This window comes from Microbacterium sp. NPDC087665 (assembly GCF_044743285.1).
GTDB lineage: Bacteria > Actinomycetota > Actinomycetes > Actinomycetales > Microbacteriaceae > Microbacterium.
In genome coordinates this window covers 1-104,413 of sequence record NZ_JBIUWD010000010.1, presented here as the reverse complement: position 1 = coordinate 104,413, position 104,413 = coordinate 1, and the positions used below count along the sequence as shown (strand labels likewise).

Here is a 104,413-nt window from a genome sequence, read left to right as displayed (position 1 = left end):
GAACTCCTTGGGAAATGCTTTCGGCACGTTGACCATCCTCCCGCGAGAACCAAAATCCTCACAGCGCTGGAGTCAACCAAACCGACAGCATTCCCGGATGCTGTTACGGAGCCTCGCAGCGGCGGTCGAATAAGGACCACCCAAACTTCAGTAGTCGATACGAAGCTAGGAACGGTTCCGCAACACGCTCCGGACTTCCTGGAGCTCTCCCTTCGCCAACGCCTGTGCGTCGGTCGGCCGGCCCGAAGACTATCCGCTGGAAAAGCGACCAACCGAGAACATGAGCGTCAGCGCTCATCTCGCGCCATAATCGTCGGGCCGCGTCGTGAGACGTCGTGTCCGCGAAAGCGATGTCAGCGGCAGCGCCAATGACATCAGTGAGGTTGAGGGCCGCCCTGGTGCTCCTGACCGAGGCAGCATCACTACGGCGTTCGCGTATCCATAGCTGCTGATCGTCGAGGCTCGCACGGTCGGCGGCGTTGAGTTGGGCGCTCTGGAGAAAGCCGTAGTATTTCTGTCCGGACCAGCGCTCGAGTTCGTGACTCAGAGCAGTGGGCGGAGGATCTCGTCAACGTCGGCCATACCGTAGCGGTCGCGGAGGTCGTCGAGGATCGCTGCGGGTGCCACGTCATGCCGTGACGCGATCGCCTGGAGCGCCTTCACGCCTGCCTTGGGATGGGCGGCAACTGTGTTTGCCGCGAACTCGACAGGGCTGACGGTTTCAATGTCCGCATCGAGCAGCACGGGAGATGTCCGGAATCCGGCGCGTCCGTCGTTCGTGACGATCGCGTCAGCCTTCCCGATGATCGCGGCGTGGGCGACGTGACCGTCATCTGGGTCGTTCAGGTCGTACGCGTACTCGCGGTCCTTCGGTGCGTTGACAGTTGAGCCGGGAAACGCCTTGCCCATCTGATCGGAAAGACGATCGCGGTAACGATCGCTGTCCTCTTGTTCAATGCCACGCTTCTTGTCGATCCGTTCGAGAACGTAATCGAGCTCGAACAGGATGCCGGACCCCCAGATCGGTGCGTAAGCGCGCTCAGCAGCAAGCTGCAGGAGAAAATCGCGCTGGAGGCTCGGGGATGAGGGCGCAGGTATCGAGGACGGCCTTGTACACCCGATGAGTGTGGCACACGCATCGGGTGTACTCAGATCACCGGGCCTTACGAGCCTCGGCGAGGAGCGCGTCGACGTTTTCGAGATCCACGTCGCCGTACCGCGCAGAGCTCTCGGCGATGAAGGTGTTTCGGCGACCCTGGATTTCGTCCCGGTAGGCCAGCACATCGGAGAGGAACAGCTTGCGGCGCACGGCGCCAGGTACGTGAGCGGGAATCTCTCCCGATTCGATCAGCTGCACGACGGTAGGTCGGCTGATTCCGAGGATCTCGCCGGCCTGTTGGGTGGTGATCTCGCGATCTCTGGCGGACAAGCTCACGGACTGACCTCGGTTGAGGGCTTCGACAGCTTGCTTCAGCACGTCATAGAGCTGCTCATTGAGTTCGACGCGGTCGTGCTCGCCGGCGCCGCTGAGGAAGAATCCGGCGGCGGGCGCTGCGCCGCGCTTCGCTTCATGAGCTTCCATGAAGCTCAGGACTGTAGCGAAGCTCTCTGCCTGCTCAGGCACTGGAGAGACTGTCACGTCTTGTGCTCGTGCGGCGCTCATGGCTTCATCCGTTTCTCGGTTTGCATATCGCGGTTGCGATGAACTGATCTTCACAGCTTAGATCAGAAACGAAAGAAGCGAAAGAAGTGAAAGAAGAGAAGTGAACGTAAATCCTGACGTAGATCGGCTCGCGTTTTTCTAGGTGCTTGAGCTGGTGGTCAGTGGTCTTCTCCGGCCGCGCGTTCTGCGATACGAAGAAGGAGATCGGCGAGGTGAATGATGTCGGCAGCTTCGCTGGGGTCGTCGAAGTGGACGACTCGATGTCCGGAAGCGTTCTTGAACGCCCCGATCGTTCCGGCGAACAGTGACGCGATCGCCTGTTTCTCGGCAGGGACTTCGCCGGTGGCGAGGGGGCCGTTGCTTGGGCTGAAGGCGGTGTGCATGAGCTGCACGCCATATGTCTCGGGGCCGAGGTGGGAAAGGTCGCGTACACGGATCTCGACCTGGCGGGTGGCCTCAAACACGGCGGTCTGGTAACTGCCTCTTTCGAAGTTCAATCGGGCTTCCGATAGTGCCGGGTGAAGGTCGGCGTGCAGACGCATAGCGGCTTCCACGTGTGCAGCGCTTCCACGGCGAGCTGCCGCTCGTCCTTCGGTCGTGAGTCGATACTCTCCCGTGCTTCCGCTGTTCTCGGCGGCCGGCCCGATGAGTCCGCGTGAGATGAGCCACGCACACGCGTCGGCGAGGAGCTGAGGGAGATCTAACGCCTGGTAGGCGTTTGACGTTCCCTGGCGACCCTTCTGGCGACTCTGCTCGTAAGTACTAGCATCGGCGTGAGCGCGGAGGTTAGGGATCGAGAACTCGCGCTGCGCGAGATTGCTCAGCCCTCCTAGTAGGAACATTCCAACCTCTGACGGTTCCATCCGCTGGAGGGCCGAGATTGAGATCTCTTGCCCTGCGAACACGATCGTCTCGCCGTCTTCTCGTGAGCTGTCTGAGTCGACCACGCTGCTCCATCCGTCGATTCCGTTTGAACTACGAGCGTAGTGACCGGCAGTGCGACTCCCGGGGGCATGACTGGCTGCTCGCTGGAGTGCTACTGAGCAGCGTCTCGAGCTTGTAAAAGGACATCTACGACAACGGGCGCCTCGACGGTGACGATGCATCGACCCAGCGCGCCGAGCACCGGCTCCCCGAGCGTGGCTCAAGAACTGAAGGAAGCGTCTATCGGCGATCGCGCAAGTAGGTGAAAAGTCGATTCGGCCTGACGGTGAAAGTGGCTAGCATCACGCCAGCAAGCACTCCTCCGAGCGCTATGGCGGCATTTCCGGTTGAAGCGGGAGCTATGCTCGCCGGCCCCGCGGGTATGACGTCTGCGGCAATGGTGCTTCCGGCCCAGGGGCCGGCCGCCGCGGGCAACGCCCATATCAACGTCTCGATTACTACGATCACCGTTAGGGGATCGGCATACGAGACACATGGTGCCCTCATGCTTTTCCCGACCCGATGGGATGGGTGGCGTCTCAGATGCGGTGTTCGAGATCGGTCTCACTTCGGTAGGTGTTTGTGAGACCCAATGGGGGAAAGGCGTCGCCCTCGCCGAGGCATAGAGTTGATCGGCCCCACTCGGGGCGATCACCCCCTTTGGAGCATCTGTGACCTCCGTCGACGACCGCGCGCGCTACCGAACGAATCCGTCCGTGCTCGCCGCTCTGAAGAGTCCCCGTCTGCTCACGCGCGAGGTGCTGGCCGGGCTCGTCGTGGGTCTCGCGCTGATCCCCGAGGCGATCTCGTTCTCGGTGATCGCCGGAGTCGACCCGGCCGTCGGCCTGTTCTCGTCGTTCATCATGGCGATCGCGATCTCGTTCCTGGGCGGACGCCCGGCCATGATCACCGCCGCGACCGGCGCCGTCGCGCTCGTGATCGCTCCCGTCGCCCCGACCTACGGCATGGACTACTTCATCGCCACCGTCATCCTCGCCGGGGTCTTCCAGGTACTGATGGCGGTGCTCGGCGTCGCCAAGCTCATGCGCTTCATCCCCCGGAGCGTCATGACCGGGTTCGTGAACGCGCTCGCGATCTTCGTGTTCAGCGCGCAGGTGCCGCAGCTGATCGGGGTGCCCTGGCTCGTCTATCCGCTCGTGGCCCTCGGCATCCTCGTCATGATCTTCATGCCGCAGATCACCAAGCTCATTCCGGCGCCGCTCGTCTCGGTCATCATCGTGACGGCCGTCGTGTTGGTGTTCGCGATCAACGTTCCGACGGTGGGCGACCAGGGCGCCCTGCCGCGCAGTCTGCCCGAGCTGTTCATCCCGAACGTGCCGTTCACGTGGGAGACCTTCACGATCATCGCTCCGTATGCGCTGGGTGTCGCGCTCGTCGGACTCATGGAATCGCTCATGACCGCGAAGCTCGTCGACGAGATCACCGACACCCGCTCGCGCAAGACCCGCGAAGCCTGGGCGCAGGGCGTCGCCAACATGCTGTCGGGCATCTTCGGCGGAATGGGCGGATGCGCCGTCATCGGCCAGACCATGATCAACGTGCGCTCCGGCGCCCGCACCCGCATCTCGACCTTCTTCGCCGGGGTGTTCCTGTTCCTGCTCGTGGTCGTCTTCGGTGACTTCGTCTCGACCATCCCGATGGCCGCGCTCGTCGCCGTCATGATCATGATCTCGATCAGCGCGTTCGACTGGCACAGTATCCGTCCGTCGACCCTGAAGCGCATGCCGAAGAGTGAGACGTTCGTGATGGTCGTGACCGTCGTCGCCGTGGTGCTCACCCACAACCTCGCGATCGGGGTCGTGGCGGGTGTGATCACGGCATCCGTGCTGTTCGTGCGCCGCGTCGCGCACGTCGTATCGGTGACGCGCACCGTCTCGGCCTCTGCCGACGGCGATGGCGAGGTCGCCACCTACGTCGTCGATGGGGCGCTGTTCTTCGCGTCGAGCAACGACCTCACCACGATGTTCGAGTACACCGAAGACCCCGCACGCGTCGTCATCGACCTGTCGAAATCGCACGTGTGGGATGCCTCGACCGTCGCCGCGCTCGACGCGATCGAGACGAAGTACGCCAAGCACGGCACGACCGTCGAGCTCGTCGGATTGAACGAGGCGAGCGGCACGTTCCACGGGCGCTTGACCGGGCAGCTGGGCGGCGAGGGGTAGCGCGTTCCGGTTCGCGCTCACCACGTGCAGGGAGTAAGCACGCCCGCAGGGAGCATCCGCCCGTTTCGCCCTGCGGGTGGCGTGTCTCCCTGCATTACGTCGACCGGCCCTCGACCTCCGAGGGTGATTTAGCGTGAGGGTATGACTGCTGAACCCCGCGTGTACGTGATCCACGAGAACGCCGAATGGTTCCCGCCGTTCGCCGCGGCCTTTGAGGCTGAGGGCGTGCCGGCGCAGGAGTGGCTGCTCACCGACGGGTCGATCGACCTGAACGCCGAACCGCCCGCCGGCGTGTTCTGGTCGCGGCTCAGCGCCTCGGCCCACACCCGCGACCACGGCGACTCGAAGGAGTACGGCCGTGCCGTGCTGCGGTGGCTCGAAGCATCCGGTCGCACGGTCGTGAACGGCAGCCCGGTGCTCGAACTCGAGGTCAGCAAAGCCGCCCAGCACGCGGCGCTGCAGCGCGCGGGCATCGAGGTTCCGCGCACGGTCGCCGTGTTCGGCACCGCCGCGCTGAAGGAGCGCGCCCGCGAATTCACCGCCCCCTTCATCAGCAAGCACAACCAGGGCGGCAAGGGGCTGGGCGTGCGCCGCCACGACAGCCACGACGAGTTCGACGCCTGGGTCGACGGCCCCGAGTTCGAGCCCTCGCCCGACGGCATCACGCTGCTGCAAGAGAACCTCTTCGCCGCATCGCCGTTCGTCACGCGCGTCGAGTTCGCCGGAGGAGAGTTCGTCTACGCGGTGCGCGTCGACACCAGCGCGGGCAGCTTCGAGCTGTGCCCCGCCGAGGCGTGCGCGCTGCCGGGCGCCGACGGCGTCGAGCCCGAGCCGCTGTTCCGCATCCGCGAGGAGATCACGGCGCAGCATCCGCTCGTGCAGCAGTACCTGGGGTTCCTGCGCGACGCGGGCATCACGGTCGCGGGCATCGAGTTCATCGAGACCGTCGACGGCCGCCTCGTCACCTACGACGTCAACACGAACACGAACTACAACCCCGACGTCGAGGCCGGCGCCGCCGTCTCGGGGCCGGGCACGATCGCGCAGTACCTCGGCGGGCTGCTCGCCCGCGACGCCGCACCGGTCGGGGTCTGACCCGGCCGCATAACTCCTCAGATTCGGGCCGTCGTGCCCCCGAAAGCCCTCGGAACGCTTGTTCCGGGGGCTTTCTTGAGGAGTTGTGAACCGAGCCTGCCGGCCGTCGCCCGATCCGCCCGGGTTCGTAACTCCTCAGATTCGGACCGCAGGCGGCCGCCTGGGCTCTGAATCCGCGGTTCAGACCCCGATCCTGAGGAGTTATGCATGGCCGAGCGCGCCGAGAGGGTGGCACCAACTCAGGAAAATCGGGCTCCGGATCCACCGAATCCCCGAAATCAGCCCGGTTGCCGAGCATCCGTCCTGAGTTGGGCCCGGCAAATCGGCCACCGGATGCCGCGCACGTCCGTCTGTGACCGAACATGACGGCCGGGCGCGCGCCGCGCGCAGACCTTGTCTAGCGTCGGGGTGATGAGTGACAGCCCTGCCTCCGTTCCGCACGACGTGCTCGATCCCGTCTACGACTGGACCGGGTTCGGTTTCGACACCCGCCAGGTGCACGCGGGCGAATTCGACGAGCCCGCCTACGGCTCGCGCGTCGCGCCGATCTACCTGAGCGCCGCGTTCCGCTTCGACTCGTTCGACGAGAGCACGCGCCGGTTCGGCGGTGAAGACGGACAGATCTACTCGCGCAACCTCAACCCGACCAACGGCGTCGCCGAGCGGCGCATCGCCGCTCTCGAGGGCGGCGTCGGCGCGATCGTCGTGTCGTCGGGACAGGCGGCGATCAGTGCCGCGATCCTCGCGATCACCGGCCAGGGCGAGCGCTTCGTCTCGACCGCGAGCATCTACAGCGGCACGCGCATCCTGTTCGGTCGTTCCTTCTCCCGCTTCGGCGTGGGCGTCGACTACGTGCAGGACCCGACCGATGAGGCCGAGTGGGAGGCCGCGATCGGCCCCGACACCAAGGCGATCTTCACCGAGACCATCCCGAACCCCAAGAACGACGTGGTCGACATCGCCGCCGTCGCCCGCATCGCCGAGCGCCACGGCATCCCCCTCATCGTCGACAACACGATCGGCACCCCGTATCTGGTGCGCCCGCTCGAGCAGGGCGCGCACATCGTGGTGCACTCGGGCACCAAGTTCCTCACCGGGCACGGCGCCGCGATCTCGGGAATCATCGTCGACGGCGGCACCTTCGACTGGGCCGGCAGCGCCCGCTCGTACACGGGCATCACCGAGGCGCCCGCACCGGGAGCGCCCTCCGCGCTCGAAGCCCACGGACCCCGTGCCTACGAGCAGTTCGTGCGCGGCGGCATCGTGAACGACCTCGGTCCCGCGCTCTCGCCCTTCCACTCGTTCCTGCTGCAGCAGGGCATCGAGACCCTGTCGCTGCGCATGGAACGGCACGTCTCGAACTCGCGGGCGATCGCCGAGTTCCTGTCGCAGCATCCGGCCGTCGAGTACGTCGACTACGCGGGGCTCCCGGGGCATCCGCAGCACGAGATCGCGCAGCGCACCCTCGGCGGGCGCAGCGGCTCGGTGTTCGCCGTCACGGTGCGCGGCGGACGCGCCGGCGCCGAAATCTTCATCGACAGCCTGCGCGTCTTCAGCCGCATGACCAACATCGGCGACGTGCGCTCGATGGTGCTGCACCCCGCCACCACCACTCACCTCTCGTTCACCCCCGAACTGCGGGCGCAGCTCGGTATCGACGAGGGGCTCGTGCGGCTGTCGGTCGGCATCGAGACGGTCGACGACCTGATCGCCGATCTCGACAGCGCGCTCGCCGCGGTGACGGCGCACGTCGAGCGTGCGGATGCTTCGACCGCTGCCGACTGAGTCCCGTCAGCGACGAAGAATCTGCTCACTCCCGTCGCACTTTCTGTCGGTTTCAGCCCGTTGAAGCGACAGTTTTTGCGACGGGAACGGGGTTCGAAGGCCCCGCGCTCGACTAGCGCACCGCGAGCTCGTGCAGGCGCGTCCAGTAGTCGTGCAGGCCGTGCTCGGTGAGGGTGCTCGATGCGCCCAGGGTCTCGAAGAGCGCGCGCACGGCGTCGCGGGCGAGCGGGGCGAGGCCGACGGCGAGCAGTTCGGCATCGGCGACGGATGCTTCGCCCTCCGCCGCACGACGAACGAGCGAGTCCGCGGCGGCCGACGCCACGGCCGAGCGGGCCGCCGCATCGGCGAGCACCCGCAGGAACTGGGGGTCGTCGGCCGCGCGCTCGGTGTTGCCGTGCTGCTGGCGGCGGGTGCGGGCGGCGGTCTGCGCGGCACCCGTCTCGGTGACCTCGGCGATGAGTTCGGCGTGGTCGAGCACCAGCCCGAGCGCCCGTGCCCCTGCGCCCTCGTTCCACGGTGACCCGAACTCGGCAGCGCGCGAGCGGGACGACGGTGTGGGAACAGCGGAGGCGGGCATGATTCTCCTGGGCGAGAGAGGCGGGCGAAGCGGGCGGAAGATCCGACTGTATCGAACGGCATCCGTCCCGAACGTCATGCGGCGTTATCGTGAGCGCTTCGACCGGCCCCGCTGGATACGCTGAAGCCATGACCTCCCGTCCGTTCGGCTCCCTGGATTGGGCGCGGAGAACCCCCGGTGTTCCGGCGCTCCTCGACGAGATCCGCCAGGCGAGCACCGCTGATTCCTCCGAGCTCCCGAAGAGCTTCTTCACCCGTCTCGCCGCCGCCGGCTTCGGCCGCATCCGCGTGCCGGTCGCCGAAGGCGGCCTCGGCGGCGACGTGCTCGACCTGCTCGACGCGCTGCTCGCGATCGCGGCGGCCGACTCGAACCTCGCGCAGAGCTGGCGCACGCACGTGCTCGCCACCGAGCGCCACGTGAAGTCGCCGGCGGGTGCACTGCGCGACCGCTGGATCGCGCGCGTCGCGGCCGGCTCGATCATCGGCGGCGGCTGGACCGAGGCCGACGGCTCCGGCCCGAGCGTGTTCACGACGCGCCTCTCGACCGAGAACGAGACCGGCACCCCGCGCCTCACGGGCCGCAAGTTCTATTCGACGGGCAGTCGCTATGCGGACTGGCTCGAGTACAGCGCGGTCGACGACGCGGGCGACCTCGTGATCGCCGCCCTGCCGGTGGATGCTCCGGGCGTCACCCTGCTCGACGATTGGACCGGCTTCGGCCAGCGCGCCACGGCCAGCGGCACGACGGTGCTCGACGGCGCCCCGGTCGACCCCGACGACGTCGCCCCGTGGCAGACGCAGCACCTCGGCACCCCGGGCTGGCAGCAGATGATCCTGCTGGCGGTGCTCGTCGGCATCGGCGAGGCGACGCGCGCCGCGGCATCCGATCTCATCGACCAGGTCGACCGCGCGCACGGCGGATCGCCGATCCTGCTGCTCGAGGGGTATGGCCGCATCAGCGCGCTGGTCGCCTCGGCGCGTGCGTCGCTCGGCGAGATCGGTCGCCTCAGCGAGATCGCGCACCAGGCGATCGTCGCCGGAGAGACGGATGCCGAGACCCTCGCCGATGACGCCGTGAACGCGGTCTTCCAGGCGCAGGCCACGATCGTCGAGCAGGTCATCGAGGCCGCCGATCGGTTGATGGCGCTCCCGGCCCTACTCGATGACGTCGCCGAGATGCAGGCGCTTCGCCAGTCGCTGCGGCTCGACCGCTACTGGCGCAATGCCCAGACCCTGTCGACGCACAACCCCGTGCTGCACCGCCTGCGCGCGATCGCCGACCGCGAGATCTACGCGATCGACCGCATCGCCGACCCCGCCGAGCGCGAGATCGCCGTGGCGCAGTCGATCGTCGACGGCATCCGTCCTCTGGCCGTCGTGCGGATCGATGCCGCGCTCGCCGCCCGCCTCACCGCCGACCCGCGCTCGCTCGACGCGGTGGCCGCGGCGTTCGGCGGCCGCGAGCCCGCGCTCTTCCAGTTCGATGAGCGGCCCGGAGCGCACTTCGACGCGGCGGTCGCGATCGCCACCCTGCTGCACCGGCTGCCGTCGGCCTGGTTCGCGATCGGCACGGCCGATCTCGCCGACACCGGGCATCCGTACAACCTCGCCCGTCGCATCGCGTCGCTCGAGCAGCTCTCGGGCGGTCGTACCGCCTGGGTGCTGAGCGATGGCGAGACCGAGACCGACGAGCAGCGCGACCGCATCCGCGTGGTGCAGCAGCTGCTGCGCACCTGGCCGCAGGAGAGCATCGCCGCGGATGCCTCGGCTCCGCACTTCGCGCAGACCGAGGGCATCCGTCGCATCAACGCCGACGGCGCTTACCCGACGGCCGGGCCCCTCAACGTTCCGAGCAGCCCGCAACATCTTCCGGTGTTCGTGTCGTCGCGACGGTTCGACGACGTGCACCGTTACGTCGATCTGCTCGTGCGCGACGACTCCTGGGTGCTGCCCTACACGGACGCCTCGGGCCACCCGCTCGCGACCACCCACGTCACGAGCGACGTCGACGGACTGCTCGCGATCGCGGTATCCCTTCCCCCGCTTTCGGATGCTGCCACGGATGCTGCGACCGACGCCGCGCCACTGACCCTGCGCACCCGGCTGCGGCTGCCCGCGCCTGCGTTGTACGAGCTGCCCGGAGCATCCGCCCGCTTCGAGCGCGGTAGCGAGACGGAGGCATCATGACCGACGACACCCGACTGCTCACGGTCAACATCAACGTGCTCGGTGTCGGCCAGCGGCCCGCCGCGTGGCGCGCGCCCGACATCCGCCCCGATGCGATCGTCGACCTCGCGCACTGGCAGGAGGTGGCGCGCATCGCCGAGCGCGGCCTCGTCGATGCGATCTTCCTCGCCGACCGCCCCGCGATCACCGACCCGCGCAGCCGCCCGGTGCAGTACCTCGACCCGAGCGTGCTCGTGCCGGCGATGGCCGCTGCGACCGAACACCTCGGGTTCGTGGCGACGGCATCCACCACCCTCAACGAACCGGTCGAACTCGCCCGCCGCCTCTGGGCGCTGCACACCGCGACGCAGGGCCGCTTCGCCTGGAATGCGGTGACCAGCTGGGACGTCGAGGCCGTACGCAACTTCGGTATCACCGAGGTGCCCGCCCGCGAGGTGCGCTACGCCCGCGCCGAGGAGTTCGTCACCGTCATCAGGCGCCTGTGGGAGACCGCCGGATCCTCCGACGTCGTCGACCACGACGGGTCGTTCTCGGTGCACGCCGCACTCGAGATGGACGCCCTCGTGCCCGACCGGCCCGCCATCGTGCAGGCCGGTGGATCAGAGCCGGGCTGGCGACTGGCCGGACTCGTCGCCGACGGGGTGTACTCAGTCGATCATGACCCGGCATCCGCCGCCGAGCACCGCCAGAAGATCCGCTCATACGCCGTCGAGGCAGGGCGCTCGGCTGACGACGTGCGCGTCTTCCCCGGACTCGCCGTCGTGATCGGCAGCACCGAGCAAGAGGCCTGGGACCGCTTCGACCACTGGGAGCACCTCGCCCCCGCGACCTACAGCCTCAACGAACTGTCGAAGGCGCTCGGCGCCGACTTCTCGGGCCTCGATCTCGACGCACCGGTGCCCGCGCAGATCCTCGCGGACGCCGAGGCACAGGACGCCGGCTGGTCGGCCGCGTACCGCCGGGTATTGATCGAGCGGATTCGGTCGGAGGGCCCCACTGTGCGCCGGCTGCTGCGCGACTTCGGTGGCTACGGGCAGCGGTTCCTCGCCGGCACGCCCGAGCAGATCGCCGACACGATGGAGGAGTGGTTCCGGGCGGGGTCCGCCGACGGGTTCAACATCATGCTCGACCTGTTCCCCTCGGGGCTCACCGACTTCGTCGATCAGGTCGTGCCCGAGCTGCAGCGCCGCGGCATCTTCCGCCGCGAGTACGGCCAGGGCGGGGTGCTGGAGCGCTTCCGCCGGCCGTGAGGGGGGGGCCGCCCCTGCGCGTTGGGCGGAGAACTCGGCGTTGGGCGGATGCTTCGCTCGGAGTTCTCCGCCCAACGCGGAGAAGTCCGCCCCACGCGTCACCATCGCCCCTCACCTGAGAGACTGTGAGCATGACCGACACGGCCGCCAAGCCCTCCGTCCTCTTCGTCTGCGTGCACAACGCCGGCCGCTCGCAGATGGCCGCGGGGTTCCTGCGCGACATCGCCGGCGACCGCATCGAGGTGCGCTCGGCGGGATCCATGCCCGCCGACCAGATCAACCCGATCGCGGTCGATGCCATGGCCGAGCTGGGTATCGACATCACCGCCGAGCAGCCCAAGGTGCTCACGACCGAGGCCGTGCAGGCATCCGATGTCGTCATCACGATGGGATGCGGCGACGCCTGCCCGTTCTTCCCCGGCAAGCGCTACGAGGACTGGAAGCTCGACGACCCCGCAGGCCAAGGCATCGATGCGGTACGCCCGATCCGCGACGACATCCGCGCACGGATCGAGCAGCTCGTGAGCGAACTCGTCTAGAGCGCCCCTCTAGCGCGCCCCTCTGAGAGCACCCTGCCCAGAGACTCCTGCCGAGCCCGCGAGTTGCGGCGCGCAAGAACGGTGGCACCGATCACGGCGGCGATCAACGAGCCCAACAGCACGCCGATCTTCACGTGCTCGTCTGCGACCGAACTCGCACCGTACGCCAGTTCGCCCACGAGCAGCGACACCGTGAAGCCGATCCCGGCGAGGAACGCCATGCCGGTCATGTCAGGCCAGCGCAGCGACTCGTCCAGCCGCAGGGAGCGCACACGGGTGAGCAAGAACGTCGTCGCGAGGATGCCGATCGGCTTGCCCGCCACGAGACCCACGATGATGCCGATCGTGATCGGATCACGGAGTGCCGAGGTGAGACCCTCTACTCCGCCGATCGTCACGCCCGCCGCGAAGAAGGCGAAGACCGGCACGGCGAACAGCGTCGCGACGATACCCCAGCGGTCGGCGAAGTGCGCGGCCATTCCGTCGTAGAGCGGTTCGCCCGCATCGTCGCTGCCGCTGCGGACGCGGGCCTTGAGCGTCGGCACCACGGGTACGACGAATCCGAGGAGCACCCCGGCGACGGTGGCGTGCACCCCGGCGGCGTGCACGCACACCCAGACGGCGATCGCCAACGGCAGGAGGATCCACCACGATCGCACCCCGTTCTGCGTGGCCAGCGCGAAGCCGGCCAGAGGAAGCAGCGCGAGCACCAGCCACGGCAGGCTGATGGTGTCGGTGTAGAACGTGGCGATGATCGTGATGGCGATGAGGTCGTCGATGATCGCGAGGGTCAGCAGGAAGACACGCAGTGCCGGGGGCAGGAACTTGCCGACGACGGCGAGCACCGCCACGGCGAAGGCGATATCGGTGGCGGTGGGGATCGCCCATCCGCTGAGCGCCTCCTCGCCGTTGCTCGCGTTGATCAGCACGAAGATGAGGGCGGGCACGGCCACTCCGCCGACGGCTGCCGCCACCGGCAGTATCGCCTGGCGCGGATCGCGGAGGCGTCCGGTGACGAACTCCTCCTTCAGCTCCAGCCCGACGACGAAGAAGAAGATCGCCAGCAGACCGTCGGCGGCCCATGCGCCCACACTGAGTTCGAGGTGCAATGCGGGGATGCCGAAGGTGAAGTCGCGGATCGACTCGTACCAGGGCGACGCGGGGGTGTTGGCGAGGATCAGTGCGGCGACGGTGGCGGCGAGCAGCAGTGCGCCGCCGAAGACATCGCTGCGCGCATTGGAGCGGATGCCCCGCCACAGTTCATGCGGAGCGAACGAGAAACGGGAAGAAGAAGTGGACACGAAAAGACCTCACGCGGGAGAAAGGGGAAGATGGCACGCGCGATCGCACCCCTTCCGGAGCGCGACCTAGGTCCGTGGTGGCGGGCAGCCCGCGATCTCACCGTGTGAGAGCGTGCCCCACACGCTCGTCCAGCCGTTCGTGCCGGGGTGCATGATCACACGCATCCATTCCCGCATCGGGGTCGCCGAGGGCAGACGACGCGGCGAGGGCGTCGACCCGGCGATCAACAGCGGAGGCACACATCCAGTCTACTGACGGGGGCTCCGGGGTCGCTGAGCTTGTCGAAGCGTCCGCCCCGCCGCACTCAGACCTGGTCGAGGCGCCCGGCTCCGGCGAAAGCGGGCGTGCCCGTGGCGAATGGCGCCGAGGGGCCGATGCCGAACGCGGCGCGTGCGCCGACGGCATCCGTCCCTGCGCCGAGGGCGACGACCGTGTCCCAGACGGGCACGGCGGCACCGTCCCACACGACGTCCACTCCGGGTTCCGCAGAACCAGATGACGACAGCAGCACGGTGACCGGCTTGTCGTCGACATCGACCGGCAGCGTCAGCGGCCCGCCGATGTTCGGGTACGAGGGGTCGCTGATGCGCACAATGCGGGTGTCGTCGACGTACACCCCGCCTTCGGTGTCGCCGACGATAGCGTCGAGCGGCCAGGTCTCGAACAGCCGCGAGATCAGCGCCAGCACCGCGGCAGAAGTCCCCGCCACTCCGACCCGTCGCGCGTGCAGATTCGACAGCGTCGCGAGGGTGCGGGCGAGGTTGATCGGATGCTGTCGCTCACCGATGATCGGCACCACCACGACCCGCCGCGTGATCGCGAGCAGGGCGCCGGCGGCGGCGGTGCGGTCGGGCCCGGGGCCGTCGAGGTCGCCGAGCAGCAGCACGTCGGCCGCGGCATCCAGTTCGGCGCCGAGGAGTTCGCGCGACGCGCGGCTCTCTCCGGCGCGCACGGCGAAACCGGCGAGGGTGGCGTCGTCGACGCGCAGCAGACGGGTCATCGGCGGGCCTCTCTCATCCAGCGGGTGAACGGCTGGTCGCCCGGGTCGGCGAGCAGTCCGCGCGTGCGCAGCACCGGTGTCACGTGCTCGGCGAACTCGCGCAGGCCCCACGGGTTGGTGTCGAACAGCAGGTTGAAGCCATCGGCGGCTCCGGCATCGACCCAGTCCGTCATGATGTCGACGAGGCGTTCGGGCGAGCCGACGAACAGCTGGTGTCCGAAGCCGGCGAAGTATCGCAGCAGCTCGCGCACGGTGAGGTTGCCGGCGGCGCCGTAGGCGGCGATCGCCTTGCGGAACCCGATGGGCGCGGCCGAGGGGTCGCCCGACAGTCGGCGGATCTCGTCTTCGGCGGGCGCGTCGAGGTCGAGGCGTGAGCCGTCGATGCCGAACATCGCCGTGAAACGCTTGAGTACATAGCCGTCCGGCCCGCGCTCGTGAACCAGTTCGAACCGGCGTTCAGCCTCTTCCTCGGTCGAACCCACGACGAGGTGGATGCCGGGCAGCACGAGCGGTGCCGGGCGTCCGAGGTCGGCGGCGCGCTGGCGCAGATCCCGGCGGTTGTCGGCAGCAATCTCTTTGACGGTCTCGGCGGCGAAGACGGCCTCGGCGCTCGCGGCGGCGAGTTGGCGGCCGCGGGGTGATCCTCCGGCCTGCACGATGAGAGGCGCGACATCGGGCAGCAGGGCCCGGATCGCAGGGTCGACGCCCAGATCGGCACGGCGGATGCTGTCGCCGAAGTACTCGCCCTCGTGCAGGTAGTCGGTGTCGTCGCGCACGGCATCGACGAACCCGGAGTACGCCTCGACGAACTCCTCGGCGCGGGAGTAGCGCTCTTCGCGACCCGGGTCGGACTCGTAGCCGAAGTCGGTGATCGCGGGCCCGGTCACCCCGGTGACCACGTTCCAGCCGAACCGCGAGCCGCTGAACGCGCTCACCGTCAGCAGGCGGCGGGCGAGCTCGACCGGGTCGTTGGTGCTCGACGAGACCGTCGAGATGATGCCGAGGTGCTCGGTCTCGGCGGCGACCGTCGCCAGGGTCGCGAGGGGTTCGAGCAGCCTGCTCGGGCGGATCGCCGGGTTCGAGGCGAGCCCGGGGGTGTCAGCGAGGAAGATCGCGTGGATGCCCGCGTCCTCCGCGGTGCGCGCCGCGTCACGCCAGAAGTCGGCGCCGAAGATGCGCAACGGGTCTTCGCCCGGCGCACGCCAGGCGCCGGCATCCGTTCCGTAGTCGTAGACGTTCGCGCCGATCACGAGGGGGCGGGTCATCGGGCGTGCTCCTTCTCGGGGGCGGCGGAGGGGGTGGCGGATGCCTCGGCGGGTGCCGGTGCCGAAGTCGGTGCCGACGCGGGTGCCGATGCCGAAGCGGGTTCTGGTGCCGGTGCCGCGAGCCGGCCGGTGCCGACGTACCAGATCTCGGGCAGGTCGCCGCCGCTCAGGGAGCGTTCGCCGAGCGCGCGCGCCTTGAGATGCACGGGGTTGTGATTGCTGAGGGTGCGGGCGTTGCGCCAGTGCCGGTCGAGGGCGAGGCGGCCGTCGACGAGCGATCCGCCGCCGAGGTCGAAGACGCTCTGCGTCGCCTGCAGCACGAGTGCCGGCACCGTCACCTGGGCGCGCGTCACGGCGAGGTGGCCGTCGCCCGTCTGCGCTGCGAGGGGGCGTTCTAGGTCGGCGCCGAGCAGCACGGCCGCTGTGCGCACCGAGGCGACGATGCTCTGGGCGAGGCCGTCGAGCGTGCCGATGCGCTCCTGCAGTTGGGGGTCGTCGGCCGGGATCGCGGTCGACGCGTGGCTGAAGTTGCGGGTGCGCGAGCGTAGCCACGCGATCGCATCGTCACGGGTGCGCAGCGCGATGCCCGCCAGCGTGGCGAGATGCGTGAGCTGCAGCACGGCGTCGAGGTTGCCGAGCCGGTCGGTGCGCGAACCCTCGCCGACGCGCACGCGCTCGGGGTCGACCGCGACGTCGGTGAACTCGACGGTTCCCGAGGTGGTGAGGCGCTGGCCGACGCCGTCCCAGTCGTCGTGCAGCACGATGCCTTCGGCATCCGCCCGTACGATCGCGACCAGGTGCCGGCTGTCGTCGTCCGACGCGAGAACCGAGATCCAGTCGGCATAGCCGGTGCCCGTCGCGTAGGCCTTGCGGCCGTTCAGTCGCAGGATGCCGTCGGCATCGGTGCGCAGGGTCGTGCCCACCGTGCCGATCTCGCCGGCGCCCTCGGTGGTCGCGCCCGCGAAGAGCCGCCCGGCCGCGATCTCGGGGGTCGCGGCATCCGTCTCGCCGCGGGCGATCGCGCGGGCCGCACGGTCGCTGGTCGTGAAGTGGGTGCGCAGGCTCTGCGTGACGTTCGAGTCGGCGCGCGCCAGGAGGATCTGCAGGTCGACGAGCTGCGGGTAGCTCAGCCCCGCACCGCCCGCGGACACCGGAAGCCGTGCCGCCGTCAGGCCCAGGGCGGCGAGCTCGCGCACATCGGCGCGCAGGCCCCGCTCGGGGTCACCCTCGTGGTCGCGCGCCGCCGCGGCGGCAGCGATGCGGGCGATGACCTCATCGATCTCGGCGGCGTTCGGCAGGGCATACCCCACGTCGGCGACCGAGGTGAACGCGAGCAGATCCTCCGGCATCCGTCAGCCCTGCCGGCTCAGTGCTGGTGCTCGTGCGCGGGCTCCGCGAGCTTGAACGCCAGGCGTCCGTGCGCGAAGCCCCCACCCGCGCGGATCGCGGTCGCGACCCAGGCCGCTTCGGCGAGTTCGGCCTCGTCGGCGCCCGCCGCGACGGCCTTCTGCGAGTGCGCGTCGATGCAGTACACGCACTGCGTGGTGATGCCCACGGCCAGCGCGATCAGCTCGCGGTACTTCAGCGGGATCGCTCGCGACTCGTCGGGTGCGAACACGGCGCTGTCGAACGCGGCGAACGCGGCGAGGACGTCGGGGGTGTGCTGCTTGTAGACCTTCGTGTAGGTCTTGTCGGCTTCGCTGTCGAAGTAGGCGCTCATAGTCTGCTCTCTGCTCGTGCGGTCCTGCCGGCGGGCGCGTGCGCGCCGGTATGCCGGAGGAGGGAGGGTCTACCGCGACGCTAGAACCCCCGGCATCCGACCGCATCTCGAAGTGCAACACGGGGTCATGCGGAGGGGCTGTCCACATAACTCCTCAGAAATTTGGCTCGTGAGTCGTATGTGGCCCGTGCGGCTCTCATCTCGAACGATTTTGAGGAGTTATGAACGGCGCGAGTCGGCCTCTCCCGCCACGCGTCAGTCCTCGGGCTCGTCGCTCAGGCGACGCGGCCCCGCACCCTGACTGCTGAGGGCGTCGTCGGGGTTCAGCAGGCCGCACGCCTTCATCGACAGGCATCCGCAGCCGATGCATCCGGTCAGTTCGCGTTCCAGCCGCTCGATGCCCTCGCGGCGCTTCTCGAGCGCGCGCTTCCACCGGCGCGAGGCCCGCTGCCAGTCCTCGTGCGTCGGGGTCTCGGTGAGCGGCACGTCGGCGAAGGCGCCCTGCACGTCGGCGAGCGGGATGCCGAGCCGCTTCGCGACCGAGACCAGCGAGACACGGCGCAGCATGTGCCGCGGATAGCGGCGCTGATTGCCCGGGGTGCGTGTCGAGGCGATGAGGCCGAGGCTCTCGTAGAAGTGCAGAGCGGATGCCGCCACCCCGGTGCGCCGCGTCATCTCACCGATCGTGAGGTAGTCGTCGGCCGCATGCGTGGGCTGATCGGGAGTGGTCATCGGAGTCCCTTCTCGGCGTCGGTGCATGTCGCGGCGATTTGACCTCAAGTGTACTTGAGGTTTTAACGTGGAGTCCGACCGGAAAGAAGATGTGATGACCTATGTGATCGCCCTGCCGTGCGTCGACGTGAAGGATCGCGCGTGCATCGACGAGTGTCCTGTCGACTGCATCTACGAGGGGGAGCGGTCGCTGTACATCCACCCGGACGAATGCGTCGACTGCGGTGCCTGCGAGCCGGTCTGCCCGGTCGAGGCGATCTTCTACGAAGACGACCTGCCCGACGAGTGGCAGGACTACTACAAGGCCAACGTCGAGTTCTTCGACGAGATCGGCTCGCCCGGCGGAGCGGCGAAGGTCGGCATGATCGCGCACGATCACCCGTTCATCGCCGCCCTTCCCCCGCAGGAGGCGCACGCATGACCGTCGTCGACCCGCGCATCGCGATCGTCGGGGCGGGCCCGGCCGGCATCTACGCCGCCGACATCCTGCTCGGTCTCGTGCCCACTGCGTCGATCGATCTGTTCGAGAAGCTGCCCGCGCCGTACGGTCTCGTCCGCTACGGGGTCGCGCCCGATCATCCGCGCATCCGGGCCATCACCGACACGCTGCACGGCGTGCTCGGCGACCCGCGCATCCGCCTGCACTGCAACGTCGAGATCGGCACCGACATCCGCATCGACGACCTGCGAGCCGCGTACGACGGCGTCATAGTCGCCACGGGCGCCGACCTCGACGTGCGACTCGACATCCCCGGCATCGACCTGCCGGGATCGTTCGGAGCCGCCGACTTCGTCGCCTGGTACGACGGGCATCCGGATGCTCCACGGGACTGGCCCCTCGTCGCCGAATCGGTCGCCGTGCTGGGCGCGGGGAACGTCGCCCTCGACGTCACCCGCATTCTCGCGAAGCACGCGTCCGCGCTGCGGCACACCGACACCCCCGACCACGTGCTCGCGAGCCTCGAGGCCGTGCCGCTGCGCGACGTGCACCTGTTCGCACGCCGCGGCCCGGCCGATGTGCGCTTCTCGGCGCTCGAACTGCGCGAGCTCGCCGAGCAGCACGACGTCGAGGTGATCGTCGATCCCGCGGAGGTCGCGCTCGATGCGCACAGCGAACGCATGATCGCGCAGTTCTCCCAGCGGCGCATCGTGGTGCGCACGCTCACGGAGTGGGCCGCGCGCGATCGGCAGGAGACGCCGGCATCGCGGCGCATCCACCTGCACCTGCGCCAGCGCCCGGTGCGGCTGCTCGGAGACACCGCGGTGACGGGCATCGAGATGGAGCGCACGGCATCCGACGAACTCGGTCGCATGGTCGGCACCGGCGAACTGCTCCGCTACGACGTCGGCGCCGTCTACCGCGCGGTCGGATACCGCTCGTCGCCGGTTTCGGGCATGCCGTTCGATGCCGGTACCGGCGTCGTGCCGCACGCCGAGGGGCGCGTGCTCGACGCGCAGCGACAGCCGATTCCCCGGCTCTACGCCACGGGGTGGATCAAGCGCGGGCCCGTCGGCCTCATCGGATCGACCAAAGCGGATGCCGCGCAGACCGTGCGACACCTCATCGACGACCTCGCCGCAGCCGACCCGATGCCCCGCGACGGAGACCCGACGGCACACCTCGTCGCCGCCGTCGACATCGAGGGGTGGCGACGGATCGACGCGGCCGAACGCCACGCCGGAGCCGAACGCGGACGCGAGCGTACCAAGCTCGTCGACCGTGCAGAGATGCTCGCCCATGCCAGCCACGAACAGATGACGGAGATCGTCCGATGAGCACGAACCCGGTGCCGACCCCCGTCGGCGAAGGACTCAAAGCGGCCTTCCGCAACCACCCCGCCGGAGTGGCGATCATCACCGCCTCGACCCCCGACGGTCCCGTGGGGCTGACAGCATCCAGCGTCGCCTCGGTGGCCGTCGACCCCGCCGCGATCGTGTTCTCGGTCACCCGGGCGACCGGCAGCGCGGGCGCCATCCTCAACGCCGATACCTTCGTCGTGCACCTCATCGACGACGAGCATTCCGAACTGGCGCAGCGCTTCGCCGTCAGCGGCTCGGAGCGATTCACGCCCGACCAGGGATGGAGCGCCCTGCCGACCGGCGAGCCCTACCTGCCCCTGGCGCGCTTCGCCCTGCGATGCCGGGCGCTGCAGACCGTGCCCGTCGGAACCTCCACCGTCGTCATCGCCGAGGTGATCGAGGTGCTCCCCGGCCCGCAGGGCCGCCCCGTCGTCTACCTCGACCGTCGTTTCCACCCGCTTCACACCTGAACGCCGCACCCCTGAAAGGAACATCCATGTCCACTCTGTACACGCTCCCCGAGCTTCCCTACGACTTCTCGGCCCTCGAGCCGCACATCTCCGGCAAGATCATGGAGCTGCACCACTCCAAGCACCACCAGGCCTACGTGACCGGCGCCAACACGGCGCTCGAGCAGCTCGCGACGGCCCGCGACGCCGGCGACCTCGCCAACGTCAACAAGCTCGAGAAGGACCTCGCGTTCAACCTCGGCGGACACATCAACCACTCGGTGTTCTGGCAGAACCTCTCGCCCCAGGGCGGCGGAAACCCCGAGGGCGAGCTGGCCTCGGCCCTCGAAGACGCCTTCGGGTCGATCGACGCGTTCCGCGCGCACTTCACCGCCACCGCCCTCGGTGTGCAGGGCTCGGGCTGGGCCGTGCTCGCCTGGGACAGCATCGGCGCACGCCCGGTCATCTTCCAGCTGTTCGACCAGCAGGGCAACGCGCCGCTCGGCGTCATCCCGCTGCTGCAGCTCGACGTCTGGGAGCACGCCTACTACCTCGACTACCTCAACGTGCGTGCCGACTACGTCAAGGCGTTCTGGCAGATCGTGAACTGGTCCGACGTGCAGCGCCGTTTCGAGGCCGCCCGCACCCAGACGCCGGGCCTCATCACCGCCGTCTGATCGCCGCTGCGCGGCCCGGGTCGCGCCCGGGCCGGCACTTACTCAGGACAAACTGCCGTCGCGGGGGCCGAAACGCCCCCGCGACGGTCTGAGGTCGGGGTTTTTCCTGAGTTAGTGCCAGCGCCGGCGGCTCACAACTCCTCAAACTCGGGCCGGAACCGCCCGGATTCGGCCGGAATCAGCCCGGGAACGCCCGTCCTTGAGGAGTTATGCAGCGAGTCCCGCGGCTCACACCCGCGCGGTCGAGCCGCGCACGACGAGCGCGTAGGGCGATGCGGCCGGCGGGGGAGTCGCGGCATCGCCCTCGCCGAGCCGCGCGAGCACAGCCTGCGCCGCACGCTCACCCTGCTGCAGGGGGAACTGGTCAACCGTCGTCAGGCCGAAGAACTCGCCCATCTCGTGCCCGTCGATGCCGATGACCGACAGATCTTCGGGAACGCGGATGCCGAGCTCCCGCGCGGCGAGGATCGCGCCCATCGCCATCTCATCGGATGCCGCGAACACCGCGGTCGGGCGTGACTCGTCACTCGTGAGCAACTCCACCGCGGCCCGATGTCCGCCCTGGATCGTGAAGTCCGCCGACGCGAGCATCTCCGGGTGCAGCGGGATGCCTGCCTCGGACATCGCGGTCTCGAAGCCGCGGCGGCGGTGCGTCGGAACGCGGAAGTCGGTGTCGAACTGCGGCCCGGCGCCGATGTAGGCGATGTCGCGGTGACCGAGTTCGATCAGGTGCGAGGTGGCCAGCCGCGCCACGGCGAGCTCGTCGACCGTGAGGGTGTCGAGCTGCGGATGCGGTCCGCCGATCGCGACGATGGGGAGCCCCAGGTCGAGCAACTGCCGGGTCTCGTCGTCGTCGAGTGCGATCGACACGGCGATCACCGCATCGACCCCCTGGCGGCGCAGGAACGTGTCGAACACGTGCCGCCGCACCTCGCGGTCGGGCGTGATGTTGTAGAGCGTGATGTCGTAACCGGCGCGCATGAGCGCCGTCGACACCCCCGACAGCACGGTGCTGAAGAACCAGCGGTCGAGGAACGGCACGATCACACCGATGTTGCGGGTGCGTCCGGATGCCAGACCCGAGGCGCGAGACGAGACGACGTACCCGAGCGAGGCCGCTGCCTCCTGCACGCGCTGCCGCGCCTGCTCGGAGACCATGCCCCGCCCGCTCAGCGCGCGCGAGACGGTCGCCGTCGAGACGCCCGCGACGCGGGCCACATCATCGATGCTCGCCATCTCGCTTGCCTTTCGGTTATCGGAACGGATGCCGCAAACGGATGCCGGGGCCGCACCGTGCGATGCGACCCCGGCCCGGGATCAGCCCCGCGTGAACCAGACGGTCGTGTCGATCGGAAGCTCCGACCCCGCGAAGGGCTGGCTCTTCACGAGGAACGTGGCGTCGCTCGGCAGCGCGAGCGGAGCCGTGCCGAGGTTCGCGACCACGTGCACATCGCCACGGCGGAAGGCCACGGAATCGGCACCGAAGTCTTCCCACACCAGAGAGCCCGAGCCGAAACCGTGCGCGCGGCGCAGGGCCAGCAGCTCGGTGTACAGGGCGAGCGTCGAGTTCGGGTCGGCGAACTCGACGTCGCGGGCGTACGTCGCCCACTCGGCCGGCTGGGGCAGCCACGACAGGGCCGTGTCGTTGAAGCCGAAGGCGGGAGCATCCGCCTCCCAGGGCAGCGGCACGCGGCATCCGTCACGACCGTAACGTTCGTGCTTGGTGCGGAACCAGGTCGGATCCTGGCGGTATTCGTCGGGGATCTCCATGGCCTCCGGCAGGCCCAGCTCTTCACCCTGGTAGAGGTACGCCGAACCCGGGAGCGACAGCATGAGCGTCGTCGCGGCGCGCGCACGGGCGAGGCCGATCACGGCGTCGGGCTTGTTCGGGGTGTTCGGTCCGATGCCGTCGCCCTGGGGGTTGTCGACCGTGAGGGCGAGGCGGGTGGCGTGGCGCACCACGTCGTGGTTCGACAGCACCCAGGTGCTGGGGGCGCCCACGGCCCCGAAGTCGTCGAGCGATTCGCGGATGACGTCGCCGAGTGCCTTCGCGTCCCACGCGGTCATCAGGTAAGGGAAGTTGAAGGTCTGGTGCATCTCGTCGGGGCGCACCCACAGCGAGGTCTTCTTCAGCGTCGGCAGCCACGCTTCGCCGCAGAGGGCGCGGTCACCGTCGTACTCGGCGAGCAGCTTGTGCCAGTCGCGGTAGATGTCGTGCACGCCGTCCTGTCCCCAGTAGGGCACGTTCGCCTCGCCACCGCCCATCGAGTCGGCGTCCGACGGAGGGGTGTAGTCGGGCAGACCGTCGGCCTTGATCATGCCGTGCGCCACGTCGACGCGGAAGCCGTCGACGCCGCGATCGAGCCAGAAGCGCAGGATCGAGCGGAACTCCTCGCGCACCTCTTCGTTGTTCCAGTCGAAGTCGGGCTGCGTGGCGTCGAAGATGTGCAGGTACCACTGCCCGAGGGCGCCGTCGGCTTCGGTGACGCGCTGCCACATGCCGCCGCCGAACACCGACTCCCAGTTGTTCGGCGGGAGCTCGCCGTTCTCGCCCTTGCCGTCGCGGAAGATGTAGCGCGCACGCTCGGGGCTGCCGGGGGCGGCCTTCAGCGCCTGCTGGAACCAGATGTGCTGGTCGGAGGAGTGGTTCGGGACCAGGTCGACGATCACGCGGATGCCGCGGGCGTGGGCAGCTTCCAGCATGGTGTCGAAGTCGGCCAACGTGCCGAACAGCGGGTCGACGTCGCGGTAGTCGGCGACGTCGTAGCCGGCGTCGCGCTGCGGGCTCGTCATGAAGGGGCTGAGCCAGATCGCGTCGACCCCGAGGTCTTTCAGCGAGTCGAGACGGCTGGTGATGCCGGGGAGGTCGCCGATGCCGTCGCCCGAGGCGTCGGCGAAGGATCGGGGGTAGATCTGGTAGATGACCGCGCTGCGCCACCACTCGGAACCGGGGGCTGCGATCTGCTCAAGCTGTGCCATGCGACGAGCCTACTGCAAGCGCTTACAGTGCTGCGTGATGGCCGGGCGGACGGGCCCGGGAGTAGTCTGACCGCACCATCACAAGGAGGCGCCGTCATGGTTCCGGAGATCAACTACTGGGCAGTACTGCTCGCCACGCTGTCGAGCATGATCGTCGGCTCGATCTGGTACGCGCCGAAGGTGTTCGGCACGCGCTGGTCGAAGCTCGCGAACGTCGACATGGACCGCCCCGCCGCGACCGCGGCATGGCCGATCATCACGACCGTGATCGTGAGCTTCATCACGTCGTGGGTGCTGGCCGGAGCATCCGCCATCGCCTGGCACTTCTACGGCGGGTCGTGGTTCTGGGGCGCGATCGTGACCGCGGTCACGCTGTGGGCGGGCTTCACGGCTGCACGGTTCATCACGCACGATGCCTTCGAGGGGCGCTCGACGAAGCTCACGACGCTGAACATCGCGCACGAGCTCGTGACCGTCGTGGTGATGGCCGTGCTCATCGGGGTGTGGCCTCCGGCGCTCGCGGCGTAGCTCGCCTCGATAGCGCGCGAGAAGATTGCGAGTGTGAATATATAGCTGTCATGTGAGGACACTCTTTGATACGCTGACGCGGCATCGATCGTCGGTGCGTGTCGAGCGGGGGTCGCGCATGAGCGGTTATCGGGTGGATCCGGGTGTCGAGTATCGGGTCGACCCCGATGGGGTCCTGGGGCTTCTCGCCGGACTGGATGAACTCGGCGGCAGCTTCGAGTCCGCGCATCGCGAGATCGACCAGGCGGCCGCCGAGGGGCCCGCGGCGCTGACGGTCGACGGGCGCACGACGGTCGCCTCCGCCTGGCGCACCTTCATGGAAGACCGGCGGATGGTTCCCGGTTCGATCATGTACTCGATCAACTCATCGGCCCGGGCCGTCGGTGGAGCCACGGTCGCGATCATCACGGGCGACGAGCAGATGGCCCGCGACACGGTCGCCGCGAACTTCGGCGTGGATGTGTCGCAGTGAGCGCGGTGCGGGGTGAGCTGCCGCACGTGATGGATGCCGCGGCCGTCGAAGCGCTGGGCAACAAGGTCTTCGACGCGGCGAATCTGCTGAGCGACACGGCGCGCGACGCGGCCGACCGCTGGTTGCGCCTGCCCGAGGTGTTCGACGTCTCCGACGCCACCATCGCGGTGACGATGCTCGACGGGCCGATGACGACGGCCGCGGACTTCCTCGAGGCGATGACGAAGGCTCGGCAGGTGCTGGTCGAGTTCACGATGACGACCATCCCCTCGCTCACCCGCCGTCGCGAAGAGCTCGCCGCCCGCATCCTCGAGGTGAATGCGCAGCGAGAGGTGGCGCAGTCGGCGCTCGAATCGTCGGATGCCGCGTACTGGTCGGCCTACGAGACCGACCCCGCGTCCGAGACGACGAGACGCGCCGGCGAGGCGCAGACCGAGGCGACGGATGCCTGGCGCGACGCCGACAGCGCCGTCGGCGACCTCGAAGCCGACATCCGCGTCTTCCGCCTCGACCTCGAGGCCGCGGAAGACTTCCTCGCCTCCGACCTGAAAGCCATCAGCGGCGGCGACGATCCGCGCGGTGCGTTCGGTGCTCATCTGACCATCTCGCAGACGTTCTGGGGAGAGAGCTCGTCGGCGTACCCGGGCGGGCCGAGCACCAGCACGGGACTGGCCGACAGTCTGCGCGCCGATCTCTCGACCGCGGTCGCCCACGCGATCAGCTGGCTCGGCACCACCGATGCAGACGCCGCGAAGACCTGGATGGAAGACCATCCCGACTTCGCCAGTGCGGTCGCCTTCGTCGATGTGAATCGCGCCGCCGAACTGTGGAACCGCTTCGCGAACACCTCGACGCGCGACGGCGACGGTGCGTGGAGCGACGGCCCGCTCGCGCAGATCTTCGCGGTCGCACCCTCGGCGATCGGCAACCTCAACGGCATCCCGGCGAGTGCGAAAGACGAGTTCAACAGGGCGGAGTTGGAACGGATGCTCGCGGGCGACTTGACGGAGGAGCAGCGGGGGCAGTTGGAAGGGCTGCGGAAGGTGCTCGACGACTCGGCTAAGAAACCGGGCCCTCCTGTTGTGATGCTGTCGCTTTCTCTTGAGACCGATGACGGCAGCCCACGCGCGAGTATCGGCTTCGGCGATGTGGACACCGCCGACCAGATCACGACTCTCACGCACGGTATCGCGACGGACATAGCTCAACTTGGAGAGTGGTCCGACAGCGCCTCTGCGATGCAGCAGCAGACTGCGTGGGAACTCGAGAAGCGGGGTTCCTCGGCGACGAATGCTGTTGTCGTGTTCATGGACTGGGACTCGGGCGGCCCGGGCAACGTGTGGGGGATCGAGCGCCCCGATGCGGGTGCGGAACGGCTCGCTCAGTCGTTGCGCGGATACGGCGTCACGAACGCCGGAGCGCAGCTCGACCTCGGGCTCCATTCCCTCGGCACGACGATGGGCACGCAGATGATCGCCGACAACCCGGGACTCGTCGACAACGCCTGGCTGTATGGATCCGCCGGGGTGGCGCCCGAGACCGCCGCCGATCTCGAGAACCAGATCCGTCGCGGGCTCCTCACGGTGCACGCGACGCATGCGACCGACGACATCATCGCCGACAAGGGGCGCATGCCCGCGTCGGACCACCCCGAGAACCCGCTCGACATCGCCGGCGTGCAGGACTTCGAGTCCGACGGCGGCTGGGTCAAGGGATACGGCGACGGCGTGCGCGAATGGGGCATGCGCGTCGAGGGCCACAACTCCCAGGCCAGCAAGGAGGCGATCTACCTGCTCGACGGTTTCGAAACGCAGCAGACCGGTGGAATGGCGCCCTCCTTCATTCCCCAGTGGGATGACGAGGCGGTCGGCTACCTCGACCCCCGGTCGCAGTCCTTCAAGCAGACGATCGTCGACCTCGCGGAGTCCATTGTCGCCGAGGATGGCGCACGGAAATGAATCGGAAGGCGAGAGCGGCTTTCGCCGCGATAACGGTCCTCGCCCTGCTGATTGTGACGGGATGTGGAGCATCGATGGCTGACGAGGAACTGTTCGAAGAAGCACGAGAAGCCAACGTCGCATTCAAGAGCGCGGTTGCAGGAGCGCAACTGCAGATCCTCGATGGGGACTGGCGAAATCTCGACTACGGCGACTCCCCTGACGAATGTGGTGAGGGTCGGTATGAGTTCGCGATGACCCGCGGCACTCCGGAGGGGTGGCGTATCGGCGAGACCCCGATGGCGACCGCCGACCGAATCGCCGGCTGGCTGGACGAGAACGGGTGGACGGGCGTCAAGGCCCGCGGCTATTCCGGCGACATCGCCGATGTGGTGGTCGAGGCGAAGTACCCGTCAAAGCACGTCGAACTCCTGATCGTCGACATCAGTCCCGGCGAGCTCTTCGATTCTGTGACCATCTATGCCACCTCCACATGCGAGCCGGGTGACTACCTTCGAGTGTTCGATCTCGTGTACGCGGACGGCGACCTTTCTGGTCCGCCCGTCGAGATGCTTCCCGAGCTGGAGCATCCGACGGCGGAGCCCAGCTTCGGCTTTACGAAAGACGGCAAGCGCCGTTTTGGCGGCGGGGACGAGTGAGTCTCGGATCAGACTGGGACGACCCGCTCAACATCGCCGGTGTGCAGGACTTCGAGTCCGACGGCGGCTGGGTAAAGGGCTACGGCGAAGGCGAGCGCGAGTGGGGCATGCGCGTCGAGGGGCACAACTCCCAGGCCAGCGAGGAACCGATCTATCTCTGGGAGGGTCTCGAGGCGGAGCCCTACATCCTCCTCAAGTGGGACGACGAGGCGGTCGGCTACCTCGACCCCCGATCGCAGTCGTTCAAGCAGACGATCGTCGACCTCGCGGAGTCCGTCGTCGCCGCGGATGGCGTGAGGCAATGAGCCGCGCGATGCGGTTGGCGTTCGCGAGCACTGCTGCCGTGGCGCTGCTGGGAATGAGCGGATGTGGAGTGACGGTGACTGGCGCAGAAGTGTTCGAACAAGCACGGAAGATCGATTTCGCCTTCAAAGCGGAGGTGGCTGAGGCGCAGCTACAAGTCTGGGATGGCGACTGGCAGGTGATCGAGTACGGCGACGGCCCGAGATCGTGCGGTAACGACTCCTACGAGTTCAACATGACTCGGCGCACGCCGGAGGGCTGGCATCTCGACGGCACCCCGATGGAGGTTGCTGATCGCGTCGCCACATGGCTGGACGAGAACGGGTGGACGGGCGTCAAGGCCCGCGGCTATTCCGGCGAGATCGCCGATGTGGTGGTCGAGGCGAAGTATCCGGCGAAGCATGTCGATTTGCTGATCATCGATATCAGCCCGGGCGAGCTCTTCGACTCGGTTGCTGTGTATGCGACGTCGACCTGCGAGCCGGGCGATGCGCATCAGATCTCGGAGATGCGGCGACCTGGTAAGGGCGAACGTGAAAAGTTGCCCGCGACGGAGCATCCCACCGACAAGCCGAGTTTCGGTCACACCGAAGATGGCAAGCGTCGTTTCTGGGATGACGAAGAGTGATGCTCGGATCAGGCCGAAGCAACCCGCTCATCCTTCTCCAGCGGGATGCGCCCATCGTCGAGGCGGATGGCGCAAGGAAGTGAATCGGAAGGCGAGAGCGGCTTTCGCTGCGATAACGGTCCTCGCCCTACTGATTGTGACGGGATGTGGAGCATCGATGACTGACGAGGAACTGTTCGATCAGGCGCGCGCGACGAACTTCGCTTACAAGGCGGCAGTGGCTGACGTGCAGTTGCGAATCCTGGATGGTGACTGGGATCTGACGGGATATGGAGACTCTCCTGATCCGTGCGGTGAGGATGGGTACACATTCGACCTGACGCGCCGAACGCCGGAAGGGTGGCGTATCGACGGCACCCCGATGGAAGCTGCAGACCGGATCGCCACCTGGCTCGACGAGAACGGATGGACGAGCGTCGAGGCCCGCGGATACTCCGGAGAGATCGCCGATGTCGTGGTCGAGGCGAAGTACCCCGCCAAGCATGTCGACCTGCTCGTCATTGATATCAGCCCGGGGGAGCTCTTCGACTCGACCACCATCTACGCGACCTCGACATGTCAGCCCGGCGACTATCTGGATATCGTCAAGAAGCAGATCCCCGGGTTCGCCGACTACCACCCGATCGAGCTGAAGAGTAATCGGGCGACGGAACACCCCACTGCGCCGCTGAGTTTCGGCTATAACGATGACGGCACGCCTCGATACTGGGACGGCGAGATCCAGTGACGCTCATCGACAATCGTCGTTCGATGATCGCCCTTGCGGCTGTCGCGCTGAGTGGTCTGCTGGTGCTTGTGGGATGTGGGGCCCCGATAACGGATGAAGAGCTTCTCGACCGAGCGAGGGACGTCAACCTCTCGTACAAGGCGGCAGTGAGCGATGTGCAACTACAGATTCTGGACGGCGATTGGCAGTTACGAGGGTATGGAGATGGCCCGAGATCGTGCGGTGGCGACGGTTATGAATTTGATCTCACTCGACGCACACCGGAGGGGTGGCATCTCGACGGCACCCCGATGGAGGTTGCTGATCGCGTCGCCACGTGGCTGGACGAGAACGGGTGGACGAGCGTCAAGGCTCGGGGTTACGACGGGGAGATCGCCGATGTGGTGGTCGAGGCGAAGTATCCGGCGAAGCATGTCGAGTTGCTGATCATCGACATCAGCCCCGGCGAACTCTTCGATTCGGTTGCCGTGTACGCCACCTCGACATGCCAACCGGGCGACTCACACCGAGTGTTCGATCTCGTCTACGCGGACGGCGACCTTTCCGGTCCGCCCGTCGAGATGCTTCCCGAGCTGGAGCATCCGACGGCGGAGCCCAGCTTCGGCTTCACGAAAGACGGCAAGCGTCGCTTCTGGGATGACGAGAAATGATGCGGACGACGAGACCCCGATATTGCCTCTATCCCGGCGTTCCCCGAACTGAGAGGATCATCGAGTGACCCCCGGGTCGCCCGGGTGCGTTCCCCCACCGCGCACGGAGTTCGACGAGAGGCTTCCCCCATGTCTCCTTCCCCTCGCCGCGCAGTCGGTTGGACGGTGGCCGTCGCGCTCGTCGCCGCCGCGGTGCTCGCGGGTGCGGCATCCGCTGCGTCCGGCGATTCGAATCCCGCGGAGGATGCTGCGCCCGCCCCCGACCCCTCGGTCTCGGTCGCGCTGGCCTACGAGTTCCTCGATGCGCGGGTCGACCAGTTCTGCGACGGCGCAGGGAAGTGCCTGCCGCGCAGCTACGAGGGCGGATTCTTCACCACGCCCAGCTGGGACTTCACCCCGTCGTTCGTCTACGACGACGCACTGGTCGTGATCGCGTACACCGCACGCGGTCTGCCCGACGACATCCGCCGTGCCGAGACCGTCGGCGAGACCCTGCTCTTCGTGCAGGAGAACGACCCGATCGGCGACGGACGCGTGCGCACGTCGTACGAACCGCACGGCATCCGTCAGGGGCGGATGGAGATCACCGGCCCCGGCACGTTCACGGGCAACCAGGCATGGGTAGGCATGGCTCTCGCGAGGCTCTTCCACGCGACCGGCGACCAGCGGTATCTCGACGGCGCCCTGCAGCTCGGCCAGTGGATCCAGACGAACACGGCCGACATGGTGCGGGCCCCCTACGGCTACACGGGCGGTCAGACGGATGCCGGTGTCTCGCTGACGTGGAAGTCCACCGAGCACAACGCCGACATCGCCGGCTTCTTCGGGCAGCTCGCGCAGCTCACCGGCGACCCGGTGTGGGGGGAGCGGGCATCAGTCGCCGCCGGGTTCGTGGCAGCGATGCAGAACGCCGACGGACACGTCGACACCGGCACGCTGCTCGACGGCAGCACCATCAACACCCACCCCATCCCGCTGGATGCGCAGACCTGGACCTCGATCGCCACCCAGGACCCGCGCTACGACGCGTCTCTCGACTGGACTCTCGCTCACCTGATCGGCACCGACGGCCCCTACTCCGGGCCGGGGATCAGCAATGTCGACGTCTCGAAGGTCTGGTTCGAGGGCAGCGGCCACCTGGCGCTGGCGCTTCGGCTGCGCGACCGCCCGGGCGACGCCGCGCAGGCCGAGCAGCTGCTGAGCAGCATCCGTCTCGCCCAACGCGATGCCCCGAACGGCGACGGCAAGGGCATCGTCGCCACCTCGACCGACGGCCTCGACTCCGGCTTCGGAGACCTCTACTACGCGAGCCTGCACTCCGGCGCGACCGCGTGGTACCTGCTCGCCGCGTCCGGCGACAACCCGTTCCACCTGCCGGCGGACTGACCGGGGTTCGCTGTCACCCACGCAGGAGTACGGTGGGCACAGGACCGCCGCGACGCCGTTCGCGCGGCGGGTCGTCCACTCATGATCGATCAGCTCGGCTCCCTCGCACCTCGTGCGGTGGCAGGAGACCGGCATCGAGCGCTCATCGAGAGGACACCGGGCATGATGCGGAACAGCAGACGCTCCACCGCCGTCCGCACCTTCGCCGCGACAGCGGCAGCGCTGGCGCTCGCCGCCTGCGCGGCCGTGTCCGCGGCACCGGCAGCGGCAGCGGGAGCATCCGTCGGCGATGACTGGTTCACGAGTCCGTCCGGCCAGGTCGACTACGCGGAGTCGGCCGCGCTCGCGTACGACTTCCTCGACGATCGGGTCGACGAGTACTGCAGCGCCGACGACCTGTGCCTTCCGCGCAGCTACCAGGGCGGCTTCTTCACGACCCCGACGGCGGATTTCACCGCCTCGTTCGTCTACGACGACGCCCTCATCGTGATGGCCTACGCCGCCCGGGGCCTTCCCGACGACATCCGACGCGCCCAGGCGATCGGCGACGCTCTGCTGTTTTTGCAGGCGAACGACCCGCTCGACGACGGCCGCACCCGCGCCTCGTACGAGCCGGCGAGCCTGCGCGACGGCACGGTCGAGATCGGTGGGGCGGGCGCGTTCACGGGCAATCAGGCCTGGGTGGGGATGGCGCTCGCGCGCCTGTACGACGTGACCGGCGAGCAGAAGTACCTCGACGGCGCCCTGCGGCTCGGCGAGTGGATCGAGACGAACGCTTCCGACACGGCACGCGCGCCCTTCGGCTACACCGGCGGGCAGGATGCCGACGGCATCCCGGCCACGTTCAAATCGACCGAGCACAACATCGACGTGACGGCGTTCTTCACCCAGCTCGCCCAGCTGACCGGGGACGAGGTCTGGGCAGAGCGGGCGACGATCGCCGAGAACTTCGTCGCCGCGATGCAGCAGCCCGACGGACACCTCGCCACCGGCACACTCCCCGACGGTGTCAGCGTGAACGCATCGCCGATCCCCGAAGACCCCCAGACGTGGAGCTCGCTCGCCACGGGCGACCAGCGGTACGACACGGCTCTCGACTGGGCGGTCGCGCAGCTGCCCGCGGCCGATGGGCCCTATCGGGGAACCTCGTTCAGCGACGCCGACCGCTCGAAGGTTTGGTTCGAGGGCAATGGCCACCTCGCGCTCGCGCTGCGATCGAGGGATGCTCCGGGCGACGTGCCGCGCGTCGACGAGCTGCTCGCGAGCGTCGAGCTCGCCCAGCGTGAGGCGCCGAACGGAGATGGCCGGGGCATCGTCGCGGCATCCTCCGACGGCCTCGAGACCGGCTTCGACGACCGCTACTACGCCAGCCTGCACACCGGAGCCACGGCCTGGTACCTGCTCGCGGTCACCGGACTCAACCCGTTCCGCCTCGCCGACGGGCAGCATCCGACCCACGAGACGCCCGAGGCATCGGCCCCGACCGCCGATTCGCCGGCGACGGGAAGCAGCGACGACGCCGTCGCCGTCTGGCTGCTCCCCGCGGTCGCCGTCGGTGTACTGGCCCTCGCCGCCGGCACCGGCATCGTGCTCCTCCTCCGTCGTCGCCACCGCTCCCGATGACTGCTTTCGAATCGCCCGAATCGCTGCATCTCGGCCGGGAACACAGCGATTCAAGCGATTCGAAAGCCCGGGGTCGACGGCAGATCAGCCGATGTTCACGGTGATCCGTGCCAGGTGGGCAGCCGCCTCTTCGGCAGACCGGGTGCGGCCGCTCACCCCGGGGCGCTGCTGCCAGGGCCGAGGGCCGTCGGCGTGCCGATACTCGACGCCCTTCGCCTCGAGGCGGGCGAGGTGCTCGGTCAATCGCGGGGCGAACTCGGCGTAGTCGCGGTCGCCGACGGTCCACAGGGCTTCCGCGACGGCGGCCAGCCGGGGGAACGCGCGATAGTCGAGGCCGCGCATCGAATCGATGTGCTCGGTCCAGAGGTTCGCCTGCCCGCCGAGCACGTGTCGCGCTTCGTCGGCGTCGAGCTCGGCGGGAACCGGATCGAACGAGTAGGCGGTCTCGACCGTGGTGACGGTTCCGGTCGGGATGGGCTCGGTGGCGAGATCCGATTCCCGGTAGTCGAGGTAGACGGTGTCTTCCGGGCAGGCGACGACGTCGTTGCCTGCGCGCGCGGCAGCGAGCGCCCCGACGCGTCCGCGCCAGGAGAGCACGGTCGCGCCATCCGCCAGACCGCCCTCGAGGATCTCGTCCCAGCCGAGCAGTTTGCGTCCGCGCGAGGCGAGGTGCTGCCCGATCCGGCTGACGAACCAGCTCTGGAGACCTTCCTCGTCGTGCACGCCGAGCTCCCGCATCCGCTCCTGGGTGCGTTCGTCTTCGACCCACTGGATCTTGGGGCACTCGTCGCCGCCGATGCAGATGTACTCCGAGGGGAATAGGTCGATCACCTCGTCGAGCACGTCGCAGAGGAACCGGATGGTCGACTCCTCGACATTGAAGATCACGGGGTTGACGCCCCAGAGGGTCCAGGGCGTCGCCGGTGCGCTGCCGCCCACGCCCAACTCGGGGTATGCCGCCACCGCCGCCTGCGCGTGACCGGGCAGCTCGATCTCGGGCACGACGGTGATGCCTCGGGCCGTGGCGTACGCCACGATCTCGCGGATGTCGGCCTGCGTGTAGAAGCCGCCGTGCGGTCGGCCATCGGCGTCCGACCCGTGGGCGGCGCCGAGCTGGGTCTCGGGGCGCCATCCGCCGACCTCGGTGAGCCGCGGATAGCGGGCGATCTCGACGCGCCACCCCTGGTCGTCTGTGAGATGCAGGTGCAGCGTGTTGAGGCGGTGCATGGCCAGCAGATCGATGAAGCGCAGCACGTCGCGGGTCGGCGCGAAGTGGCGCACGACGTCGAGCATGGCGCCGCGCCAGGGGAACTTCGGCGTATCCTGCACCCGGGTGACGGGGGCCGTCCAGCGGATGTCGGCGACGGGGGAGCGGCGATACACATCTGCCGGGAAGAGCTGCAGCAGAGCCTGCACGGCCCAGTGCCCGCCGCGTTCCGTCGACGCGGCGAGGCGGATCGAGTGCGGCGTCGTCTGCAGCTCGAACGCCTCGGTCGCGAGCGACGGATCGATATCGAGACGGATGCTCGGAGCCTCGCCGTCTCCCGACGACGCGCCCGTGCCGGCGACGGTCACGGGCAGCACGAAGCCGGTGGCGGCACGCAGTTGCTCCTGCAGCCGCAGGGCGGGCTGCGTCAGGTAGGGATGGGCGGACAGCGTGGTGTCGGCGGTGAGCTCGAACTCTCCGGGCGTGGTGGTCTGGGCGGCGGCGCGGGGTAGAAGGGTCGGCATTGTGGGCAACTCCCTGGTGTTTTCGGGCGGACGTGAATTAGTTGGTTTCATGCCCTAATAGTTAGTAAATTATGTGACCTAATTCGACGACCGATAATCACGCGAAAGGCGAAACAATGCCGTCATAACGCAGAAACCTAACAGCTTCACGAATATGAACATAATGATTGACAACGGATATGAAACAGGGGTGTACTAACTTCACCGCTCGGCACATCGACGTATCCGTCGCGGTACCCCCACCTACCAAGGAGAGTTACGTGGCAATCAGAAAGCTGGCGACGATCGGTGCCCTGGGCATCGTCACCGCCCTCGCACTCAGCGCATGTTCGGGTTCCGCCGGCGGAGGCAACGCCGGTGCTCCCAGCGACGGAAAGGTGCCTGAGGTCGACGGCACGGGCAAGAAGATCACCGTCTGGGTCATGCAGAACGACTACACGCCCGAGACGCTCGACGCGATCAACGCGAAGTTCACCGAACTCACGGGCGCCGAGGTCAACGTGCAGTCGCAGACCTGGGACGGCATCACGACGAAGATCACCACCGCCCTCGCCACCGACTCCCCGCCCGACGTACTCGATGTCGGCAACACCCAGATCGCCAGCTACGCCGCCAACGGCGGTCTGCTCGACCTCACGCCGTACAAGGACGATCTGGCGCAGGGGCAGAGTTGGCTCGACGGCCTCGTCGACCCGGCGACGATCGACGGTAGCCTGTACGGCGTTCCCGGATTTGCCGGCGCCCGCGCAGTCATCTACAACAAGAAGATGTGGGCGGATGCCGGAGTGACCGAGGCCCCGACCACGTACGAGGAGCTCACGGCCGCGCTTGACAAGGTGAAGGCCGCCAACGCTCAGACCTCCGACTTCTCGGCCTTCTACCTCCCCGGCCAGTACTTCTACGCCGGAATGCAGTTCGTCTGGGATGCGGGCGGAGACATCGCCACTGAGAAGGACGGCGAATGGACCGTGGGCTTCAGCTCCGATGAGGCGATCGAAGGCCTCGAAGCATTCCAGACCTTCCAGAACGCGTACTCCACCGCCGCGTCCGCGACGCTCGACACGTTCGAGCCGAACCAAAGCCAGCTCTTCGCCGATGGGAAGACCTCGGCGATCCTCAACACGAACACCGGAGCGATCCTCAAGATCAACCCGGCGCTCGAGCCCGACCTCGGCACCTTCCCGTTCCCCGGTATCTCCGGTGAGGCGCAGCCGGTGATGCTCGGAGGGTCCGACTGGGCGGTTCCGGTGAAGTCGCAGAACTCCGACCTCGCGCTGAACTGGGTCAAGATCGCCTCGAGCCCCGAGATCCAGCAGGACTACGTCTACGGCGTCGACGGGTGGATCCCGAACAGCGTTGAGGGCATCGAATTCGCGCAGGAGACGGTCGACGAGGTGCGGTCGAGCTTCTTCACCGCAGCGCTCACGTCGAAGGCGACGCCGGCCAACGCGAACTGGACGACCATCGAGAGCAACAAGGACATCAACAACCTGTTCTCGTCGATCGCGTCCGGCGCGAAGACCGCCGAGAAGGCGGCGAACGACTTCGACGCCGCTGCCGACAAGACGCTGAACATCAAGTAGTGCGAGAGGACGCCGCGCGGTCGCGCCGCGCGGCATCCTCCTGTTCCGCCCCTGGCTGCCCCGTGCGCGGCGCCTCCGACCCGACGAAAGGCCAGCCCTTGGTCACCACCTCCGTGGAGTCTCCGCCGACGGCTCCTTCCCGCCCCTCCCGGTCGACCCCGCCCCCGCGGAAGCGCCGTGCCGGCAGCCTGAACAGGTCATCCGCCCCGTTCTGGCTGCTCACCCCCGCCGGCCTCATGATCGTGTTCGTCACGCTCCTGCCCATCGGGTTCCTCGTCTTCACGTCGTTCACGAACTACAACCAGCGCACGCTCTTCACCGGCGCCTTCGACTTCGTGGGCTTCGACCAGTACGCGGCCGTGCTCTCGGATCAGGAGTTCTGGTGGTCGCTCACCCGCACCATCGTCTTCACCGCCGCCCTCGTCATCGGCAGCGTGGCGATCGGCGCGGGCATGTCGCACCTGATGACACGCCTTCCCTCCGGCATCCGCTACCTGACCACGGTCGTGCTGATCCTCGCGTGGGCCATGCCGAACGTCGCCTCGTCGATCGTGTGGTCGTGGCTGTTCCAGCCTCAGTACGGCGTGATCAACTGGCTGCTCACCCAGCTCGGCATCTTCGGTGACATGACCAGTCGCGACTGGGCGTCTGACCCGGTCCTCGTGTGGGTCTGCATCTGGCTGCTCGTCGTGTGGGGAGCGGTTCCCTTCATCGCCCTGACGCTGTACGCCGCCGAGACGCAGGTGGCCGTCGAGCTCAAGGAGGCGGCGCGCCTGGACGGTGCATCCGAGTGGCGAATCTACCGGGTCGTGGTGCTGCCGTCGATCGGGCCGACGATCCTGCTCGTGACGATGCTCTCGATCATCTGGGACTTCAACGTCTTCAACCAGATCTGGCTCATCTCCGAGGGCGGCCCCGACGGGGCCACCTCGACACTCGGTGTGTTCACGTACACCACCGCCTTCTCGGGCAACCTGCAGATCGGCGCCGGCTCGGCGATCGCGGTCGCCTCGACCATCATCCTGGCGGCGCTGAGCGCCGTGTACATCCGGCACCTCGTGCGTTCGGGAGAGGACCTCTGACATGACCGCTCGCACCCGCCGTCTACGCCGCGCCCCCTGGATCAGCAGCAGCATCGCCATCCTCTTCTGCATCGTGTGGGCTTTTCCCGTCTACTGGATGGTCAACACGGCCTTCAAGCCCCGGTCGGAGATGCTCAGCAGCACCCCGCACTTCTTCCCCGAAGCGCCGACGCTCGACAACTTCTTCACAGCGATCGGCAAGGGCCAGTTCCTCATCTACCTGCAGAACTCGGTGATCGTCGTCACCGGTGCGGTCGTGTTCGCGATCGTGCTCGGCATCTTCGCCGCCGCCGCTCTCTCGCGGTTCCGCTTCCGCGGACGCCGACCGATCCTCGTGCTCATCCTCATCGTGCAGATGCTCCCCGGCACCGCGCTGCTCATCCCCCAGTTCCTCATCTTCAACTCGATGGGGCTGCTCGGCACCTACTGGGGCCTGATCTTCGCGTACGTCGCGAGTGTGCTGCCGTTCTCAATCTGGGTCATGCGCGGGTTCTTCCTCGCCATCCCGATCGAGATCGACGAGGCCGCGCGCATCGACGGCGCTTCGACCTGGCAGGTGCTCACCCGCGTGCTCTTCCCCCTGGTGATGCCGGGCATCATCTCCAGTAGCGTGTTCGCCTTCATCGCCGCGTGGAACGACTACATCGTCGCCTTCACCTTCATGAAGGACCAGGTGAACTACACCCTCCCGGTGTGGCTGAACTCGTTCACCGTCTCGGTCGGCGGAGACATGGGCACCGACTACGGCGGGCAGATGGCCGCCGCCACCCTGTTCTCGCTCCCGGTCGTGGTGTTCTTCATGATCATCCAGCGCAACCTCGTCACCGGCATGTCCGCCGGCGCCGTCAAGGGGTGAACGCCGTCAACGGGGTGCGCGGGTGGGGCGGGATGGAATCCGTCTGGACGGAGCGCCTCCGCGGGGGACAATGGGCTGTGGCCGATCTCCGCATCACGACCAAGGCGCTCCCCGAGCACAATCGCGTGCGCAACCGGGCGATGCTGTTGCAGACGCTCTTCCACGAGGGGCCGCGCAGCCGGGCCGACATCGCACGCGGATCCGGACTCAACAAGGTCACCGTCTCGACGATCGTCGGCGACCTCATCGATCAGGGCATCCTCGTCGAGGCCGGGCACTCCACCGATGTGCGCGTCGGCAAACCCGCCACCCTGGTCGCCATCGACGACGACTCCCGATCGATCATCAGCCTCGATCTGTCGGATGCGCTGTCTTTCCGCGGAGCGGTGATGAACCTGCGGGGTCAGGTCTCGCACCAGAGCCAGCTCTCGATGCTCACGGAGCGCGGTGACGCCGCTATCGATCGTGCCATCGTCCTCGCCGAGGAGTTGCTGGAGAAGGCGCCGGCCCCCGTGCTCGGCATCGGCGTCGGTAGCCCCGGCATGGTCGACCGCGCCGGAGTCGTGCGGTTCGCCCCGCACCTCGGCTGGTTCGACGTCGACCTGCGCGGTGCGCTCGCCGAGCGTTTCGGCGTTCCGGTGCACGTCGTCAACGACGCGAACGGGATGGCGCTGGCGGTGCACACCTTCCGCGAGAACGACGGCCGCAGCATCCTCATCGTCACGATCCAGCGCGGCGCGGGAGCGGGTCTGATCGTCGGCGAGACTCTGGTCGACGGTGTCGACTTCGCCGCGGGCGAGATCGGCCACGTCGTGGTCGACCCGCGTCGCGAGACCTCCTGCCTGTGCGGCAGATCCGGATGCCTCGATTCGATCGTGGCCGTTCCGCAGATCCGGCGTCGGCTCGACGCCGGTGAGGAGCGCGACGTCGTGATGGAGGATGCCGCGGATGCTCTCGCCGCCGCCCTCGCGCCGATCATCTCGGTGCTCGGCGCGACCCATGTCGTGCTCGTCGGGCCCGACGACATCCTCGACGAGGGATTCGCCACGCGAACCCGCACGCACCTCACCGATCGCACCCTCCCCACCACGACCACTGTGATCAGCGTCGACATCGGCTCGGACGGCGGGCTGCTCGCGCTGCAGGGCCCTCTCGTCGCCGTGCTCTCCGCCGAACTGGGCATCGCGTGAGCGCCGGCCGCGGTGCCGAGAAAGCGCTCCCCGCCCACACCCGGCAGGCGAACCGCTCACTGATCCTGCGCACGCTCTTCCACAACGATCCGATGAGCCGTGCCGATCTGGCCAGGGCCACCGACCTCACCCGGGTGAGCGTCTCGCGCATCGTCGACGACCTCTCCGCAGAAGGGCTGGTGCACGAGAGCGGCCCGAGTCCGGAGGGCAGGGTCGGCAAGCCGAGCACCCTCATCGCATTGAACCCCGACTCGTACCACGTGGTCGCACTCGACCTGTCGGCGCATGCCGAGATCACCGGCGCGATCATGAACCTCGACGGAGACATCGTGCATTCGGTGAGCGTGCCGACCGACGGCGCTCGCGGAGCCGCGGTGCTCGTCAAGGTCTGCGCTCTCGCCTCGGCTCTCGTCAAGCGCTCGACCGTACGCGTGCTCGGCGTCGGCGTCGGCTCACCCGGCGTCGTCGGCACCGACGGCGTCGTGCGCGAGGCCGTGGCGTTCGACTGGCACGACGTCGACGTCGCCGCGGCGGTTGCGGCCGTCGTTCCCGTGCCCGTGCACGTCGCGAACGACGCCAACGCCGCGGCACTCGCCGCGCGCACCTACGGCCAACCCGGCGTCGACAACCTCGCCCTCGTGCGCATCGGCCAGGGCATCGGCAGCGGCGTCATCGTCGGCGGGGTTCTCGTCACGGGTGCCCGCTTCACCGCCGGCGAGATCGGGCACGTGCTCGTCGACGAGGGCGGAGAGGTGTGCCGGTGCGGTCGGAGAGGATGCCTCGAAGTCGTCGCGGCCGTGCCCTACATCCGGCAGCACCTGGCCGACGCCGAGACGTCGTCCGACGACGTGCTCGCCGAGGCGGGGCGAGCGCTCGGCCGGGTTCTCGCACCCGTCGTCGCGGCGCTGGGTCTCGAGCAGGTCGTTCTGTCGGGACCGCTCGACATCGTCGCGGGAGTGTTCCTCGACGAGACCAGGGCCGCCATCGAGCATCACTCCCTGGCGATCGTCACCGACGACTTCGAGATCCGTGTGGCGGTGCGCGGTGAAGACATCGTGCTGCTCGGCGGCACGGCGCTCGTGATCGCCGAGCAACTCGGCATCCGCTGACCCGTTTCGATTCGAACGACGGGCCGCAGCGACGGAAGAGGGGCGGATGCCGAAGCATCCGCCCCTCTTCTCGACGCTGCGACTAGGCGGCGGCGCGGGCGACCGCGGAGATCGCGCTCGCGAAGAAACCGATGCCGTCGATGCCGGAGCGCATGGCCACGGCCGTGTCGGGACCGAAGCCGGCCTCGGTCGCGTGCTCGGGGTGCGGCATGAGCCCCACGACGTTTCCCCGCTCGTTCGTGATGCCGGCGATGTCGCGCAGCGATCCGTTCGGGTTGACGCCCGCGTAGCGGAAGGCCACCAGGCCCTCGCCCTCGATGCGGTCGAGCGTCTGCTCGTCGGCGATGTATCCGCCGTCGGCGTTCTTCAGCGGGATGATGATCTCCTGGCCGCGCGAGAACGCGCTCGTCCAGGCGGTGTCGGCGTTCTCGACCGTGAGCTTCTGGTCGCGACGCACGAAGTGCTGGTGGCCGTTGCGGATCAGCCCGCCCGGCAGCAGGTGCGACTCGACGAGCATCTGGAAGCCGTTGCAGATGCCGAGGATCGGCATGCCCTTGGCCGCGGCATCCTTCACCTCGGTCATGATCGGCGAGAGCGCGGCGATCGCGCCGGCGCGCAGGTAGTCGCCGTAGCTGAACCCGCCGGGCAGAACGAGGGCGTCGATGCCCTCGAGGTCGTGCGAGCCGTGCCACAGGGCGACGGGCTCAGCGCCGGCGATGCGCACCGCGCGCTGCGCGTCGCGGTCGTCGAGCGAGCCGGGGAAGGTGACGACCCCGATGCGTGCCGTCATTCGACGACCTCGATGCCCACGACGTCTTCGATCACGGCGTTGGAGAGCACCTCGTCGGCGAGACGCTGGGCCTCGGCGAGCAGCTCGTCGGTGACCTCGCCCTCGACGGTGAGCTCGAAGCGCTTGCCGATGCGCACATCGGTGAAGCCCTCGACGCCGAGGCGTGCGAACGCTCCGGAGACGGCCTTCCCCTGCGGGTCGAGAAGTTCGGACTTGGGCATGACGTCGACGACGATGGTGGGCATGAACGGCTCCAGAAGTCGCGGGCAGGAAGGCGGCTTCAGTCTACCTTCCCGCGCCGGGCGTGCTTCGCCGTGCGCGTCAGTGCCTCAGCTGGAGTGGAAGACGGTGTGCAGGTCGCCGACGAGGTCGCGGCCACCGAGCCCGTCGATCTCGAACAGCACCGAGATGCCGACGACGTGGCTGCCGAGCTGCTCGACGATCTTGCGCCCTGCTGCGAGCGTGCCGCCGGTCGCGAGCACATCGTCGATGAGCAGCACGCGGGACCCGGCGGGCAGGTCGTCGTGCATCTCGATCGTGGCGGTGCCGTATTCGAGGGCGTAGTCGACGGATGCCGCGGGGCGGGGCAGCTTGCCCGCCTTGCGGATCGGGATGAGTCCCGTGCCGGCGGCGATCGCGGCGGCGCTGGCGAGGATGAACCCGCGTGCCTCGATGCCGGCGATCACGTCGAACTGTCCGGCGAAGGGCGCGATGATCGCCTCGGTGGTGACGCGCAGGGCCTCGGCGTCGGCGAGCAGCGGCGTGATGTCGCGGAAGATGATGCCGGGTTCCGGGTAGTCCGGCACGCTGCGGATCAGCGAGGCGGCGCGGACGAGGGCAGGGGAAAGATCGGCTTCGGGCACCGGGCAAGGCTACCCCTCCTTCGTAACTCCTCAGAAATGGCCCGATCCCGGTCGCTAGGAGGACTTTGAGCCTGGCCGAGGCGGATCTTGAGGAGTTATGCACCGTCGAACAGCCTCTTGACAATCGTGGGAGCGCTCCCATATCGTGGCCGGAACGTCGTGGGAGCGCTCCCATCGCGGAGACCACGGCTCACGCACCATCCCGACGCACCACCTCACCCGCACCACCACCGCACCACCTCACAAAGGAGTGAACTGTGAACACACGCGCCCGCAAGCGGATCCTCACGACAGCAGCCGTGGCATCCGTCTCCGTCCTGGCCCTCGCCGGTTGTTCGACCGGCGGCGGCGACACCGGCGAATCGAGCGGCGACGAGGACATCACCCTCACCGTCACCACGTTCGGCACCTTCGGCTACGAAGACCTCTACGACGAGTACGAGGAACTGCACCCCAACGTCACCATCGAGGCGACCAACATCGATACCGGCGGCAACGCCCGCACCGACGCCTTCACCAAGATCGCCGCCGGTTCCGGCCTCAGCGACGTCGTCGCCATCGAAGAGGGCTGGCTCGGCGCGATCATGGACGTCTCCGACACCTTCGTCGACCTGCGCGACCACGGCATCGAAGACCGCAAGGGCGACTGGGTCGACTGGAAGTACGGACAGGCGACGGATGCCGAGGGCCGCGTGATCGGCTACGGCACCGACATCGGCCCCTCGGGCATCTGCTACAACGGCGCCGCCTTCGAAGCTGCCGGCCTCCCGAGCGACCGCGAGTCGGTCGCCGGGCTCCTCGAGGGCGACTGGGAGAACTACTTCGCGGTCGGCGCCGACTACACGGCCAAGACCGGCAAGGCGTGGTTCGACCACTCCGGCTTCGTCTGGAACGCGATGGTCAACCAGCTCGACGAGGGCTACTACACCGCCGACGGCGAGCTCAACGTCGAGGGCAACGACGAGCTCAAGGAGCGCTTCGAACTGCTGGGAGCGGCGACCGAAGGCGGCCAGTCGGCCGCGCAGACCGCCTGGGACTGGAACGGCGGCAAGTCATTCGTCGACGGCACCTTCGCGACGTTCGTCTGCCCCGGGTGGATGCTTGGAGTCGTGCAGGGTCAGGTCGAGGCCGGTGGCGGCGACGCCACGACCGGCTGGGACTTCGCCGACGTCTTCCCCGGCGGTGCGGCGAACTGGGGTGGCGCGTTCCTGTCGATCCCCGAGACCTCGCAGCACAAAGAGGCCGCGGCCGAGCTCGCCGACTGGCTCACGCAGCCCGAGCAGCAGGTGAAGCAGTCCGCCGCCGCGGGCAACTTCCCCTCGACGGTGAAGGCGCAGGAGACGCTCGCCTCCGAAGCGACGCCGAACGAGTTCTTCAACGACGCCCCCACCGGTGCGATCCTCGCGGAGCGTGCGAAGGGCGTGGTCGCGCAGTTCAAGGGTGCCGATGACTCGGTGATCCAGGAGAACGTCTTCGGTCCGGCGCTCAGCGCGCTCGACCGCGGCGAGACCGACACGCAGGGCGCCTGGGACCAGGCGATCCAGCTGCTGAACGACCTGGTCGGCTGACCTGCCCTTCGACAGGCTCAGCGACCCATCGGTATCGGGTTGCTGAGCCTGTCGAAGCATCCTCCAAAGGAACCCCATGACTCTCACCGCACCGCCCGCGCAGCAGCGGGCGACGGCATCCGCATCGCCATCGGATGCTCCGCCCCGCCGCCCCTGGCGCCATCGCGTCTCGCGCTTCGACCAGCAGGCCTCGCCGTACTTCTACATCTCGCCGTTCTTCCTGCTGTTCGGGCTGGTCGGCCTCTTCCCCCTGCTGTACACGGTGTACGTCGCCGTGCACGAGTGGGACCTGCTGAAGGGCGAGGGCGACTTCGTCGGGTTCGGCAACTTCGTCGAGATCCTCGGCGACGGGATGTTCTGGAACTCGATCTTCAACACGGTGAGCATCTTCCTGCTCTCGGCGATCCCGCAGTTGGCGATCGCCCTCGTGATCGCCTACCTGCTCGACCGGGGTCTGCGGGCTCCGACGTTCTGGCGCATGAGCGTGCTCATCCCCTTCGTGGTCACGCCGGTCGCCGTGGCCATCATCTTCTCGAGCATCTTCAACGAGGCCGACGGTCTCGCCAACAACCTGCTCAACCTCATCGGCATCGCCGACCAGGAGTGGAAGCACAACACCGCCCTCTCGCACATCGCCATCGCGGTGATGGTGAACTTCCGCTGGACGGGGTACAACGCCCTCATCCTGCTCGCCGCGATGCAGTCCGTGCCGCGCGACCTCTACGAGTCGGCGGCCCTCGACGGAGCGGGCGCCGGGCGCCGCTTCTTCTCGATCACGATCCCGACGATCCGCCCGACGCTCATCTTCGTGATCATCACCGCGACGATCGGCGGACTGCAGATCTTCGCCGAGCCGCGCCTGTTCGACGTCTCGACGGCCGGCGGCATCGGCGGCAGTGACCGGCAGTTCCAGACGACCGTGCTGTTCCTCTGGGAGCTCGCGTTCTTCCGCCGCGATCTGGGCGAAGCATCCGCCGTCGCCATCCTGCTGTTCCTGCTGATCGTGGGGATCGGCGTGATCAACTTCTTGATCTCGCGACGGATATCCACGGGGGATGCCCCGAAGAGCCGTGCCGCGCGCCGCCGAGCCCGAGTGACCGCAACGACGACCATCGAGGAGGACGCGCGATGACCGCGACCATGGCGCTGAGCGTGCCCGAGAAGATCCGTCGCCGCCGCGGCACCACCCTCGGCAACGCGGGCATCGGCAGCCGCCCCGGCTTTCTCACGTACGGCCTGCTGGCCGCGTTCATCATCGGCAGCGTCTACCCGCTGTGGTGGTCGGTCGTCGTGGCGAGCGGCACGAATGCGACGCGCGGCGAGACCCTGCCGCTGATCCCCGGCGGCAACTTCTTCGTCAACGCGGCGAAGGTGTTCGATGCGATCCCGTTCTGGCTGGCGCTGGGCAACTCGTTCCTGATCTCCGCGATCATCACGATCTCGGTCGTCACGTTCTCCACTCTCGCCGGCTACGCGTTTGCGAAGCTGCGCTTCAAGGGACGCGACGGACTCATGGTGTTCGTGATCGCGACCATGGCGATCCCGACGCAGCTCGGCATCATCCCGCTGTTCATGCTCATGCGCGAACTCGGCTGGACGGGCTCGATCGGCGCCGTGATCGTGCCGACGCTCGTCACCGCGTTCGGGGTCTTTTTCATGCGGCAGTACCTGGTCGACGTGATCCCCGACGAGCTGATCGAGGCGGCGCGCATGGACGGCGCCAACCAGTTCCGCACCTTCTTGACGGTCGGCATCCCCGCCGCCCGTCCCGCGATGGCGATCCTGGGACTGTTCACGTTCATGACCGCGTGGACCGACTACCTGTGGCCGCTGATCGTGCTCTCCCCGCAGAATCCGACCCTCCAGACCGCGCTCAGTCAGCTGCAGTCCGGTTACTACATCGACTACTCGATCGTGCTCGCCGGTGCGGTGCTCGCGACCCTTCCGCTGCTCGTGCTCTTCGTGGTCGCGGGCAAGCAGCTGGTCAGTGGCATCATGGCGGGCGCGGTGAAAGGATGACCTCTATGACCCGTGCTTTTCCCCAGAACTTCTTGTTCGGCGCCGCGACCGCGGCCTACCAGATCGAGGGGGCGGCTTTCGAAGACGGGCGCACCGCGTCGATCTGGGATGCCTTCTCCCGCGTGCCGGGAGCGGTGATCAACGGGGACAACGGCGATGTGGCGTGCGACCATTACCACCGGTACCCGCAAGACGTCGCGCTGATGAAAGAGCTGGGGCTGCAGACGTACCGCTTCTCGACCTCGTGGTCGCGCGTGCGCCCCGACGGCGGCGACGTGAACCTGCAGGGCGTCGACTTCTACAAGCGCCTGGTCGATGAGCTGCTCGACGCCGACATCCTCCCCTGGCTGACGCTGTACCACTGGGACATGCCGCAGGCCCTGCAGGAGAAGGGCGGCTGGACCAACCGCGACACCGTCGACCGCTTCCTCGAGTACGCGGGCACCATGCACGACGCACTGGGCGACCGCGTGAACGTGTGGACCACGCTCAACGAGCCGTGGTGCTCGTCGTTCCTGTCGTACACGGGCGGCGAGCACGCGCCCGGTCACACGAGCGTCGCCGAGGGTCTGCTCGCCTCGCACCACCTGCTGCTCGCCCACGGCGAGACGGTGCGCGAGCTGCGCCGCCGTGACTCGTCGCTCGACATCGGCATCACCCTCAACCACACCGTCGCCGACCCGGCCGACCCGACGAACCCCGCCGACGTCGACGCCGCGCGCCGCATCGACGGCCAGTTCAACCGCTGGTTCCTCGACCCGATCTACCGCGGCCAGTACCCGGCCGACATCGTCGAAGACATCCGGGCGGTGGATGCCGATGCCGTCGCGACCTTCGAAGCGGCGATCCACGACGGCGACCTCGAGACGATCTCGCAGCACATCGACACGCAGGGCGTGAACTACTACCACGGCGATCTGGTCGCGGGCGAGGTGCCTGAGAACGCGGCCGTCGAGAGCGTGCCCGACACCGAACGCAAGGTGCGCAGCCCCTACCCGTCGTTCGAGAACATCCACAACGTCGAGCGGGGCCTTCCCCGCACCGCGCAGAACTGGGAGGTGCAGCCCGAGGGGCTCACCCGCCTGCTGCAGCGCGTCTGGACCGAGTACGCCCAGCCCGCCGGCACCGTGCTGTACATGACCGAGAACGGTGCCGCGTACGACGACGTCGCTGTGGTCGAAGACGGCGAGACCCGGGTGCACGACGACGACCGCGCCGAGTTCCTGCGCCTGCACCTCGGTGCGGTGCTCGATGCGGCCGAGGCCGGCGTCGACGTGCGGGGCTACTTCTACTGGTCGCTGTTCGACAACTACGAGTGGGCGTGGGGCTACGACAAGCGCTTCGGCATCGTGCGCGTCGACTACGACACCCAGGAGCGAACGCTGAAGGACTCCGCGCGGGAGTACGCTCGCATCATCGCCGCTCGCTCTCTCTGAGTCCGGGCGGCGAGGGCGGTCGGAGCATCCTCCGTCCCGCCGCCGGATCGGAGGAATGCTGTGTCGTCACGAGCGACGATCGAAGAAGTGGCCGCTGCCGCCGGGGTCTCCCGGTCGACGGTGTCGCGTGTCGTCAACGGATCGACGGCGGTGAGTCCCGAGGCGCTCGCCGCGGTGCACGCCGTGATCGAGCGGCTGAACTACGTGCCCAACCGTGCGGCGCGATCGCTCGCGTCGCGGCAGACGCACGCGATCGCCCTGATCGTGCCCGAAGACACCACCCGGTTCTTCGGCGACCCGTTCTTCGCGGCGATCGTCGCGGGCATCACGGGCACGCTCCGCAGCTCCGACTACCTGCTGAATCTGCTCATCGCGAGTGACGATCCCGGCGACAAGATGACCGGCTTCGTGCGCAACGGAGGCGTCGACGGCGCACTCCTCGTCTCGCATCACACCAGCGACGCGTTCATCGAGCGCATCGCCGACGCCGTGCCGGTCGTCTACGGCGGCCGGCCCGTCACCCGGCGCGAGACCGACTACGTGGTCGACGTCGACAACATCCACGGCGCGCGCGAGGCGACGCGCCGGCTCATCGACATCGGTCGTACCCGCATCGCCACGATCTCGGGCCCGCTCACCATGCTCTCGTCGGTCGATCGCGTGCAGGGCTTCCGCGAGGCGTTGGCGGATGCCGCGCTCACCCCGTTCGCCGAAGAGCAGGGCGACTACAGCGAGGCCAGCGGTGCCGAAGCGACCCGCCGCATCCTCGCGGCGGGTCGCCCCGACGCGATCTTCGTCGCGAGTGACCTGATGGCGCGGGGTGCGTTGACGGCGCTGCGCGCCTCGGGCATCCGCGTTCCCGAAGACGTCGCCCTGGTGGGGTTCGACGACTCCTCGGTGGCGCTCAGCTGCGACCCGCAGCTCACCACGATGCGTCAGCCGATGTACGCCCAGGGCGAGACGATGGCGCAGGTGCTGCTGTCGCGGCTCGCCGGGGGAGACCCGCCCCGCACGACGATCCTGCCGACGGAGCTCGTGGTGCGGGCATCCGCCTGACTTCTCGGTCGCCCGGCTCGCCTGGCACCAACTCAGGACAGTTGGGCCGCCGGGCCCGCCTGCGCCGGCGATTCCGGGGGTGCCGGAGCCGTTCGTCCTGAGTTGTGGCCACCGTGATGCGCGAAAGACACGGGTGCGGCCCTGTCGCCCCCTCCGGGACAGGGACGCACCCGTGCGCCTGTGGGAGGCCTCGGACGCGGGACGATGAAGTCATAGCTTGAATAGATATTCAGTGAGTAATCTATAGGGCGGAGAGCTCGATACGGAACACACTCGGGGAAATTGTGGGAGGGGGTGCCGCGTGGCGCGGTCCGAAGAACAGAACCGCCTCGCTCGCGAGACCGCCAAGGAGAACATCCTGCAGGCTGCGATCGAGGTGTTCGTCGAGCGCGGCGTCTCGGGAGCGAGCATCGCCGAGATCACCAAGCGCGCCGGGGTCGCCCAAGGCCTCATGAACTACCACTTCGGCACGAAGGAGCAGCTGATCGCCGCGGTCATCGACCGCTGGTTCGACACCGTGCTCGGCTTCGCGCAGATCGAGGGCACGCCCGACGAGATGCTCGCCGCGATCATCGACAGCGCGCTTCGCTCCACCGCCTACGCCGTGCCGCTGCAACGCGTCGTGCTCGCCATCCAGCAGCAGCCCGCGACGCATCGGCTGTTCGCAGAATCCGAAGAACGCCACGCCGATGCGGCCACCGCAGCCGAAGACGCGGTGCGCGACGTGTTCCGTGCGCGCGGAGCATCCGATCCCGCCCTCGAAGAGATCATGCTGCGCAGCACGCTCGAGGGGGTGTTCGTGAAGTACTCGGTGTTCGGCGACACCTACCCGCTCGACGACGCCCGCCGCTGGGTGCACCGCCTCTACGGTCTGCCCGACCCGGTCGACCCGCTGCCGGTCTCGCCCCCGCCCCGCACCGGCGAGCCGCGTCCGCGGGCGCGCGCCGCTGTCTGCGACGGCACCGGCACGGTCTGAGGGCGCGGCCCGCAAAACCCAGAGGGTCCCGGATGCTTCGGCTCAAGCATCCGGGACCCTCTGCCGTTCAGTCCGGGTCAGGCGGGGTCGCCGCCCAGCGGACCCACCGGCTCGAGCGGCTTGGGGTCGTCGGCGCCGGTCTTGCGCGCACGGGCGATGAAGTTGCCCACGTGGTAGATCAGCAGGGCCGCGACCGTGCCGAGCACGATGCCGCCGAAGGCGAAGTCGCCGAGCTGCATCGAGAAGCCGGCGATGCCGATCACGAGCGATACCGCGGCCGTGTACTGGTTGACCGGGCGCGAGAAGTCGACGCGGCTGTCGACCCAGATCTTGATGCCGATGATGCCGATCAGGCCGTAGAGCGCGGTGGTCGCGCCGCCGAGCACTCCGGCCGGGATCGAGTTGAACACCTCGCCGACCTTGGGCGAGAAGGCCAGCAGGATCGCGAAGATGCCCGCGACCCAGTAGACGGCGGTCGAGTAGACGCGGGTCGCCGCCATGACGCCGATGTTCTCGCCGTACGTGGTGGTACCCGATCCGCCGAAGCCACCGGCGATGGTCGTCGCGACGCCGTCGGCGATGAGTGCGCGGCCGGTGTGCTTGTTGATGTCGGGGTTCTCGGTCATCGAGGCGACACCGCGCACGTGGCCGATGTTCTCGGCGACGAGCACGAGCACGACGGGCAGGAACATCGCGATGGTCGACCAGGTGCTCGGCTCGACGAAGTTCGGGAACTGGAAGTCGGGCAGGCCGATCCATGCCGCCTTGTCGATCGACTCGGCGGGGGTGTCGCCGCCGCGCAGCGGGTTGGGCACGTCGAACGATCCGTTGAACGCGGCCCAGATGAAGCCGACCGCGACACCGAGGAAGATCGAGATGCGGCCGAGGAATCCACGGAACAGCACCGCGAACACGATGATCGCGACGAGGGTGATCGTGGCGGTGACCGGGTCGAGGGTGAAGTTGTTCCACGCGGTGGGGGCGAGGTTGAAGCCGATGAGGGCGACGATCGCGCCGGCGACCACCGGGGGCATGAGGGCATCGACCCAGCGCAGACCGGCGAACTGCACGACGAGTCCGACGACGGCGAGCAGGATGCCGACGGCCACCACTCCCGCGAGCGCCGAGCCCGTGCCGCCCGCGGCCACCGCGGCGGTGATCGGCGCGATGAACGCGAACGAGGAGCCGAGGTAGCTGGGCAGCTGGTTCTTGGTGATGAGCAGGAAGAGCAGCGTGCCGACACCGCTGAACAGCAGCGTGGTCGAGACGGGGAAGCCCGTCAGTGTGGGCACGAGGAACGTGGCGCCGAACATGGCGACGACGTGCTGGGCACCGATCGCGATGGTCGCGGGCCAGTTCAGGCGCTCTTCGGGCGTGACGACGGCTCCGGCTTCGACGGTGCGGCCGTTTCCGTGGATTTTCCACAGGGGCATGCGGGCTCCTCAGGGATTTCGGGGTGGGGGAGTGCTGGAGCAACACTACCGATTCCTGAGTGTTCCCTGGGTGCCCGGGGTGCCCTTCGAGGCAGTCATCCGGGAGGAGATCTGCATGGGGGAGGTCGAATACGCGGGATTTCTCCTCCCGAGTGCAGATCTCCTCCCGAGGGAGGGCGCGGTTCGGCCAGGGCGGATGCCGAAGGGTCAGGCGCCGAGGCGCTCGATCAGTTCGCGGTACCGGTCGGCGGTGCGCTCGACGATCTCGTCGGGAAGCACGGGGGGCTCGCCCTGCTTGTCCCAGTGTGCGGCGAGCCAGTCGCGCACGATCTGCTTGTCGAAGCTCGCCATGCGCTCGCTCGGGGTGGTGCCGGTCTTCCAAACCTCGGCGTCCCAGAACCGCGAGGAGTCACTCGTGAGAACCTCGTCGGCCAGCCGCAGGATGCCGTCGGCATCCGTACCGTACTCGAACTTGGTGTCGGCGAGGATCAGCCCTTTCTCCTCGGCGATCGCGGCGGCACGCGTGTAGATCGCGATCGAGGTGTCGCGCAGTTCGGCGGCGCGATCGGCACCGACCAGCTCGACGGTCTGCGCGAAGGTGATGTTCTCGTCGTGCTCGCCCATCGGCGCCTTGTAGGCGGGGGTGAACAGCGGTTCGGGCAGGCGGTCGCCGTTCTCGAGGCCGGCGGGCAGCGGGATGCCGCACACCGTGCCGCTCTCCTGGTACTCGGCCCATCCCGAGCCCGTGATGTATCCGCGCACGACGCACTCGACCGGCAGCATCTCGAGCGACTGCGCGAGCATGGCGCGGTCGGCGACGGCATCCGGGATCTCGCCCTCGGCGAGGTGGTTCGGGGTCTCGAGCTGCGCGAACCACCAGCGGCTCAGGCGGGTGAGCAGCGCACCCTTCTCGGGGATGCCGGGCGAGAGCACGAAGTCGAAGGCGCTCACCCGGTCGCTCGCGACGACCAGGATGCGGGTGTCGGCCGGGTCTTCCGAGGCGTACAGGTCGCGCACCTTGCCCGAGTAGAGGTGACGCCAACCGGGGATGCTCTGTGCCGTGCCTTCTGAAGGAGTGCTCACCCGCCCCATTATCCCGGTCTGCCGCAGTCCGCTCCACACGGGGTATCGTCCATCCGGCTTGCCGAACGCGTCGGAGAGGGCATATAGTCCACATGGACTAATCGAAGTGGAGCAGGTGATGACGAAGGATCCGGTCGACACGCTCACCCCCATGGGGGTGATGGTGCTCGCGCTGCTGCGCGAGGGCGACATGCACCCCTATGAGATGGTGCGGCTGCTGCGCACCCGCCAGGACGACCGCCTGCTCACCATCACCAACGGCACGCTCTATCACACGGTCGCGCGCCTGCAGAAGGCCGGCCTGCTCGACGAGATCGGCATCGATCGCGACGGCAACCGCCCCGAACGCACCACCTACACGCTGACGGATGCCGGTCGCCACACCGTCATCGCGTGGGTGCGACGCGAGCTGCCCCGCGTCGACAGCGACACCGACTTCCGCGTCGCGCTCGCCGAAGCGCACAACCTCGAACGCGACGACGTGATGGCGCTGCTGCACGAGCGTCGCGTCGCCCTCGTCGAGAGTCACGCGACGCACCGCGACGGGCTCCGCGCAGCGCACGAACGCGGCACTCCGGCGCAGGTGCTCGTCGAGATCGAGCGCCAGGAGGCGCTTCTCGACGCCGACGTGCGCTGGCTCGACAGTCTTCTCACCCGACTCGACGGCGACGCGCTCCCCTGGGGGCCCGACGCCTTCCCCGACTCAGACCGCTACATCGCTCAGCGAAAGGCTGCACAGCAATGACCGAATCCCGCCAGGCCGCCCCCGAGACGGGCCCGTTCGCCCTGGGGCAGGCGCCGAAGAGCCCGTGGCCCGCCCTCTGGGCGCTCGTCATCGGCTTCTTCATGATCCTCGTCGACACGACGATCGTCTCGGTCGCGAACCCCGCGATCAAGGCCGCACTCGATCCGAACACCAACAACCTCGACAATGTCGTGTGGGTCACGAGCGCGTACCTGCTCGCCTACGCCGTTCCGCTGCTGATCACCGGACGCCTCGGCGACCGCTTCGGCCCGAAGAACATCTACCTGATCGGCCTCGCGATCTTCACGGCGGCATCGTTGTGGTGCGGTCTGTCGAGCTCGCTCGAGGGACTCATCGTCGCCCGCGCCGTGCAGGGGCTTGGTGCGGCGTTCATGACGCCGCAGACGATGGCCGTCATCACCCGCACCTTCCCGGCCGAGCGCCGCGGTGCGGCCATGGGACTGTGGGGCGCCACCGCCGGTGTAGCAACGCTCGTCGGCCCGCTGCTCGGCGGCGTGCTCGTCGACAGCCTCGGGTGGGAGTGGATCTTCTTCGTCAACCTGCCCGTCGGCGTGATCGCGTTCATCGCCGCGTGGATCCTGGTGCCCAAGCTCAAGACGCACCCGCACCGCTTCGACATCCTGGGCGTCGTGCTCAGCGCCGTGGCGATCTTCCTCGTGGTCTTCGGCCTGCAAGAGGGAGAGAAGTACGACTGGGGCGTCATCTGGGGCCCGATCTCGGTGTGGGGCATGATCATCGCCGGTCTCGTGGTGCTCGCGATCTTCATCGTGCAGCAGTGGAAGACGAAGTCCGAGGCGCTCGTGCCGCTCGCGCTGTTCCGCGACCGCAACTTCTCGGGTGCGAACATCGCGATCGCCGCGGTCGGCTTCACCGTGACGAGCATGTCGCTGCCGCTGATGTTCTTCCTGCAGACCGCTCGCGGGCTCACCCCGACAGAGGCCGCACTGCTGATGATCCCGATGGCCGTGCTCTCGGGAGTGCTGGCCCCGGTCGCGGGCAAGATCCTCGACCGCACCGACCCGCGCATCATCCTCATCCCGGGTCTGCTCGCCGTCTCGGCCTCGCTGTTCTGGTACTCCGCGCTGGTGAACATGGACACCCCGATCTGGATGTTCCTGCTCCCCTCGGCCCTGATGGGTCTCGGCAACGCCGGCATGTGGGGGCCGCTCGCGACGACGGCCACGCGGATGCTCCCGATGCGCCAGGCCGGTGCGGGTGCGGGCATCTACAACACCACCCGCACGATCGGTTCGGTCGTCGGATCCGCCGCGATCGCGACGTTCATGCAGGCCCGCCTCGAAGCGAACCTGCCCGGTATGGACGACGCCGGCGGGTCGATCGGCTCGGGCGGGACGCTGCCGGATGCCGTCGCCGTGGGCTTCTCGTCGGGCATGTCGCAGGCGATCCTGCTGCCGGCCTGTGTGATCCTCGTCGCGCTCATCGCCTCGCTGTTCCTGCGCGGTGCGCCGAAGCATCCGTCCGTCTGATCGGATCGCGAACGCCCTGCCCCGCGACGGGCGGGGCGTTTCGCGTTGACTCAGAGGCTCTCTCGCAACGTTCGTTCGCACGACGGCCCGCGGTTCGGGCGGGCTCGAGACCGATGCGCGGACGCCCCGGATACCGGCGTCGGGATTTGCGATGTTCCGCGACTCCGGTATTCTCTGCTGCAACAGACGCTCAGGGGGGCCTGAGGCTGAATCGGAGGGGGCCGTCATGGCTGGACATGATTTTGGTGCAACATACAGCGAGATGGAAGGCGCGGCAGCGCGTCTCCGCGACGGGCGTAGCACCGTCACTGACACTCTGAAGGAGCTTCAGGGCGTCATCGACGACCTGGTGCAGGACGGGTTCAAGACCGAGAACGCGTCGGATGCGTATTCGACGGCGTACTCGGAGCTCACGGCATCCCTCGACGACGCAGCCGAGGCCGTGAACGACATGGCGCAGGCTCTGGACCGCATGGCGGACTCGATCCGCGACAAGGACTCCGAGCTCGCCGGCGGCTGACCCGGCTTGAGGGGAGGCGCCGTGGGGCTGGTCGACGATCAGCATCCGGGCCTTCCCTTCATCCGCTCGCATGTCGTGCGAGCGGATCTGTCTCCTCGGTCGAGGTGACGGGATGAGTTTCGGTGGCCGACCGCGCTGAGTTGCGTTGCGGTCTGCTCTGGGGTGCGAGGGGGTGCGTTATGGGCATGATGCTGCCCAATGAGTTGATCTGGATCATGGAGAAGCTCGGGTTCGAATGGCCGGATATCGATGAGGACGAGCTGCGTCGTGGTGGGGTGATCATCAGCACGTTCCGTGACGAGCTCGAGGACCGCCTGCAAGCGGTGGACCGGAAGGTCAACGGCGATATCGCCGCCGCGATGCGCGGCCAGGCCGGTCCCGCGTTCGTGTCGGCATGGAACACGAACCGGTCGCAGAACCTGCAGAGCCTGCTCGACCTGCTCGGTCCAGTGCAGCCGGGGCTGGAGATTGGTGCCGGAGTCGTCACGGGCCTGAAGCTCAAGGTCATCGCCGACATCACGTCGACGCTGCTGATCCTGATTCCGATGCTCACCAACCCGGTCACCGCCGCTGGTGCCGGGGGAATGCTGCTGCTGAAGAAGAAGCTGCTGGATGCGGCCGTCGACATCGCTGTGGAACAGGTGTTGAACCAGGTGTTGCCGATGGCGATCGAGCCGTTGGCGGAGGAGCTGCCCGGTGTGATCATGGCCGCGTTGGATGCTCCGATCGTCGAGGCTGTTGCCGGTGACCCGGATGAGTTTTACGCCGACCTGCAGGCTTTGGAGCAGGCCGAGGGTGACATGGAGATGTATGCCGGCGATATCGAATCGCTGATCGACCGACTGGGCGCCGATTTGTCGAGCCTGAATATCACGGGGGACTGACGCATGGGAGACAAACTCGGCGACGCCATCGGACCAGCGCTCCGGCGTTCCTTCGACGACACGCCCGTGCACCTCAAGGGTGTCCCGCGGGTCATCAACCGCCTGACCGACAAGAAGAGCAGAGACCGCGACGGCGTCCACGAAGTCGACCGCTACGACGGGTCGAACCATGACGTCTCACGCAGCCCTAACCCAAACCATCCTGGACGAGACCAAGGTGGTCGATACAACGGCGACGGCAGCAAGCCCTGGGACGACAAACAAGCACTTGGCGTTGAAAAGTACGCAAAGGAAGCAAACGTCGAGGTGATCACAACTGAAGTTCACGTCGTCTTCGACGGGTCACCACAGCCTTGGCGGACCTACGATGGACTAATCCGAAACGCTGATGGCCCTAACACCTACGATGGTCTAGAGATCAAATCTGGCAACGCAGCGGCCAGATATTTTAGTGAAACTCCTTCGAACACCCAGGGGGCCTTCGACCGAGCTGTGTTGGCGGGAACGCCCGCCCGAGGGAAGATGGATGGTATGGATATTCTCGTCACTAACGTCATCGTCCGAGTGGTGCCCTGATGAGGATGTACGGGCCATATGCGGAGACGACGCCGGGCAGCCAAACTGGTTGGATCGATGATAGGCGGCGGCCGATTCCCGATCACCTTAGGATGATGCTCGGTCATCTCGATGGCGAAGAGAATCTCACCTATGTCATCTGGCGGGCCCCCAACCCAGAGAGGCACTTCGTGAGGCACAGTGACATCGGAGATACATTCATTCAGGCGGCTGGTTCAGCGAGCGCGATGACTGTCGAGGTGAAGCAGCTCGGCGAGGACGGAAAGGCACATCTCTACACTGTGGGAAAGCCGCAGCCAACTGGAGACACGACGGTGCTAGTGCCGATCAACAGGGAACGCGCTGTTCGTATCTTCGAGAACGAGCTGTTCACCGCTGATGAGGCAGCAGAGATCTTCACAGCGTTCCACGGAGCAGACAGAGTGCCTGACAGCTGCACGCTGCGGGAGCTTGACCTTTCTACCGATCTCTCCGAGAAGCGCTAGGTCAATAATTCTGTGACGTCGTACTCTGGGCCATCAACGGTGGAGGACGCGCTGAGAGCGGATCAGTGAGTTTTCCACTAGGTCGCTGCGTCGTATGCGTTGATGACGTTGATTGGATGCCCCCGTTGGCAGGCATGGTGATGCTGTTCTCGGCGGCCCAGGCGCGAAGGTCGGCAAGGCCCTTACGACCAGTCGTTCACGTTCGTCCCTCTGCGTTCACTGGGCGGACCGGAGAAGGTCGAGAAGCTGAAGAAGCGCGAAACGATCGCCGCGATCCAGGTGTTGGTCGAGTTCCAGGGCGTTGTGGGCCACTGAGCACCGAGACTCCTTCCCCAGCTAGTGAGCCCCGAGGAGCACAACCGGGAGGCACGTGGGCGACGCGTCGAACCAAGGTGAAAGAATGATCGAGGTTTCAGACTTCGTGCCCCACGGCCCCGTGGAACCCGAGGTGATCGAAGCGTATCGGGGTCGCGTTCCCGACGAGGTGATCGAGCTCTGGGAAACCTACGGGTACGGCACCTTCGCGTGGGGCTTCCTGCGCGTCATCAACCCCGCGGTCTACGAGAAAGAGCTGGCTGACTGCATCGGTAAGACGCAGGGTGACGGTATCTCCATCCCGATCATGGTGACCGGTCTCGCCGACCTCATCACCTGGGAACCCAGCCTGGGCTTCGTCGGCATCATCTACCGCGAAGGACGCATCGCAGGGCTGAACAGCGAGTTGGGCCGCTTCACCCGAATGTTAAATCGCGCAGGGACCGACTACCTCTCGATGACGCTGAATTGGGACATCTTCCCGAAGGCCGTCGAAGCTCACGGTGAACTCCCCTACGACCAGTCATTCACGTTCGTACCTCTGCGTTCACTGGGCGGACCCGAGAAGGTCGAGAACCTGAAGAAGCGCGAAACGATCGCCGCGATCCAGGTGATGGTCGAGTTCCAGGGCGTTGTGGGCCACTGACGCGCGTCGGGCGAGCGGGCGTCGGTATGCGTACCCCCGCGCGCTCCACTCGCTGCCCGGTGCGATCCGGATCGCGGTCAGATCGAATCGACCTGACTTCCGCTCCTTTCGAAACCTTTGTCCGGCATGTGCCGGGGGTGGCCCCGCGACGGGCGGGGCGTTTCGCGTTGACTAAGGTAGACGGGCGGCGATCGACCGGTCGCCACCCCGATCCGAGGAGCATCCGTCGTGATCCGTAATCCATCTTCCCTGCGCGAGCGGCTCCGCCGGCTCGGTCGCACGACGAGCGCGATGGCGCTCACCGCGCTCGTCGCGGGCGCCGCCCTCCTCGGCGGAGCAGCCCCCGCGAGCGCCGCCGACGACGGCGAGACGTTCGTCATCGGCACCGACACCACCTTCGCCCCGTTCGAGTTCACGAACTCCGACGGCGAACTCGTCGGCATCGACATGGACCTGCTCCGCGCGATCGCGAAGGACCAGGGCTTCGAGGTCGAGATCCGCCAGCTCGGATTCGACGCGGCCCTGCAGGCCCTGCAGTCGAACCAGGTGGACGCCGTCATGGCCGGCATGTCGATCACCGACGAGCGCAAGGAGACGTTCGACTTCAGCGAGCCGTACTTCACCAGCGGCATCCAGCTGGGCGTGCTCGAGTCGAGCGACATCGAGTCGCTCGACGACCTCGACGGCAAGACCGTGGCGGTCAAGACCGGCACGCAGGGCCAGACCTTCGCGGAAGACAACCAGGAGGAGTACGGCTTCAAGATCACGCCGTACTCCGACACCACCGACATGGTGGATGCCGTCAAGGCCGGCCAGGCCGTCGGCTACTTCGAGGACTTCCCGGTGCTGGCGTACGGCATCCAGCAGGGGTCGGGCTTCCGTCTGATCGGTGAGCCCGAGCTCGGCGGCGAGTACGGCTTCGCGGTCAACAAGGGCATGAACCCCGAGCTGCTCGAGATGTTCAACGAGGGCCTCGCGAACCTGCAGGCCTCGGGCGAGTACGACGAGATCGTCGACACGTACCTGAGTGCGGGCGAAGCATCCACCCAGCCCACCGACATCATCTCGGTCGCCGTGAAGTACTGGCCGGCGCTGATGAGCGGTCTGTGGCTGACGATCCTCGCGACGCTCGTCGCCCTGGTCGCGGCCTTCATCCTCGGCATCGTGTTCGGCTTCGGACGCATCTCGAAGTTCCTGCCGTTCCGCTGGCTCGCGACCGCGTACGTGTTCGTGTTCCGCGGCACCCCGATCCTGGTGCAGGCCTTCTTCGTCTTCTTCGCCATCCCGCAGCTGTTCCCGGGTCTGCAGTTCAACCCGTTCGTGGCCGGTGCGATCACGCTCTCGCTCAACACGGGCGCGTACATGACCGAGATCATCCGCGGCGGCATCCAGGCGGTCGACCCGGGCCAGAGCGAGGCGTCTCGTTCGCTCGGCCTCGGCCACTGGAAGACCATGCAGAAGGTCGTGCTGCCGCAGGCGTTCCGCATTATGATCCCGTCGTTCGTGAACCAGGGCATCATCACCCTCAAGGACACGTCGCTGATCAGCGTCATCGGCCTGGCCGAGCTGACGTTCCAGTCGCGTCAGATCATCGCCTCGACGTATCTGTCGGCGCAGGTGCTGACGATCGTCGCCATCATCTACTTCGTCGTGATCACGCTGCTGACGCTGCTCGCGAACCGCCTGGAGAGGACGCTCAACGCATGAGCAAGATCGCCGTGCAGAACCTGCACAAGTCGTTCGGAAGCAACGAGGTGCTCAAGGGCATCGACCTCACGGTGGAGGACGGCGAGGTCGTCGCGGTCATCGGACCCTCGGGTTCGGGCAAGTCGACCCTGCTGCGCTGCCTCAACAAGCTGGAGGAGCCCACGTCGGGCAAGGTCGTCATCGACGGTGTCGACCTGACCGACAAGAGCGTCAAGCTCGATGAGGTGCGCCAGCGCATCGGCATGGTCTTCCAGCACTTCAACCTGTTCCCGCACATGACCGTGCTCGAGAACATCACGCTCGCGCCGATCGAGCTCGGTCGCCTCTCGAAGTCCAAGGCGCGCGAGCGCGCGATGGCGCTGCTCGAGCGCGTGGGACTCAGCGAGAAGGCGGATGCCAAGCCCGCATCGCTCTCGGGTGGCCAGAAGCAGCGCGTGGCGATCGCCCGCGCGCTGGCCATGGACCCCGAGATCATGCTGTTCGACGAGGCCACCAGCGCCCTCGACCCGGAGATGGTCGGTGAGGTGCTGCAGGTCATCCGCGACCTGGCCGAGGGCGGCATGACGATGGTGCTCGTGACGCACGAGATGGGCTTCGCGCGCGAGGTCTCCGACCGCACCGTCTTCATGGACGACGGCGTCGTCGTGGAGGAGGCCGTTCCTGCCGAGCTGTTCGATGCTCCCAAGAACGAGCGACTCAAGGAGTTCCTCTCGAAGGTGCTGTAGTTCGCAGCATCCGCTCTTCTTCTCGTTGGCCGAGGTTGCACATGGTCGGCCGCGTCTGATGGGGTGGTCGGATGACCGTGCAGCTCGTTCGTCCGACCACCGACCTCTTCGACTCGTGGGCGTCGGCCGTGGCCGCGTTCGGCGACGGCCATGTCGACGGATCTGGGCTGACGGCTCCGGTGACCCCGGATCGCACGACGCTCGACGCGCTCATCGCGAACGCCGAGCGGCTGGCCGATACGAGCATCGCGCCGCCCGAAGACCGCGTGCACAACGACCTCTACTGGGTGGTGGACGGCGCAGAGGTCGTCGGCTTCCTCTCGTTCCGGCACACCCTCAACGAGTGGCTTCGGGAGACCGGCGGGCACATCGGGTACGCCGTGCGCGCCTCGCGCCGCCGCCAGGGCATCGCGTCCGCCGCGTTGGCCCTCGGCCTCGACCGGGCGCGCGAGATCGGCCTCGACCGCGTCTTCCTCACCTGCGACGTCGACAATGAAGGTTCGTTCCGCACGATCGAGCGAGCGGGCGGCGTGCTGCAGGACGTGAGCGACCAGTCCGCGCGGGGCGAGGGCGTGCAGCGCCGCTACTGGATCGCGCTCTAGGAGTTACTCCGCGACGCGGGCGGCGATGTCGGTGCGGTAGTGCGAGCCCTCGAGGGCGATGCGTTCGATCGCGTCGTACGCGCGGGCGCGGGCCGTGGCGAAGTCGGATGCCGTCGCCACCACGTTCAGCACGCGACCGCCTGTTGCGAGAAGGTCGCCGCCCGGAGCATCCGGACCCGCCGTCGCGGCATGCACGATGCGCACGCCCTCGACGGATGCGGCATCGGCGAGGTTCTCGATCGGGCGCCCCGTCTGCGGTGCCTCGGGGTAGCCCTCGCTCGCCAGCACGACCGTGATCGCGACCTCGTCGCTGAACACGGGATCGGGCTGGTCTTCGAGAGTGCCGGATGCCGCGGCGAAGAGCAGCTCCGACAGTGGCGTGACCAGGCGGGGGAGCACGACCTGCGTCTCGGGGTCGCCGAAGCGAGCGTTGAACTCGATCACGCGCACGCCCTCGGGGGTGAGGATGAGTCCCGCGTAGAGCAGCCCGATGAACGGGGTGCCCTCGGAGTCGAGCTGACGGACAACCGGAACGGCCACGTCGCGGGTGACCTCGTCGACGAACGCCTGCTCGCTGCCGAACTGCTCGGCGAGCCAGGGCAACGGCGAGTATGCGCCCATGCCGCCGGTGTTGGGGCCGGCATCGCCGTCGAGCGCGCGCTTGAAGTCCTGCGCGGGGCTCAGCGCGCGCACGGTGTCGCCGTCGCTGAGGAAGAAGAGCGAGACCTCGGGGCCGGAGAGGAACTCCTCGACGAGGATCGGGCCCGAGGGCAGGTAGTGCTCGGCGTGCGCGAGGGCCTCGGAGCGGTCGGAGGTGACGATGACGCCCTTGCCGGCGGCGAGTCCGTCGGCCTTGACCACGTGCGGGGCGCCGAGCTGGTCGAAGGCCGACTCGACCTCGGCGACCGTGGCGGCGCGCACGGCGCGACCGGTCGGAACGCCCGCGGAGTCCATGATGCGCTTCGCGAACGCCTTCGAGCCCTCGAGCTGGGCCGCAGCCTTGCCCGGGCCGAAGACCGGGATGCCGCGCTCGCGCAGTGCATCGGCGACGCCGGCGACCAGCGGCGCCTCGGGGCCGATGACGACGAGGTCGATCGCGTTCTCGTTCGCGAACGCGGTGACCGCGCCACCGTCGAGCACGTCGACCGTGACGGGGGTCGCATCCTGCGCGATGCCGGCGTTGCCGGGCGACACGAAGACCTCGTGCTCTGCCTGCTCGGCCCGCAGGGCGAGGATGATCGCGTGCTCACGGGCACCGGAACCGAGGACGAGAATCTTCACCCGCCCAGCCTACCGAGCCTCGCGCGTCGCGTTTCGGTGGGTGTCCTCGTCTGGCGCCCTGCACAACTCCTCAGAAGCGGGCGGTTCGAGGGAGGTTGAGCGGTTTCGGGGTCGAAGCCGTGAGGTTCTGAGGAGTTGTGCAGGGCGGCCCGGCCATAACTCAGGACAAAAGACCCCAGCCCCCGGGATTCGCGGCCGAAACCCGTCGGGTGGCCTGATCTGTCCTGAATTGTGGCCGAGGGATCGGTCAGACCGGTCGCTCGTCGTCGACGTTCCACGGCACGGTCCAGCCGGCCGCGTCGAAGAGACCGCTGAGCACCATGGCCGTGAATCCCCAGACGATCGTTCCGTCGACGTCGAAGGCCGGGGCGCGGAACGTGCGATCGCCGAAGGCGCGCACCGACGTGTACCGGGTGGCCGGGTCGAGCAGCTGCGCCACCGGCACCCGGAACACCTCCACCGTTTCGGCGTGGTCGACGGCGGCGACCCGCGAGGGGGTGCGCCACCAGCCCAGCACCGGAGTGACGCGGTGATTGCTGGCGGCGAGCGGGATCTCGGGCAGCGTCGCCAGCACGTCGACGCCCGTGGGGTCGAGCCCGGTCTCCTCTTCTGCTTCGCGCAACGCGGTGGCGACGGCATCCGCATCGCCGGGTTCGACCCGACCACCGGGGAACGACACCTGTCCGGGGTGCGACGAGAGGGTTGATGCGCGGCGCTGCAGCAGCACGTCGAGGTCGCGCGCGACCGCCGCGTCTTGCACGACGGCGGGTTCGCGGTCGAGCACGCCGAACAGGATCAGCACCGAGGCGTCGTTCGCGGTCGACGGGTCCAGCAGTGCCGGGAACGGCCCGCCCCACGAGTGCCCGGTCGCGGCGGCGAGCAGCTCGGCGCGGGCGCCTTCGGGATGCATGCTCATGCGTCGAGCCTACGGGCGCGAGATAGGCTCGCGGGCGTGAAGACATGGCACGGAATCGGCGCAGGGATGCTCCTGCTGGTCGCACTGACCGGGTGCAGCGCCGCGGCGGAGCCGAATCCCGACGAGGTGAGCGACTGGATCGACTCGTGGGACGACCAGATCCCGAACAGCATCGGCGTTCTCGCGGGTATGGCCACGACCCCGTCGAATGCGCAGCCGGGTGATGGGGTGTCGATGAGCGAACTGGATGCGGTCGATGCCAGCACGATCGAGTTCTCGTGCTTCGGCGAAGAGACGATGAGCGTCGACTACACGGTCGAGACGGGGCCCACGGCGATGAACCGGATCGACGAAGACCTCGTCTGCGACGACAGCCCGCACGTGCTCAGCCGCGACGTGGTCGGGATCACCGAGGTCACGGCGAACGGCATCAGCCCGACCGGGCTCGGAGCATGGGCGGTCGTCGTCCGGGAGAAGAAGTGATGGCGAAGAAGATCGATCTCATCGACGGGCGCACGGCGCTCGACATCGTGAAGAAGGCGGATGCCGCGGGCGAGAAGCCTCCGCGCACCGCCCTCGCCACGGCCGTGCGGTACCTGCTGCAGTTGCTCGACGAGAAGGCTCCGGGCAACAGCGTCGAGGTGCGGGTGCCGCCGTTCGGCGCGGTGCAGGTCATCCAGGGGCCGCGGCATACGCGTGGCACCCCGCCGAACGTGGTCGAGATGGATGCCGCGACGTGGATCGCGGTCGCCCTCGGTGAGGAGCAATGGGCGGATGCCGCGGCATCCGGTCGTATCGCCGCCTCGGGCACCCGCGCCGACCTCGTCGACGTGCTGCCCCTGCGGCCCTAGTGGACTCGCTCAGGGCCGGCTCCTGAGCGCGGAGCGCAGCGACGAGACGAAGGGCCCGCAGAGACGTGACTGTGTCGGAGGCTGCGGATACGGTGGCGGAAGTCGAACGAAGGGACCTTCGTGGGAAAGCGCAAGTCACCGGAACAGCTCGCTGACGAACAGCGTCGATACGCCCTGGCCAGGGCGGCGCGCACGCCCGAGGAGTTCGCGGTGTTCTTCGACGATCCCAACCAGGCGATCCGCGCGGCCGCCGCGAACAATCCTGATGCCGATGAGGCGACGCTCTCGCGTTTCGCGCACGATCGCTTCTGGGGCACGCGTCTGTCGGTGGTGGAGAACCCGAACGTGACGCGCGAGATCCTCCTGCAGATGCTCGAGTCCGACCCCCGACAGCGCGGTGTCTCGCACCATGCCGCCAGGGACAGGCTGATCGCCGAGGGGGTGACGTTCGACGAAGACGGCCTGCCGGTGCTCTGAGCCCCTCGGCCCTTACCCCGCCTTAGCGCCGCGCGACCACCAGCGGAACCCCGGTGACGGGGTGCGGGAACACGTCGACGGCCTGTCCGTAGACCTCTTCGATGCGGGCGGCCGTGAGCACTTCGGCGGGTGTGCCCGAGGCGACGACGCGTCCGTCCGACAGCAGGGTGACGCGGTCGGCGTGTGCGAGGGCGGCGTTCAGGTCGTGCAGCACGATCGCGACGGCGATGCCCTCGGCTGCTCGCAGGCCGATGAGGCGCATGACGTCTTCATGGTGCTTGAGGTCGAGCGCGGCGGTCGGCTCGTCGAGCAGCAGGATGCCGGTGCTCTGAGCGATCACGCGGGCCAGGGCGACGCGGGCGCGTTCGCCGCCCGAGAGCGACGTGACCGCGCGGGCGCTGAGCGGCAGCACCTCGGTCGACCCCATGGAGGTCGCGACGATCGCGTCGTCGTCGTCGGCCGCGGGGGTGCGCGCCCAGGGGGTGCGGCCCATGCGCACGACCTGTTCGGCGGTGAAGGGGAAAGACACCGCGTTCTCCTGCAGCAGCACGGCGCGCTGTTGGGCGAGCGCGCGGGAGCGGATGCCGGTGACCGGCGCCCCATCGAGCTCGACGGATCCGGACTGCGCGGTCACATCGCCGGCGAGCACCCCGAACAGGGTGGTCTTGCCGGCGCCGTTGGGTCCGACCAGGGCGTGGATCTCTCCGGCGCGGATCTCGATCGAGGCGTCGTCGAGGATCGCGCGTCCGTCGCCGACGCGCACGGTGAGCCCGGTGCCCCGCAGTCGCACGCTCACGCCCAGCCTCCGGCGCGGCGGCGCGTGCGCACGAGCAGCCAGAGGAAGAACGGGCCGCCGACGAGCGAGGTGATCATGCCGATCGGTAGATCGGCGAGAGGCACGGCGGTGCGGGCGACGAGGTCGGCGACGGCGATGAGCAGGGCGCCTCCGAGCGCCGAGGCGATGACGAGCGGCAGGTGGGCGGGGCCGATGATCATGCGCATCAGGTGGGGCACGACGAGACCCGCGAAGCCGATGATGCCGGCGAACGCGACGGCCGCGCACACGAGCAGGGCGACGGTCACGATGACGGTGATGCGCAGCAGCTCGACGTTGAGGCCGAGGTGGCGGGCGGTGCGCTCGCCGAGGGCGAAGAGGTCGAGGCTGGGGGCGACGATGAGCCCCACGACGATACCGATGGCGACGAGCGGGGCGACGAGGGCGACGTTCGACCACAGGGCGCCGTTGAGCGAGCCGAGCTGCCAGAACACGATCTGCTCGCGCGTCGACGTCGTGCCGAGGAAGGTGAGGAACGCCATCCCCGCACCGGCGATCGCATTGATCGCGATGCCGGTGAGCAACAGCGTCACGACCTCGGTGCGCCCACCCGATCGGCTGATGAAGTAGACGGAGAAGACGGCGACGAGTCCGCCGAGGAAAGCGAACGCCGGAGTGGTCCACATGCCGAACGAGGCCAGGCCCAGGGTGATGCTCGCGGCGGCACCGAGCGCGGCACCCGAGGAGACGCCGACGACTCCGGCATCCGCCAGCGGGTTCCCGAAGATCGCCTGCATCAGCACACCCGAGACCGCGAGCGCGGCACCGACCAGCAGACCGAGCACCAGCCGCGGCATCCGGATGCTGTTGATGACTCCGTAGTCGGTGGCGTTCGACGGGGCCCAGGCGGTGTCGATGCCGATTCCGTGCAGCAGCACGCCGATGAGGTCGGTGGGGGAGAGGTCGTACTGCCCGCTGGTGATCGAGACCACGCAGGTGATCGCGAGGGCGGCCAGCAGGCCGATCACGACCAGGGCGAAGCGCAGCCCCCGGCGCGTGGTCGGCGTCGGGGTGACGACCTCCGAGGTCATTTCGCGGGCTCGGGGGCGTACAGGGCGCGGGCGAGGGCGCTGATGACGTCGGCAGAGCGGGGCCCGAAGCTCAGGATCTCGCTGTCGGCCATGTCGATGACACGGCGGTTGATGCCCGCGGGGGTCTCGGCGACGGCGGGGACGCGCTCGATCAGTCCGTCGATGCCGCCGACCGAGTCGAGTCCGTCGGTCATCATCACCAGCACGTCGGGCTTCGCGGCGACGAGCGCTTCGGCCGTCATGGGCTTCATGCCCTCCCAGCCGATCTCCTCGGCGACGTCGACGCCCCCGACCGCGTCGATCAGCGAGTCCGCCCCGGAGTCCTCGCCGAAGATGTAGTAGATGTTCGCGCTGCCGCGCACGTAGAGGAACAGCATCCGCGTGCGGTCGCCCTCATCGGCCGGCACGATCTCGGCGATCTCGGCCAGGGCCTCATCGAGCTGGCCGTCGAGTCGCTCGATCAGTGCGGCGCCGCGGCTGGGCACACCGAGTGCGGTGGCGATCTCGGTGACGAGCTCGTCGGTGGTGTCGAGGCGACGATCGCTCGAGATCACGACCACGGCGATGCCGGCGTCGCGCAGTTGCTGGCGCACTTCCTTCGGGCCGATCGTGGTGTCGGTGAGGATCACGGTCGGGGCGAGCTCGAGGATCGCCTCGGCATTGAGGCTGTGCCCGGTCTGTGTGACGACGGGCAGGCCTTCGGTGCCGGCGAACTGCGTCGACGAGTCGCGTCCGACGACCTGGTCGCCGAGCCCGAGGGCGAAGACGGTCGACGAGATCGTGCCCGAGATGTCGATGGGGAGGATGCGGTCGGCCGAGGTGATGGTGACCTCGCGGTCTTCGCTGTCGGTCACCGTCACGGGCAGGTCCGGAGCGGTGTCGTCGTCGACCGGGTCGATCGCATGGCTCGAGAGGCAGGCGGTCGAGGGGCCTTCGACCGCGCGCACTTCGTCGGTGAGGTCGAGGTCGGCGAGCGGGACGGATGCCTGCGGGCAGTCATCCTCGATCGTCGGTGCGGCGGCGTCTGCGGTGGGCTGTGCACAACCTGCGAGACCGATCGCGATCGTGGCAGCGAGGAAGACGGCAAGAACGCGGCGCATAAGGCAAGGCTATCCTAAAACTTGACTCGCTCCGCGGCTTCCCTCTACGCTCAGGAAGAGGCTGGTTCTTAGCGCAGCCTAACCTAATTCCTTCGCCCGATTGCATTGCGGCACCGCCGGCGTGCGTGCCCGCGCACCCTGGGGGCCCGGAGAGAAACCCGTGAACTCCACCGTCACCACGCCCAGAGCGAGCAGCCGCGTCCGCGCGGCCATCGCTGCCCTGATATCGCTCTTCCTCGTCGTCACCGGCCTCACCGTCGCGCAACCCGCGCTCGCGGCCGACGGCGCCGTCACGACGAGCGTCACCGCGGCGAGCACCTCCGGTGTCTCGGTGCAGGTACAGGCATCCGGACTCCCCGCCGATGCAACCGGCGCGTACGCCGCGCTCATCGTGAAGGGCTCAGAGGCGCAGGTCACGGCCGATGGCGGGTACGCCGCCATGCAGTTCGTGCGCACGGTCTCGGCGGGCGCCTTCGGCATCGAGCTGGTGGCGCCGACGAGCGGACTCGACCGCACCAAGACCTATGAGGTCATCGTCTGGCAGCAGCACACCATCCCCGACGCGTCCAACATCTACGCGCGCAGTGACGTCAGTATCAGCGCAGCGCAGTGGGACGCCGTCTTCCCGCCGGTGGTCGAAGAGCCGGGCACCGACCCCGGCACTGACCCGGGTACGGACCCCGGCACCGACCCGGGTACGGACCCCGGAACCGATCCGGGCACTGACCCCGGAACCGATCCGGGCACTCACCCCGGAACTGACCCCGGGACGCCGGCAGCCCCGTCGATCTCCGTCTTCCTCGCCGACGGCGTCACCCCGGCCGCGAGCACGGCCCTCAAGGCGGGCGACAAGGTCGTCGTCAAGGGCGCCGGTTACGACCCGGCCGCCAACATCGGCGTCCGTGGCGCCCCGATCCCCGCCAACCTCCCGCAGGGCACGTACGTCGTGTTCGGCAACTTCGCCGAGAACTGGAAGCCCTCGGCATCCGCTCCCGCCGCGAACCGCGTGGTCGGCTCGCAGCTGTGGGCGCTCGCCGAAGGCGTGCTGAACCAGGTGCCCGCCAACTACCAGGGTGCGATCCGCAGCCAGTGGGTCGACATCGCGTCTGACGGCACCTTCACCGCCACCCTCGCGCTGAAGGACACGGCATCCGCTCCCGGTGCGTTCGGCGTGTACACGTACGGTGCCGGTGGCGTCGTGAACGCCGATCAGGAGCGCAGCGTCGCCCTGAACTACTCGCTCACCCCGAAGATCACCGTGAGTTCTGCGGTGACCGCCGGTGCGACGGGCATCACCACGACCGTCAACGGCACCCAGTTCGGCACGGCGACCGGCGTCTACGCCGCGGTCATCGAGACCGGCACCGAGGCGAACGTCACGGCCGGCGGAGGCTTCGCCGCCATGCAGTTCGTGCGCGGCGTCTCGGGCGGCGCGTTCACGGTCGCCCTCGACGCTCCGGCGACGGCGCTCGACCGCACCAAGACCTACGAGGTGCTCGTCTGGCAGCAGCACACGCTGCCGAACGCCTCGACGATCCTCGCCCGCACGCCGATCACGATCAGTGCGGCCGACTGGGACGCGATCGCTCCCGCCCCCGCCGCCCCGTCGATCTCGGTGTTCCTCGCCGATGGCGTGACCCCGGCCGAGGGCGTGGCTCTCCGCACCGGTGACAAGGTCGTCGTGAAGGGCTCGGGCTACGACCCCGCCGCCAACGTCGGTGGTCGTGGTGTTCCGATTCCCGCGACGCTGCCGCAGGGCACGTACGTGGTCTTCGGCAACTTCGCCGAGAACTGGAAGCCGTCGGCATCCGCTCCCGCCGCCAACCGCTCTGTCGGTTCGCAGCTCTGGGCGCTCGCCGAGGGCGTTCTGAACCAGGTGCCCGCGAGCTTCCAGCCGACGATCCGCAGCCAGTGGGTCGACATCGCGGCCGACGGCACGTTCACCGCCACGCTGACGCTGAAGGATGCCGCGGCCAAGCCGGGCGCCTACGGCATCTACACCTACGGCGCCGGTGGCGTCGTGAACGCCGATCAGGAGCGCGCCGTCGCCCTGAAGTACACCGAGGCACCCGTCGTGACCACGACGGTGAAGTCGGCGACGGAGGACGGCCTGACGGTCGCCGTCGCGGGTTCGAAGATCGGTGATGTCACGGGTGCGTATGTCGCGCTGATCGAGAAGGGCACCGAGGCCGATGTGACGGCCGGCGGTGGGTTCCTGGCGATGCAGTTCGTTCGTAACGTGTCGGGTGGTGCGTTCACCGTCGATCTGACGGCGGCTGCGGACACGCTCGATCGTTCGAAGACCTACGAGGTCATCGCGTGGCAGCAGCACACGATGCCGAACGCGTCGACGATCTACGCCCGCTCGACCGTCACCGTGACGGATGCCCAGTGGGTCGCGATCCTCGGCCCGGACGATGCGCCTGCGGTCACCACGACCGTGAAGTCGGCGACCGCCGCCGGAGGCCTCACGGTCACCGGTGCGGGAACCGGGCTCGGTGACGCGACCGGCGCCTACGTCGCGCTGATCGAGGCAGGCACGGCCGGATCGATCACGCCGACGGACGGCTTCCTCGCCATGCAGTACGTGCGCGACGTCGCCGACGGTGCGTTCTCGGTCGACCTGAACGTCGCGGCGAGCAAGCTCGACCGCACCACGTCGTACGAGGTCATCGCCTGGAAGCAGCACACGCTGCCCACGAGCGACACGATCTACGCGTCGGCTGCGGTGACGATCACCGAGAAGCAGTGGGACGACCTGCTCGGCAAACCGCCGGTCGAGCCGGGCACTCCGCCGGTCACTCCGCCGGCGACCGTTCCCGGTGGCTCGCTGCTGTGGTCGATCTCGTCGTCGTTCACGAACTACATCACCGGTCCGATCGCGCACGGCGCGATCGAGGTCACCGGCGGAGCGACCCGCTCGGGCGGACAGTTCCAGTTCGGCCAGGCCGTCGGCAGCACGTACGACACCGCGACCGGCCTCGGCACGGTCTCGTACGTCGGATCCGTGCGCTTCACCGGGCACAACGGCATCCTCGATGTGACCGTCGCGAATCCGCAGATCCGCATCACGTCGGCGAACACGGCGACGCTCTACGTCACCAGCGGCGGAAGCCAGGTCGCTTTCGCGACGCTCGACCTGTCGAGCGCGGCGAAGACCACGGCGAACGGCGCCGTCACCTATGTCGCCGCTCCCGCATCGCTGACCAACGCCGGCGTCAGCCAGGTGTTCCAGGGCTACTCCACCACGCTCAACCCGGTCACCTTCACGATCGGTTCCGCTGCCGCGGCACCGGCCGGGTCATCCGGAACGGTCGCGGCGGCCGCCGCCGTCGTGAAGAAGGCGACGCTGCCGGCCACCCCGCCGACCAGCGCCGGCATCGTGATCGACGACGACAACCTCGCAGCCCTGCAGTCGGGCAAGCCCGCCACGATCACGGCATCCGGATTCCAGCCGAACGAGAAGGACATCAAGGTCGTCGTGTACTCGACGCCCGTGCTGCTCGACTCGATCACGGCGGATGCCTCGGGCAACGCCACCTGGACGGGCTCGCTGCCCGCCACCCTCGAGAACGGCGAGCACACGCTCACCCTGCAGGGCTCGGTCTCGCGCGGACTCGCGTTCACGCTCGCTCGTGAGACCGTCGTGATCGGCGCCTGCACCATCGACGGCGCGAGCCTGAACTGGGGCTTCAAGGAGTCGTTCCGCACCTACATCGAGGGCATCGCGAAGGGTGGCTGGACGCTCACCGACGTGGCCTACCAGTACCCCGACTTCGTCTGGGCGAACGGCTCCGGCTCGTTCGACGATGAGACGGGTGCAGGGCTCGTGACATACGGCGGCAGCATCAACTTCACGGGCCACGACGGCGCGCTGAACACGACGCTGGCGAACTTCCGCATCGAGCTCGCGGGCGACACCGGCTACATCGTGGTCGACGTCACCGGCACCACGCAGACCGGTGAGGCCATCGACCTGAAGGCCGTCCGCTTCGCGGAGTTCGCCCTCGGCGACGCGGCTCCGGTCGACGGAGTGCTCACGCTCGACAGCATCCCCGCCACCCTCACCGAGGCAGGGGCCACCGCCTTCGGCACCTACGCCGCGGGTGAGGCGCTCGACCCGGTCAGCGCCGTCATCCCGGTGGGTGCGGACTGCGGCGTCGCCGCTCCGGTCGAGGACGAGGCCGACTCCGAGGCGAGCGCATCGGTCACCGCCGTGACCGAGGTCGCCGACGAGCAGGGCGCCCCGATCTGGCCGTGGATCGTCGGAGGACTCGTCCTCGTCGCCCTGGTCGGCGCCGGCGGCGTGTACATCGGACGCCGCAGCAACAAGCCGGCACTTGCGGAGACGACCACCGAGGTCTGATCCGGCCCTTCGACAGGCTCAGGGACCCATCCACATGGGTTGCTGAGCCTGTCGAAGCATCCCGTGCCACGGCCACAGGGAACGGTGGGAGAATGGAGGCATGTCCTCCTCCGAGACCTCCCAGACCGTCGAAGCGACCGTGCGCCACGTGCCGCGGTACGGCGTGTTCATGGGCATCGGTGTCGTGCTGGGCATCATCGCCGCCGGCATCCTCACCTTCACCGGCAGCTTCGAAGAGTCGCAGGCTCTCGACGTCGTCTACCCGGCCGGTCAGGTCTTCGGGTTCCTCCTCCTGTGGACGGTGCCGATCGGCCTCGCCCTCGGTGGCGTCGTCGCGCTGATCCTCGAGCGCACCGGCCGTCGCCACGACCGCGTCGTGCGGGTCGGCCGCGAGACCATCGTCGAAGCGGACTGACGTTCGGGGCTACGCCAGCTCGGCGATCACCGGCCGGATGGCCGCATCGAACGCCACGATGTCGCGCCGCAGACCGTCGGTCACGGCAACGGTGAGGGCCCCGATCCACCAGATGCCGCGCTGCGAGAACGGCAGCACCTGCACGTTCAGCTCGAACGAGTGCGCGCGACGCCCGATGTCGCGTTCGAACTCGGCGATCGCGCTGGCATAGGCGCGATAGGCGTCGCCGCCGGTGTGGTGCTTCATCGAGCCGACGTAGTGGTCATGCGCGTCGCGCGCATAGCGGAGGGCGGATGCCCCGTGCGGGGCGATGGCGGAGGCGAGCTGTTCCGCCCCCGAAGCAGGCAGGGCGACGAGCGTGTCGAACCCCTCGATCAGCTCGAGCGGACCGCTCGAGGGATGCGCGCGGGGCTCGACGGTCATGTCCCAGTATTCGCGCCACTGGGTTTCGATCTCCGCCGTGGCGTCCGAAGCATCCGGGGCACGTACCGGCAGGTTGCGCAGGCTCGGCAGGTCGTCGGGAACGCGGATGCCGAGCTCCTGGCGCAGCGCGAGGGCGACGAGCACGGGAACGCTCGCGTCTTCGCGGATGAGCCACTGCGGCTTGTCGGCCATGGCCCCATCGTAGGGCTGTGAAGGGAGAACCGACACGCCCCGCGGACGGTAGGCTGGACGCGTGGCTGCCTCCCCCACCAATCCCTATTCCGAAGCCGGCGTCGATACCGCTGCCGGCGACCTCGCCGTCGAGCTGATGAAGTCGTCCGTGAGGGCGACGCACGGCCCGGAAGTGCTCGGGGGTGTCGGCGGTTTCGCCGGCCTCTTCGACGCCAGCGCACTGCGCGACTTCCGCCGTCCCCTGCTCGCGACCAGTACCGACGGTGTCGGCACGAAGGTCGCCATCGCGCAGGCGATCGACAAGCACGACACGATCGGCCAAGACCTGGTCGGCATGGTCGTCGACGACATCGTCGTGGTGGGGGCCAAGCCCCTGTTCATGACCGACTACATCGCGTGCGGCAAGGTCTTCCCGCAGCGCATCGCCGACATCGTGCGCGGTATCGCCGAGGCCTGTGCGGCCACGGGCACCGCGCTCGTCGGCGGCGAGACAGCCGAGCACCCCGGGCTCCTCGGACCGCGCGACTACGACGTCGCCGGTGCGGCGACGGGTGTCGTCGAGGCCGACGCGATCCTCGGTGCCGAGCGGGTGACCGACGGCGACGCCGTGATCGCGATCGCGTCGAGCGGCCTGCACTCCAACGGCTACTCGCTGGTGCGCCACATCATCACGGGCGCCGGCATCTCCTACGGCGACAATGCGGCCGAGCTCGGCACGACCTGGGGCGAGGCGCTCCTCGAGCCGACCCGCCTCTACACGCTTCCGCTGCTGCGCCTCATCGACGCGCTCCCCGGCGGGGTGCACGCGCTCAGCCACGTCACCGGCGGCGGCATCGCGGCGAACCTCGCCCGCGTGCTCCCGCAGGGCAGCTGGGCCGAGGTCGACCGCAGCACGTGGTCGCCGAGCCCCGTCTTCCGGGTGCTGAGCGACATCGCCGGTTCGTCGCTCGAGTCGGCGGAGGGCACCTGGAACCTGGGAATCGGGTTCCTCGCGGTCATCGCAGACGACAAGAAAGACGCCGCGATCGCGGCACTCGCCGCAGAAGGCATGCCCGCGTGGCAGGTCGGCACGGTGCGCTTCAGCGGGCAGCCCGCAGGAGAATTCGAACAGGGCGCCAAGGGCGTCGACGGCGGAGCGGTGCGCCTCGTGGGCGCCTACGCGGACGGAGCGATGTAAACCCCCATGTGCGGCATCGTCGGAATGGTGGGGGCAGCCCCGGTCAACCAGGACATCTACGACGCGCTTCTGCTCCTGCAGCATCGCGGGCAAGACGCGACGGGCATATCGACCGCTGAAGCCAACGGCATCATGCACAACGCGAAGGCGCAGGGGATGGTGCGCGAGGCGTTCCGCACCCGCGACATGCGGGCGCTGCTCGGCAACGTCGGCCTCGGTCACGTGCGCTACGCCACGAAGGGCACCGCCTCGAGCGAAGAGGAGATGCAGCCGTTCTACGTGAACGCGCCGTACGGCATCATCCTCATCCACAACGGCAACCTCACCAACACGCGTGAGCTCACCGCCGAGATGGCCAAGCGCGATCGCCGCCACCTCAACTCGTCGAGCGACACCGAGCTGCTGCTCAACGTGCTCGCCGGTGAGCTGCAGAACACGACCTCGACCGTCGACCTCGACCCCGAGCGCGTGTTCGAGGCGGTCGCCCGCACCCACGAGCGCATCGAGGGCGCCTACGCCGTGATCGCCGTGATCGCGGGCTACGGTCTGCTCGCCTTCCGCGATCCGTTCGGCATCCGCCCGCTCATCCTGGGCCGCCGTCCGTCGACCGCTCCCGGCGCCGAGGGGCGCGACGAGTGGGTCGTCACGAGCGAGTCACTGGTGCTCGAGAACGGCGACTACGAGGTCGTGCGCGAGGTCGATCCCGGCGAGGCCGTGTTCATCACGACCGAGGGCGAGCTGCACACCAAGCAGTGCGCCACCGACCCGCGCCTCGCTCCCTGCGCGTTCGAGTACGTCTACCTCGCCCGTCCCGACTCGGTCATGAACGGCATCTCGGTCTACGAGTCGCGTCTGCGCATGGGCGACCGTCTCGCCGACACCATCGCCAAGCACGTGCCGATGGACAAGATCGACGTGGTCATGCCCATCCCCGACTCGTCGCGGCCCGCCGCGATGGAGGTCGCCCGCAAGCTCGGCATCGAGTACCGCGAGGGCTTCTACAAGAACCGCTACGTCGGCCGCACCTTCATCATGCCGGGCCAGGCCGTGCGCAAGAAGAGCGTGCGTCAGAAGCTCAACGCCATGTCGACCGAGTTCCAGGGCAAGAACGTGCTCCTCATCGACGACTCGATCGTGCGCGGCACGACGTCGAAGGAGATCATCCAGATGGCGCGCGACGCCGGGGCGACCTCGGTCACCTTCGCGTCCGCGGCGCCTCCGGTGCGGCATCCGCACGTCTACGGCATCAACATGCCGTCGCGTCAGGAGCTGATCGCGCACGGCCGCACGATCCCCGAGATCGCTGAAGTGCTGGGTTGCGACCACCTCGTCTACCAGGAGGTCGACGACCTGAAGGCGGCGATCACCGAGGGTTCCGTGGTCGAGGAGCTCGACATGAGCTGCTTCGACGGCCGGTACGTCACCGGAACCGTCTCCGACGAGTACCTCGCCTGGGTCGAGGGCTCCCAGACCTCCTGATGTCGGGGTCTTTGAGCCCGTCGGAAGGCCGCCCGCTCTGGCAGGGGCGGACTCTCGCGCTGCTCGGCATCGTGCTCGTGGCGTTCTCGCTGCGGTCGGCCGTGGCGTCGCTGTCGCCCGTGATCGATCACGTGGCCGAGGACTTCCCGGTGTCTCCGGTCGTCGTCGGTCTGATCGGTGCGGCGCCGCCGGTGTGCTTCGCGGTGTTCGGTCTGCTCACGCCGCTCTTCGAACGCCGCTTCGGCCTCGAACGCGTGGCGGTGGGCGCCCTTGCGCTGATGACGCTCGGTCTCGTGCTGCGCGGCCTCTCGATCGATTCGGTGACGCTGCTCGCCGCGACCGCCGTGGTCTTCGCCGGCGTCGGCGCAGGCAACGTGCTGCTGCCGCCGCTGGTGAAGAAGTACTTCCCCGATCGTCTCGGCGTGATGATGACGCTGTACTCGACGATGATGGCCGTCTCGACCTTCATCCCGCCGCTGGTCGCCGTGCCGATCGCCGATTCGCTCGGATGGCGCGTCTCCCTCGGGCTCTGGGGTCTCTTCGCCGCACTCGCCCTGCTGCCCTGGCTGACGCTGTTGATCGCCGAGCGACGTGCCCCGAAGACAGCGCGGGCTGCCGACGGCGATGTCGAGATCGATCCGACCGATGGTCTGCACGATCTGACGGATGCCGTGGCCGTGGCCACCGGTCCGATCACGACGGTCCCGGCGAACCCGCGGGTGTTCGGTCGGCTCTGGCGACTGCCGATGGCGTGGGCGCTGGCGCTCGTGTTCGGCACGTCGTCGACGATGGCCTACGTCTCGTTCGCCTGGTTGCCGACGATGCTCGTCGACATCGGTGGTGTGACCCCCGCGACGGCCGGTTTCCTGCTCTCGCTCTTCGCGCTGCTGGGTCTGCCGTGCGGCATGCTCGTGCCGATCCTCGTCGTGCGGTTCCAAGCCACGCGTCCGCTGTTCCTGTTCGCGGTGGCGGCGGGCCTCACCGGTCTCGCCGGTCTGTTCTTCGCACCCACCGTCGCGCTGCCGCTCTGGGTGAGCATCTTCGGACTCACGGCGATCATGTTCCCGCTGAGTCTGGTGCTGCTGAGCATCCGTGCCCGCACGCCCGAGAGCGCGGTCGCGCTCAGCGGTTTCGTGCAAAGCATCGGCTACGCGATCGCCGCCGTCTTCCCGTTGCTCGTGGGTCTGCTGCACGAGACGACCGGAGGGTGGCAGGTGCCGCTGCTCGTCGTCGCCGGTGTGCTCGTGGTGTCGATCCCGGCGGGTATCGTCGCCGGACGCCGTCGCACGATCGAAGACGACTGGGAACTGCGCCACGGTCGCTGGTGACGTTCGCCGCCGGTGAAGCCGGGTGCGGGTGACGTCAGGCGCTGGTGATCAGCCGACGTGCACGTCGTCGCCCACGCGGATGATGCCGGCCGTCGAGGCGTGATCGATCCCGCCGGTCGCGGGCAGGAACAGGCGTCCGAGCGTCGGTTCGGTTTGCCCGATGGCATTGGTGAGGGTGGTGAGCACCCGCACATCGCGCTCGCCCGTGTCGGGGTTCGCGTGGGTCGCGAGGCACCGCACGATCGGGCCCTCGGTGCGCAACGTGACGTCGCCGATGCGCACCTCGCCCTGCCAATCGAGCTCGGCCCACGCGTCGACGCCGTCGATCACGATGTTCGAGCGGAAGCGTCGGTCATCGATTCCCGTTCCCGCCGCCTCGGCCAGAGCATCCGCACTGCCGCGGCTGTGCAGCGAGACGTAACCGCGCGCACGGTCTTGGAATCGCGAGGTCTCGCCATCGCCGACCAGCACGAGGGGGAGGCGGCCGGGGCGCCCGAGGCGTCGGCCCTCCGGCGTCGCGAGCACGAATGCGGTGACGGCATCCGTCAGCTCCGCGCGGCCCGCCTCGTCGAGGGCGGCCTCGACGAGCACGGCGCCCTCGTGCTCGATGCGCACGCGTGCGCGCTTGTCGTCGTAGTGGGTGCGCAGCGCGGCCAGCGCCGGGAAGTCCTGCAGCGAGAGGCCCTTCGCCTTCGGCCAGTGGTCGAGGCCGTCGCGCTCTTCCGGAGTCGCCGCATCGGCGAACCGGAACGCGAGCACACGGTCGCCGGCCACGCGTCCGTCGGACTGCACGGTCATCGACTCGAGCGGCTCGGGGGTGAACCCCTTGATCGGGTGACGGTAGAGCGCGACGACGTGGGGCATCCGACGATTCTCTCAGGTGCGCCCGGGTACGAGGAAACCCCCGTAGGTCATACGGGGGTTTCGAACGGGAGAGGGCGGTTAGGCCTTCTCTAGTTCGTCTTCGTCCTCGTCGACATAGTCATCTGCCCACTTGTCGACATAGGCGTTCTCGTCGGTCGGATGTGCCAACTCGCGCTCGAGCGCTGAGTAGTTCACCGACGGACTGTACGCCTTGAGTTCGCGGGCGATCTTTGTGTGCTTCGCCTTCTGACGGCCACGGCCCATGCGCGAGACCCCCTCACGATTTAAGCGGCGGGCAACGAGGGCCCGCGGCATTCACGACACCGGTTCGAGGCCGGTAAGAGTAGCATTCAGAATAGCACGCGGGCCGGGTTCTCCGGCCTACCCAGGCTGGTGAAGGGAGCGATCCTCATGACCGACAACACCTCCACTCCGTCCGACGAGGCGGCGCAGAACGCGGCATTGCAGAAAGCTGTGATCGTCGGAGTGCAGCCCCACCAAGATCGGCACGTGCTCGATGAGGCCGCGAAGTTCGCTCGCCTCTTCGGCGTGCCGCTGGTCGTGGCGCACGTCGACGTGACCCGATTCGTCACCTACGAAGACCCCGATGGGTACGTGCATTCCGCGCCCATCGACATCAATTTCGATGCCGGTGCCGCCGAGTTCGAGGCGGTTCAGGCTTCGGTCGCCGAGGTGCTCGACAAGACCGATCTCACGTGGACCGCGCGTCAGCTCGTCGGGGATCCCGCCCTGGCGATCAAGCAGCTCGCTCAGAAGCTCGATGCGCAGCTGATCGTCGTCGGCACCCGCAAGCGGGGCATCGGCGAGTCGATCCGCGAGTTCTTCACCGGCTCGGTCGCCGCGCGCCTCACGCACCGGCAGCACCGCTCGGTGCTGGTCGTGCCGTTGGGCGAGGCCGTGCCCGACTCGCAGAAGGAGATCTGGCCCGAGTAGGGGACGGTCGCTCGCTCCGTAGTGGGTCCCTGAGCTTGTCGAAGGGCCGGCACGTTTCGGATCAGCCGCTGATCCAGTCGGGCTCGTCGAGCAGAGACTGCAGCTCCTCGAGAAGGCGCGACGTGTGGAACCCGTCTGCGGCGGCGTGATGGACCTGGATCGAAAGCGGCTGCATGATCCGCCCGCCCTTCTCGGTGTATCGGCCGAGGGTGAAGATGGGCAGCAGGTGCTCCCAGCCGTTCTTGATCTGCAGGGAGAAGCCCGTGAACGACGTCCATGGCAGGCTCGAGATGTCGAAGACGTTGGGCGGGGTGTCGCTCTGGGGCAACATCGATGTGGCGGAGCGGTAAGTCGCCAAGAGGTCCACCGCGCGGTCGTGGAACGCCCCGAAGTCGGCGTCGAACGGCGTCCACACGCTCGCGAACGTCTCTCGCTCGGGATTGAAGACCGTGAAGGCTGGATGGACCGTGCCCCACACTCCGGGAGCGCCGTCGTCGGTCAGCCCCATCCGAAACTCGTCGTGCCGGTTCACGACGGAGGCGAGCGCCCAGATCTGGGTCGGATATGTCTTGCGGTCTGAGTCGCGCAGCGCGCGCACCATCCTCGTCGCGTCCAACTCGACGGTCATCGCATACGTGCAGGGCACGGCCTCGCGGTAGTGGGCGAAGTGCGGGGCGCGAGGCCAGGTCGTCGTGTCGATCGGACGGAGCGCATTCATCCGGCCATCCTTCCACGGGACTCGGGTCACGCCCCTAGAGGTCCAGGAAGTCCCCGAGCCACGCTCGAACAGCTCGGATGCATTCCGGGGTGACGGAGCCGGCGACACCGGTGAGGCGATCACGCGACAGCGTGCGCGGTTGCTCCGTCATGATCCAGGAGGGCTGATCCAGTCCGCTGGGTCCTTCGACCCGAATGTGGTTGGGCCACCCGCGATCGGTCGTCGTGATCGGCAGCGCGATGGCGAGCGTCGTCACTGCGTCGAGGTATCCGGCTGATGCGATGATGAGCACCGGGCGGTGTCCGCCCTGCTCTCGTCCTCGCGCCGGCGCCAGTGCGGCCCAAGCGACGACGCCTGGTGAGAGTTCGAGTGCACTCACGAGGCGTGAGGGAGTTCGAGTCGCGCCCATTCCGCAGTCTCTGCAGAGTACGACTCGACGTCCGCTTGCGACGTCTGGGCGACCGCTTCCCGCAATGACTCGAGTCGCCACCGGCGGTCCTCGGCATCGGCGAGGTGCGAAAGGTGCGCACCGAGGGTGAGGCCGTCGCGCGCGGCCTGCTCCTTGAGGCGATCACGGAGCTCATCGCTTACCTTGATCGTGGTGGTCATACTTTCAGTATACCGTCGGCCGAGAGGGTGGACCAGGCCGTCGCGTGTCAGAGAGCATCCCATCCGAGTGGAAGCTCAAGGGGCTGTTCGTTCCTCTCAGGAGGATGTGAGATATCCCAGCGTCCGAGCGATTCGACGAACGCGCGAGGGTCAGTCGCGATTGATTCGCCCGTGCGGCGGGCGCGGACCAGATCGCCCTCGCGCAAGTACTCCGTGTGAACGGCAGCTGCCGCCTCGGCCTCGTCCTTCCACTCGACGGTGAAGTCGGCGGAGATGACGAGATCGAGATACCAATCGACCGCCACGAGACCGAGACGATCGCGCTGCTTCTCGGACTCGAGATTCACGTACCACCCGGCGAAGACTCCGTCCGAGTCCCAGAAATGAAGCACCTGCCAGGGCTGAGCGAAGGGGATCACTCGGAGAACGCTTCCGCCCACCCATCGTCTCTCTGCGGTGGTGAGACGTTGTCGAAAGCGTGATTCCAGAGCAACCGTGCGCGGGTCTTCGCCTGTGGTCGTGGCCCAGTAGGCGATCTCGGATCCCGAGGGTAACCAACCGGCCAGCACCTCTGTATTCGATTCGATGACTCGAAGAGGAAGAGCCGCCTGGAGCCGACCGTCGGGATAGCGATATCTCAGTAGGGCTGTCTCCGGTGCCATTCGTCGAGTGTAGGCGGCCGACACGGACGAAGGGCCGGGCATCCGCAATGGATGCCCGGCCCTTCGTGTTGAGCGAATCTCTCCCGGCGGGGCGCTTCGACAAGCTCAGCGACCCAACGCGCTCAGCGGCTCGGAGGGCGCACCGGCCCAGGGGCCAGCGCCTCAGCGCTCGCGTCAGGTCGTGCTGAGCCCGACGGTCACGGCGCGGGCCGCTTCGTCGAGGGCGTTCTCGAGATCGGTCACGACGGTCGCCGGCAGCGACCCGCCCTGAGCTACATGCGTGCGCAGGTCGGTGCGCACCCGGGCGCGGAACGCGTTGATGACGGCATCCGCCCGGTGCATCTCCTCGCGGCTGGTGACCCGGGAATCGTCGGATGCCGAACGCGGACGGCTCTTCGCTGCCGCGCGCTCGTCGTTCGCCGCCGAGGCCAGGTCGGCGCGGAGGGTCTTCATCGCGTCTTGCACGCTCTGGCGAACCTCGTTGGCGATGAGCCGCACGGAGTCGGCGAGGCCGGACTCGATGCCCGCCAGGTCGTTCTCACGCGAGGCGAGCTCGGCTCGGCCGGCGTCGGTGATCGCGTAGATCGTGGTGCGACCGTCGACGGTCTTGGTGACGAGGCCCTCTTCTTCGAGCTTCGCGAGCCGCGGGTAGATGGTGCCGGCGCTCGGCGTGTACGTGCCGCCGGTGCGGTCGGTGAGTGCCTGGATGATGCCGTACCCGTGCTGCGGCGACTCGGCGAGCAGCGACAGCAGATACAGCCGCAGGTCTCCGTGCGAGAAGACGGCGGGACTCATGCTTCTTCCTCCCATTCCGCGTCGTCGGTGATCGACGCGGGGGTGCGGCGCAGCACGGTCACGCCGCCCGAGACGGAGTTCACGCGCAGGTCGACGAATCGGCCGGCCAATTCGCCCTTGGTGCCCGTGTAGTTGCTGGGGCCCGACGTGCTGCGCTCCTGGCCATCGATGAGCAGGCGACCGCTGAGCGAGCGCAGCACGTAGTTCGCGGCGAGCGACTCGTCGAGGCGCACGGTGGTGCCGCCCGAGACGGAGTTCACGGTGATGGTATTCACATCGCCCGCGGCGTCGACGAGCGTCGAGCCCGAGACGATGTCGACGATGGCCTTGCGCACCGCGCCGGTGACGGCGACATCGCCCGAGACGCTGTTCGCCGTGATCGACCCGGTGAGGCCGCGCACCTGCACGTCGCCCGAGACCGTGTTGACCGAGAGGTCGCCGATCAGGGTGTCGACGATGATGTCCCCCGAGACGGTGTTGAGGCGGGTGTCGTTGCGGATGCCGGCGACCAGTGCGCCGGCGCTGACGACGCCGAGGTTGAGGGCGATCGAGCGGGGCACGGCGACGCTGACCTCTGCGCGGGGGCCGCCCGAACCGAAGTTGCGGAACACCTCGAGGAAGTTGTCCCACCCGAGCTGCGGGTGGTCGATCTCGACCTCGCCGTCGTGCGCCTCGATGCGGAGGTCTTTCGTGGTGACGCCGTGCGCTTCGATGCGGATGCCCGGTTCGTCGTGCGCGATGATGTCGACCTGTCCGCCGACGAGGCCGACCTTGAGGCGCGTCACGGATTCGATGTCGATGACGCGTTCCTCGCCGGGGGCGATGAGCCACTTCTCGGTCATGTCTGCTTCTCCTGGGTTGTGCGGATCGAGATATATCGTGTTCGAGAACAATAACACGATATATCTCGATTCGAGAGGGCTGCCAGGAAACTCCCTGCTTGACATTGACGCAACGTCAACTTCTACGGTGGAGACATCACCACGGAAGGAGAAGAGCATGAGCAGTCGTGACTGGTCGATCCAGGAGATCGCCCGCATCGCCGGCACCACCAGCAGAACGCTGCGTCACTACGACGACATCGGCCTGCTGCCGCCGTCGCGCATCGCACAGAACGGATACCGGCACTACGACGAGCACGCCCTCGTGCGCCTGCAACGCATCCTGCTGCTGCGCGAACTCGGCCTCGGGCTCCCGCAGGTGGCCGACGTGCTCGGCCCTTCGACAGGCTCAGGGACCCCGGGTGACGGATCAGGGGCCCGAAGCGAAGCATCCGCTCTCGAGACCCACCTCGCGCTCCTGCGCGAGGAGCAGACCCGACTGGCGCGGCAGATCGCGTCGGTCGAATCCACCATCGACGCATTGAGAGGAGGTGAACAACTCATGGCAGAGAACATGTTCGACGGTTTCGACCACACCCAGTACCGGCAAGAGGTCGAGCAGCGTTGGGGCGCGAAGGCCTACGCCGACAGCGACAGCTGGTGGCGGGGGATGACGGATGCCGAGCGCTCCGAGTGGCAGCGCAGGGTCTCCGACCTGAGCCGCGACTGGATCGCCGCCGCCGAGAGCGGTGGCGACCCGGCATCCGCTGAGGCGCAGGATCTCGCCCGCCGTCACGTCGAGTGGCTGGCGAGCGTGCCCGGCACTCCGACGGGCGCCGACGTCAAGGGCTACGTGCTCGGACTCGGCGAGATGTACGTCGCAGACCCGCGCTTCGGCGCGAACTACGCGACCTCATCGGGCGGCACACAGGGAGCCGAGTTCGTGCGTGACGCGCTGCGCGTCTACGCCGAGGCGAACCTGTAGGCGTCCTTCGTCTCGCTTCGCTCGCTCAGGAACCGGGTTGTGTGCTCTCCGGTTCCTGAGCGAGGAGCGCAGCGACGAGACGAAGGGTGCGTACCGAAAGTCGTACGGGGTCTGCAAGGGGGTGGCTCGGCGCGGGGGAGTCGGGCGTAGGGTCAGGGCATGATCCACGGATGGCTGGCGAGGCGGCGGGCGCCGCAGCGCACGAACGCGGCGCCGCTGTTCGTGGCCGCCACCGCCGCCTACGGCGCCAACGTGGCGCTGGGGGTCGCGGTCGCGACGAAGACGATCGACACCCGCGACTTCCGCTGGGTGCACCACGCCCTCTACATCGCCACGTGCGTGAGCACCGCCGCCGCCCTGAGCGCCGGCGTCTGGGGGCGTCCTCGCCACGCGAGCCGCCGGGCCGCCCTTGCGCTGACTCCCGCCATCGCCCCGCTCGCCGCGATCCCGTACCTCGGTACGCACAGTGCCAAGCATCCGCTCGTCGCGCTCGCCGCGGCTCCCTTCATCGTCGCGGGCCTCGTGTGCTCGCGCATCGCCACCGACCGGAAGTGACCGCATGGAACTGCTCGATGCCATCCGCCGCCGCAAGACCACCAACGGGGCGTTCCTGCCCGACCCGGTCTCCGAAGAGCATCAGCGCGTGCTGCTCGAGGCGGCGGGCCGCGCGCCGTCGCAGCTGAACAGTCAGCCGTGGCGGTTCGTCGTGATCGAGAGCCGCGAGACGATCGATCAGATCGCCCGCATCTCGGGCGAGAGCATGACCGAGGCGATGTCGAACGGCACGTTCTTCGAGCGCTACAAGCCGTACTTCCGTTTCAGTCAGGCCGAGATGGACGAGAAACGCAGCGGGATGCTGTTCGACAAGCTCCCCGCAGCGCTGCGTCCGTTCACGAGCCAGGTGTTCACGAAACGCGGCCAGACCCTGATGAACACGTTCGGGGTGCCGAAGACGCTGGGCGCCGAGAACCGCAAGCTCGTGGCGGGGTCGCCGCTGCTGCTGGGCGTGATGCTCGACCGCAGCGAATACCGCCCCGGTCAGCTGTCGTCGTTCTACTCGGTGTTCAGCATGGGTGCCGCGATGGAGAACATCTGGCTCACCACGGTCGAGCTCGGCATGGGCATTCAGTTCATCTCGTTCCCGATGGAGGTTCCGGGTCGCTGGGACGAGATCGTCGACCTGCTGCGGGTTCCCGACGACCTCGAGCTCATGGCCGTGTACCGCCTCGGCTACCTTCCGCCCGAGCAGCGCCGACCCGCGATCGACTGGTCGAGCAGCCAGCGCCGGCTCGTCTCGCAGTACGTCTTCCGCGAGAACGGCGAGACGCCGCAGCAGGGATGGGATGCTCCGCCGCCCCACGAGGACTGACCCCGTCGCCCGGTGAGGGGTCAGGACACGCCGCATCGACAGCATCCGGTGCGGCGTGTTGTGACCCCTCGCGACGCGATGAGGGGGCGCCCGTCAGCGCCGCCCCGAGCGGGGAAGCTCGGTCAGATCCTTCAACGCCGGGCCCTCGATGCGCGTGCCGTCGGGCGCGAAGCGCGAGGCGTGCAGCGGGCAGTCCCAGGTGCACTCGGCGTCGTTCCACGCCAGCACTCCGCCGAGGTGCGGGCACACGGCGTCGACCGCGCGTGTGACGCCGTCGACGGTCGAGATGCCCACCGGCAGACCTGCACGGTTGGCGACGACGCCGTTGCCCTCGGCCGGCTGTGCGACCGGAACGCCGTGGGATTCGGCATCCTTCCAGCCCTTCACCGCCTCCGCACCCACCTTGACGCCTTCGGAGGCGCCGCGAGCGAGGTCGGCGGGCACGGTCATGCGCGTGGCGATCGTGTTCATCCAGTGCGGACGCTCCCGCCACGGGGCGCCCAGGATCTCGGTGGTCAGGCGCATCGCGGCGGCCGGAGCGTTCGACAGGCCCCACTTGGCGTAGCCGGTGGCGAGACGGATGTGCCCGAGTCCGCGCGGCATCGCCCCCACGAAGGGGATGAGGTTGTGCGACTCATAGTCCTGCGCCGACCACCGGTGCGTCTCTTCGGCACCGGGAAAGTGGCGGGTGGTCCAGGCGACGAGGTCTTCGACGGCGGCGTGCTCGCTGTCGGACCGGCCGACCGGATGCCCGTTGCCGCCGACGATGAGCTGTGCGGTGCCACCGGGACCGTCGTCTTCCGTCACCGGACGGATCGAGCGGGTGGGACCGTCGACCGAGAGGAACGTCTCGCGGGGCACCTCTCCCGGCACCCGGAACGAGACGCAGTACGACCGCATGCCGTGGGTCTTCGCGAAATAGAGGCCGCGGTCGAGGATGGCGCTTCCGGTCGCGAGAACGATGTGGTTCGCGAACAGTGGCCCGGCTGCGGTGTTGACCCGCGGTTCGGGGATCACACGAACGCCGGTGGCGCGGATGCCCGTGTGCAGCGTGCCGCCGGCGGCGACCAGTTCGCGGGCCAGCGCCCGCGCCACCTGCACGGGATCGATCATGACCTGGTCGTCGAGGGCGACGGCGCCCGCCACCGGGAACGCCGTCGACAGGTCGTCGGGCGACAGCATCCGCACCGGCAGGCCCGCCTCGCTGGCCGCCGCATGCTGATCGCGCACCGCATCGAGGCCGCTCTCCTGCTGCGCGTAGGAGTGGTCGGTGCGCCGCGTGTACGACACCCCGGCATTGTCGGCGAAGGCGAGCAGCCATTCCATCCCCGCGCGGTTGCCGTCTACGTAGGCGCGCACGAGAGAGGCGGGGTGGTGCTCGCGGATCGTCGCGAGGGTCTTGCCCTGCAGCAGCGAGAGCTTGCCGGTGTTCCCGCCCGTGGCGAGCTCGGCGACCTCCCCGGCGTCGATCACGGTCACGTCGAGACCCGCGCGGGCGAGCATGACGCCCGTCGTCAGGCCGGTGATGCCGGCGCCGACGATCACGACGTCGTGGCGCGACTCCGCATCGAAGGGCGAGCCGAGAGGGGTGGTCGGGTCGATCTTCCAGAGGGGCTTCATGCGGCCAGTCAACGACGACCGATGCTGTACGACCACAGGCTTGACATTCGTGCGGCGCAGGGGGAGACGGCGACTACAGTGGCGAACGTGAACCTGCGCCGCCTTCTTCTCGTCGCCGCCGGCGGCACGATCGGTGCAGCGGCGCGGCTCGGTCTGATGCTGGTCCTTCCCGATCAGGGCGGCTTCCCGACGGCGATCCTGATGGCGAACGTCGTCGGCGCTTTCGCGATCGGCGTGGTCGCGGCACGGCTGCCCGCGTCGAGGGATCTGCGGGTCTTTCTCGCGACCGGCTTGCTCGGCGGCTTCACGACGTACAGCTCGTTCATGACGGGCACGATCGCGTTGTGGACGGATGCTCCGCTCCTCGCCATCGCGTACGCCCTCGGGTCGCTCGTGCTCGGTCTCGCCGCCGCTGCGCTCGGTCTGCGGCTGGGCCGCAGTCGTACAGCCGGGGAGGCCCGCGCGTGAGCCCGCTGGTGTTCCTCGGGGCCGCGCTCGCCGGAGGCCTGGGCAGCGTGCTGCGCTACGTCGTCGATCTCGGCGTCGCCCGATGGGCGGGTCGGCGCTACCCGTGGGGCATCCTGCTGATCAACCTGACCGGGTCGTTCGCACTCGGCCTCGTCACGGCCGCACTGCCGGAGCACCTGTTCGTCATCGGCGCCGGCCTGATCGGCGGGTACACGACGTTCAGCACGGCCATGCTCGACGCGGTGGCGCTGTGGCGCGACGGGGAGCGGCGAGCCTCTGCGTTCCACGCCGTCGGGATGCTGCTGCTGGGCCTGCTCGCCGCGGGCGCGGGACTCGCTCTCGGTGCAGCGCTGACCTAGACGGCGCCTGCTCCCAGCTTCTTCCCATCCCGAAAATGTACAAATGTACATGTACGGACGTACTGGGGTATGAGATGACGGGGATCCGATGACAGAGCCGCGACGCAGACGCGACCCTGAGGCGCGCCGTCGCGAGATCGTCCAGGCCGCCGCTGAACTGATCGTCGAGATCGGCGTCGACGCTCTCACCCACCGCAAGGTCGCCGCCCGCGCCGGCGTGCCGCTCGGTGCCACGACTCAGTACTTCGACACGCTCGACGACCTGCGCACCGCCGCGCTCGGCGCCCTCGTCGCCGAGATCGAGCTGCGCATCGAGACCACGCGCCAGGCCGTCGAGGCGGTCGGCGTCACGCCCGAGGCGCTCGCCCGGCTCATCACCGAGAGCCTCGCCGACGCGCACGCCCTCGAGGCCGACCGCGCCGTCGTCACCGCTGCCGTGCACGACCCGCGGGTGCGCGAACTCGCGCAACGCTGGTCCGACCAGGTCGTCGCCTTCATCGCCCCCGTTCATGGTCAGGATCGTGCCCAGGCAGCAGCCGTCTTCATCGACGGCGTACTGTGGCACGCCCAGATCAGCGAGAAACCTCTCGAGGAACGCCTCATCCGAGACGCCCTCGCCGGAATCCTCCTTCCCCGCACCACCGCATCCGCATAGACAGTCACCGAGGAACAGCCTTGTCGAAACTCGCCGTCCTGAGCCTGAAGAACCGCGCGCTCATCGCCCTGATCACGATCGTCGCCGCGGTCTTCGGTGGCCTCGCTCTCACCAACCTCAAGCAGGAGCTCATCCCTTCGCTCGAGCTGCCCGCCCTCGTCGTGATGACGACGTACCCCGGCGCATCGCCGGAGGTCGTCGAGAACGACCTGTCGACGCCCATCGAGGCGGCGATCCAGGGTGTTCCCGACCTCGAATCGACCACGGCGACGAGCACGACGAACGCGTCGATCGTGCAGGTGATGTTCGCGTACGGCACGAACCTCGCGACCGCCGAGCAGAAGATCCAGCAGTCGATCAACCGCATCTCGTCGACGCTGCCCGAAGACGTCAGCCCGCAGGTGCTGGCGATCTCGATCAACGATCTGCCGGTGATCCAGATCGCCGTCTCGGGCTTCGAAGACGCGGAGAACGCGCAGGCCGAGCTCGAGAGCGTGGCGATCCCGAAGCTCGAAGACGTCGACGGGGTGAACGCGGCCGAGATCGTCGGTGGCGTCGGCCAGCGCATCACCATCACGCCGGACGTCGCGAAGCTCGCCGCAGCAGGCGAGAGCACGCAGGCGATCCGTGACGCCCTCGACCAGAACGGCACGCTGTTCCCCGGTGGGGACATCACCGAGAACGGTGAGACGCTCACGGTGCAGACCGGAGCGAAGATCGGCTCGGTCGACGAGATCGCAGCCCTGCCGCTCGTCGGCACCGATCTCACCATCGGCGAGGTCGCGACGGTCGCACAGGAGTCCGACCCGATCAGCTCGATCTCGCGGGTCGACGGCGAAGACGCCCTGTCGATCTCGATCACCAAGCTGCCCTCCGCCAACACCGTCGAGGTATCGGCCGGAGTGATCGCCGCACTCGACGAGATCGGCGAGGCGTTCCCCGACGCCACCTTCACCGTCATCTTCGACCAGGCGCCCTTCATCCAGCAGTCGATCGAGACCCTCGCGGTCGAGGGCCTCCTCGGCCTCGTGATGGCCGTGCTCGTCATCCTCGTGTTCCTGATGTCGGTGCGCTCGACGCTCGTTACCGCGATCTCGATCCCGACCTCCGTGCTCGTCACGTTCATCGGGCTGCAGGCGTTCGGCTACTCGCTGAACATCCTCACGCTCGGCGCCCTGACGATCGCCATCGGGCGTGTGGTCGACGACTCCATCGTCGTGATCGAGAACATCAAGAGGCACTACGTCGGCGACGCCGACAAGGGCGATGCGATCCGGTTGGCGGTGCGCGAGGTCGCGATGGCGGTCACGGCATCCACCATCACCACCGTCGCCGTCTTCCTGCCGATCGTCTTCGTCGGCGACATGGTCGGCGAGCTGTTCCGCCCGTTCGCGATGACGGTGTCGATCGCGATGATCGCGTCACTGCTCGTCTCGCTGACGATCGTTCCGGTGCTCGCGTACTGGTTCCTCAAGCCCGGCAAGCCGCTGCTCGACGAGAACGGCGTCGCGATCGATCCGGAGCATCCGGATGCCCCGCCCACCAAGCTGCAGAAGGCCTACCGGCCGATCCTCGCCTGGACGCTCAAGCATTCGGCCGTCACCGTCACCCTTGCCGTGGTGGTGCTGGGCGCGACGCTCGCCGCTGCGCCGTTCATGAAGCAGAACTTCCTCGGCGACTCCGGTCAGAACACGATGACCATCACGCAGGACCTCGGTCCGACGGCCAGCCTCGAGGCGAAGTCCGAAGCCGCGATCTCGGTCGAAGACGCCCTGAGCGGCATCGACGGCATCGAGCACGTGCAGGCCTCGATCGGGTCGAGTGGTTCGTCGGTGCGCGACGCCTTCTCGGGTGGATCCGCCGGCGTCACCTACTCGGTGCTCACCGATGAGAGCGTCGATCAGGAGAAGCTGCGCGCCGATGTGCAGGACGCGATCGACGGTCTGTCCGACGTCGGCGACGTCTCGGTCGCCTCGTCGGCCGGATTCGGATCGAGCGACATCGAGATCACCGTCTCGGCATCGAACGGCGACGACCTCGCCACCGCCACCACCGCGGTGATGGACGAACTCGACGGACGGGACGGCATCGGTCAGGTCACCGACAACCTCGCCGCCGCGCTGCCGTACATCGCCGTGGTCGTCGACCGCGAGGCCGCCGCAGAGCGCGGACTCTCGGAGGTCGCCGTCGGTGCGATCGTCTCGAACACGATGCGGCCTCAGCAGGTCGGCTCCGTCGAGATCGACGACACGGCGCTCACCGTGTACCTCGTCACGTCCGAGCCGCCGACCACGGTCGACGCGCTTCGTGCGCTCACGATCCCGACGCCCACCGGCATCGTGCAGCTGAGCGACATCGCGACCGTCGAGGAGCGCAACGGCCCCACGTCGATCACCACCGAGCAGGGCCAGCGCACCGCCACGATCACGGTGCCCCCGGCATCCGACAACCTCGCCGTGGCGACGGCATCCGTCACCGCCGCGCTCGACGCCGTCGACCTGCCCGCCGGAGCATCGGCCGAGGTGGGAGGCGTCGCCTCGCAGCAGGCCGATTCGTTCTCGCAGCTGGGTCTGGCGATGCTCGCCGCGATCCTCATCGTCTACGTGGTCATGGTCGCGACCTTCAAGTCGCTGCGCCAGCCGCTGCTGCTGCTCGTCTCGGTGCCGTTCGCGGCGACCGGTGCGATCCTGCTGCAGATCATCACGGGCGTGCCGCTGGGCGTCGCTTCGCTGATCGGTGTGCTGATGCTCATCGGCATCGTGGTCACGAATGCGATCGTGCTCGTCGACCTCGTCAATCAATATCGCGAGAAGGGGCTCTCGACCGTCGAGGCGGTGAAGGCCGGTGGCGAGAAGCGTCTGCGGCCGATCCTCATGACCGCGCTCGCGACGATCCTCGCCCTCACCCCGATGGCGCTCGGCATCACCGGGCACGGCGGCTTCATCTCGCAGCCGCTCGCCATCGTCGTGATCGGTGGACTCATCTCGTCGACCGTGCTGACGCTGATCGTGCTGCCGACGCTGTACAACCTCGTCGAAGGGGCGAAGGAGCGACGCCAGGCCCGCAAGGGCGGCGGCGCGGATGCGGCCCCCTCGGGTTCCGAGCCCGACGCACCCGCCGGGCCCACGTCGGCCGAGGCGAGCGAACCGGGCGTTCTCGTCGGGGCCGAGGCATCCGACCCGCACGACACCTCGCATCTGACCCGGCGCGAACTGCGCGAGCGTCCGTGGTTGACGCAGTGATGCACTGTCCCTAACTCAGGACAGGAGGCCCCGAATCCCCGCGAAAGCGTCGGATTCGGGGCCTCTGCGTCGTTCTGTCCTGAGTTGTGGACAGCCGGCGTCGGGTCATCAGCTCAGCGCGATGCCCCAGCTCAGGCTCCAAGCCTCTTCGGGGGCGAGTCGGCGGATGCCGCGGCCGCTGTTCAGCGCATCGGCGGGGGCGGTCATCGGCTCGATCGCGACCGCGAGCGCGTGCCCCGGGTAGTTGGTGGCGGTGTAGACCTGCACGTAGTCGAAGCCCTCGCCCTGCCAGAGCGTGAGACGACGCCCATCGGGCGCGGTGAGCGAGTGGCGCACGCGGCCGTCGGCGTCACGGGCCAGGCCGGCGAAGCCGGTGTCGAGGGTGATGTCGCCGAGGCGCACGCCGTCGCGCAGGGCGGCCTCGGCCGGGCGGGTGCCGGTGGGGAGCATCCGTTCGTCGGTCTCGAACGCGGTCGATGCGGGCACCCGCAGCACCAGGTCGTGCGGGTCCACGTCGCCGATCGTCACGTACGGGTGCGTGCCCAGCGCGACCGGTGCCGCGGTCGACGACCGGTTGGTGAGCGTGTGCGTGACCTCGACGCCGTGGTCGGTCAACGTGTAGGTGACCGAGGTGTCGATCAGATACGGGTACCCGGTCTGCGGCACGATCGTGGCGCTCAGCGTGACCGACTCCTCGGTCTGAGCGATCTCGTAGGCCGTGAAGCGCAGCAGCCCGTGGCTGGCGTTGCCGAACTTCGGTTCGGTGATGGCGAGTCGACGAGAGGTGCCGTCGTCGTCCCACACCCCGTCGCGCACGCGGTTGGGCCAGGGGGCGAGCACGACTCCCGAGCATCCCGGCGTCGGGATGTCGAGCGCGTACGGCGTGATGAGGTCGACGTCGCCGATGCGCAGAGCGCGGAGGGATGCTCCGACCTGGGCGATCTGAGCGGTGACGTCGCCGCGACGGAGGGCGACCTGGATGCCGGTGGGCGATGCGGAGTTCACCTCGCCATCGTATGGCGGGCTCATCCCTGTCGCGGGATCAATATGCCGTCTTCCCGGGGCTCATAGCGTGACATATCGATCCCGCACGGTGGGGGGAGGGGCGCGCGGCGGGGGAGTCTCCCAGGTGCACCGGGTACACTCTTGTGGTCGGCTTCGGACACCCGCGCAGTGCGCGGACGTTTTATGTGTTGAAGTGTGAGTCCAGGGGCCGATGGTGAGCGTCCATCGACGCACATGAACCATCACATGAATGGCCCCGGCCCCGAGCGACCGGCATCCGACACCAAGGTGCCCGGCGTGTGCCGTGCTGTTCTCGTGCGAGAACGAAAGACACAGACATGCCCAAGAACAAGAAGCCCCAGGGCGGCCGCGCAGCGCGCAACTTCGAGCCCCGCTACGGCGCGAACAAGACCTCCTTCCACGACCGTCACCACGGCGGCGCTCCTGCCCGCGACGGAGCCCGCGACGAGCGTGGTGGCCGATCGGATGCCGGTGACCGGCGCTCCGCGCCCGCAGCCGGTGGATACGACCGTCGTCCCGGCAGCCGCAGCGCCGGACACCGCGGATACCGCCCGGCGGAGGCCGAGACCGGTGCCCCGAAGCGTCGTTGGACCCCGTCCGAGCGTGCCGGCCGCGACGAGTCGCGCGGCATCCGCAACCGCGCCGAGTCCGGTCGCCGCGACGCGCCGCACCACCGCGACGAGCGCCCTCGTTTCGAGGGTGCCTCCGAGCGTCCCCGGTTCAACGACCGCAGCAATGACCGCGGCAACGACCGTGCCCGGTTCAACGACCGTGGCGCCGAGCGTCCGCGTTTCGACCGTGACGAGCGTCCGCGTCGTGACGACCGTGGTGGCGCCGAGCGTCCTCGCTTCAACGACCGCGGTGCGTCCGAGCGCCCGAACCGTGCCGGTGGCCGAGATGAGCGCCCCCGCTACGACCGTTCGGCCGAGCGTCCTCGTTTCGAGCGTGACGAGCGTCCGCGCCGTGACGACCGGGGAGCATCCGACCGCACGAACGGTGGCTACGACGCCGATCGCGCGCGTCGTGCCTTCGACCGTGACCGCACGCAGCGTTCGTTCGAGGGTGGCCGCGATGAGCGCTCCCGCCCGTCGACCGGTGGCGCGTACCGCACCGAGCGTCCGCGCCCGCTGACGTCGGACACCCGTGGGCGTCCGGCGCGCAACGATCGTCCGAGCCGCAACGACTGGAACGCCACGTCGAACTCCGCCCCGGCGAAGAAGTTCGAGCAGGGCGATGACGTCGTGCACGAGCGTCTCGAGGCCAAGTCCGTCGCGGCCGTCGCCGTCGATGGTGTGAGCTTCGGTGACCTCGGTCTCGGACCCAACATCGTCGATGTCCTCGTGGGCATGGGCGCGGCGACGCCGTTCCCGATCCAGGCCGCCAGCATTCCGGCGGTCCTCGAAGGTCGCGACGTGCTCGCTCGTGGCCGCACCGGCTCGGGCAAGACCATCGCGTTCGGCGCACCGCTCGTCGAGCGCGTGCTGCAGTCGCAGGCCGGCACGCGTCGTGAGTTCGGACGCTCGCCGCGTGCGATCATCCTCGCTCCGACGCGCGAGCTCGCGCTGCAGATCGACCGCACGATCCAGCCGATCGCCCGCAGCGTGGGTCTGTTCACCACGCAGATCTACGGTGGCGTGCCGCAGGCTCGCCAGGTCGGTGCGCTCAAGAAGGGTGTCGACATCGTGATCGGTACCCCCGGTCGCATCGAAGACCTCATCAACCAGGGCAAGCTCGACCTCTCGGACTGCCGCATCGCGGTGCTCGACGAGGCCGACCACATGTGCGAGCTCGGGTTCGTCGAGCCGGTGCAGCGTATTCTGCGTCACACCGCCGACGGCAGCCAGAAGCTGCTCTTCTCGGCCACGCTCGACCGCGAGGTCGCAGCTCTCGTCGACGAGTTCCTCGTCGACCCGGCTGTCTACGAGGTCGCCGGTGAAGACCAGGACTCGAGCACCATCGAGCACCGCGTGCTCGTGATCGAGCACCGCGACAAGGCCGACATCCTCACGTCGCTCGTCGACCGCGCGGGCAAGACCCTCGTCTTCGCTCGCACTCGCGCCTACGCCGACATGCTCGCCGAGCAGTTCGACGACGCCGGCATCCCGGCCGTCTCGCTGCACGGTGACCTCAACCAGGCCAAGCGCACGCGCAACCTCGAGCGTCTGACGTCGGGTCGCGTGAGCGTGCTCGTCGCCACCGATGTCGCCGCGCGCGGCATCCACGTCGACGACATCGACCTGGTCGTGCAGGCCGATGCTCCCGACGAGTACAAGACGTACCTGCACCGTTCGGGCCGCACCGGCCGCGCGGGGCGTTCGGGTCGCGTCGTCACGCTGATCACGCGTCAGCGCCAGCGTCGCATGACCGAGCTGCTCGACCGTGCCGAGATCGACGCACCGTTCGAGAACGCGCGTCTCGACGACGACGTGATCGAGGAGATCGCCGGTCGCATGCCGACGGCGGCTGCTCTCACGAGCTGACTCGCGCCCCGTTCGGGGTGCATTGAAGGGCCGGAAGGGGCTCGGTCGGAAGCATCCGATCGGTCTCCTCCGGCCCTTCGTCGTGTCACGGGCTCCGCCGCCCCGCCCGCCCTCCCGGCCCTCGTTCGGGAGGAGATCTGCGAACCGGAGGACGAATCCGCGGGATTCATCCTCCGCACTGAGGATCTCCTCCCGAATGACGGGGCACGGGCTTCCGGCCCGGCACTTTTCTGACCCCCAGGACGCGCGCGGGGTGGGCCGGTGGGTAGTCCTACCCGTCGGGTGTTCCGATATATCCACATACCCTGGAGTAATGCATGCTCAGCGGAGAATCGGTCGTGGTGTTGCTCTCGTGCTCGGAGGGGTGCTCGTCGTGGCGGGCCTCGCGGGCTGTGCGCGGCAGGCCGATGTCGACGTGCGGGTGGGCGAAGACCCCGCCGTCGAGAGCGTGCATCAGGCGTCGGGCAAGAACGACTACCAGGTCACACTGAAGGACTCGCTCGATGCCGGCGAGCTCGCCGAAGCATCCGTTCGCCTTGCCGAGATGACGAAGCCCGATCCCGGCAAGGAGAATCTCTTCGATTTCCGCTCGGGCGAATGGCAGTGGTCGCCTTCCACCGACGACGAGAGATCCCAGACACTCGCTGAGATCGTCGCCGCGCTCTCCGACATCGAGGGCGTCTACGACGGCGCGGTGGGGATCGGCGAGGACGGCGAAGCGCAGGTCTGGGGAACCGCTGCGGCCGACATCGACCCGGCCGACCTGGTCGAGCCGATCGCCGACGCCGTCGAGGGGGCGGGTCTCGACAGCTCCGCGATGTACCTGTCGCTCACCGACCTGCACGAACGCCGCGAGATCGAGAGCCGCGATGGCGCGTCGCTCCGCCCGGGGCTCGACATCGTCGCCGCAGCCGCGGGGGCGGGAAACGTGCTGAGCTACACGATCGATGACGACGGCGTGAACGTGCGCATGCGCACGGGGGCGGATGCTGCGGCTGCCGCCCCCGCGATCGATGCCGTCGCCGCGGCATCCGGAGTGGTGCCGACCGTCACGTCCGGTCTGATCGCTCCCGATCGCTCGGATCCCGCCACCGTCGAAGCCGTCAACGCGCTTCTCGAGCCCATCGAGGGTGTGGTCGCGGCACGCGAGGAATGGCGCTCCGCGCAGATCACGGTGCTGATGGTCACCACCGCCGACGTCGACACCGCGCTCGCTGTGGAGCAGTTGCTCGCCACGTCGCCCGCGATCCAGCCGTACCGGTCTCTGCAGATCTCGGTGCAGAGCGAGACCGAGCCGGGAAGCCGCATCGTGGGGCTGAGCACCTCCGACTCCGGATACGTGGGCAGCCTCGCGGCGGCGGTGCAGGTGGCCGACACCGAGGGAGTGCGGTCTGCGATCTACACCCCGAGCACGATGACCGTGGTTCTCGACGAGGGGGCAGACGTGGCCGTCATCGCGGAGGGGCTGAAGGCCGTCGCGCTGCGCGACCAGGAGGTCGAGGTCTACGACTCGACGCCGTGGGGCCCGCGCGACTGCTGGGCGCGATTCGAGTTCTTGGTCAAGGGCAAGCTGCACCCCGACCTGTTCAAGGGCTACGCCGACGGGGCGCAGGAGTTCGTCGACGCCTGGAACGCCGCTCCGGGCCTCTGAGCCGTCGCGCCTGCGGCGGCGTCAGCGCTGAGAGGGCAAGACGCGCCGCGTCGGATGCTGCGGGCACGGCGTGTCTCCACCCCTCACGGGTGCCCTGGGCTCAGGCAGCCGATCGGATGAGGCGCGCGGCCCCGTCACTCGGGAGGGGATCGGCGCCGGGGAGGATGATTCTGCGGAATCCATCCTCCGGAGTGACGATCTCCTCCCGAATGACGCCTGGGCGAAGCTCCCGGACGAGTGCCTAAGAGAGCTCGTGCTCGTGGATGGCCGAGGTGAGGTTCGCGCCGTTGAGGTCGAGGTAGAGCACGTGCTCGGTGACGGTGAGAGTCATCGTGTTGCGGCGTTCGAGGTGCGGCACGGCCGAGTCGATGAATCCGGGGTCGAAGCTGAAGACCCTGATGTGTTCGGATCGGTGGATGCGCTTGCCTTCCCACGGCGCCATGACCTTCGCCGGGTCGCGGTGCGTGTAGATGACGGTGCGCTCGGCGAGCCGGCTGCCGTAGTGCAGGCGCTCGGCGTCGGGGGCACCGACTTCGATCCACGCCATGAGGGCGCCGGTGAGGTCGCGTACCAGCACTGCGGGCTCGTCGGTCTTCGAGATGCCCTCACTGAAGGTGATGCCCTCGGTGTACTCGAGCCCGTAGGCGAGCATGCGGGTGAGCATGTATGCGTCGGTCTCGGACGGGTGCCGTGCGACTCGCAGAGAGAAGTCTTCGTAGATGCCGCGGTCGGTGTCAGCGAGCTGCACATCGAACGTGAGGATTGTTGAGCCGACTGCCATAACTGTCGAGCCTACGCGGCCGGACGATGGTCGGCCGACGCGTTAGAAGAGCATCGGCTGCGGGGGAGCGGATGCCGGGGCGGATGCCGTGAACTGAACGCGCCCCGCGGCGATCGACTGCACGTGCCCCTGCCCGGCTCGACTACCGCGCTGCGGGTAGTCGTCTTCGTGTCGTCCGTCGAGGCCGTGTAGGCGAATCAGCGGGCGAGCCCGCTTCGCGAGCCATTGCCGGTAGCCCTTCGGGGCCTCCGCCGACATCCCGGGATAGAGCCCGCGATACGACGAGACGAGGTCGGGGCGATTCTCGCCGAGCCATTGGAAGAACCACGGCTTCACTCCAGGGCGCAGATGCAGGGCGCCATAGATCACGCTGCGTGCCCCCACGTCTTTGATGCGCGCGAGGGCATCGTCGATCGCCCCGATCGAGTCGGTCATGTGCGGCATGATCGGCATGAGGAAGACGGTGACGGGGAATCCGGCCTCCGCCAGGGCGCGCACGGTGTCGAGCCGTGCCTGCGTCGTCGGTGCGCCGGGCTCGATCGCCTTCTGCAGTTCGTCGTCGTACATAGCGATCGACATCTGCACGTCGACCGGCACACGCTGGGCCGCCTTCACGAGCAGCGGGATATCGCGACGGATGAGTGTGCCCTTGGTGAGGATCGACATCGGCGTGCCGGATGCCGCGAGCGTCTCGATGATCCCGGGCATGAGCTTGTACCGCCCCTCGGCGCGCTGGTACGGGTCGGTGTTCGTGCCCAGCGCGACCGTCTCGTGCTGCCAGCTGCCCTTGCGCAGCTCGCGTTCGAGAACCTCCACCACGTTCGTCTTCACCACGATCTGCGAATCGAAGTCGGAGCCGCCGTCGAGGTCGAGGTATTCGTGCGTTCCGCGGGCGAAGCAGTAAACGCAGGCATGACTGCATCCGCGATAGGGGTTGATGGTCCAGGCGAACGGCATGCGCGAAGCGCCCGGTACATGGTTGAGGGCGGACTTCGATAGCACCTCGTGAAAGGTCATGCCGGCGAACTCGGGAGTGGTCACCGTTCGAAGGACGCTCGTGCGGTCTTCGAGACCGGGGAGTGCCGCAGCATCCGTCTCTCCGAGCTTTTGTCCTTGCCATCGCATACCGTGATTCGAACATAGATACGAATCAGAGTCAAGCGAGTAACGGAGACAGCTTCGAATGAGACAATGGATCAATGCCCGTTTCGCCGCACGCCCAGCATGCGGCTCCGCGCTCCCCGATCCGCGGTCCCGCCCTGCCGATCGGCCTGGCCGTGACCGCGATCGGCATCCTGTTGTCGATCGCCTCGACGCCCCTCGCGTCGTCCTCGCAGTCGAACACCATGCCCGCCCCGGTGGCGGTGATGGAGGTCCCCTCCGTCGAGGTCGGCGCGACGCCTGCCGCCGATCCCTGTGCCGAGGTGGCCGTGCAGGAGTCGATCGCCGCGGGCGACGATGCGGCGACGATCGCCGGCTTCGGCGGTGGCGAGAACTTCCGGGCGGCGGTCGTCGCCGGCAACGCTCCCTGCATCTCGCTCAGCGATCCCGCTCGCGTGTGGGTGGTCGTCAACAAGACGCGCCCCCTTGACCCCGTCGAGTATGCGCCGGCGAATCTCACGTCGGTGCCCCTCCAGATGACGACGCTCTCCGGCCAGGTGCGTGGCGATGTCGCGGCGGCGGTCGGTGAGATGGCCGTGGCCGCTGAGTCCGCCGGGGTCGGCAGGCTCGGGGCGAACAACGGCTATCGGTCGTACGGTCTGCAGGTCACGACCTACGAGTCGCACGTGCGCGACCAGGGGCAGGCCGGTGCCGATGCGGGTTCGGCGCGTCCCGGTCACTCCGAGCATCAGACGGGGTTGGCTGTCGACGTCGTCGCCTGCGGTGCCCTCTGCGGCGGGCTCGACGGGTTCGGAGCCACCGCGCAGAGCGACTGGGTGGCGGCCCACGCCTGGGAGTACGGATTCGTCGTGCGCTACGAAGACGTCGGTTCGCCCGTCACGGGGTACGCGCCCGAGCCCTGGCACCTGCGGTACGTCGGCCGCGAGCTCGCGGCGGCCTATCACCAGGGCGGATTCCACACGCTCGAGGAGTTCTTCGGGCTGCCCGCGGCACCCGACTACCTCCCCTGAATCGCCGTTCTGCGGCATCCGACAATCGCGGTACCCAGTGTCACCAACTGTGGGATGCATTCCCACAACGCCCTGTCGTGCCCCGTCGTCCCGGCATAGACTCGCGAGAGCAAAGACGCACGAAGACGTTCAGGAGGACGCGATGGAACGCGACATCTACGAAGAAGATCATGAGGCCTTCCGAGACCTCGTCAAAGACTTCGTCAAGCGCTACGTGACAGGCGAAGCCATCGAGAGATGGGATGCCGACGGAGAAGTCGACCGGGCCACCATGCTCGCCGCCGGCGAGGCCGGCATCATCGGTCTGTCCGTGCCGGAGGAGTTCGGCGGAGCCGGGATGCTGCAGGACTACCGTTTCCGCGCGGTCGTCAACGAAGAGATCATCGCCGCCGGCGCGGGATCGCTGGCCGGGGCCTTCGGCATCCAGGACGACCTCGCCGTCCCCTACCTCGTGCACATGGGCACGCAGGAGCAGAAGGAGAAGTGGCTGCCGCGCATGGCGACCGGTGAGATCATCGGCGCTCTCGCGATGACCGAGCCCGGAGCCGGCAGCGATCTGCGCGGCATCAAGACCACCGCCAAGAAGGTCGACGGCGGGTACCTCGTCAACGGCGCTAAGACCTTCATCTCATCGGGTGCGACCGCCGATCTCGTCGTCACCTTCGTCAAGACGGGAGAGGGCAATCGTCCCGATGCGTTCAGCCTGGTGCTGATCGAGAACGGCATGGAGGGCTTCGACCACGGCAAGAAGCTGCACAAGATGGGCTTCCAGGGGCACGACACCGCCGAGCTCTCGTTCAGCGACGTGCTCATCCCGGAAGAGAACCTCATCGGCGGTAAAGAGGGGATGGGCTTCATCCAGCTCATGATGAACCTGCCGCTCGAGCGCCTCTCGATCGGCGTCGCCGGCGCCGCTGCCGCTCAGGCCGCCCTCGACTGGACCGTCGCCTACACGAAGGACCGCGAAGCCTTCGGCGAGCGGATCATCGACTTCCAGAACACCCGGTTCAAGATCGCCGACATGGCGACCACCGTCGACGCCCTGTGGGCGTACATCGACCGCGCCCTGCTCGCCTACAAGAACGGCAAGCTCTCGGCCGAAGAGGCGGCGAAGGTGAAGTTCTGGGCGACGGAGCGCGAGTGGGAGGTGCTCGACACCGGCGTGCAGCTGCACGGCGGCTACGGCTACATCACCGAGTACCCGATCGCCCGGGCCTTCCTCGACGCCCGCGTGCACCGCATCTACGGCGGCACCAACGAGATCATGCGCGAGATCGTCGGACGCCAGATCGCCGGCAAGCGCTGACGGTCCGCACCTGAACACGAGAACGCCCCTCCGGATGCTTCCGGAGGGGCGTTCTTCGTACGGGACGCGGCGTCAGCTGCGCTTCGCCAGCAGGTCGCGGATCTCGATGAGCAGTTCCGCCTCGGTCGCGGCGGCCGGCTCTTCTTCCGGTGCTTCTGCCGCGGTGCCCTTGCGGGCCTCGACGTGCGCCTTGAAGGTGTTCATCGGCAGGACGAAGACGAAGTACACGACGACGGCGACCGCGAGGAAGCTGATGATGGCCGAGATCAGGTCACCGAGCGGGAAGGTGACCATCTCGCCGTAGATGTTCCGGATCTGGGGTCCGAAGTCGCCCGCGGCATCCGCCTTGAAGAACAGCGAGACGAGCGGGGTGATGATGCTGGCGACGACGGCGTTCACGATCGCGGTGAACGCGGTGCCGATGACGACGGCGACCGCGAGGTCGATGATGTTTCCGCGGAGGATGAAGTCCTTGAAACCTTTGAGCATGGGAGCCTCCGAGTGTGGTGTGCCTCAGGAAGAGGAAGACGAGGAAGAGGAAGTCGTCGACGCGGGTGCCGGGGCGGCGCTCGTCTTCGACTCCTTTTTCGATGATGCCGAAGCATCCGACGAACCGCCCGATTTGGCGCGCGAGTCCGTGCGATAGAAGCCGGATCCGTTGAACGTCACGCCGATCGAGCCGTACTGCTTGCGCAGCGCGCCGCCGCACTCGGGGCAGACGCTGAGCGCGTCTTCCGCGAAGCTCTGCACGGCATCGAAGGTGTGACCGCACGACGTGCAGGCATAGGCATAGGTGGGCATGGAAGGTCCTCGCGGGTCAGCGTCGCGTGTGCGACAGGATGAGGGTCTGCGACGGGGTGACGACGCCGGTCACCGGCTGGTCGTGCACCTCCCGTGGCAGGGAGTCGAGTATCTCGGAATCATAGATGACCGCGTAGACGGGAGGGCACTTCTCCATCGATCCGATGGTCTTGTCGAAGTATCCGCGTCCCCATCCCATGCGCATGCCGGAGCGATCGACGGCTGCGGCGGGCACGATCATCAGGTCGACGTCGTTCACGGCGATCGGGCCGAGCACCTCTCCGGTGGGTTCGGGCAGGCCGAAGAGGCCTTCGGCGACATCGTCGTCATCGGTCGCGACAGCCCAGTCGAGCAGCCCGTCGGCGCGGGTCACGGGCAGCAGCACGCGGATGCCGCGGCGTACCGCCCGGGCGACGAACTCACGCGTGCCCGGCTCGGACATGGTCGACAGGAAGCAGGAGATCGAGGTCGCTCCGTGCTGATCGATCAGTGCGTCGAGGCGTTCGCCGATCGCGGATGCCGCGCTTTCGCGCTGCGCCTCGGACAACAGGCCGCGTCGCTCGCGCAGCTCTGCGCGCAGTGCGCGCTTGGCATGCTCGACGTCATTCGACATGGCTCTGAGTCTACGGGGGTGCCCACCAGTAGGCTGAGGGAATGGGTAGTCAGACAATCAAAGCGGTCATCCCCGCAGCCGGGCTCGGAACACGATTCCTCCCCGCCACGAAGGCGATGCCGAAGGAGATGCTCCCGGTCGTCGACAAGCCGGCCATCCAGTACGTGGTCGAAGAGGCCGCCTCGGCGGGCATCGAAGACATTCTCGTCATCACGGGGCGCAACAAGAACGCGATCTCCAATCACTTCGACTCGGTTCCCGAGCTCGAGGTCAGGCTGACCGAGAAGGGCGACACCGATCGTCTCGAGCGCGTCATGAAGTCGAGCGACCTCGCCGACATCCACTTCGTGCGTCAGGGTGAGCCCAAGGGGCTCGGCCACGCCGTGCTGCGGGCGCACACGCACGTGGGCGACAGCTCGTTCGCGGTGCTCCTCGGTGACGACCTCATCGACGAGCGCGATCCTCTGCTCACCACCATGATCGCCGAGCACCAGCGCACGGGCGCCGCCGTGATCGCGCTGATGGAGGTCGACCCCTCGAACATCCACATGTACGGTGCCGCCGCGGTCGAAGAGATCGACGGGTCGGATGCCGTTCGCGTCACGGGTCTCGTCGAGAAGCCCGCCCAGGAAGATGCGCCGTCGAACCTCGCGATCATCGGGCGCTACGTGCTGCCGGCCTCGATCTTCGAGATCCTCGAGCGCACCGCGCCGGGCAAGGGCGGGGAGATCCAACTCACCGACGCACTGCAGGAGATGGCGGCAGATCCCGACGGCCCCGGCGTGGTCGGTGTGACCTTCCGCGGACGCCGCTACGACACGGGCGACCGCGTCGACTACATCAAGGCGATCGTGCAGCTCGCGTCTGATCGTGAAGACCTCGGGCCCGAGCTGCGGCCGTGGCTCAAGGAGTTCGCGGAGCGCCTCTAGGCGCCTGACCGTGTCGGGACGAGTCATGGATCTGACAGCGGGCGGTATGCGGCACGGATCGATCGAGTTGCGGCTCGTCCGCGCGAAAGACGCGCGACCGCTGCAGCACGAGCTGCTGGCGAACCGTTCGTGGCTGCAGCCGTGGGAGGCGACCGTCCCTTACGGATCGGTTTCTTTCGACATGCGCCTCAGCATCCGTCGTCTGCTCCAGCAGTATCGCGATGGCGCCGGCTATCCGTTCGTCATGGAGTACGACGGTGAGATCGCCGGTCAGTTGAACGTCTGGGGCGTCTCGCGCGGCTCGCTGTGCTCGGCCACCATCGGGTACTGGGTGAGTGAGCGCTTCGCCGGGCGCGGGATCACCCCGACCGCTGTCGCGCTCGCCACGGATGCCTGTTTCGTCGAGTACGGTCTGCACCGCATGGAGATCTGCATCCGGCCCGAGAACGCGGCCAGCCTGCGCGTGGTGCAGAAGCTCGGGTTCCGATACGAGGGTCTGCGTCGCCGCTACATCCATATCGACGGAGACTGGCGCGATCACTACGCGTTCTCCCTCACACGCGAAGACGTCCCGCAGGGAGTGCTCGCCCGATGGCTGAGCGGACAGGTCCCTCCCGACGCGGCGACGGTCCCACCCGCCGACCGGATCAGCTTCTGAACGACCGGCTGGTCGCGACACGCGTCCGGCTGGCGATCGGCGGCCCTCTGTACCCGTACGTTTAGCGGTATGGACGGGCCAGTGCTGAGCGGGGGAGTGATCGTGCTCGTCGCTGTGCTCCTGTGGATGCTCTACCTGCTGCCGTCGTGGCGTGGGCGCTTCCAGTACAACGCGGCTGAGCGCAACGCCGTCCGTCTTAATCAGGCACTCCGCATTCTCGCCGAGACCAGCGAGACGCCGGAGGAGATCCGCGTCGAGCTCACCGCCCGCACGGCGCTGGCGCAGCAGAAGCTGGCCAAGCGCGTGCAGTCGGAGCGTGAGGCGGTCGAACTCGAGAGCCTGCGCGAGGAACTGGCCGCGACGCGAGCAGACCCGGTGATCCGTCGAGCGCGTGCCCGTCGACGGGTACGGATGCTCGCGACCATCGCCGTGTTCATCGGCTTGGTCTCTCTGGGCCTCGGTGTGTGGCAGCTCATCGCCACGTCTTCTGCGCTTCTCCTCTGGGTGGGAGGGGCGCTGATCGTCGTCGGTGGGTTGTCGCTCCAGCGGATGGCGGCCGTCTCGGCACGGTCGGTGCGTGCGGCACGACAGACGGATGCCGTCGCCCGTGAACGGGTCGCGCCGGAACTCCATGATCAGGGGCCGGCGACGTGGACGCCTCGTCCGCTCCCCGAACCTCTCGTGACGGTGGCCGGCTCCCGTGCCCAGGTCGCGCAGGCCGAGATCGACGCGCAGCACCAGCGACGCATGGCGGCTCGACGTGCCGAGCTCCGCGAGCGCGCTCAGCAACTCGCTCCCGAAGCACCGGTGCAGCTCCCGGCCGCTGCCACCCCTTCTCCTTATTCCGCGATGGGCTTCGTCGATGACGCCGAGATCGAGGCGCACGTTCGAGACCTGCTCTCCCGACGTGCGGCCGGGTGATCTCGAGGAGCGAAGCCCGGCGATCGTCGTGATAACGTAGTTGACGGTTAGGGCCTATGGCGCAGTTGGTAGCGCGCCTCGTTCGCATCGAGGAGGTCAGGGGTTCGAATCCCCTTAGGTCCACCACCAGAAGAAGCCCCCGGCAGACGCCGGGGGCTTCTTTCGTACCCGGGGCTTCTTTCGCCCGGGGATTGTCGGGTGGTGGCCGGTCTGCGAGCGGTGACGGATGCTCCGGCACTGCGCTGCATCCCCGTGTTCTCGCGGCCTGCGGCCTGCGACACGCCCGGCGGTCAGGCGCGATTTGCCCAACCCCCGGGATCCACGTAAGTTATTACCTGTTCGCCCCAAACGGTTGAGCGGAGGCCCTCGGGCCGGCTCCCGTCAAGTAACGAACACCTCCCGAATTCAGAGAAACTCACTGAGTCATCTGGATGAAGGAACTGCCTCGTTTCCTCGAGCAGGTCGCAGAAATGCGATTTGACAACAGGAACACGGCATGTAAGATAGAGAAGTTGCCCTGCGGGCCTGGTTGTGATGACTGGGTCGTGGGAGCATCCGATCCTTGAGAACTCAACAGCGTGCACTTGTCAAAT

The 104,413-nt window shown here is 68.1% G+C and carries 104 protein-coding genes and 1 tRNA gene; 65 read left to right on the top strand and 40 right to left on the bottom strand.

Going from position 1 to position 104,413, the window contains the following annotated elements; genetic code table 11:
* Positions 1-543: 543 nt before the first annotated feature.
* The 3 genes from ACIOSY_RS17475 to ACIOSY_RS17465 all read right to left on the bottom strand — a co-directional run bounded on the left by ACIOSY_RS17475 (position 544) and on the right by ACIOSY_RS17465 (position 2,205).
* On the bottom strand, positions 544-1,098 hold the full coding sequence (locus ACIOSY_RS17475; protein WP_400855462.1) for a PIN domain-containing protein: 555 nt from the start codon (positions 1,096-1,098) through the stop codon (positions 544-546).
* A 55-nt stretch (positions 1,099-1,153) separates the two neighbouring features.
* Positions 1,154-1,663, bottom strand: a complete 510-nt coding sequence (locus ACIOSY_RS17470) for an excisionase family DNA-binding protein (RefSeq protein WP_400855459.1) — start codon at positions 1,661-1,663, stop codon at positions 1,154-1,156.
* Positions 1,664-1,821: 158 nt separating this feature from the next.
* Positions 1,822-2,205: a TIGR02391 family protein gene (locus ACIOSY_RS17465; RefSeq protein ID WP_400855457.1), complete on the bottom strand. Its 384-nt coding sequence runs from the start codon at positions 2,203-2,205 to the stop codon at positions 1,822-1,824.
* A gap of 1,053 nt (positions 2,206-3,258) precedes the next feature.
* Between ACIOSY_RS17465 and ACIOSY_RS17460 the strand changes: the two genes are divergently transcribed.
* The 3 genes from ACIOSY_RS17460 to ACIOSY_RS17450 all read left to right on the top strand — a co-directional run bounded on the left by ACIOSY_RS17460 (position 3,259) and on the right by ACIOSY_RS17450 (position 7,653).
* Positions 3,259-4,773 carry a SulP family inorganic anion transporter gene (locus tag ACIOSY_RS17460; RefSeq protein WP_400855456.1) on the top strand — a complete coding sequence of 505 codons (1,515 nt, stop codon included), beginning with the start codon at positions 3,259-3,261 and terminating at the stop codon, positions 4,771-4,773.
* A 141-nt stretch (positions 4,774-4,914) separates the two neighbouring features.
* A complete protein-coding gene (locus tag ACIOSY_RS17455) occupies positions 4,915-5,868 on the top strand; it encodes a RimK family alpha-L-glutamate ligase (protein ID WP_400855455.1) in 954 nt (317 codons plus the stop codon).
* A gap of 411 nt (positions 5,869-6,279) precedes the next feature.
* On the top strand, positions 6,280-7,653 hold the full coding sequence (locus tag ACIOSY_RS17450; RefSeq protein ID WP_400855454.1) for an O-acetylhomoserine aminocarboxypropyltransferase/cysteine synthase family protein: 1,374 nt from the start codon (positions 6,280-6,282) through the stop codon (positions 7,651-7,653).
* Positions 7,654-7,765: 112 nt separating this feature from the next.
* Here ACIOSY_RS17450 and ACIOSY_RS17445 read toward each other — a convergent pair whose 3' ends face one another.
* Positions 7,766-8,230, bottom strand: a complete 465-nt coding sequence (locus tag ACIOSY_RS17445; protein WP_400855452.1) for a hypothetical protein — start codon at positions 8,228-8,230, stop codon at positions 7,766-7,768.
* A 128-nt stretch (positions 8,231-8,358) separates the two neighbouring features.
* On the opposite strand from ACIOSY_RS17445, the gene ACIOSY_RS17440 reads away from it, so the two are divergent.
* From ACIOSY_RS17440 to ACIOSY_RS17430, 3 genes are all read left to right on the top strand, one after another.
* Positions 8,359-10,416, top strand: coding sequence for an acyl-CoA dehydrogenase family protein (locus tag ACIOSY_RS17440; RefSeq protein ID WP_400855451.1), 2,058 nt, complete (start codon positions 8,359-8,361; stop codon positions 10,414-10,416).
* The gene (locus ACIOSY_RS17435; RefSeq protein WP_400855449.1) at positions 10,413-11,666 is read left to right on the top strand and encodes an LLM class flavin-dependent oxidoreductase; all 1,254 of its coding nucleotides are present in this window, start codon (positions 10,413-10,415) and stop codon (positions 11,664-11,666) included. The genes ACIOSY_RS17440 and ACIOSY_RS17435 overlap by 4 nt, the downstream gene beginning before the upstream one ends.
* 131 nt (positions 11,667-11,797) lie before the next feature.
* Positions 11,798-12,205, top strand: a complete 408-nt coding sequence (locus ACIOSY_RS17430) for an arsenate reductase ArsC (RefSeq protein ID WP_400855447.1) — start codon at positions 11,798-11,800, stop codon at positions 12,203-12,205.
* Here ACIOSY_RS17430 and nhaA read toward each other — a convergent pair.
* The 7 genes from nhaA to soxR all read right to left on the bottom strand — a co-directional run bounded on the left by nhaA (position 12,202) and on the right by soxR (position 18,224).
* Positions 12,202-13,506 (bottom strand): Na+/H+ antiporter NhaA, encoded by a 1,305-nt coding sequence (gene nhaA / locus ACIOSY_RS17425; RefSeq protein ID WP_400855445.1) that lies wholly within the window; start codon positions 13,504-13,506, stop codon positions 12,202-12,204. The genes ACIOSY_RS17430 and nhaA overlap by 4 nt on opposite strands.
* Before the next feature lie 66 nt (positions 13,507-13,572).
* The gene (locus tag ACIOSY_RS17420; protein WP_400855443.1) at positions 13,573-13,746 is read right to left on the bottom strand and encodes a hypothetical protein; all 174 of its coding nucleotides are present in this window, start codon (positions 13,744-13,746) and stop codon (positions 13,573-13,575) included.
* Between the two features lie 65 nt (positions 13,747-13,811).
* Complete coding sequence (locus ACIOSY_RS17415; RefSeq protein ID WP_400855441.1) at positions 13,812-14,507, bottom strand: hypothetical protein; 696 nt, start codon at positions 14,505-14,507, stop codon at positions 13,812-13,814.
* Positions 14,504-15,772, bottom strand: a complete 1,269-nt coding sequence (locus ACIOSY_RS17410) for an LLM class flavin-dependent oxidoreductase (protein ID WP_400855439.1) — start codon at positions 15,770-15,772, stop codon at positions 14,504-14,506. Before ACIOSY_RS17410 ends, ACIOSY_RS17415 begins: the two co-directional genes overlap by 4 nt.
* Positions 15,769-17,121, bottom strand: coding sequence for an acyl-CoA dehydrogenase family protein (locus tag ACIOSY_RS17405; RefSeq protein WP_400855438.1), 1,353 nt, complete (start codon positions 17,119-17,121; stop codon positions 15,769-15,771). The genes ACIOSY_RS17410 and ACIOSY_RS17405 overlap by 4 nt, the downstream gene beginning before the upstream one ends.
* 17 nt (positions 17,122-17,138) lie before the next feature.
* Positions 17,139-17,492, bottom strand: coding sequence for a carboxymuconolactone decarboxylase family protein (locus ACIOSY_RS17400; protein ID WP_400855436.1), 354 nt, complete (start codon positions 17,490-17,492; stop codon positions 17,139-17,141).
* A 255-nt stretch (positions 17,493-17,747) separates the two neighbouring features.
* A complete protein-coding gene (soxR, locus tag ACIOSY_RS17395; protein WP_400855434.1) occupies positions 17,748-18,224 on the bottom strand; it encodes a redox-sensitive transcriptional activator SoxR in 477 nt (158 codons plus the stop codon).
* A gap of 94 nt (positions 18,225-18,318) precedes the next feature.
* On the opposite strand from soxR, the gene fdxA reads away from it, so the two are divergent.
* Genes fdxA through ACIOSY_RS17375 form a run of 4 tightly spaced genes read left to right on the top strand, consistent with a single transcriptional unit; the run spans position 18,319 to position 21,150 of the window.
* On the top strand, positions 18,319-18,645 hold the full coding sequence (fdxA, locus tag ACIOSY_RS17390) for a ferredoxin (protein WP_400855432.1): 327 nt from the start codon (positions 18,319-18,321) through the stop codon (positions 18,643-18,645).
* Complete coding sequence (locus tag ACIOSY_RS17385; protein WP_400855431.1) at positions 18,642-20,000, top strand: FAD-dependent oxidoreductase; 1,359 nt, start codon at positions 18,642-18,644, stop codon at positions 19,998-20,000. Before fdxA ends, ACIOSY_RS17385 begins: the two co-directional genes overlap by 4 nt.
* Positions 19,997-20,494, top strand: a complete 498-nt coding sequence (locus tag ACIOSY_RS17380) for a flavin reductase family protein (RefSeq protein WP_400855430.1) — start codon at positions 19,997-19,999, stop codon at positions 20,492-20,494. The genes ACIOSY_RS17385 and ACIOSY_RS17380 overlap by 4 nt, the downstream gene beginning before the upstream one ends.
* 26 nt (positions 20,495-20,520) lie before the next feature.
* A complete protein-coding gene (locus ACIOSY_RS17375; protein ID WP_400855429.1) occupies positions 20,521-21,150 on the top strand; it encodes a superoxide dismutase in 630 nt (209 codons plus the stop codon).
* 228 nt (positions 21,151-21,378) lie between these two features.
* Here the strand turns inward: ACIOSY_RS17375 and ACIOSY_RS17370 are convergent, their stop codons facing one another.
* On the bottom strand, positions 21,379-22,386 hold the full coding sequence (locus tag ACIOSY_RS17370) for a LacI family DNA-binding transcriptional regulator (RefSeq protein WP_400855428.1): 1,008 nt from the start codon (positions 22,384-22,386) through the stop codon (positions 21,379-21,381).
* A gap of 81 nt (positions 22,387-22,467) precedes the next feature.
* Positions 22,468-24,129 (bottom strand): glycoside hydrolase family 13 protein, encoded by a 1,662-nt coding sequence (locus ACIOSY_RS17365; protein WP_400855426.1) that lies wholly within the window; start codon positions 24,127-24,129, stop codon positions 22,468-22,470.
* Between the two features lie 96 nt (positions 24,130-24,225).
* Between ACIOSY_RS17365 and ACIOSY_RS17360 the strand changes: the two genes are divergently transcribed.
* From ACIOSY_RS17360 to ACIOSY_RS17315, 10 genes are all read left to right on the top strand, one after another.
* On the top strand, positions 24,226-24,657 hold the full coding sequence (locus ACIOSY_RS17360; protein WP_400855425.1) for a DUF1761 domain-containing protein: 432 nt from the start codon (positions 24,226-24,228) through the stop codon (positions 24,655-24,657).
* A 118-nt stretch (positions 24,658-24,775) separates the two neighbouring features.
* Positions 24,776-25,129, top strand: coding sequence for a DUF6507 family protein (locus ACIOSY_RS17355; RefSeq protein WP_400855423.1), 354 nt, complete (start codon positions 24,776-24,778; stop codon positions 25,127-25,129).
* A 761-nt stretch (positions 25,130-25,890) separates the two neighbouring features.
* Entirely contained in the window at positions 25,891-27,087 is a 1,197-nt protein-coding gene (locus ACIOSY_RS17350; protein ID WP_400855461.1) for an alpha/beta hydrolase, read from the top strand.
* Between the two features lie 74 nt (positions 27,088-27,161).
* Positions 27,162-27,725 (top strand): hypothetical protein, encoded by a 564-nt coding sequence (locus ACIOSY_RS17345; RefSeq protein WP_400855421.1) that lies wholly within the window; start codon positions 27,162-27,164, stop codon positions 27,723-27,725.
* Positions 27,722-28,030: a hypothetical protein gene (locus ACIOSY_RS17340; protein WP_400855420.1), complete on the top strand. Its 309-nt coding sequence runs from the start codon at positions 27,722-27,724 to the stop codon at positions 28,028-28,030. The genes ACIOSY_RS17345 and ACIOSY_RS17340 overlap by 4 nt, the downstream gene beginning before the upstream one ends.
* Positions 28,027-28,656, top strand: a complete 630-nt coding sequence (locus ACIOSY_RS17335; RefSeq protein ID WP_400855419.1) for a hypothetical protein — start codon at positions 28,027-28,029, stop codon at positions 28,654-28,656. Before ACIOSY_RS17340 ends, ACIOSY_RS17335 begins: the two co-directional genes overlap by 4 nt.
* Before the next feature lie 157 nt (positions 28,657-28,813).
* The gene (locus ACIOSY_RS17330) at positions 28,814-29,383 is read left to right on the top strand and encodes a hypothetical protein (RefSeq protein ID WP_400855417.1); all 570 of its coding nucleotides are present in this window, start codon (positions 28,814-28,816) and stop codon (positions 29,381-29,383) included.
* A complete protein-coding gene (locus tag ACIOSY_RS17325) occupies positions 29,380-30,033 on the top strand; it encodes a hypothetical protein (RefSeq protein ID WP_400855416.1) in 654 nt (217 codons plus the stop codon). The genes ACIOSY_RS17330 and ACIOSY_RS17325 overlap by 4 nt, the downstream gene beginning before the upstream one ends.
* A 129-nt stretch (positions 30,034-30,162) precedes the next feature.
* Entirely contained in the window at positions 30,163-31,419 is a 1,257-nt protein-coding gene (locus ACIOSY_RS17320; protein WP_400855414.1) for a hypothetical protein, read from the top strand.
* Positions 31,420-31,581: 162 nt separating this feature from the next.
* Complete coding sequence (locus ACIOSY_RS17315) at positions 31,582-33,042, top strand: hypothetical protein (protein WP_400855412.1); 1,461 nt, start codon at positions 31,582-31,584, stop codon at positions 33,040-33,042.
* An 84-nt stretch (positions 33,043-33,126) separates the two neighbouring features.
* Here ACIOSY_RS17315 and ACIOSY_RS17310 read toward each other — a convergent pair whose 3' ends face one another.
* Positions 33,127-34,773: a beta-N-acetylhexosaminidase gene (locus ACIOSY_RS17310; protein ID WP_400855410.1), complete on the bottom strand. Its 1,647-nt coding sequence runs from the start codon at positions 34,771-34,773 to the stop codon at positions 33,127-33,129.
* A 260-nt stretch (positions 34,774-35,033) separates the two neighbouring features.
* Between ACIOSY_RS17310 and ACIOSY_RS17305 the strand changes: the two genes are divergently transcribed.
* The 5 genes from ACIOSY_RS17305 to ACIOSY_RS17285 all read left to right on the top strand — a co-directional run bounded on the left by ACIOSY_RS17305 (position 35,034) and on the right by ACIOSY_RS17285 (position 40,593).
* Positions 35,034-36,356 carry an extracellular solute-binding protein gene (locus tag ACIOSY_RS17305; RefSeq protein ID WP_400855408.1) on the top strand — a complete coding sequence of 441 codons (1,323 nt, stop codon included), beginning with the start codon at positions 35,034-35,036 and terminating at the stop codon, positions 36,354-36,356.
* 98 nt (positions 36,357-36,454) lie between these two features.
* Positions 36,455-37,438, top strand: coding sequence for a carbohydrate ABC transporter permease (locus ACIOSY_RS17300; RefSeq protein ID WP_400855407.1), 984 nt, complete (start codon positions 36,455-36,457; stop codon positions 37,436-37,438).
* 1 nt (position 37,439) lies between these two features.
* On the top strand, positions 37,440-38,294 hold the full coding sequence (locus ACIOSY_RS17295) for a carbohydrate ABC transporter permease (protein WP_400855406.1): 855 nt from the start codon (positions 37,440-37,442) through the stop codon (positions 38,292-38,294).
* 77 nt (positions 38,295-38,371) lie between these two features.
* Positions 38,372-39,484 (top strand): ROK family protein, encoded by a 1,113-nt coding sequence (locus tag ACIOSY_RS17290; RefSeq protein ID WP_400855405.1) that lies wholly within the window; start codon positions 38,372-38,374, stop codon positions 39,482-39,484.
* A complete protein-coding gene (locus tag ACIOSY_RS17285; protein WP_400855404.1) occupies positions 39,481-40,593 on the top strand; it encodes an ROK family transcriptional regulator in 1,113 nt (370 codons plus the stop codon). The genes ACIOSY_RS17290 and ACIOSY_RS17285 overlap by 4 nt, the downstream gene beginning before the upstream one ends.
* 82 nt (positions 40,594-40,675) lie before the next feature.
* Here the strand turns inward: ACIOSY_RS17285 and purQ are convergent, their stop codons facing one another.
* From purQ to ACIOSY_RS17270, 3 genes are all read right to left on the bottom strand, one after another.
* Positions 40,676-41,383, bottom strand: coding sequence for a phosphoribosylformylglycinamidine synthase subunit PurQ (gene purQ, locus ACIOSY_RS17280; protein WP_400855403.1), 708 nt, complete (start codon positions 41,381-41,383; stop codon positions 40,676-40,678).
* Positions 41,380-41,628, bottom strand: coding sequence for a phosphoribosylformylglycinamidine synthase subunit PurS (gene purS, locus ACIOSY_RS17275; RefSeq protein WP_400855401.1), 249 nt, complete (start codon positions 41,626-41,628; stop codon positions 41,380-41,382). The genes purQ and purS overlap by 4 nt, the downstream gene beginning before the upstream one ends.
* A gap of 84 nt (positions 41,629-41,712) precedes the next feature.
* A complete protein-coding gene (locus ACIOSY_RS17270) occupies positions 41,713-42,246 on the bottom strand; it encodes an adenine phosphoribosyltransferase (RefSeq protein WP_400855400.1) in 534 nt (177 codons plus the stop codon).
* Positions 42,247-42,503: 257 nt separating this feature from the next.
* Between ACIOSY_RS17270 and ACIOSY_RS17265 the strand changes: the two genes are divergently transcribed.
* The 6 genes from ACIOSY_RS17265 (at position 42,504) to ACIOSY_RS17240 (ending at position 49,301) form a co-directional block, all read left to right on the top strand.
* Complete coding sequence (locus ACIOSY_RS17265) at positions 42,504-43,814, top strand: ABC transporter substrate-binding protein (RefSeq protein ID WP_400855398.1); 1,311 nt, start codon at positions 42,504-42,506, stop codon at positions 43,812-43,814.
* A 76-nt stretch (positions 43,815-43,890) separates the two neighbouring features.
* Positions 43,891-44,946, top strand: coding sequence for a carbohydrate ABC transporter permease (locus ACIOSY_RS17260; RefSeq protein WP_400855396.1), 1,056 nt, complete (start codon positions 43,891-43,893; stop codon positions 44,944-44,946).
* Entirely contained in the window at positions 44,943-45,833 is an 891-nt protein-coding gene (locus tag ACIOSY_RS17255) for a carbohydrate ABC transporter permease (protein ID WP_400855394.1), read from the top strand. Before ACIOSY_RS17260 ends, ACIOSY_RS17255 begins: the two co-directional genes overlap by 4 nt.
* Positions 45,834-45,838: 5 nt before the next feature.
* A complete protein-coding gene (locus tag ACIOSY_RS17250; RefSeq protein ID WP_400855392.1) occupies positions 45,839-47,269 on the top strand; it encodes a GH1 family beta-glucosidase in 1,431 nt (476 codons plus the stop codon).
* A gap of 60 nt (positions 47,270-47,329) precedes the next feature.
* On the top strand, positions 47,330-48,325 hold the full coding sequence (locus tag ACIOSY_RS17245; RefSeq protein ID WP_400855390.1) for a LacI family DNA-binding transcriptional regulator: 996 nt from the start codon (positions 47,330-47,332) through the stop codon (positions 48,323-48,325).
* Positions 48,326-48,626: 301 nt separating this feature from the next.
* A complete protein-coding gene (locus tag ACIOSY_RS17240) occupies positions 48,627-49,301 on the top strand; it encodes a TetR/AcrR family transcriptional regulator (protein WP_400855388.1) in 675 nt (224 codons plus the stop codon).
* A gap of 77 nt (positions 49,302-49,378) precedes the next feature.
* Here ACIOSY_RS17240 and ACIOSY_RS17235 read toward each other — a convergent pair whose 3' ends face one another.
* Positions 49,379-50,734, bottom strand: coding sequence for a uracil-xanthine permease family protein (locus ACIOSY_RS17235; RefSeq protein ID WP_400855387.1), 1,356 nt, complete (start codon positions 50,732-50,734; stop codon positions 49,379-49,381).
* Positions 50,735-50,941: 207 nt separating this feature from the next.
* Positions 50,942-51,826 carry a phosphoribosylaminoimidazolesuccinocarboxamide synthase gene (locus tag ACIOSY_RS17230; RefSeq protein WP_400855386.1) on the bottom strand — a complete coding sequence of 295 codons (885 nt, stop codon included), beginning with the start codon at positions 51,824-51,826 and terminating at the stop codon, positions 50,942-50,944.
* A gap of 109 nt (positions 51,827-51,935) precedes the next feature.
* On the opposite strand from ACIOSY_RS17230, the gene ACIOSY_RS17225 reads away from it, so the two are divergent.
* The 10 genes from ACIOSY_RS17225 to ACIOSY_RS17180 all read left to right on the top strand — a co-directional run bounded on the left by ACIOSY_RS17225 (position 51,936) and on the right by ACIOSY_RS17180 (position 60,530).
* The gene (locus ACIOSY_RS17225) at positions 51,936-52,562 is read left to right on the top strand and encodes a PadR family transcriptional regulator (RefSeq protein WP_400855385.1); all 627 of its coding nucleotides are present in this window, start codon (positions 51,936-51,938) and stop codon (positions 52,560-52,562) included.
* A complete protein-coding gene (locus ACIOSY_RS17220) occupies positions 52,559-54,070 on the top strand; it encodes a DHA2 family efflux MFS transporter permease subunit (RefSeq protein WP_400855384.1) in 1,512 nt (503 codons plus the stop codon). Before ACIOSY_RS17225 ends, ACIOSY_RS17220 begins: the two co-directional genes overlap by 4 nt.
* A 226-nt stretch (positions 54,071-54,296) precedes the next feature.
* Entirely contained in the window at positions 54,297-54,590 is a 294-nt protein-coding gene (locus ACIOSY_RS17215; RefSeq protein ID WP_400850331.1) for a WXG100 family type VII secretion target, read from the top strand.
* A 179-nt stretch (positions 54,591-54,769) separates the two neighbouring features.
* Complete coding sequence (locus tag ACIOSY_RS17210) at positions 54,770-55,474, top strand: hypothetical protein (RefSeq protein WP_400855382.1); 705 nt, start codon at positions 54,770-54,772, stop codon at positions 55,472-55,474.
* 3 nt (positions 55,475-55,477) lie between these two features.
* Positions 55,478-56,050, top strand: coding sequence for a hypothetical protein (locus ACIOSY_RS17205; protein WP_400855381.1), 573 nt, complete (start codon positions 55,478-55,480; stop codon positions 56,048-56,050).
* Complete coding sequence (locus ACIOSY_RS17200; protein ID WP_400855380.1) at positions 56,050-56,535, top strand: hypothetical protein; 486 nt, start codon at positions 56,050-56,052, stop codon at positions 56,533-56,535. Before ACIOSY_RS17205 ends, ACIOSY_RS17200 begins: the two co-directional genes overlap by 1 nt.
* Positions 56,536-56,935: 400 nt before the next feature.
* Entirely contained in the window at positions 56,936-57,496 is a 561-nt protein-coding gene (locus ACIOSY_RS17195) for a T6SS immunity protein Tdi1 domain-containing protein (protein ID WP_400855378.1), read from the top strand.
* A 228-nt stretch (positions 57,497-57,724) separates the two neighbouring features.
* Positions 57,725-59,203 carry an amino acid ABC transporter substrate-binding protein/permease gene (locus ACIOSY_RS17190; RefSeq protein ID WP_400855377.1) on the top strand — a complete coding sequence of 493 codons (1,479 nt, stop codon included), beginning with the start codon at positions 57,725-57,727 and terminating at the stop codon, positions 59,201-59,203.
* Positions 59,200-59,928 carry an amino acid ABC transporter ATP-binding protein gene (locus ACIOSY_RS17185; RefSeq protein ID WP_400855376.1) on the top strand — a complete coding sequence of 243 codons (729 nt, stop codon included), beginning with the start codon at positions 59,200-59,202 and terminating at the stop codon, positions 59,926-59,928. Before ACIOSY_RS17190 ends, ACIOSY_RS17185 begins: the two co-directional genes overlap by 4 nt.
* 71 nt (positions 59,929-59,999) lie before the next feature.
* Positions 60,000-60,530 (top strand): GNAT family N-acetyltransferase, encoded by a 531-nt coding sequence (locus ACIOSY_RS17180; RefSeq protein ID WP_400855374.1) that lies wholly within the window; start codon positions 60,000-60,002, stop codon positions 60,528-60,530.
* A 3-nt stretch (positions 60,531-60,533) separates the two neighbouring features.
* Here the strand turns inward: ACIOSY_RS17180 and purD are convergent, their stop codons facing one another.
* Together purD and ACIOSY_RS17170 are read right to left on the bottom strand one after the other, a co-directional pair.
* On the bottom strand, positions 60,534-61,811 hold the full coding sequence (gene purD / locus ACIOSY_RS17175) for a phosphoribosylamine--glycine ligase (RefSeq protein WP_400855373.1): 1,278 nt from the start codon (positions 61,809-61,811) through the stop codon (positions 60,534-60,536).
* 247 nt (positions 61,812-62,058) lie between these two features.
* The gene (locus ACIOSY_RS17170) at positions 62,059-62,727 is read right to left on the bottom strand and encodes an NUDIX hydrolase (RefSeq protein WP_400855371.1); all 669 of its coding nucleotides are present in this window, start codon (positions 62,725-62,727) and stop codon (positions 62,059-62,061) included.
* A 36-nt stretch (positions 62,728-62,763) separates the two neighbouring features.
* On the opposite strand from ACIOSY_RS17170, the gene ACIOSY_RS17165 reads away from it, so the two are divergent.
* The 3 genes from ACIOSY_RS17165 (at position 62,764) to ACIOSY_RS17155 (ending at position 64,055) form a co-directional block, all read left to right on the top strand.
* Positions 62,764-63,210 (top strand): hypothetical protein, encoded by a 447-nt coding sequence (locus tag ACIOSY_RS17165; RefSeq protein ID WP_400855370.1) that lies wholly within the window; start codon positions 62,764-62,766, stop codon positions 63,208-63,210.
* Positions 63,210-63,578, top strand: a complete 369-nt coding sequence (locus ACIOSY_RS17160; protein WP_400855369.1) for a sterol carrier family protein — start codon at positions 63,210-63,212, stop codon at positions 63,576-63,578. The genes ACIOSY_RS17165 and ACIOSY_RS17160 overlap by 1 nt, the downstream gene beginning before the upstream one ends.
* 120 nt (positions 63,579-63,698) lie before the next feature.
* A complete protein-coding gene (locus ACIOSY_RS17155) occupies positions 63,699-64,055 on the top strand; it encodes a hypothetical protein (protein ID WP_400855368.1) in 357 nt (118 codons plus the stop codon).
* Positions 64,056-64,077: 22 nt separating this feature from the next.
* On the opposite strand, the gene ACIOSY_RS17150 is transcribed toward ACIOSY_RS17155, so the two are convergent.
* From ACIOSY_RS17150 to ACIOSY_RS17140, 3 genes are read right to left on the bottom strand one after another with little or no spacing between them, the layout of a single operon-like run.
* Complete coding sequence (locus tag ACIOSY_RS17150; RefSeq protein ID WP_400855367.1) at positions 64,078-64,851, bottom strand: heme ABC transporter ATP-binding protein; 774 nt, start codon at positions 64,849-64,851, stop codon at positions 64,078-64,080.
* The gene (locus ACIOSY_RS17145; RefSeq protein ID WP_400855366.1) at positions 64,848-65,921 is read right to left on the bottom strand and encodes a FecCD family ABC transporter permease; all 1,074 of its coding nucleotides are present in this window, start codon (positions 65,919-65,921) and stop codon (positions 64,848-64,850) included. Before ACIOSY_RS17145 ends, ACIOSY_RS17150 begins: the two co-directional genes overlap by 4 nt.
* Positions 65,918-67,021 carry a hemin ABC transporter substrate-binding protein gene (locus ACIOSY_RS17140; RefSeq protein ID WP_400855365.1) on the bottom strand — a complete coding sequence of 368 codons (1,104 nt, stop codon included), beginning with the start codon at positions 67,019-67,021 and terminating at the stop codon, positions 65,918-65,920. Before ACIOSY_RS17140 ends, ACIOSY_RS17145 begins: the two co-directional genes overlap by 4 nt.
* Positions 67,022-67,181: 160 nt before the next feature.
* On the opposite strand from ACIOSY_RS17140, the gene ACIOSY_RS17135 reads away from it, so the two are divergent.
* Together ACIOSY_RS17135 and ACIOSY_RS17130 are read left to right on the top strand one after the other, a co-directional pair.
* Positions 67,182-71,387 (top strand): HtaA domain-containing protein, encoded by a 4,206-nt coding sequence (locus ACIOSY_RS17135; RefSeq protein ID WP_400855363.1) that lies wholly within the window; start codon positions 67,182-67,184, stop codon positions 71,385-71,387.
* A gap of 100 nt (positions 71,388-71,487) precedes the next feature.
* A complete protein-coding gene (locus ACIOSY_RS17130) occupies positions 71,488-71,802 on the top strand; it encodes a potassium transporter Trk (protein ID WP_400855361.1) in 315 nt (104 codons plus the stop codon).
* Between the two features lie 9 nt (positions 71,803-71,811).
* On the opposite strand, the gene ACIOSY_RS17125 is transcribed toward ACIOSY_RS17130, so the two are convergent.
* Positions 71,812-72,417, bottom strand: coding sequence for a zinc-binding alcohol dehydrogenase (locus ACIOSY_RS17125; protein ID WP_400855359.1), 606 nt, complete (start codon positions 72,415-72,417; stop codon positions 71,812-71,814).
* A 61-nt stretch (positions 72,418-72,478) separates the two neighbouring features.
* Here ACIOSY_RS17125 and purM point away from each other — a divergent pair, with 61 nt between their 5' ends.
* The 3 genes from purM to ACIOSY_RS17110 are packed head-to-tail and all read left to right on the top strand — an operon-like array spanning position 72,479 to position 76,401.
* Entirely contained in the window at positions 72,479-73,594 is a 1,116-nt protein-coding gene (purM, locus tag ACIOSY_RS17120) for a phosphoribosylformylglycinamidine cyclo-ligase (protein ID WP_400855357.1), read from the top strand.
* 6 nt (positions 73,595-73,600) lie between these two features.
* Positions 73,601-75,073: an amidophosphoribosyltransferase gene (gene purF, locus ACIOSY_RS17115; RefSeq protein WP_400855355.1), complete on the top strand. Its 1,473-nt coding sequence runs from the start codon at positions 73,601-73,603 to the stop codon at positions 75,071-75,073.
* Positions 75,073-76,401, top strand: coding sequence for a CynX/NimT family MFS transporter (locus ACIOSY_RS17110; protein ID WP_400855353.1), 1,329 nt, complete (start codon positions 75,073-75,075; stop codon positions 76,399-76,401). Before purF ends, ACIOSY_RS17110 begins: the two co-directional genes overlap by 1 nt.
* Positions 76,402-76,449: 48 nt before the next feature.
* Here the strand turns inward: ACIOSY_RS17110 and ACIOSY_RS17105 are convergent, their stop codons facing one another.
* Together ACIOSY_RS17105 and ACIOSY_RS17100 are read right to left on the bottom strand one after the other, a co-directional pair.
* On the bottom strand, positions 76,450-77,265 hold the full coding sequence (locus ACIOSY_RS17105; protein WP_400855351.1) for an MOSC domain-containing protein: 816 nt from the start codon (positions 77,263-77,265) through the stop codon (positions 76,450-76,452).
* Between the two features lie 78 nt (positions 77,266-77,343).
* The gene (locus ACIOSY_RS17100) at positions 77,344-77,529 is read right to left on the bottom strand and encodes a DUF3073 domain-containing protein (RefSeq protein WP_400855350.1); all 186 of its coding nucleotides are present in this window, start codon (positions 77,527-77,529) and stop codon (positions 77,344-77,346) included.
* 147 nt (positions 77,530-77,676) lie between these two features.
* Between ACIOSY_RS17100 and ACIOSY_RS17095 the strand changes: the two genes are divergently transcribed.
* Entirely contained in the window at positions 77,677-78,219 is a 543-nt protein-coding gene (locus ACIOSY_RS17095) for a universal stress protein (RefSeq protein WP_400855348.1), read from the top strand.
* 61 nt (positions 78,220-78,280) lie between these two features.
* On the opposite strand, the gene catA is transcribed toward ACIOSY_RS17095, so the two are convergent.
* From catA to ACIOSY_RS17065, 6 genes are all read right to left on the bottom strand, one after another.
* Positions 78,281-78,937: a type A chloramphenicol O-acetyltransferase gene (gene catA, locus ACIOSY_RS17090; RefSeq protein ID WP_400855346.1), complete on the bottom strand. Its 657-nt coding sequence runs from the start codon at positions 78,935-78,937 to the stop codon at positions 78,281-78,283.
* A 34-nt stretch (positions 78,938-78,971) separates the two neighbouring features.
* Positions 78,972-79,316, bottom strand: a complete 345-nt coding sequence (locus tag ACIOSY_RS17085) for a type II toxin-antitoxin system PemK/MazF family toxin (RefSeq protein ID WP_400855344.1) — start codon at positions 79,314-79,316, stop codon at positions 78,972-78,974.
* Entirely contained in the window at positions 79,313-79,546 is a 234-nt protein-coding gene (locus ACIOSY_RS17080) for a hypothetical protein (RefSeq protein WP_400855342.1), read from the bottom strand. The genes ACIOSY_RS17085 and ACIOSY_RS17080 overlap by 4 nt, the downstream gene beginning before the upstream one ends.
* A 47-nt stretch (positions 79,547-79,593) precedes the next feature.
* Positions 79,594-79,965 (bottom strand): DUF402 domain-containing protein, encoded by a 372-nt coding sequence (locus tag ACIOSY_RS17075; RefSeq protein ID WP_400855341.1) that lies wholly within the window; start codon positions 79,963-79,965, stop codon positions 79,594-79,596.
* A 417-nt stretch (positions 79,966-80,382) separates the two neighbouring features.
* Positions 80,383-81,003, bottom strand: a complete 621-nt coding sequence (locus tag ACIOSY_RS17070; RefSeq protein ID WP_400855340.1) for a PadR family transcriptional regulator — start codon at positions 81,001-81,003, stop codon at positions 80,383-80,385.
* Entirely contained in the window at positions 81,000-81,845 is an 846-nt protein-coding gene (locus tag ACIOSY_RS17065) for a DUF4097 family beta strand repeat-containing protein (protein ID WP_400855338.1), read from the bottom strand. The genes ACIOSY_RS17070 and ACIOSY_RS17065 overlap by 4 nt, the downstream gene beginning before the upstream one ends.
* 157 nt (positions 81,846-82,002) lie before the next feature.
* Between ACIOSY_RS17065 and ACIOSY_RS17060 the strand changes: the two genes are divergently transcribed.
* The 3 genes from ACIOSY_RS17060 (at position 82,003) to ACIOSY_RS17050 (ending at position 84,178) form a co-directional block, all read left to right on the top strand.
* Complete coding sequence (locus tag ACIOSY_RS17060) at positions 82,003-82,809, top strand: MerR family transcriptional regulator (RefSeq protein WP_400855337.1); 807 nt, start codon at positions 82,003-82,005, stop codon at positions 82,807-82,809.
* A 159-nt stretch (positions 82,810-82,968) separates the two neighbouring features.
* Complete coding sequence (locus ACIOSY_RS17055) at positions 82,969-83,364, top strand: hypothetical protein (RefSeq protein ID WP_400855336.1); 396 nt, start codon at positions 82,969-82,971, stop codon at positions 83,362-83,364.
* A 4-nt stretch (positions 83,365-83,368) separates the two neighbouring features.
* Positions 83,369-84,178: a nitroreductase family protein gene (locus ACIOSY_RS17050; protein WP_400855335.1), complete on the top strand. Its 810-nt coding sequence runs from the start codon at positions 83,369-83,371 to the stop codon at positions 84,176-84,178.
* A gap of 93 nt (positions 84,179-84,271) precedes the next feature.
* On the opposite strand, the gene ACIOSY_RS17045 is transcribed toward ACIOSY_RS17050, so the two are convergent.
* The gene (locus tag ACIOSY_RS17045) at positions 84,272-85,798 is read right to left on the bottom strand and encodes an FAD-dependent oxidoreductase (RefSeq protein WP_400855333.1); all 1,527 of its coding nucleotides are present in this window, start codon (positions 85,796-85,798) and stop codon (positions 84,272-84,274) included.
* An 87-nt stretch (positions 85,799-85,885) separates the two neighbouring features.
* Between ACIOSY_RS17045 and ACIOSY_RS17040 the strand changes: the two genes are divergently transcribed.
* The 4 genes from ACIOSY_RS17040 to ACIOSY_RS17025 all read left to right on the top strand — a co-directional run bounded on the left by ACIOSY_RS17040 (position 85,886) and on the right by ACIOSY_RS17025 (position 90,522).
* On the top strand, positions 85,886-86,266 hold the full coding sequence (locus tag ACIOSY_RS17040) for a fluoride efflux transporter FluC (RefSeq protein WP_400855332.1): 381 nt from the start codon (positions 85,886-85,888) through the stop codon (positions 86,264-86,266).
* Positions 86,263-86,625, top strand: a complete 363-nt coding sequence (locus tag ACIOSY_RS17035) for a fluoride efflux transporter FluC (RefSeq protein ID WP_400855331.1) — start codon at positions 86,263-86,265, stop codon at positions 86,623-86,625. Before ACIOSY_RS17040 ends, ACIOSY_RS17035 begins: the two co-directional genes overlap by 4 nt.
* 88 nt (positions 86,626-86,713) lie before the next feature.
* Positions 86,714-87,280, top strand: coding sequence for a TetR/AcrR family transcriptional regulator (locus ACIOSY_RS17030; protein WP_400855330.1), 567 nt, complete (start codon positions 86,714-86,716; stop codon positions 87,278-87,280).
* 20 nt (positions 87,281-87,300) lie between these two features.
* Positions 87,301-90,522, top strand: a complete 3,222-nt coding sequence (locus tag ACIOSY_RS17025; protein WP_400855329.1) for an efflux RND transporter permease subunit — start codon at positions 87,301-87,303, stop codon at positions 90,520-90,522.
* 108 nt (positions 90,523-90,630) lie between these two features.
* On the opposite strand, the gene ACIOSY_RS17020 is transcribed toward ACIOSY_RS17025, so the two are convergent.
* Positions 90,631-91,527 carry an aldose 1-epimerase family protein gene (locus ACIOSY_RS17020; RefSeq protein WP_400855328.1) on the bottom strand — a complete coding sequence of 299 codons (897 nt, stop codon included), beginning with the start codon at positions 91,525-91,527 and terminating at the stop codon, positions 90,631-90,633.
* Between the two features lie 338 nt (positions 91,528-91,865).
* Here ACIOSY_RS17020 and ACIOSY_RS17015 point away from each other — a divergent pair, with 338 nt between their 5' ends.
* Together ACIOSY_RS17015 and ACIOSY_RS17010 are read left to right on the top strand one after the other, a co-directional pair.
* Positions 91,866-94,028, top strand: coding sequence for a DEAD/DEAH box helicase (locus ACIOSY_RS17015; RefSeq protein WP_400855327.1), 2,163 nt, complete (start codon positions 91,866-91,868; stop codon positions 94,026-94,028).
* Positions 94,029-94,341: 313 nt separating this feature from the next.
* Positions 94,342-95,679, top strand: a complete 1,338-nt coding sequence (locus tag ACIOSY_RS17010; RefSeq protein ID WP_400855325.1) for a hypothetical protein — start codon at positions 94,342-94,344, stop codon at positions 95,677-95,679.
* A gap of 241 nt (positions 95,680-95,920) precedes the next feature.
* On the opposite strand, the gene ACIOSY_RS17005 is transcribed toward ACIOSY_RS17010, so the two are convergent.
* Both ACIOSY_RS17005 and ACIOSY_RS17000 read right to left on the bottom strand, forming a co-directional pair.
* Positions 95,921-96,460, bottom strand: a complete 540-nt coding sequence (locus ACIOSY_RS17005; protein WP_400855324.1) for a YaeQ family protein — start codon at positions 96,458-96,460, stop codon at positions 95,921-95,923.
* A 42-nt stretch (positions 96,461-96,502) separates the two neighbouring features.
* Complete coding sequence (locus tag ACIOSY_RS17000) at positions 96,503-97,585, bottom strand: Rv2578c family radical SAM protein (RefSeq protein WP_400855323.1); 1,083 nt, start codon at positions 97,583-97,585, stop codon at positions 96,503-96,505.
* A 74-nt stretch (positions 97,586-97,659) separates the two neighbouring features.
* On the opposite strand from ACIOSY_RS17000, the gene ACIOSY_RS16995 reads away from it, so the two are divergent.
* Positions 97,660-98,592, top strand: coding sequence for a M15 family metallopeptidase (locus ACIOSY_RS16995; RefSeq protein WP_400855322.1), 933 nt, complete (start codon positions 97,660-97,662; stop codon positions 98,590-98,592).
* A 142-nt stretch (positions 98,593-98,734) separates the two neighbouring features.
* A complete protein-coding gene (locus ACIOSY_RS16990; protein ID WP_400855321.1) occupies positions 98,735-99,898 on the top strand; it encodes an acyl-CoA dehydrogenase family protein in 1,164 nt (387 codons plus the stop codon).
* 72 nt (positions 99,899-99,970) lie between these two features.
* On the opposite strand, the gene mscL is transcribed toward ACIOSY_RS16990, so the two are convergent.
* From mscL to ACIOSY_RS16975, 3 genes are read right to left on the bottom strand one after another with little or no spacing between them, the layout of a single operon-like run.
* Positions 99,971-100,387 carry a large conductance mechanosensitive channel protein MscL gene (mscL, locus tag ACIOSY_RS16985; protein ID WP_400855320.1) on the bottom strand — a complete coding sequence of 139 codons (417 nt, stop codon included), beginning with the start codon at positions 100,385-100,387 and terminating at the stop codon, positions 99,971-99,973.
* 24 nt (positions 100,388-100,411) lie between these two features.
* Complete coding sequence (locus tag ACIOSY_RS16980; RefSeq protein WP_400855319.1) at positions 100,412-100,699, bottom strand: FmdB family zinc ribbon protein; 288 nt, start codon at positions 100,697-100,699, stop codon at positions 100,412-100,414.
* Positions 100,700-100,715: 16 nt separating this feature from the next.
* The gene (locus tag ACIOSY_RS16975) at positions 100,716-101,312 is read right to left on the bottom strand and encodes a 5-formyltetrahydrofolate cyclo-ligase (protein WP_400855318.1); all 597 of its coding nucleotides are present in this window, start codon (positions 101,310-101,312) and stop codon (positions 100,716-100,718) included.
* Positions 101,313-101,353: 41 nt separating this feature from the next.
* Here ACIOSY_RS16975 and galU point away from each other — a divergent pair, with 41 nt between their 5' ends.
* From galU to ACIOSY_RS16955, 4 genes are all read left to right on the top strand, one after another.
* Complete coding sequence (gene galU / locus ACIOSY_RS16970; protein ID WP_400855316.1) at positions 101,354-102,241, top strand: UTP--glucose-1-phosphate uridylyltransferase GalU; 888 nt, start codon at positions 101,354-101,356, stop codon at positions 102,239-102,241.
* A gap of 25 nt (positions 102,242-102,266) precedes the next feature.
* A complete protein-coding gene (locus tag ACIOSY_RS16965; protein ID WP_400855315.1) occupies positions 102,267-102,899 on the top strand; it encodes a GNAT family N-acetyltransferase in 633 nt (210 codons plus the stop codon).
* Between the two features lie 69 nt (positions 102,900-102,968).
* Complete coding sequence (locus ACIOSY_RS16960; protein ID WP_400855314.1) at positions 102,969-103,820, top strand: hypothetical protein; 852 nt, start codon at positions 102,969-102,971, stop codon at positions 103,818-103,820.
* Between the two features lie 50 nt (positions 103,821-103,870).
* Positions 103,871-103,946: transfer RNA gene (locus tag ACIOSY_RS16955), tRNA-Ala, on the top strand.
* The last annotated feature ends 467 nt before the right edge of the window (positions 103,947-104,413 follow it).

Bases quoted from the DNA above. Each gene is read 5' to 3' on its own strand.
- ACIOSY_RS17470 (WP_400855459.1), bottom strand. From the start codon at position 1,663: ATGAGCGCCGCACGAGCACAAGACGTGACAGTCTCTCCAGTGCCTGAG.
- ACIOSY_RS17465 (WP_400855457.1), bottom strand. From the start codon at position 2,205: ATGCGTCTGCACGCCGACCTTCACCCGGCACTATCGGAAGCCCGATTG.
- ACIOSY_RS17455 (WP_400855455.1), top strand. From the start codon at position 4,915: ATGACTGCTGAACCCCGCGTGTACGTGATCCACGAGAACGCCGAATGG.
- ACIOSY_RS17450 (WP_400855454.1), top strand. From the start codon at position 6,280: ATGAGTGACAGCCCTGCCTCCGTTCCGCACGACGTGCTCGATCCCGTC.
- ACIOSY_RS17445 (WP_400855452.1), bottom strand. From the start codon at position 8,230: ATGCCCGCCTCCGCTGTTCCCACACCGTCGTCCCGCTCGCGCGCTGCC.
- ACIOSY_RS17440 (WP_400855451.1), top strand. From the start codon at position 8,359: ATGACCTCCCGTCCGTTCGGCTCCCTGGATTGGGCGCGGAGAACCCCC.
- ACIOSY_RS17435 (WP_400855449.1), top strand. From the start codon at position 10,413: ATGACCGACGACACCCGACTGCTCACGGTCAACATCAACGTGCTCGGT.
- ACIOSY_RS17430 (WP_400855447.1), top strand. From the start codon at position 11,798: ATGACCGACACGGCCGCCAAGCCCTCCGTCCTCTTCGTCTGCGTGCAC.
- ACIOSY_RS17415 (WP_400855441.1), bottom strand. From the start codon at position 14,507: ATGACCCGTCTGCTGCGCGTCGACGACGCCACCCTCGCCGGTTTCGCC.
- ACIOSY_RS17410 (WP_400855439.1), bottom strand. From the start codon at position 15,772: ATGACCCGCCCCCTCGTGATCGGCGCGAACGTCTACGACTACGGAACG.
- ACIOSY_RS17405 (WP_400855438.1), bottom strand. From the start codon at position 17,121: ATGCCGGAGGATCTGCTCGCGTTCACCTCGGTCGCCGACGTGGGGTAT.
- ACIOSY_RS17400 (WP_400855436.1), bottom strand. From the start codon at position 17,492: ATGAGCGCCTACTTCGACAGCGAAGCCGACAAGACCTACACGAAGGTC.
- soxR (WP_400855434.1), bottom strand. From the start codon at position 18,224: ATGACCACTCCCGATCAGCCCACGCATGCGGCCGACGACTACCTCACG.
- fdxA (WP_400855432.1), top strand. From the start codon at position 18,319: ATGACCTATGTGATCGCCCTGCCGTGCGTCGACGTGAAGGATCGCGCG.
- ACIOSY_RS17385 (WP_400855431.1), top strand. From the start codon at position 18,642: ATGACCGTCGTCGACCCGCGCATCGCGATCGTCGGGGCGGGCCCGGCC.
- ACIOSY_RS17380 (WP_400855430.1), top strand. From the start codon at position 19,997: ATGAGCACGAACCCGGTGCCGACCCCCGTCGGCGAAGGACTCAAAGCG.
- ACIOSY_RS17375 (WP_400855429.1), top strand. From the start codon at position 20,521: ATGTCCACTCTGTACACGCTCCCCGAGCTTCCCTACGACTTCTCGGCC.
- ACIOSY_RS17370 (WP_400855428.1), bottom strand. From the start codon at position 22,386: ATGGCGAGCATCGATGATGTGGCCCGCGTCGCGGGCGTCTCGACGGCG.
- ACIOSY_RS17365 (WP_400855426.1), bottom strand. From the start codon at position 24,129: ATGGCACAGCTTGAGCAGATCGCAGCCCCCGGTTCCGAGTGGTGGCGC.
- ACIOSY_RS17360 (WP_400855425.1), top strand. From the start codon at position 24,226: ATGGTTCCGGAGATCAACTACTGGGCAGTACTGCTCGCCACGCTGTCG.
- ACIOSY_RS17355 (WP_400855423.1), top strand. From the start codon at position 24,776: ATGAGCGGTTATCGGGTGGATCCGGGTGTCGAGTATCGGGTCGACCCC.
- ACIOSY_RS17350 (WP_400855461.1), top strand. From the start codon at position 25,891: ATGGAAGACCATCCCGACTTCGCCAGTGCGGTCGCCTTCGTCGATGTG.
- ACIOSY_RS17345 (WP_400855421.1), top strand. From the start codon at position 27,162: ATGGCTGACGAGGAACTGTTCGAAGAAGCACGAGAAGCCAACGTCGCA.
- ACIOSY_RS17335 (WP_400855419.1), top strand. From the start codon at position 28,027: ATGAGCCGCGCGATGCGGTTGGCGTTCGCGAGCACTGCTGCCGTGGCG.
- ACIOSY_RS17330 (WP_400855417.1), top strand. From the start codon at position 28,814: ATGACTGACGAGGAACTGTTCGATCAGGCGCGCGCGACGAACTTCGCT.
- ACIOSY_RS17320 (WP_400855414.1), top strand. From the start codon at position 30,163: ATGTCTCCTTCCCCTCGCCGCGCAGTCGGTTGGACGGTGGCCGTCGCG.
- ACIOSY_RS17315 (WP_400855412.1), top strand. From the start codon at position 31,582: ATGATGCGGAACAGCAGACGCTCCACCGCCGTCCGCACCTTCGCCGCG.
- ACIOSY_RS17310 (WP_400855410.1), bottom strand. From the start codon at position 34,773: ATGCCGACCCTTCTACCCCGCGCCGCCGCCCAGACCACCACGCCCGGA.
- ACIOSY_RS17295 (WP_400855406.1), top strand. From the start codon at position 37,440: ATGACCGCTCGCACCCGCCGTCTACGCCGCGCCCCCTGGATCAGCAGC.
- purQ (WP_400855403.1), bottom strand. From the start codon at position 41,383: ATGACGGCACGCATCGGGGTCGTCACCTTCCCCGGCTCGCTCGACGAC.
- purS (WP_400855401.1), bottom strand. From the start codon at position 41,628: ATGCCCACCATCGTCGTCGACGTCATGCCCAAGTCCGAACTTCTCGAC.
- ACIOSY_RS17260 (WP_400855396.1), top strand. From the start codon at position 43,891: ATGACTCTCACCGCACCGCCCGCGCAGCAGCGGGCGACGGCATCCGCA.
- ACIOSY_RS17255 (WP_400855394.1), top strand. From the start codon at position 44,943: ATGACCGCGACCATGGCGCTGAGCGTGCCCGAGAAGATCCGTCGCCGC.
- ACIOSY_RS17250 (WP_400855392.1), top strand. From the start codon at position 45,839: ATGACCCGTGCTTTTCCCCAGAACTTCTTGTTCGGCGCCGCGACCGCG.
- ACIOSY_RS17235 (WP_400855387.1), bottom strand. From the start codon at position 50,734: ATGCCCCTGTGGAAAATCCACGGAAACGGCCGCACCGTCGAAGCCGGA.
- ACIOSY_RS17230 (WP_400855386.1), bottom strand. From the start codon at position 51,826: ATGGGGCGGGTGAGCACTCCTTCAGAAGGCACGGCACAGAGCATCCCC.
- ACIOSY_RS17225 (WP_400855385.1), top strand. From the start codon at position 51,936: ATGACGAAGGATCCGGTCGACACGCTCACCCCCATGGGGGTGATGGTG.
- ACIOSY_RS17220 (WP_400855384.1), top strand. From the start codon at position 52,559: ATGACCGAATCCCGCCAGGCCGCCCCCGAGACGGGCCCGTTCGCCCTG.
- ACIOSY_RS17215 (WP_400850331.1), top strand. From the start codon at position 54,297: ATGGCTGGACATGATTTTGGTGCAACATACAGCGAGATGGAAGGCGCG.
- ACIOSY_RS17210 (WP_400855382.1), top strand. From the start codon at position 54,770: ATGGGCATGATGCTGCCCAATGAGTTGATCTGGATCATGGAGAAGCTC.
- ACIOSY_RS17205 (WP_400855381.1), top strand. From the start codon at position 55,478: ATGGGAGACAAACTCGGCGACGCCATCGGACCAGCGCTCCGGCGTTCC.
- ACIOSY_RS17200 (WP_400855380.1), top strand. From the start codon at position 56,050: ATGAGGATGTACGGGCCATATGCGGAGACGACGCCGGGCAGCCAAACT.
- ACIOSY_RS17195 (WP_400855378.1), top strand. From the start codon at position 56,936: ATGATCGAGGTTTCAGACTTCGTGCCCCACGGCCCCGTGGAACCCGAG.
- ACIOSY_RS17185 (WP_400855376.1), top strand. From the start codon at position 59,200: ATGAGCAAGATCGCCGTGCAGAACCTGCACAAGTCGTTCGGAAGCAAC.
- ACIOSY_RS17180 (WP_400855374.1), top strand. From the start codon at position 60,000: ATGACCGTGCAGCTCGTTCGTCCGACCACCGACCTCTTCGACTCGTGG.
- ACIOSY_RS17170 (WP_400855371.1), bottom strand. From the start codon at position 62,727: ATGAGCATGCATCCCGAAGGCGCCCGCGCCGAGCTGCTCGCCGCCGCG.
- ACIOSY_RS17160 (WP_400855369.1), top strand. From the start codon at position 63,210: ATGGCGAAGAAGATCGATCTCATCGACGGGCGCACGGCGCTCGACATC.
- ACIOSY_RS17145 (WP_400855366.1), bottom strand. From the start codon at position 65,921: ATGACCTCGGAGGTCGTCACCCCGACGCCGACCACGCGCCGGGGGCTG.
- ACIOSY_RS17140 (WP_400855365.1), bottom strand. From the start codon at position 67,021: ATGCGCCGCGTTCTTGCCGTCTTCCTCGCTGCCACGATCGCGATCGGT.
- ACIOSY_RS17130 (WP_400855361.1), top strand. From the start codon at position 71,488: ATGTCCTCCTCCGAGACCTCCCAGACCGTCGAAGCGACCGTGCGCCAC.
- ACIOSY_RS17125 (WP_400855359.1), bottom strand. From the start codon at position 72,417: ATGGCCGACAAGCCGCAGTGGCTCATCCGCGAAGACGCGAGCGTTCCC.
- purF (WP_400855355.1), top strand. From the start codon at position 73,601: ATGTGCGGCATCGTCGGAATGGTGGGGGCAGCCCCGGTCAACCAGGAC.
- ACIOSY_RS17110 (WP_400855353.1), top strand. From the start codon at position 75,073: ATGTCGGGGTCTTTGAGCCCGTCGGAAGGCCGCCCGCTCTGGCAGGGG.
- ACIOSY_RS17105 (WP_400855351.1), bottom strand. From the start codon at position 77,265: ATGCCCCACGTCGTCGCGCTCTACCGTCACCCGATCAAGGGGTTCACC.
- ACIOSY_RS17100 (WP_400855350.1), bottom strand. From the start codon at position 77,529: ATGGGCCGTGGCCGTCAGAAGGCGAAGCACACAAAGATCGCCCGCGAA.
- ACIOSY_RS17095 (WP_400855348.1), top strand. From the start codon at position 77,677: ATGACCGACAACACCTCCACTCCGTCCGACGAGGCGGCGCAGAACGCG.
- catA (WP_400855346.1), bottom strand. From the start codon at position 78,937: ATGAATGCGCTCCGTCCGATCGACACGACGACCTGGCCTCGCGCCCCG.
- ACIOSY_RS17080 (WP_400855342.1), bottom strand. From the start codon at position 79,546: ATGACCACCACGATCAAGGTAAGCGATGAGCTCCGTGATCGCCTCAAG.
- ACIOSY_RS17070 (WP_400855340.1), bottom strand. From the start codon at position 81,003: ATGAGTCCCGCCGTCTTCTCGCACGGAGACCTGCGGCTGTATCTGCTG.
- ACIOSY_RS17065 (WP_400855338.1), bottom strand. From the start codon at position 81,845: ATGACCGAGAAGTGGCTCATCGCCCCCGGCGAGGAACGCGTCATCGAC.
- ACIOSY_RS17060 (WP_400855337.1), top strand. From the start codon at position 82,003: ATGAGCAGTCGTGACTGGTCGATCCAGGAGATCGCCCGCATCGCCGGC.
- ACIOSY_RS17055 (WP_400855336.1), top strand. From the start codon at position 82,969: ATGATCCACGGATGGCTGGCGAGGCGGCGGGCGCCGCAGCGCACGAAC.
- ACIOSY_RS17050 (WP_400855335.1), top strand. From the start codon at position 83,369: ATGGAACTGCTCGATGCCATCCGCCGCCGCAAGACCACCAACGGGGCG.
- ACIOSY_RS17045 (WP_400855333.1), bottom strand. From the start codon at position 85,798: ATGAAGCCCCTCTGGAAGATCGACCCGACCACCCCTCTCGGCTCGCCC.
- ACIOSY_RS17030 (WP_400855330.1), top strand. From the start codon at position 86,714: ATGACAGAGCCGCGACGCAGACGCGACCCTGAGGCGCGCCGTCGCGAG.
- ACIOSY_RS17015 (WP_400855327.1), top strand. From the start codon at position 91,866: ATGCCCAAGAACAAGAAGCCCCAGGGCGGCCGCGCAGCGCGCAACTTC.
- ACIOSY_RS17010 (WP_400855325.1), top strand. From the start codon at position 94,342: ATGCATGCTCAGCGGAGAATCGGTCGTGGTGTTGCTCTCGTGCTCGGA.
- ACIOSY_RS17005 (WP_400855324.1), bottom strand. From the start codon at position 96,460: ATGGCAGTCGGCTCAACAATCCTCACGTTCGATGTGCAGCTCGCTGAC.
- ACIOSY_RS17000 (WP_400855323.1), bottom strand. From the start codon at position 97,585: ATGCGATGGCAAGGACAAAAGCTCGGAGAGACGGATGCTGCGGCACTC.
- ACIOSY_RS16995 (WP_400855322.1), top strand. From the start codon at position 97,660: ATGCCCGTTTCGCCGCACGCCCAGCATGCGGCTCCGCGCTCCCCGATC.
- ACIOSY_RS16990 (WP_400855321.1), top strand. From the start codon at position 98,735: ATGGAACGCGACATCTACGAAGAAGATCATGAGGCCTTCCGAGACCTC.
- mscL (WP_400855320.1), bottom strand. From the start codon at position 100,387: ATGCTCAAAGGTTTCAAGGACTTCATCCTCCGCGGAAACATCATCGAC.
- ACIOSY_RS16980 (WP_400855319.1), bottom strand. From the start codon at position 100,699: ATGCCCACCTATGCCTATGCCTGCACGTCGTGCGGTCACACCTTCGAT.
- ACIOSY_RS16975 (WP_400855318.1), bottom strand. From the start codon at position 101,312: ATGTCGAATGACGTCGAGCATGCCAAGCGCGCACTGCGCGCAGAGCTG.
- galU (WP_400855316.1), top strand. From the start codon at position 101,354: ATGGGTAGTCAGACAATCAAAGCGGTCATCCCCGCAGCCGGGCTCGGA.
- ACIOSY_RS16965 (WP_400855315.1), top strand. From the start codon at position 102,267: ATGGATCTGACAGCGGGCGGTATGCGGCACGGATCGATCGAGTTGCGG.
- ACIOSY_RS16960 (WP_400855314.1), top strand. From the start codon at position 102,969: ATGGACGGGCCAGTGCTGAGCGGGGGAGTGATCGTGCTCGTCGCTGTG.